Here is a 101,695-nt window from a genome sequence, read left to right as displayed (position 1 = left end):
CGGTCTTCCCCTTGAACGAAACGGCCCATTCCAAAGCCTCCCGCAAATGCGGGAAAACTCTAGCACAGCCTCGCGTTTTTACACAGCCTCGACCAACTTACGCCATTCAACGCCAGTGGCGCGAACGGCCCCATATCTCAAGATCCCGCCCTTCGCCTGACACCGACCAGATGGGCAGCAACGCGCCGCAAAGCAGAAAGCCGCTGCGCGGCATTGATGTTTGTGATGGAATAGCGCGCCTGAATGGGGGTTTGGCGGGAGCGGGATAGCAGAGGACGATGGGGCTCCTTCATTTTTGTCATAGCCAATCCACTGACCGAGCGACCTGTTTGCCCGCTGCGTCGGAGTGCGCTTGTCTCGCTTACTCAGCTGGCTTACCTCTTCCTGCATCGTCAAGCGGAGCGACAGTTGATAGCCGCGGCCTCGTCCTTGTCACCTCGGGATCTTCGCGCGCTCGAGATCCTCAACGACCGCTATCGCTCGTCGCTGCTGCGGCACTTCGGCCGCCGCCATTGCGTGCCCTCGGACCTCGAAGACATGGTTCAGGAAGTCTTCGTCCGCCTGATCCGGCGGGGCGATGTGGCCGATCTGGAAAACTTGCAGGCCTACGTATTCGAGACGGCGAGCAGCGTGCTGACGGACCGCCTGAGGCGGTCGCGTGTCCGACATGAAACAGCGCACGTAGCGTTCGATCCTGAAAGGCATGGTGATGCGGATTTTTCACCCGAGGACGTTCTTCTGGGAAAGGAGCGGCTTGCGCGAGCGACCGCGGCGCTGCTGGAGCTTCCCGAGCGTACACGCGTTGTCTTTGTGCTCCGGCGCCTAGAAGGCATGCGGTTTCAGGATATTGCCGCACGTCTGGAAATTTCAGTCAGCGCGGTAGAGAAGCATATGCAGCGGGCGATCACCCACATGACGCGCAGGCGAGATCGAGAGTGATCGGAGCTCCTGCCACTCGTTTCCCGAGGGGGCTGAGTCCCGACGAGGCCGCAGCCTTCTGGCTTGTGCAGATGGACGCGGGTCGGCTCGAGGGTCGCCTCGCAGCCGAGTTCGAGCAGTGGCTCGGCATTGCTCCGCGCCACGGCGAAGCTTTCAAGCGTGCTCGCGAGACCTGGAACCTGTTCGAGGGCGTCGGTGACGAGCCAAGTGTCGCGGCTATCCGCCACGGCGCGCTAGCCGCTGAACCCGAACATCGCAGTTCGGGTTGGAAATTCGTCGGCGCTGGCGCTGCTGCGACGATCCTCGGCCTCATGGCGCTCGCCACCGCAATACTGCCGGCGTGGCGGGAGAGGCTACCGGTCTTCGTCCCCGCCGTTCGGTACGAGCGGAGCGATTTTGCCACTGCAAGAGGTGAACTGCGAGAAATTGAACTTGTCGACGGAAGCCGTATCACTCTCAACACCGACAGTGCCGTCCGCGTGGCGTATTCCGCTGACCGCCGGCTCATCGCCATGCTACGCGGGCAGGCTCTGTTTGAGGTTGCGAAGAACCGGAGGTGGCCATTTGTGGTCGAGGCTGGTGGCCGCCAGATCACTGCGTTGGGAACAGTGTTCGACGTCAGGCTCGAGCCGGACCGGGTGCAGGTCATCTTGGCGGAAGGCAAGGTACTCGTCGACAGCCTCAAGGAGCACCAGGAAGCAGGCACGGCGGTCGCGCCGGTTTTGCTGACGCCTGGCGAGGAGTTGATCGCTCGCAAGGGACGCGCAGCTGTGACGACGAAGATCGATGTGGAACGGCAGTTGCGTTGGCGGGAAGGATTCGCTGAGTTCGAGGAGGTGCCTCTCGCAACCGCGGTTGAAGAGATGAACCGCTACTCGACCACTCCGCTCGTAGTGGACCGAGAGGCGGGTGAGCTTAAAGTCAGCGGCATCTTTCGAACTGGCTCGCCGCACCGCTTCGCAGCCATCGTGGCAGAGCTGCTACCGGTACGGGTGCGCTCGCTTCCGGAAGGCAGCATTCAGATTGTCAGGGGAGCACCCGCAGGCAAGTAAACCGTCACATCGCCGCCGAACACCAATATTCGTAGTGCGGGTTTTTGACGGGACTGCGTTCTGGAAGGTGAGTGACTGACGGGAAGCCAGCACCGACAAAACAGGAGAGGGAACAAGATGGCCAGACAGGCATCACGTCGCATCGACATCAAGGCAAGTCTGCTTCTGGGTGTCACCACAGCGGTAGCATGGGCAGGCACCGGCTCGATCGCAGCAGCGCAGGCGGCTCCGGCCGCTGTTGACGTACCCGCGCAGCCGCTCGCGACATCGCTGATGCAGATCGGCCGTCAGACTCGCGCCGAAATTGTCTATGCCGCTGCCGATGTGCGGGGCCGCCGCGCTACAGCCGTGCACGGCGCCTACTCCACCGAGCAGGCACTGCGACTGGCGTTGCGCGGCACAGGCCTTGTTGCCCGACGGACTGCGCAAGGCGCGTTCCTGGTACAGGCAGAACAACCGCAACCCACGCCATCTGCACCCACAAACCAGACGGTGGGCGCGGCGCAGGATCACGGCATTCCCGAGATCGTCGTCACGGCTCGCAAGCGCAACGAGCGCGCCATCGATGTGCCTGTCGCTATCGCAGCTCTTTCCGGAGAAGATCTTGGCCGCTACGCCACCAGTTCGCTGACCGCGATCAGCGAGCGAGTTCCGCAGCTCGTGATCGGCGAGTCCACCAATCAGACGGGCGGCTCGATCAGTCTTCGGGGCATCGGCGCCGGCATCGCCAATCCCTCTACAGAGCAGGCCGTTACGCTGAACCTCGACAACATCCCGATCAGCTACGGCAATGCCGTACGCCTGGGTCAGTTCGACCTGCAGCGCGTCGAAGTCCTGAAAGGCCCCCAAGCCTTGTTCTACGGCAAGAACAGCCCTGGCGGCATCATCTCGCTAGTCTCTGCCGATCCCGGAGACCAGTTCGAGGCGCGTTTGCGCACCGGCTACGAATTCGCCGCGGATCAGCGCTTTGTCGAAGGTATCGTCTCCGGCCCTTTGACTGATCGTGTTGGCGCGCGCGTGGTTGCCTTCTACTCGAAGGAGGATGGCTGGTTCCGCAACCTGGCGGTACCAGTCTCCGGTCGCACGCCGGGTGCGGCCGCGAGCAGCAACAACTCCGAAGACCTGTTCTTGCGCGGCACCCTGACCTTTCGCTCGCCCGACGATAGCTTTCGTGTAAAGGCCAAGGTCAATTACGGCCAGCGTGATCGCGACGGCATCGGTCCTGCTGCTGCCGGCCAACCGGTCTACTGCCCCAATGGGGTCCCGCAGATTGGGCTGGGCGTCACCACCGACTGCAAACTCGACCGATACTTCATAGACGCCGCGCTACCGCCCAGCGTCGCGGCGCTGCATCCCTCATTTCAAGATGGCACGCCATTCACCAAGTCGCGGCAGTTCTTGGCATCGGTGTCGAGCGACTTGGACGTGTCTGACACACTCGCGCTCAGCATGGTGACCGGTTATTACCGGCTGCAGGAGGAATCTCTGGATTCTTTCACCTCCGTGAACAATCCCGCAACGGGCGCGTCTAATGACTTGGTCGCGTCAGCCTTCAGCCAGGAACTCCGCCTTGCCTCCAATTTCGACGGCCCGATCAACTTTCTGGCCGGCGCCTTTTACCAGGACGCAAGCTTCACAGTCGACCAGGCGTTCTACGTCTTCACAACTGCGCCCGCGCTGATCGCTGCCACAGCTTACGATCAGGATACGCAGGCGGTGTCCGTCTTCGGCCAAGTGCGGGTGGACCTCAGCGAACAGCTCGAACTCGCCGCCGGCGCGCGGCAATCATGGGAGCGAAAGGCGCTGACGGGTACCGTCAACCTCACGCCGTTCACGATACTCAATCCGCGGCGTAGCTTCGATGACTTTTCGCCAGAGGTGACGCTAAGCTACAAGCCGTTGCGTGACCTCACCGTCTACGCAGCTTACCGTGAGGGGTTCACCTCGGGCGGGTTCAACACGCTCCCGACGCAGCTGCGCTCCCCCGCGTTCCCCACGCTTGCCGCCCGCAACCTGTCGTTTGACCAGATGACAGCCCGCGGCGGGGAAGTCGGAGTCAAGGGCTACATCGCGGATCGCCAGATCAGCTTCGACCTTATCGGCTATCAGTTCAAATATCGGGGCCTCCAGCTTTCCCGATGGGACGAGCGTGCGTTCACACAAACGGTTCAGAACGCCGGGGCCGCGCGTGTGCGAGGCGTCGAACTCAGCGCTACCGCGCGGCCCGATGTGGCGCCGGGGCTCGAGCTGCGTGGCAGCGTGAACTACAACGATGCGCGCTACACGCGTTTCATCGGGGGTTGCTACGCCGGCCAATCAGTAAGTGAAGGCTGCAATCTCAATCCGCGCAATCCACTCGCCGATCCCTCCACGTTCGGTACGGCGGCAACTCCGTACAATGGACAGGATCAGTCTGGTCAGCGCCTCGCGCGCGCACCCGAATGGGCCCTCAGCGGCGGCTTCACGTACGATCGAGAGTTTTCCGACAATCTAGGCGGGGTCCTTTCCTTCGATGCGCTTTACAGCAGCGCATACCCCTACCAGACGGAGGCCAATCCGCGCGCCGTGCAATCCGCCTACTGGCTGCTCAATGGCAGCATCGGGATCTACGGTGGTTTGAATCGGAGTTGGGAGCTCAGCCTGATCGGGCGCAACCTCACCAACAGGCTTTATACCGCAACCGGAGGAACACTGGCTTTCACCGGCACCGGGACTGGCACAACCTCGACCACAAGCGCCGACCTGCTGGGCGTACCTGGGTCCCCCCGTTCCGTGCTGTTGCAGCTCACCGTGCGCAATTCCTTGTTCGGGGGAAGGTGAGCAGTGCCGCCAACGGAGTACTCCTACCCTCTCGAGTATTCCCGGACGGCGAGGCTCGGATTGTCGATCAAAGCGGAGCAACTGGAGGGTAAACTTGCGACATCCTCCTGGGGCGCGGGTGATGTGGCGCCATTCGCTGAAGGGCCACGGTGGCAAACTGACCGGGAGAAACTAACTTGAAGCTTGGGCTAATCTACCCTCATACGGAGCTCGCGGGTGATCCAGCCGCAGTGCGGCAGATCGCGCGGGCGGCTGAGGAACTCGGATACGACTACCTGCTCAGCTACGATCATGTATTAGGTGCCAGTCACGATCGTGAGCCGAAGCTACGGGGCCCCTACACCGAGCACCACCCCTTCCATGACCCGTTCGTCATGTTTTCGCACGTTGCAGCGATCACTACTCGGCTTGAACTTGTCACAGGGGTCATGATCCTGCCGCAGCGGCAGACCGCGCTGGTTGCGCGCCAGGCTGCTGATGTGGATCTGCTGTCGGGTGGGCGCTTGACGCTTGGCGTGGGAACAGGGTGGAACTACGTAGAGTACGATGTGCTCGGTGAAGACTTCAAGAGTCGCGGCAGGCGCCTGGACGAGCAGATAGCATTTTTGCGAGCCCTCTGGCGTGACCCGCTATTGAGCTTCGAAGGAACCTTCGACAACGCCGACAGGGTGGCTCTCAATCCTCGACCTGCTCGCCCGATACCGATTCTGCTGGGTGGGTTCGCTGAAGTGGCGTTGCGGCGAGCAGCAAAAGTGGGCGACGGCTTCATCTTTGCCGATGGAGCAGCGGACGCCCTTGCGCAGTTCGCCCGACTGCGGGAGTTGCTTGCGGACTTCGGCCGGAACGACGAGCCCTTCGAAGCGCGGTGCAACATGCTACGCGATAAGTCACCCGCTGATGTTGCCGCCCGCGCATGTCGATGGGCCGAGGCGGGGGGCACGCATGCCGCCGTGAACACGACGGGTATGGGCTTACAATCGACCGAACAGCACATCCACTATGCTGCGGAAGTTATGAAAGCGATCACAGTCGGAGCGCGAGTTTAGAATATCACCGCCGTCCGCTTCACGATCAATCACGTGGGTCGGTATGACTGCTATGCCGGGGGGAGCCCCTCAGCGGGTGCGCTGCCCTTCAATGTCAGCTTCATGCCTGCGCTCGATCGGAATCTGGCAGGCACGACGTGGCCAACCTTTGTCGTTCCTGAGTTTATATCCGACGCCTTGCGAATGGCCGGTTCATCCAACATCCGTCGTTCACGGTGGGTCGTCAGAACGACCGCTTTGTCCCAAGCCTCGTCATTTGGACGCTTGCTCTTGGAGATGAACGAACGGCGGGTTTCTGGTATCGCAATCAGGACGCTGAACGACGTGGATTGGGTGGAAAGCGGTCGTTACGCCATACCCGCTAAAAGCTCTGCAACTACATCCTTAAGGGCTTCCGACCGCCAATGATTGATGCGCAATTCTTGATCGCGCGAGAGATAAGTTTCAAAGTGATTGGGATAGATCTCGACCTGAACTTCGTCCCATTCGCGTCCCGCTAGCCAATCAAGGCATATCGCATTTGTGAACGGATTGAGTGAGATGTCTTCGTGATCGATGCCGTCGAGGGCAGACCCCTCTACCGCTGACAGTAAGGCAACAGCGTTGGCACGCTGCCGAGCATCTTTCGTCAATTCTTCAATTCGGCGTATCAGCAATTCCGCAGGCATGACGGTATCTTAGCGCGATCCCTTTTGGCAGCAATTGGGGGTCGTCACATAGAACGGACCCAGATATACGTTAAGCTATGGAGCGAGAGGCGGATGATCGCCTGAGGAGCCGATGGCTGCTAATCGCCATGTTCCATGCCTCTACCGTACGATTACCGCGAAACGTCTCACCCCCGCGATGACCGGTCCGCGGCAGAGGCCGTTTGGAGGTTCTTCGCCGATCGCGAATGCACACATCGCGTTCTGCCCGATGGGCGCTGCGACATCATTCTGCGCTTCCGATCAGACGGCATGAGGCCGTCGGGTATGATCACGCCGATGGTGACGGGGCCTGCAACCCGCTTTCACATGGCTCCGATAGCGGCAGGCACCAGCTATGTCGGCGTGCGGCTACGCCCTGGAACTGCGCGCGGAGTGCTGGGAATGGATCTCGGGATGATTGCCAATCGGAGTCTTGTCGGCGATGCGGCGCTAACGGCAGTACCCGAGCTTGGGACTTTGTGTGCTCCCGCCGAAAACGTCGATGAGCTCGCCGACCGGCTTTTGGCCTTCGTCGCCGAGCGCGTGAGCGGGCTCATGGTCGATGCTTTGTCCGAAGACCTGATCGACACGCTGCATGTGACGGGTGGGCGTCTGCCCATTGCCGATATCGCCAATCTTCACACAGTCGATGTCAGGACGGTGCGACGTCGGATATCTTGTGCCACGGGCCTGACGCCAAAGCAGATGGCAATGGTCGTTCAGTTCCATCGTGCACTGCGTCTGCGCTTTCATCACGGGCTCGATGTTGCATCGACGGCAATTGAGGCTGGCTACGCCGACCAGGCCCATATGTCGCGGGTGTTCCGGCTAATGGGCGGTGTCAGCCCCGCACGGTTGCCCGATCTGGTGCTTGCAGGATTTTCGATCTGACCTGTCCGATTTCTTCAAGACGGATTCGTGCCACAGCTCTAGCCGGAAGCTTATGAAACTCGGATACACCATCATCTATGTCGCCGACGTGCCTGCGACCGTTGGCTTTTACGAGCGTGCTTTCGGCCTTGGCTGCCGCTTCGTGCACGAAAGCAACCTCTATGCCGAGATGGAGACGGGCGAGACGGTGTTGGCCTTTGCTGGCGAGCCGATGGCGGAAATGAACGGCCTCGCGATCCGCCCGAACCGTAACACTGAGATAGCGGCAGGATTTGAAATCGCGTTTGTTACCGATGATCCGCGCACGGCCTATGCAACGGCGGTCGCCGCTGGCGCAGCTGCGATCAAGCCCCCTGCTGAGAAGCCTTGGGGACAAGTAGTTGGCTATGTCCGTGATCCCAATGGCTGTCTAATCGAAATCTGTTCAGCGGTCGGTGGCTGAAAACGGATGGCGACCCAAGAACGCACGGTCGAGTTTATCATCGGGCAGTTGGCAGGCGTCAGCGGCATTTTGGCTGGAAAGATGTTTGGCGAGTATGGAATCTGGTGCGATGGCAAGATCGTTGCCCTGATTTGCGACGACCAGTTGTTCGTAAAGCCCACCGCGCCTGGCCGTGAACTGGCTGGTGGTGTGGCTGAGGTGTCGCCCTATCCTGGCGCGAAGCCAAGTCTATTGATCGATCCGGATCGCTGGGATGATGCTGACTGGCTTGTGGCCCTAATCCGGGCGACCGCCGATGCGTTGCCTGCTCCAAAACCCAAGCGCAGCAAACCCAAGACGGCATGACCCCCGAGTTGGTGTTGCCTGCCTTCCGGGCATGACGATAATCAGGTGTTTGTCGGCAGCCAGCTAGGGCAGCTAACGGGCACCCGCGCAGTCCGCGGCTACGACCGGGTTTGGGCGCCTCCTGCCATTCCCGAGAACGGTGGAGGAGTGTAGACGTAAACGCTGACTGGCAGTTGCGGCTAGCGGCAAATGGCACCCGGCGTCCTCCAGCTCTGACCAGCAATCGAATTCCCCGGAAAGCACTACGGCAAGACCCCGGCGCGCACTCTTTACTCCTGCTGAGAGCAGCGGCTGCTCCGCGACCCCGCTGTAGCGCGCACAGGATAGATCGGCAGCGTTGCCGGCCTGTCTCAGGATCTATGCCAGCTTGTTTAGACTGGCCTGGCCTGATCCTTCGATAGGTCGGCAATTCCACATTATTGATCGCGCTGCTGTCGGGCTAGTTTTCGCTGTTTATCGTTCACCTGACTATCACACGCACACGATCAAGGTTCGGAATCTGGCGATAGGGATTGCCGGATTCTCCTTCTCGCTGCGCCGTGGCGCGAAGGGCGACGTACACTGTTCCAGGCTTGTCGAAGCGGTGGGTCGCCGAGACTGTGGCTTGGCGCGCCTTCGCAGGCAGCTTGGTGGCTTCGGAAAAGCTACCGTCGCCAGTGAAGTCCCACTTCGCCGACGTGACATAACCTGCGCCGGGTGGAACGGCGATGCTCCCGTTGAAGGTGACGGTCTGACCTGCCTTGACCTCGATCGACTTGCCGCCGTCAACCGTCAGCGCAACGACGGGCTGGATGCCTTTGCGCTCTGCAGCATCAGCGGGAACGCGGACTTGCCCGTCCTCGATCGAGTAGACTGTCGATGCAGGAGGAGCGATCCCCTTCTCAGCCCAAAGCGCCACATCGCGGAGCGCTTCCTGCAGCACCGGCACATACGAGACGATGCGGTTGGCCGCCTCAACCGTTGGCTCGTCGCCATGCAGCGCATGATCTGTGTACCAAAGCCGGAAGCTATCGGTCGCGCCGGAACCGAGGTTCTTCTGCACTTGCTTGCGGTACCAGTCGGCCTGCCAAGGCATCGCCTCGCGATCGAGCAGCGATGCCGCCACGATCATCTTGCCTTCGAACTTGCCAGTTTGAAGCGATCCCGACGTGGACTTCACGAAAATAGGCCCAAGCAGCATCGGGCGCTGTGGATAGATCGGGGTGCCATCGGCGCTGCGGAACTGATCCCATACCTTGAATTCGGGGCCAGGCACCTGGTGGCGGTGATAGCTTTCCATCGCCAGGAAGTTGGAGTTGTCGACTGTCACCTCGTCGCCAGGCTGGATCTGCTTGGCCAGGCGCTGGTCGGCGACGCCGAGCATGACGACATCACCCTTCAGCGTGCTGAGCATCAGGCGCTTGCCCGCAGCCGAGCCGCTGCCGACATTCAGATCACCGCCCAGAAAGTAGACCGATGGCGGCGTGCTCGCCAGACGGTACCCGACCACGTTCTCGGCCTCTGCGGGTGGGCCCTTGTAAGCGTTGTCCACGCCGCCACGGTTCTCCTGCGCGAAGGGATCGGTGCTGAGGCCCAGGCGCGCCGCTTCGCGAGCGGTGATAACCTCCGCCACCTTCGCTTTGTGCTGGATGCGATCTTTGGTGAAATACTCCGGGTGATCGTGGCCGAGATACCCCGGCTTGGTCCAGAAATCCGTGAAGTAGGTCGGATCGGCTCCGGCTACGCCGCCGTAAAGCGCCGCGAAACCGTGCAGGCCCATTGTTTTGTGCCCGAACCAGGCCTTCATCGGAAAGCCCATCCGATCGGCCTCGCGCAGAACGGACGCCTCATAAGGCGTCAGCCCGGCATACGGATCGCCGCTGCCGCCCGGTTCCACCGCGTCTACGATGCCCGAAAACTTGTCGCGCAAGACCCGCAGCGCCTGCATGCGCACCGTAAACATGTTGGGGATCGCCATCGTCGATCCGATGACATAGGGGACCGCGCCGTCCCAAACGCCGGTCGTGTTCTCCAGCGAGCCGATCGTGCGATAACCGCCGCCGCTGCCGCCGTAGGCATAGCCGAAGGGGCGCTTGCCGCCGTATATTTGCGATGCGATTTTGCGCGAATAAGCTGCTGCTGCTGCATTGGCGCGGTAAGCGGTGATCGTAGGATCCTTGAGCACGTTGGCGCCCCTGGTCAGATCGATTTGCCCGCCGCCGTTGGTCTCGATGAAATAGGCGCCGCTCTCGAAGGCGGAACCGATCTTGTTGAACTCGCCCGGTTTGGCCTTCTGCGCCAGGTTCTCACTGTCGGGCACCGGGGTGATGTGCTGAAAGAAGCGGCCTTGATATTGCGCTTTGGGGGGGAAGTAGAACGAGAATCGCGTATCCGTTCCCTTGAAGCCGCCATGCACGTAGCGGTGTCTGACGGGGGCGTCGCGCCATTCGTCTACGTCGATGTAGGGTTGCGCGAACGTGGGGTCACTATCGGGCGAGTACAGCGTGTTCTTGCTGACCGGCCCCACTTTCGGGGATGGCGGCTCGGCGGCAATCAAGGGCGTCGAGAACCCGGTCGCCAGCGCAATGACGAGCGCGAGAGGTCTATAGGTGCGATGTTCGCTTGGTGAACGGCGATGGCTGTAGATCATAAGGTTTCCCCAGTTGGGAGCTTGAAACAGATGCTTGAAGAATTCGGTGTTCATCAGAATTGCTTGCTGACTCCAAGAATGAACAGGCGCCCCAGTGTAAAGCCGTTCGCATAGCCGTTCTCATTCGGATTGTTGCGGCGCAGGATCGGTGGCTCTTCGTTGAGCACGTTGCGCACGTTCAGCGAGAAGCTGAGGTTGCTCAGCAAAGCACTTTTGCCGGGGATGTCGTACTTCACGAACAGGTCGACCGTGTTGAACGCGCCCACGCGGTCCTGCACCGGAATCGACGCGGTCGGCTCGATGTCATAGCCGCCGGTGTGGTTCCATGTCGCCTGAAGTCGGGTGCGGCCTATCGTCATCCCGCCGATGGTTTGCAGCCGCAGCTTGGGGTTCTCGGTACGTAGTACGTCGACCACCGGTGCGTCTGCGCTCGCCTGCTCCTTGCGCTTGAGCTGGTAATTGCCATTTGCGCCGAGATCGACGCTGCCGAAGCCAGTCTCGTGACGATAGCTCAGCGCGAAATCTAAGCCGCTGACTTTCAGCGAGCCGAAGTTCGCCGTGCGGAAGTCAACCACCTCGTACACCCGCGTGCCCGCGGCTATGAGCGGCTCCACCACAGCGGCTCCATTGGGCGCCAGCGCCGCGAAAGCGCGAAGCTGGGCAGGCGAGAGGCCGGTAATGTTGGTGGTGATATTGTTCGGGAAGTTGGTGAAAATTGTCGCATTGGGCGATGGCGTTGCGAGCAGATCCTTGAACTTCACATTGTAGTAGCTGACACTGGCATGCAAGCCGGGAATGGCTGGCGGATCGGCATCGAAGCCAACGGACCATGTGTCGGCTTTCTGCGGCTGCAAGTCTGGCTGCGAGCCCTGCAGGGCGAGCGTGAAGCTGCCGGGCGTCGGAGTTTCGCCGGGGCGCCGGAAGGCTACGAAGTTGAATGAATTGATTTGGTTCTGCAGTGATCCGAGCTGATCGAGCGGCGTAGGCGCGGTGAACGACGTACCCCAGTTTCCGCGGAAAGACAGCCAATCGAGTGGCTTCAACGTAGCGCCGAACTTGGGATTGAAGGTATCGCCAAAGTCGCTGTAGCTGTCGTATCGTCCGGATGCGGAAACAATGAAGCTGCGCACGATGCCGCCCGCATTGTCGGCGCCCACCAGCGGCACCTGCACTTCGCCGAAGACTGAGTGCACGTTGCGGTTGTAGATGCTGAACGGGAAAGTGCCCAAGGTGTCGCGACGAATGTCGGTCTGATACCGTTGCTGGAACTCGTCTCGCATGAATTCATAGCCGAGGGCCATGCGGACCTCTCCACCCGGCAGCGTTGTCAGCCGCCCCTCCGCGATCGCGCGCAAGTCGATCAACGTGTCACGCGCTTGCCCGGCAATCTCGTTGTCGAGAAGGTCTGCGATCAGCGCAGGATTGGTAGAAGCGATATCGTACGGATTGATCGCAGTCGCAGGATCGTCTGATCGTCCGGCCGCGTTGAGGCGCGGCGTGCTGGCACCGGGGGATTGGAAAGCGGTATTGCTGCCACTGAAGTTGCCCAGTGCGCGCACCTGCCAATCGTCGTTCAGCTCCTTCTTCAGTTCCGCGTTGAAGCCCCACACTTCGGTAAGCGTTCGCGCATGCCGCGTATCGCGGCCGACCGCCGGACCGAAGCTGAAGCTCACCGCCTGGCGTTGCGCGATCGCGCCACCGCTGGGGGCGGGATTCACTCCGGCAGGCAGAACATAGAAGGGATTGGTCGCGGCCATGTTCACCACGCCGCGGAAGGTGTCGGACGATTTTGTGGTACGCCGGCTGTAGAAGGCGCGGATATCGACCGTGGTGGTATCGTCGAGGTTTTGAAACAGGCCGGCGAAGGCGCCATGCCGCTCCGCCGCCGGAACTATCGTGCTGTCGCGGACCGTGTCACAAGCATTGAAGGTGTTGCGCGTGAAACCCGGAGCCGCATAGTTCACCGAGGACAGCGTGGCATTCGCAGGCACGAAAACGGTGTTAATAGACAGGTTCGGAGCGTCGCATTCACGGCCAAGCGGCACATACGGCTCAGCAGCATAGCTGACCCCACGTATGAAGTCCCGGTCGCGGCCGAACAGGGCGTCGCTCTTCGTGAACGTGTAAGAGATGTAGGCGGAGCCAGTGCCCCAGTCCTTGCCGGTGGTAACGCTCGCGTCGGTCTGCCAGTAGTCGTCGGCGATGCCGTAGCGCGCATCGACCTTGAGCCCGTCGAAACGCCTGCGCGTGATGAAGTTGATGACGCCTGCGACCGCATCCGCGCCATACGTTGCCGAGCCACCTTCCGTAGCCACTTCCACCCGCTCGATCGCGCCCGTCGGGATCGCCTCGGGATCGACCGAGGCCTGCCGGACGCCCGATGATGCAATGCGGTGCCCATCCACCAGGATCAGTGTGCCGGAACTGGCTGCATTCGGGGGGGAAATATTGCGGATATTTGGCCGCGCGATCTGGATCTGGTTTACCGCAATGCCCAGGTCAGCAGTCGGAACGTCATTGAAATAGTTCGAGACCTGCGGGATCGTCGCGAGCAGCTCGTTTGCCGTGGTCGCGCCGGTGGTGGCAATCGCCTGGGCGCCGAGCGCGATGACGTTCGAGCCGACCGGGGTCGCGCCACGCAGAAGCGTTCCGGTAACGACGATCTCGCTATCGACGGGTGACTCCGAAGAGATATTGGCAGAGCTGCCAACGGTGCGCTGTTCGAGAACTTGGGTCTGCGCGTCGCGTCCATCTTCTACGCTCACCTGAGCGGCTGCTGGGCTGCAATTGGCAGCGATGGCAAGCGAAATGGCAATGCTGCCCGCGCCGGCTCCGGAGCGCAGACCAGCCCGAGGCGATACGATCCTACGCATAAGTACTCCCCCTTTTTTGCGCGAGTCTTATGCTCGGCGTGCGCAGGAGAGTTGCTTGGTCCCGCGCATGCGTCAATATGTTTCATGCAATGAACAAAATCACTGACACAGCCGCGACGGGACAGAGGCCGCACGCCGCAAGAACGACGCTCGCGGTCCTTAAAGCGCTGCGTCGTGATAAGCGGATTTCGCGCAAGGACTTGCCCGGCCTTACCGGCTTGTCGGCCGGCACGATCACTGCGGTTACCTCAGATCTGGTCGCACGTGGTTTGATCGTCGAGCAAAGAGCCGCAGGAACCGGCAAGGGGCGACCACGAACTTATCTCGAGATCGATGCAGCCGGACCGGTCGTGGTCGGAGCCAGGCTGTCCGAACGGGGCGAGCTGCAAACCGCTTTTGTGGATTTGACCGGGCGCGAGCTTTTCACGGCGCGAACGCCGATCCCTGTTTTCCCGACGCTGGCGCAGTTTGCCCAGCGAATATGCGACGAATTGGATCGCGCTATCGTGACCAGCACGATCGTGCCGCGGACGATTGCTCATGTGGGGCTCGCAGTGCCCGCTCTCGTCGACGATCGGACCGGCGTGGTGCACCAGATGCTGACGGTCGCTTCCGATCCGGTGCCTCTGGCCGATATGCTTGCGGAGCGGCTGAATTTGCCAGTCACCGTAGAAAACAACGCCAATTGCCTGGTGCGGGGAGAACACTGGTTCGGCTGTGCGCAGGAGCACGACGACTTTACCCTGTTCCGCGTCGGGTATGTACTCAGCTCAGCCCGCTATGCCGGCGGCATGCCACGCACTGGAGCGCACGGGTTCACACCCGAAATTGGCCACGCGAAGACCGCATACGGATCTGAGGCCAAGCCCTGTTTCTGCGGCGCTTTGGGCTGCGTGAGCGCTTACTGTTCGATCGCGGGACTAGTGATGCATCCCGAGGAATGGCACGCGAGCAGGCTTCCTCCACTGGAGGTTGTGGACGAGCGGTTCGCACGGCTTTTAGACGATGCCGAACAGGGCCACCCCGAAGCGCTCGACGCATTAAAAACTGCCGGCGAGCATCTTGGCAGGATTGTGGCTGACCATGTCAACGCCGCCGACCCCGGGTCAATCATTATCCTGGTGCCGGACGAACGTTATCGCAAGCTCACCATGGCGACCTTTCAAGACAATTTGGACGCGCTCGCACTTCCCGCTTTCCTGCGCAACACACGTGTAAGTTTCGCCACCACAAGCAAGGATTGGCAGTGGAAGGGCATGGCAGCCTTAGCGCTCGAGAAGGCCTATCTTGGACCAGCCCGCAAGCCAGAACCCGTCTGAACCCAAAGCGTCACCTCCCGGTGCGGGAGCACGCACTATCCTCGCCGGTGACGAGCGCCTGGTTGCGATCCTATTGAGCAGCACGCGATGCGCCGCAGCAGCCTCATGCAAGTCTCGAGAGCTCGCATGGCCAGGAGAGGGGCTCACACCACCAAGGCGCGAGCCTCCGGTCAACAACTGGCGTTCCGCGCGCCTGGGATCATAACGAACGCTATAGACTGCGCGGGAACAGACACGTCGTTCATGACGCCGACGCTTTCGAGACCATGCAAGTTGCCGGCATCATCAGCCCACGGCTTGCGTCCATTGATGCGGATGTCCTTGGTGTCGAGAGGAGCGCCAGCCGGCCGCTCCAGCACCCAGGCCTGTGCCCTTGCGCCGATCGGGATACTGACGGGGCTGTCGCCGGTGTTCACCGCAGCGAGCGATACGCCTCCTGCGCCCTTTACGGAGCAGTGCGCGTAGATTCGCAGGTTCTGATCGGGGGCGGTAGGCGGCGCCAGGACCGTGGTGCCCATGATCCGCTTCCACAAGAGCGCGGCCCAGTAGTTCGGGCGCGGTACGTTTCCGTGTTCGTCGAGCAGCGCGTAGTCGGAGGCGGAGAGTGTGTTGTGAATATAGACCCTGACGCCCTGCCGTGCGGAGCGGCCGAGAGTGTCGACAAAGCGGAAGCTGTCGGCGAAGGTGGCGGCCCACGGATTTCCCCCGCACGAACTTTCCGCTGATTCGGTGTTCCACAAGGGCACGCCCGGCGCTGTCTGATCGCGCAATTTAGCCACGCGCGCAATTGCAGTATCGATGCTGTCTAGCCATTGCGGCGAAAGCGCGTTTTGGAGCGTCATTCCCATCGCGCCGCCGCCGCAGCGCACTGATGCACCGCCGTAGAAATGGAAGGAGAACGCATCCGGCCGGGGCGAATTCGCAGTGATCAGTTCCTCTCCTTCGAGGATCTTGCGCTCCTGATTCCGCCGCGCCATCGTTCGGGTCGGCTCACCCAGCTCGGCGATCCCGGGAGCTAGCAGCGCGGTGTTCGGCGAAGCTTCACGCAGCCAACCAGCGAAGCGGGCATAATCGCGACGATAGGCCTCGCCGGTATAGCCGGCCGGCGGCTGGGTCAGCCACAGCATGTTAGGCTCATTGGCAAACTCGGTCGCTGCGATCTCGCCGCCGATCGAGCGCGTGTAGTCAAAGAGGCGCGCCGCCGTGTCCGGCTGCCATTCACCCTTCGCATTGCGGGTGCCGGGGCTGGTAGCGACGGAGGTGACGATCTTGCCATCTACGGCCTTGGCGAAGTCGACCACACCACGCCACTGATCCCTTGTCAGAACGGTGTCGAAGCCTGCGGGCACCTTTTGCGGAGCTTGGTCGGCGTCAGCAAACCAGGTAGCGTTTGCCCAGGTGCCGCTCACACGCACATAGGCCGGTCCCAAAGCCGCTGCCAGCCGGCGCAACTTCGCATCAGACAAGTCCAACGCTGGCCGGTACTCATAGCGATCCGCCCCGCTCGCACCGTATGGCCGCCAGAAACGGCCGCCGGTCACTTCCACCATCTCAACGTTGTACGACAAAAAGCGCTCGTCGACTTCGCCAACCCGCGCCAACAATGACAATGGGCCGCTATCATCCGGGACGGTCGCGCAACTGGCTAGCAGCGCTGCTGCGGAGACGGCGACGAACTTCCTGCGCATGTTGAAAATCTACCTCTACCCTTAGCGGTCGTATGCCGCCCGGTTCTTAAGCGCACGTGCGCTTCCCTTCGGAACGGCTCACTCGTTCGTTCAGGCCAGCGCCTTGTTACTATTCCTGCTAACGGCGGTTCAGGCAATGGCTCGCCTGAATCATCAGGCGAATTCTTCGATCCGCCACTCGTTGCGCCATTCGATTGTCGGCCGTCCATCGCGGAAGAGGATCGGAAGCCATACATAGCGCGAGATCGACGTGTTAACGTCAGTCAATGCTGCCGCTTTCATCACTACACCGCGCTCTTCCTCGGTCAGTGGCTGTCGCGGTGTGCCGGTGGCTTTGATGATAGCACCACGCACCAGTTCGGAGAGGCGACCGCTGGCGAAGCGAGGATCATCTACAACGTCGGGAAACCAGCGATCAGCGAGGGCGATGTAGAGGTCACGCTTGTGCGGATGCTTGAAAATATAGCTGATCTGCGAGGCGAACGACGTGCGCGAAGCATCGGTGGGATGCAGGTCACCCAGAAGCTCAAAGGGGCCGTGCGGATCGCGCGCTACCGCCACTTCAGACGGGTTAGGAAAGTAACCAGTCATTCCCGATGAGGTCATGTATATGCGGTCTTCGCGCTGGAAGCAGGCGATTGCTTCACGCACCTCGGGCGTCTTGCGCGGAAAGTGCGAACTGAAGCGATCCGTCACGTCCGTCCAGTCGTCTGTCAGTTCAATGCAGACCACATCCTTGTGGTCGCGTTCGAAATACATGAAGCCATTGCCGCTCTTCTCGTCGACGAGCAGGTCGAAGTCGCCGGCGGGCATCCCCTGCGGGCGCAGTTCGCGATGCACCAGTTTCCATGGACCAGTTATGCGATCAGCCGTCATCACAGTGCGGAACTGCTTGGGGCCCATGCCTCTGATCTTGATCCAGCACACGAACTTGCGCGTGCGCGGGTTGAATAGGATGTGGGGCCGCTCAGGAAAGACCTTGGGGCTGAGCGGGGAGGTGGGGTCGCTTGTGTCCGGTGCGATCAGCGCACCGAGGTCTTCCCAGTTGTAGAGGTCACGCGAGCGATAGAAGCGGATGCCCCAACTTTCGATGCCCTGCTTGCCGTCGGTGAATTCCTTGTTCTCGCCATACCAGTAGAAATCGTCGCCGACCGCGATCAAGCCGCCCGCATGTGCCTGGATCGGCTTGCCTGCTGTGTCCAACCAGAGCTCGCCCGGCCTGATGGACTGCTGGCGGCTTTTTGGGTCCGAGCTCATCGTTGCGCAACCGCTCAGCGCGAGGCCGCTAAGGGCAGCCCCGGCGGCGATCACGGTGCGCCGATCCATTCGGTTGACCAATTGATGTTTTGCTTGGGTGGAAGAAGAACCTGAATAGCCGCCTTCGGGCCCACGATAAACTCGTCCAATCATCGTGGAACTATCCAGTTTTCCGCTCCCGATAGCAAGAGCTCTCAGCAGAAGACAGGCTGACCGATCTAGTGCGAGATAATGACCAAGGCTCGCACGAGCCTAGCCGAATGGGCCGCCGCAAAGGGTTTGCAAGTCTCCCTTTCGGCATCTGCGCTGAAGCCAGGAACCTACCTTCGCGAGTCCGGTCGCCGGAAGTCCGCCGCCATGGCCGCGCTAGAACTTGGCTGGTCATTCTAGTTCTTCAAGACTAAGCAGGAGCACCTGCCGCTCTAGGTGCGGAACGGTGAGGTCGATGCCCGATTATCGGCATCCACTCCCTTGCAGCAAGGAAGCTCAGGTTTACCTAACGCTGCCGATTTCGCTTCATCAGGTGCCAAGCTGTTCAGCAGGAAGCGGACCGCACCATGCAGTGCGATTCGCATTGGGCACGGGTCTCATGCGTACAGCCGTTCTGCTTTGCGGCGACCGGGCGCGGCTTGGCATCGTCAGTTGAAAATGGTGGAGGAGCGCCATCGGCGCACCGGCTCCGCGAGCGACGCGAAAATCTAGAAGCGGCACTTGATCGTTGCACATAGCCGTCGCACCAAGGAGCGGCCACATGGCAGAAACCGCGGGAAAGCGCAGCTTCTTAACGGATAAGAGAAATGGTCGGGGAGACAGGATTCGAACCTGCGACATCCTGCTCCCAAAGCAGGCGCGCTACCAGACTGCGCCACTCCCCGACTGTGCTTCTCCACCAAAGCGGTGGTGGGCCCGGCAGGATTCGAACCCGCGACCTAGCCGTTATGAGCGGCCAGCTCTAACCGCTGAGCTACAGGCCCGGCGCCGCCCCAAGACGAACCAGCCGGTCCCCGCGGCGCTTGCGCCCCGCCGGGTGAAGGCTCGTTAGCTTGTGCGCGCTCACTGCGCAAGCTCTACGCACGCCATGATTTGCGCAACCGACGTGGCGGCTATGCCACGGCGGCTCAAATGCGCGAAAACTGTGCGCCACCAGCCGTACAGCTTCTCCAGATCGGCCTCGTTGCGCACGTATGGCGTATAGCCGGGGGCGAGGGAGGGGCTGTGGAATGACAGCACAAGGATTGGCAGCCCCTCATCGAGTGCAATGTCGATACCCCGCACCGCTTCCTCGGCGGTGACGCCTTCGGGCGTAAGCGGAATGCGCTCAAGCAAGCCCGCGCGAGACAGCATCCCGCGAACCGAGGGCGTGCGCCAGAGGTGGGGGTAGATCACCTTGCCGAGTTGGCGCAGAGGCCCCCAGAAGACCGTCGTTAGCGGAAGTTCGAACAGATTGCTGTCGCGATCGACCCAGTACGGCCGCAGGGGGTGGTCGCGATAGTTGGGACCGCCTGACCCACTATAGTCGAACATGGCGCGCACCGACGTGTCGATGGCGATGCCGTTTTCCTGGAGAATATCTGCTGTGTGGGGACCCAGCCCGTAACGCCCTGCGCGGTAAATGAGGGGGGGCTTGCCGAACTGCGCCTTGATCGCCTCGCGCAGAATGCGAAACTTCTCGCGTTCGAGCTCCACCGGCAGATTGCCGGCATAGCTGTTGAACTGCGTAACTTCTTCGGAGAATGGAGGGTTGACCCAAGGATGAAGCTGTACGCCAACCTCGGCCTTGCCGTCCGCAACCGCAGTGCCGATCGCATCCACCGCAGCAGGAGACTGGGCAATGGGGTAGTCGATGAGGTAGACAGGGACGACGCCGAAGCTCTCACAGAACTTCTGGAACGTATGCAGCGCGGGAATCGTTTCTACGGTGTGCCGCTCGCGGTCGAGCGGTGCACTCCAGTCAAACTCCTCTTCGGTATCGACGGTTACGAGAAAGCGCTGGCCGAAATCGCTTCCGAAGCTGACGTAGTCAGGCGCAAGGGGGCGATCCAGCAGGTTCGGACCCGGCAACGTGTTCCCCCAATGATGACTGTCACTGCCGCCTGCCCGCGGTTTGATGATGACGTGATCAGGCGTGGGTATGCCCTGGCGCGGTGGTGGTCAAGCGAGGAAGGGTGAGCTCAAGCTGGGAGCCCACGCGCACCAGGCTTCCTCCAGCACCAGCCGCTTCGGCAACGGCCAGGCGCAGGGTGAAGCCGAGGCCGAACATCCCTGCCGAGAGCGATCGAACAGGTTCAAAAGGCTGGGCCACCGTGGGCGACGCGTCCATTCGCTCCATCAGCGATCGCGGGAGATCGACGGCGAGCACCGCATGCCCGGCGCCATATTCGACGCTTAGTTTCAGCACTTCGCCCGGCGCGGTTGCCCCGGCCAGGGTAGCGAGAAGGCGCCAGACGAGCCGGGCTGCTTCTTGCTGCTCGACGGCGACTGGCAGTGCCTCGGACGTCGTCGCCGGTGCGAAGCCGCTGCCGCGCGGTGCCGTCCAGGCGCGGAGGCGGGCAATCGTCTCAGTCACGAGGGAGGCGAGATCACACTCCCCCTCCGCCAACGGCAGGGCGCCAGCCTCCAGCTTCACCAGCCTGTCGAGTTCGTCGAATCCGGCTAGGACCTGGGCAGTGTCTCCGGCGATGGCGGCAGCGAGCGCGCGGTACTCGTGCGGAGCGGTGCCATAGAGTTGCTGCTGGATGATCTCGGCAGCAACTTGGATAGCATTGGCAGGCGTGCGCAACTCATGCAGGATCTGGCGCATGCTGTCGGCCTCGCCTGTGGCATCGTTGCGGGGCTGAGCGCCACCGGCAGCGCGACGCAGGCGTCCGGCATAACCGATGAAGCGTCCATCCGGCTGGCTGAAGCGGGGCAGGGCGTCGATTCGCCAACTGCCTGCAAGAGCGGGGCCCCCCGAAAGCGACAACATCTGCGCCAGTGGCTGGCGCTCGCCTATAGCGGTCCGAAGCCGCACGGTTTCCTCATCGGCGTGTAAGCCCGCGAAATGGTAGCCGATGAGTCCAGGGGCGAGTGGACCCTCCGCCCAGTTTACCCGCCCTTCCGAGTCCGTGGTGAAGTCGAGCGCGAGTACGGCCGCGCGTGAAATCCTACTGGCCTCCGGCGACAGGTGCGACGTATCGACAGCGCCGGTCCCGCCGGTAGTCCCGCGCGCTTTGCGAAAGGCCTCGATCCGCTGCACAAGGGCGCCGATGCCAGCTGAGCTGTCGTCTTTAGGACGCGGCTCGGTGCTGGCACCTCCTTCGACCACGATCAATTCAGGACGACCAGGCAATTCAGGACGACTTGGCCGCTCTGTCGCGCTCTCTGCAGGAGGCAGACCCCGATCGGCAATGCCGAGGCGTTCAAGCAGTGCTTCCACAGCGGGGCTGGACTTGCTGCGATGGCGCAGAATGCCCCGCGCACGCACCGGCAGAGAAGGCACGAGCGCCAGCCATTCTTGCTCCGACAGGTCCGCGGCTGCCATTGCGGCGCTGGCAACCTCAGGTTCCGCAGCTGCCAAGCGGGCGACAAGGTCAGGGTTGGCCAGGCGCATCATTGGCTCACGAAGGATCTGAGCGCGCTGCGCGGCGGGAATGAGGGCGGCAAGTTCATCCAAGCGTATGTGCGCCTCGGCGTACGCCGGACTTTCCTCTGCAGTGGTGCTCTCTTGCCCAAGAAGATCGATCAACTGCCGAAATTGGATGCGCGCAATGACCGGACCGGAAACCGGTTGCCGCAGCACGGTGGCAAGGCGATCATCAAAGTGCATCAAGGCTCCGCGAGGCGCGCGGTCGATATTGCCGCGGCAGGTCCGGTCCTGACGGGCCACGTCGGGACTGCTGCCGTCCCTAGCAAACGCCGGATCGCTGCAAAGCGGCTCGGGCGCGGCGTTGCAAAGCGGGACAATTGCGCTAGTGAACAATAATATTTCTTCGCCACGAAGAAGCGTATGTGGATATTTCTCGGCTAATGAGCCGGGGTAAAGTGAGGCGCGGCAATCATGCCCATGATTAATCTGGATGAAATCGACCGCCGGCTGCTCGTCGAGCTGCAGCGGGAAGGACGGATCACCAACGTTGAGCTCGCGCACCGGGTCGGGCTCACCGCTCCCCCGTGCTTGCGCCGCGTCCGTAGCCTTGAAGAGGCCGGAGTGATTCAAGGCTACCATGCCGACCTCGACGCATCGAAGTTGGGGTTTACCATCACGGTTTTCGCCTTGGTGAGTCTCAAGAGCCAGGCGGAGGAGGCATTGCGCGCCTTCGAAGACCACATGCGCGGATTGCCAGAGGTTCGCGAGTGCCACATGCTGAATGGTGAAATCGACTTTATTCTCAAGATCGTGAGCCGCGATTTGCAGAGCTTCCAGGAGTTCCTGACTTCCAAGCTCACTCCGGCGCCGAATGTCGACAGCGTGAAGACGTCTCTCACGATTCGCACCGCGAAAAGTGTGCCGGGTGTCCCCCTGGAATGACCGCGCGAAGCTCCGCACCGCCATCTGCTGCAAGCATGCGTGGTCGTGTGCAGGATGCCAGAAGGCGCAAGATCATAGGGTCGGCCATCGTTATCCTTTTGACCATGCCCTTCGTTGCCATGCAGTTCACCCGTGAAGTCACCTGGACTGCATCCGATTTCGGGGCGGCGGCGTTTCTCCTGGCTCTATGTGCGCTCACATATGAACTGTTCGTTAGGCGCATCGCTAATCGTCGCACACGCGGCATCACGATAACCGGCCTGCTGGGCGGATTGCTCGTGATCTGGGCGGACGGAGCCGTAGGAGTTTTTTGAGCTGCGACGTCGTAGTCGCACTCACCCGCGCGTGGGGCAGGCGTAGAGGGCCGGCAGTCTACAGCCGCGCTGCGGCTTCCAGCGCAAGCAAGTAGCTGTCCGCGCCGAAGCCCGCTACGGTCCCTTTGGCGGCGAGCGCGACCCAGGACGTGTGGCGAAACGCCTCGCGTGCATGGGGGTTCGACAGGTGGACCTCGATCACCGGCACATCGATGGCTCGGATGGCGTCGAGCAGGGCGATCGACGTGTGGGTATAGGCCCCCGCGTTCAGCAATACGGCATGCGCCCCGCGCGCCTGCGCTTCGTGCAAGCCATCCACCAGTGCACCCTCATGGTTGGACTGGCGCGTTTCTATCGTCAGCTCCAGAGCTGTTGCACGCTCCTCAAGTGCCTTGGCGATGTCATCGAGAGTCGCGGAGCCGTAGATGCCGGGTTCGCGTTTCCCGAGCAGGTTCAGGTTCGGTCCGTTGAGCACCAGGATCAGCTTTTCCGACACCGCTTTCACTCCCCCAAAGCCATGCGCCTGCATAGACGACCCCCGTTCGGGCGCAAGGCAGTGAGCATGGGCGCGGCTGTTCAGCGCTCACGTTCCTTTGCTTTACCCCACTGGCGCAGGGTTGCGTATCCAAGGTAGCCGGTGCCGAAGAGCGCGTAGAGAGGTTCGGGCAGCGCTTCCAAGTAAGCACGCACGCCTGCCGCGATAGCAGCGGCGGTCGCCGGACTGATCGCGGCGACAATCCCGACGGGGAGGGCGGACAAGAGCATAGCGTAGATGACATAGAGGAACGTCGGTCGTGCTCGGCGCGTCCAAGGATCGTCTGCGAGCGCCTCTGGCAGAGCCGAGACAGCTTTGCTTTGCCCCGGTGTCAGCTCAGGTGAGCGGTCCAGCTGCGCAAGCTCGAGCTTGGCTTTCAGCCGAGCATCGGGATCCAGAGTCACGCGGTCGATCAGGGTCGAGAGATGGACGATGTGCGCTTCGACAGAGGATTGCGGCGTCCAGAGTGCCATACGTGATCTCTCCAAAGAGTAGGGCTTCTGGTTTAACCATATGGGCTAGTGTAGGAAAGCGGAATGACGCTGCGCCTCTGCTTGCAAGTGAGCGCAGAGGCAGTGATCGGAACGGACAATCCGCGCGTCTTAGATATTGCTTAAGCCAAGGCCGCTACGGTCTTGGCCGAAGGAAAGTTTATGCATCTAAATGATGAAGAGGCCCGTCTGGAGGCTCTACACCGGCTGAACTTGCTCGATACAGATCCTAGCGAAAGCTTCGATCGAATTACGCGCATGGCCAGTCAAATTTTCGGGCTTCCCATCGCCGCTGTCTCGCTGACCGACAGGGATCGGCAGTGGTTCAAATCTCGGGTGGGGATCACTCATTTCTCGATTCCCCGGCACAAGGCGCCCTGCGCCGAGGTGGCCGAGACAACAAACACGGTCCTGATCCCCGATCTTCATGCCAGCAGCTGCTACCGCAACAGCATTCTGGCAGAGCAGGGTATCCGATTTTATGCCGGCGCATCTTTGACCACGCGCGACGGGCATGGCCTCGGCGCCCTCTGCGTACTTGGAACCGAGCCGCGAGAGGCCACGGACGACGAGATGAACGCACTTTCGGATCTGGCCGGAATGGTCATGGCGCAGATCGAACTCCAGCATGCGTTCGGAAGGCTGGATCCTCTCAGCGGCTTGCCGAACAGGAATCAATTTCTCGATGATCTGGCCGACCTCGGCCATGAGCGTCCAGGCGAGCAGCGGCTCGTCACGCTGATTGATCTTGCTCCGCACGAACAACTCAGCGACGGGATGCGCGTGATCGGGGCCATCTATCTCGAGCAGATCGTGATGGACGCAGCTCGCGTGCTGTGCGCGAAACTGGGGCCGGGGCGCACCGTTTACCATGTCGCCGCCACGCAATTCGCGTTCCTCGCGCCCGCAGGCGCCCATGAGGTGGAATACCTGAGCTACATCAGGGAAGAGTCTCTGCACTCGCGCGGGACGTCGGGCAATCGCTTCGCGCCGACAGCCAGCATCGGGGTGGCGCCGTTCATCACTGGCGAGACGCCTCCTGCTACTGTTCTCAGGACCGCGCATACTGCAGCCCTGGAGGCACGGGCCCACTCATCGCTGGTGAGCTTCTACTCGCCATCGGCCGACAGCACGCATCAACGGCGTTTTCGCATCCTGAACGACTTCAACGATGCTCTTAACGATGACGAGCAGCTTAGCTTGGCTTTCCAGCCGCGCATGGATCTTGTGACAGGCGAGTGCGTCGGGGCCGAAGCGCTGCTCCGTTGGCAGCATCCTGAACTGGGGTCGATCTCACCTGCGGAGTTCATGCCGGTGATCGAGCAGACATCCCTGATTGGGCCTACTACCAAGTGGGTGCTGGATGCTGCTCTTGCGCAGTTGGCGAAGTGGCGTGCGGCCGGTGTCGAGCTGCAACTGTCGATCAACATCTCGGCAGTAAACCTGCACGATCGCGACTTCGCCCAACAAGTGCAGCTACATCTATTCCGTCATCATGTCCGACCCGAGTGGGTGGAGCTTGAAGTCACTGAAAGCGCGGTAATGGGCAATGTGGCGAACGCGATGCTCCAACTCGGCACATTGGTCGAGGTCGGAGTCCATGTTGCGATCGACGACTTTGGAACGGGCCACAGCAGTCTGGCTTACTTGCAGCAGTTGCCCGGCAGCGTCCTCAAGATCGACCGGACATTCATGCGGGATATCTCGCAAGGTGAGCGGGAGAGGACGCTCGTCCGATCGATGATCTCGCTCGCACACGATCTGAGCTATCGCGTGGTCGCCGAAGGGGTGGAAACGGCCGACGCGGTTGACCTGCTCATCGGGATGGGCTGCGATGAAGCGCAAGGCTTCTTCTTCGGTCGGCCGATGGCGGCAGATGCATTCAATGCCTGGCTGGATGCGCTCTCGGTCAAGATAGCGGGGCTTACGAGAGCGGCTTAGCGCAGTTCACGTAAGCCCTCACGCGTGCACCTGCGGATCGGCTGGGCTCGGTAGCACGGGGCTCGGCTTGCGGGACGTGCCGCTCAGCCGATAGCGAGCTCGTCCTGAAGCGGAAAACCGCTGCAGGAGGTGCAACGTGAAATATCATTTCGTGAATTGGTCGGGACGAGAGGATTCGAACCTCCGACCCCCACACCCCCAGTGTGATGCGCTACCAGGCTGCGCTACGTCCCGACCGGAGGTGCGCCTATAGGCATGCGCGCGGCGGAGTGCAAGCGCTACCCGCATGTGCGGTTGGAGTTCCGTCCATGCCTGAGTTGGGCGCGTTGCCAGCCTCGTTCTATACTGCTAACCGCGCGCGCTGATAGTGCCGTCGCGCGGCCGCTTAGGCGCCCTTCGCGCTGCGGTTCGCAAGACATCATACAAAAGGCGTTCCGCTGTCCATGCACACTTCCGTTCTCTCGCTGCTCGCCGCCGCCGGCACTGCCGGTGAGCCTCCCATCTGGCTGAGCTACCTGCCGTTCGTGGCGATGGGCCTCATCTTCTGGTTCCTCATCCTGCGCCCGCAGATGAAGCAGCAGAAAGAACACCGCGCCAAGCTGTCCGCGATCAAGAAGGGTGACGAAGTGCTCACCGGCGGCGGTCTGGTGGGCAAAGTGGTGCGCGTCGACGACCATTATGCAGAAATCGAGATTGCGCAGGGCGTGAAGGTGAAGGCGGTGAAGACCACGATCACCGACGTGAACCCGCCCGCGGTCGTCAAGCCCGCGAACGACTGACCGGCGGAAGGGCGCTCACAGCGATGCTCGATTTTCCCACTTGGAAGAAGGTTTGGTACTGGGGGATCACGCTTCTGGCGGTTCTCGCGGCCCTGCCTTCCTTGTTTTCGGTAGCGGGGCTGTCCTGGCCCGCGGCCCTGCCGAGTCCCTCCGTGAACCTGGGGTTGGACCTTGCTGGCGGAAGCCATATCCTGCTCGAAGCCGACAGGCGGCAGGTGGCGCAGCAGCGCCTCGAATCCATGGAGGAGCAAGTCCGTACGCGTCTGCGGGCGGCTGAGCCTTCGATTGGGATCGGCGATATCTCGAGCCGCGACGGGCGCCTCTCGTTCATGCTCAAGAACCCCGCGCAGGTAGATGCCGCGCGGGAGGCAATCATGCCGTTGACGTCTGGCGCCGGTCTCACTGGTGCTCGTGACTGGAACATTGAGGTGGTCGACGGCAGCCGGTTCGTGATCACGCCCACGGCTGAGGGGCTAGAGCAGTCCGTCACCAACGCGATGGAAACTGCGGTCGAAGTGGTGCGTAGGCGTATCGACGCGCTCGGCACGCGCGAGCCGACGATCCTGCGTCAGGGTGAGGAGCGTATTGTCGTTCAGGTGCCCGGCCTGCAGGATCCGGCTGCGCTAAAGACCCTGCTGGGCCAAACCGCCAAGCTCGAGTTCAAGCTCGTTGACGTGAACGCTTCGCCTGAAGACATCGCCAGAGGCATCGCGCCTCCGGGGTCCGAGATTCTTCCTTTCGCCGAAGGCCAGCAGCAGGGCGGTCAGGCCGCCATCGCGGTGAAGCGTCTGGGTGGAATTAAGGGCGACCAGCTGACGGACGCGAAGCAAGCCTTCGATCCTCAGAACAATCAGCCCGTCGTCTCCATCACCTTCAACACCGCCGGCGGCGCTCGCTTCGCCAAGCTGACGAGCGAGAACGTCAATCGTCCGTTTGCCATCATTCTCGACAACAAGGTCCTCTCTGCGCCCAACATCAATGAGCCGATTCTGGGTGGCAGTGCGCAGATCTCGGGCAACTTCTCCGTTCAGGAGGCGACGCAGCTTGCGATCTCGCTTCGTTCCGGTGCGCTGCCCGTCGATCTTGCGGTCATCGAGGAGCGAACTGTTGGGCCTGACCTTGGAGCTGACTCGATTCGCAAGGGCCTGGTCGCAATGGCGGTCGGCTCGCTGGGCGTCGTTGTGGTGATGATCCTCGTGTATGGCCGCTTCGGCATCTACGCGACAGCGGCGCTTATCATCAACGTGCTGATGATCCTCGGTATTATGGCGGTGATGAACACGACGCTGACATTGCCGGGCATCGCGGGCTTCGTGCTCACCATCGGTGCTGCGGTGGACGCCAACGTGCTGATCTACGAACGCATGCGCGAGGAGCGCAAGAAGGGCCGGCGCGTCATCGCATCTGTGGAGAACGGCTACAAGGAGGCGAGCCGCGCTATCTATGATGCGAACATCACCAACGCGATCGCTGGCGTGCTGCTGTTCATCTTCGGCACGGGCCCCGTACGCGGCTTTGCGGTGGTCCTCATCATCGGCCTGTTCACCAGCGTCTTCACTGGCGTGACCCTGACCCGCATGTGGGTTGCCGACTGGCTACGCAAGGCGCGGCCGACCGAGCTGAACGTCTGAGGGGTACGGAAGACATGAAACTGCTCAAGCTCGTCCCCGAGGACACCAACATCCGCTTCCTGAAGTGGCGGGTCCCGTTCTACGTCATCAGCGCGCTGCTGATGATCGCAAGCTGGACACTCGTGTTCACAAAAGGGCTTAACTACGGCGTAGACTTCGCTGGCGGTCAGGAAATCGCAGCCACCTTTACCCAGCAGCGCGAGGCGCCGATTGGCCAGCTGCGTGAACTGGTGGGTGGGCTCGGCTACGGCGACCCGATTATCCAGCGCTTCGGTGCGCCCAATGAAGTGTCCATCCGCACCAAACTTCCGGAGAGTGTAGAGGGCAATCCGGCCGCAGCCGAGCAAATCAGCAATCGCATCGTCAGTGCCGTTCGCCAGGCTTATCCCGATGTTCGCATCGACGGGATCGACACGGTGTCGGGCAAAGTCTCGAGCGAGTTCCGCGACAAGGCGATCTATGCCTTGCTGGCAGCCATGCTGGCGATTGCGCTGTACATCTGGATACGGTTCGAATGGCAATTCGGCGTAGGCGCGCTGCTGTCGCTGCTGCACGACGTTTCGCTCACTCTGGGTCTGTTCGCGTTGCTCCAGCTGGAGTTCAGTCTTCAGATCATCGCGGCGATCCTGGCGCTCATCGGCTACTCGCTTAACGACACCATTGTGGTCTACGATCGCATCCGCGAGAACCTGAAGAAGTATCGCAAGATGCCGCTGGCGGAACTGCTCGACCTCTCTGTGAATGAGACACTGGCCCGCACCGTGATGACGTCGGCGACGCTGCTGATCGCGCTTGTTCCGCTGTTGCTGTTCGGTCCTGAAAGCCTGTTCGGCATGACCGCTGCCATCACCCTTGGCATTTTCGTCGGTACCTACAGCTCGATCTATATGGCCGCGCCGATCCTGATCTGGCTGGGCACAAGTTCGGACAGCTTCGTCACGAAGGAAAGCCCGACCGACAAGCAAGAGCGGCTGGCGCGCGAACGCGGCGGCTGAGTCACCTCAAGGGCGCCAACTCAGGCGGGGGAGGTCTCCGCCGCCTGAGCAATCGGCTGGCCTGTTAGAACATCGTGCCAGAAGCGCACGATGTTCTCGGCATTCAGGTCCCAGCTGAACCGGCTGACGTTGGCTGCGACCGCCTCCTGAGTTGGCGGGGCCGCAAGGATATCCATCACTGCCGCCGCGATCGCATCCGCATCGCGCGCGGCGATACGACCCGCTGAGCGATCCTTGACGATCTCGCGCGCGCCGCCGATGTCCGGTACCACGATGGGCGTGCCGCAAGCCAGTGCCTCTATCCAGACATTAGCCAACCCCTCGCTGGCAGAGGGCAGCACTAGCGCATCTGCCGCGCAGAGGAGTGCCGGCAACGCGTCGTGCCCAACTTGTCCGAGGAAGTGGACTCGGTCGGCAACGCCCAACTCGCGAGCATAGGCACGCAACGCTGCTTCGTCTTCACCAGCGCCGGCAAGTGCCAGACGCGCGCGCGGCAGGCGTAAAAGAGCAGCCATCGCCAGTCGCTGACCTTTGCGGGCGATAAGCGCGCCCGGTGTCACCAGCAGCGGGCCTTCGCTCCAGATGCCGAGTTCCGGAATCGCTGAGACGAGCGCGCGCGCCGCGCCTCGGCCGATGGGATGGAACCGCTCGCGGTCAAGGCCGGTGTAGTGCACGGCAATGCGGTCGGCGGGCATGCCAAGGGCGATCATGTCTGCTCGCAAGGCTTCGCTGACAGCCAGCATGCCTGATGACTGTTCGGCTGCCGCGCGCATCTGCTTCAATGCGGCAGGGCGGCTGCCCCAATAGTGAATGTCGGCGCCTCTTGCCTTGATCGTGAGAGGCACGCCCAGTTCACGAGCAACGATCGCCGCGGCCGGGCCGTCCGGGAAGAAGAACTGCGCATCCACGAGATCGAACGGCTGTTGCGCATGCAGTCGGCGCGCCAAGGATAGCACGGCTCGGCCAATACGGCCCGGATTGCTATCACCGCCTACTTTCGGGATTAGCCTGAAGCGGGGGTAATGCACGGGGAGGCCCGCCGCGTCGCTCTCGGCCGGGATGCTACCCGCTTTCGCATAGGGGCCTTTCAGCCGGAGCGGCCATGGCGGAATTCCGATCGGGCTGACCATCGCCAGGCCGACGTTTCCGCCCGCTGCCACCGCCCGCATCTGGTTGCCCACGAAAATCCCGAACGCGGGCCTTACTGGATTGGGAAAGAGCGTGGCGATCGAAAGAATTCGCATGCGGCTAAAGCTTGCGGACGAGCATCTCGGCGACCGCGAGCCATGCGGGTGCCTCGATGACGATCTGCTTCTGCCCACTGCCCGGCGGCAGTATGCTGACCCGCGCGTTCGCCTCGTCGGCCAAGCGCCCGAAGGCGAAACGTCCGCCAGGCAGGGGCGCCAGCACGTCACGGTTAACCGCCCGGGACGCCTGTCCCAAGGGCCACTCGCGCAGCCAGACCTGGTCTCCCGAGCGGTACTCGCCACAAGCGGACTCGACCATCAGCACACGCAAGGCTCCGTCGCCGGCAAGAGATGTCGGAAGAAGCGCATCGGTGGCGCCATGCGGCGCTTCGACGCCGGTCCGGGTGAGCACGGCAGTGATCTGCGGTTCACCCGATGTTTCGCTCCGCAGCAGGACTTCAGGCTCAACCTCAAGTGCGGCGGCGATGCGGTTCATCCAGATCAGCGAGAGGTTGCGCATGCCGGTCTCGAGCCGTCCGATCGTTTGCGCAGTTGTCGGCGGGTCGCAAGCAGCGGCAACTTGCGCGAGCGTCATGCCCTTCTGGTTCCGGACATCCCGAATGCGGTTAATCATCGACGCAATGCCTTCGCATAACCATAATGGTTGCTCGTTTTCCACGATCGAGATTGGCTTGGCAAGGCTCGACAGAACTGCCGTTAACGATGAAAGTGGAAGGCAAGATGCCACAGTTGCTTCTTCATGGAACAGCCCGCTAGGATCAGGGCCATAAGCCTCTGGAGAAGCGCTATAATGAAACGTCGCGAGTTCATGGCCGCAGGCACCGCCGTTGTCGGTGTCGCCGCATTCAATTCGGGTCTTGCCATGGCCCAGGCCGGCGGTGACGCGAGGCTGAGGGCGGAACTGGACCGGATCTTTTTCGGCGACATCAATCTCTCGCCCGAGACCGCCACGAGTTACGGGTTCGACAAGGGAGAGCGGGCCGCGCTCAAGTTCCGGCTCGACGACGATAGTCCCGCCGGACGTGCCAAGCGTCTCGCGCATGCTCGAAGGTCTCTGCGAGAGTTGCAGGCCATCGCGCCTGCCGGGTTGAGCGAAACGGCTCGCTTGCAGCGTGATGTCGCCATGTACATGCTCGAGCAGCGTCTGGTGGCCGAAAAGTTTCAGCTGGATTCCATCCGCCGTCCCTACCGGATATTCCAGCAGGGTGGCGCTTACTTCGGCATACCGGACTTCCTGAATACCCAGCACACCATCGAAACGCAGCAGGACGCCGAAGCTTATCTGTCCCGCCTCTCCGCATTCCGTCAGTCGCTCGACGACGATACCGCCTATCAGCGGCAGATCGCCTCGCGCGGCGTCGTAGCGCCGGCCTGGTCCATCGACCTGACGCTCGGTCAGATGCGCAAGCTGCGCGAACCGACTGCAGCGGACAGCACCATGGTCGCCTCGCTGGTGCGCCGCACGCAGGAGAAGGGCATCCCCGGCGATTGGGCGGATCGTGCCGCCCGGATCATCGAAAGCGAGGTCTACCCCGCGCTCGACCGGCAGATGGCGCTGATGCAGCAGCTACGCGCAACCACGCCCGCAGGCGACGGCGTCTGGCGCCTCAAGAACGGCGATGCGATGTATGCTGCGGCTTTGAAGGACAGCATCACAACGGACTTGTCGCCCGATGAAGTTCACCGAATCGGCCTTGAGCAGGTTGCCGATATCGGCGGTCAGCTCACGAACCTACTCGACGCCGCCGGGTACAAAGGCGCGACGGTTGGCGAACGCTTGGCGGCGCTGAACGCCGCTCCCGAGCAGCTATACGCGAACACTGATGAAGGCAGGGCGGCGATGATCGCCAGCCTCAATCAAAGCGTAAACCAGATGAAGAGCCTGCTACCCAGAGCCTTCAGCGCCGTTCCTGACGAGCCGCTCGAGATCCGGCGGGTTCCGCCCGAAATCCAGGATGGTGCGTCGAACGGTTACTACTATCGCGCGCCGCTCGATGGCTCGCGTCCGGCGATTTACTGGATCAACCTCAAGGATACCGCGGACTGGCCCAAGTACCAGCTGCCCTCCCTGACGTTCCACGAGGGCGTTCCAGGACACCACTTACAGCTCAGCTACGCTGGGACGAGCGGCGAGGTGCCCCTGTTCCTGCGCACCTTGTTCATCTCTGCCTACGGTGAAGGGTGGGCGCTCTATGCAGAGCAGCTTGCAGACGAACTCGGCGGCTACAGCGGACTGGAGAAGGCGGGCTACCTGCAGTCCTTTCTGTTCCGTGCGGCTCGGCTCGTGGTCGACACCGGCATCCACTCCCAGCGCTGGAGCAGGGAGCAGGCGACTCAATATCTGGTGGAGACGGTCGGCTTCAGCCCAGCTCGTAGTCAGCGCGAGGTGGAGCGCTACTGCACTCAGCCCGGCCAGGCCTGCAGCTACAAGATCGGCCACAACAAGTGGACCGAGTTGCGTCAGCGCGCGCAGGCCAGACTAGGTGAAAAATTCAGCCTGGCCTGGTTTCATGACGTGCTGAAGGAAGGCCTGATGCCACTGGAGATGCTGGAGCGGCGCGTCGACGAGCGTATCGCGCAGCGCTTGAAGGTTTAGCGCACTAGGAGTGCGGGAGGGCTGGCTGGCGTCAGCCCTCCACTGCAGCCGCCAGCTCCAGCCAGCGTTCCTCAGCTGCGTCCTTCTCAGCTCGGGCCTTCTCGATGGAGGCGGTAAGACTGGCGAAGCGGGCGGGGTCGCGCGTGTAGAGCTCTGGATCGGCGAGGGTCTGCTCGTTGCGCGCGATCGCGACGTCGAGTTCCTCGATACGCTTCGGAAGTAACTCGTAGTCGCGCTGGTCCTTATAGGAGAGCTTGACTCGACCACTGGCCGGGGCCGGCATCACCGTCTCGCGCGTCTGGTCAGCAGGCTTTGCCGCGGCCTTGCGGGCGGCTGTGCGTTCGCGCCGCTTGGCCTCCCAATCGGCGTAGCCACCCGCAATCACGTCCACATGGCCCGACCCGTCCAGCCCGAGCGTCACCGTCACCGTGCGGTCCAGGAAGTCACGGTCATGGCTGACGATCAGCACCGTCCCGTCGTAGTCCGCGATCACTTCCTGCAGCAGGTCCAGCGTTTCCAGATCGAGATCGTTGGTCGGCTCGTCGAGCACGAGCAGGTTCGAAACGCGGGCGAATTCACGCGCCAGCAGCAAGCGGGAGCGCTCACCGCCTGACAGGGTGCCGACTTTGGCTTCGACCATGCCGGGGTCGAACAGGAATTCTTTGAGATAGCCCTGCACGTGCTTGCGCACCCCGCGCACGTCAATCCAGTCGCCGCCTTCGGCAATGACGTCGCGGATCTTTTTCTCTGGCGACATCAGGCTGCGCTGCTGGTCGATTACAGTTGCCTGCAGCGTCTTGGCCAGCGCGACCGTACCTTCGTCAGGCTCCAGTTCGCCCATCAGGATCTTGAGCAGCGTTGTCTTGCCCGAGCCATTGGCGCCGACCAGACCGATCCGGTCGCCCCGCTGGATGCGCAGATTGAAATCCTTGATGATCGTGCGCGACCCGCCGTCGGGCGTGTCGAACCGCTTGGTGACATGCTCGGCGACGATGACCGACTTGGTCTTGCTCCCGTCACTCTCGATCTTGAGCTTCGCGGCGCCCTGCGGGCCCATCATGGCGGCACGCGCCGCGCGCATCTCCCACAGCTTGGCGAGCCGGCCCTGATTGCGCTTGCGGCGCGCGGTGACACCGCGTTCCAGCCAGTGCGCCTCGATCTTGAGCTTGGCGTCCATCTTGTCAGCCGCCCGAGCTTCCTCGGCGTAGACTTGCTCTTCCCAGGCATCGTAGCCGCCGAACCCCACGTCCTTGCGCCGCAGCGCTCCGCGATCGAGCCACAGCGTCGAGCGCGTCAGCCGCGTCAGGAACGTGCGGTCGTGGCTGATGACCACGAATGCGCCGTTATAACGCTGAAGCCAGCTTTCCAGCCATTCGATCGCGGCGAGATCGAGGTGGTTGGTCGGCTCGTCCAGCAGCAGCAGGTCGGGGTCCATGGCCAACGCGCGGCACAAGGCGGCGCGGCGCCGCTCACCGCCCGAGGCGCTGTCGGCCTCGCGCGACAAGTCGATGCCCAACTGGTCGGCGATGGCTTCCACTTCGTAGCGGGGCGGCGCGTCGTCGCCAGAAAGCGTGAAGTCGAGCAGGGTGTCGTAACCGGTGAAGAATGGGTCCTGCTCAAGCGTCACGACCTTGATGCCCGGCTGCACCGAGCGTGTCCCCTTGTCCGCCTCAACCTGTCCGGCGATGAGCTTAAGAAGCGTTGTCTTGCCTGCGCCGTTGCGGCCGATCAGCGCGAGCCGGTCGCGCGGTTGGACGTTGAGGTCGAGGTCTTGGAACAGCCAGCCGGAGCCCTGAATTAGCCCGAGACCTTCCCAGCTGAGGATTGGTGCAGTTGCCATCAGCAGGCCCTAGCGGCGCGTGCGCGTCCGTGGCAAGCTCAGTGGGTGATGTGGCGCGAATGTCACAGATGAACGTCCACCTTGCTGTATTCACGGCGGGTTCAAGGGGGCGGGCGTAACTGCGGGGTCAACATGAAACGTTCAACTGTCTGCTGCGCGATGGCGCTCTCCGCTTCCTTCGTCGCCGCTGCATCGGTGCCCGCTCATGCGGCGCCGGGTAGCGAACAGGGAGAGATGCGCAAGGAACGCCGCGCGGGCAACGTGCGGTCGCTTCGCGAAATCGAGCAAAACGTGCTGCCGCAGATGTCCGGCATGCAGTACCTGGGCCCGGAATATGATCCAGCAGCGATGGCTTACAGACTGAAGTTCATCCAGAACGGCAGGGTATTCTTCGTCGATGTGGATGCCAGGTCGGGCCGCATCATCGGACGTACCCGCTAGGCGAACGGGAACGGTGGGCTTTCTTGACCATTGCGTGCATTCGGCCCATTTCAACCCGGCACCTAAGGGAGAGACGAACTTGCGCATCCTGATCGTCGAGGATGAACCCACGCTCGGCAACCAGCTTAAGAACACGCTTGAGCAGCACGGCTATGCCATCGACTTGTCGACCGATGGCGAGGACGGGCACTTTCTCGGCTCCACGGAGGATTACGATGCAGTCATCCTCGACCTCGGCCTGCCCGAGATCGACGGACTGACCGTCCTCGGCATGTGGCGCAAGGAAGGCCGCAACTTTCCGGTCCTGGTGCTGACAGCGCGCGATTCCTGGTCTGACAAAGTCGCTGGCCTTGACGCCGGCGCCGACGACTATCTCGCCAAGCCTTTCCAGACGGAAGAACTTATTGCGCGGTTGCGAGCACTTATCCGTCGTGCTTCCGGAAATACATCGAGCGAACTGATCGCCGGCAACGTCCGGCTCGACACCCGCTCGGGCCGCGTCACTCTTGCCGGTGAGCCGGTGAAGATGACGGCGCAGGAGTACAAGCTGCTGGCCTACCTCATGCACCACAAGGGCAAGGTGGTCAGCCGCACCGAACTGATCGAGCACATCTACGATCAGGATTTCGACCGCGATTCGAACACGATCGAGGTCTTTGTCACGCGCATCCGCAAGAAGCTGGGTGCAGACGTCATCACCACCATCCGTGGCCTCGGTTACAGCCTCGACGATCCCGCTGACGCGCCGCGAGGCTGACGCGGACTTGTCGCCCCCCGGGGTGAACGCCGGCGTTGCGCCGGCTGAGCCCGTGCGCGTGCCGGCAACAGGCTCGCTCGCGCGGCGCATGATGCTGATCGCGGCGGGGTGGATATCGATTCTGCTGCTGGGCGGCGGCGTTGCGCTCGACCGGATGCTGACCAGCCAAGTCATAAACAACTTCGACGAGCAGCTCGGTTACATGCTGACCGGCATGATCGGGTCTGCCGAAATCGGAGTTGATGGCGAGGTCTTTTTCAACCGGCCTCTCGGCGACCAGCGCTTTCTCGAGCCCAATAGCGGGCTCTACTGGCAAATTCGCGGGCCGGGACACGAGGATTTTCCATCCCGCTCGCTGTGGGACCGGACACTTGAGGTGCATGCTGAGCACTTCGACTCGCAAGTTCACGTCTACGACAGCGCTCAGTTCCCTGGCGAGCCATTGCGTGTAATGGAACGCTCGATCATCCTGCCGGGCAGCAATACGCAGTGGATGTTCACCGTTGCCGCAAGCCGCGACGCCGTGGACGAGCAGATCAAGTCGATCCGTTCCATCCTCGTCTACAGCTTCTTGGGCTTGGGCCTGGGGCTGCTTGCGATGGCCGGCCTGCAGACGTGGTACGGGCTGTTTCCCTTGCGTCATGTGCGAAAGGCCATTCGTCGGTTGCGCACCACCGGTGCCGCGAGGATGACGGAGCCGCTGCCGCAGGAAGTGCAGCCGCTCGTCGAGGAACTGAATGCGCTGCTGGAGCACACCGATCGCCAGGCGCAGGAGGCGCGCACGCACGCCGGCAATCTCGCCCACGCGCTCAAGACGCCGCTGACAGTGGTGATGAACGCCGCCACGGCGCGCGCGCCGGATCTGGCGGATACTGTCATACGGGAGGCCGCCGTCATGCGGCGGCAAGTGGATCATCACCTGGCGCGGGCGCGGGCAGTAGGCCGCCGTGCGGCGGGTCTCTCCCGCGCGGACGTATGGCCCAGCCTCGAAGCAGTGCTACGGGCGGTGGAGCGGCTTTACGGGGCTGCCCGTTTCGACCTTGCCGGCAATCACGACGTGCAAGTTGCCTTGGAAAAGCAGGATTTGGAAGAGATCCTCGGCAACCTGATCGAGAACGCGGCAAAGTACGGGGGCGGCAGCGTTTTCGTCAGCGTCGATGAGGGCGAGGACCCCCGCTGGTGTGAAATCTGGGTCGAGGACGACGGCATGGGAATACCGCTTGCCGAGCGCACGCGCATTTTCGACCGGGGCGCGCGGCTCGATACCGGCAAGCCTGGTACCGGGCTCGGGCTCGCGATCGTTCGGGACGTTGTGGAGATCTACGGCGGAACCGTGGAACTCGATGAGAGCGAAGATCTTGGCGGTCTGCTCGTCCGGCTGCGGCTGCCGCGCGCGATCGGCTAACTTCCGCTCTTCGCCTTCGCCCGCTCGTGATGGCGGATCACCTCGTCGATGATGAACCGCAGGAACTTTTCTCCGAAGTCGGGATCGAGCTGCGCGTCTTCCGCCAGCTTTCGGAGGCGGGCGATCTGGCGCTCCTCGCGGCCGGGGTCTGACGCCGGCAAGCTGGTCTGCGCCTTGTAGGCGCCGACGGCCTGGGTGATCCGGAAGCGCTCCGCCAGGATATGTATCAGTGCCGCGTCGATGTTATCGATGCTTGCACGGTATCCGGCCAGAACAGGGTCGGAGGCGTTTTCGGCATTATCGCCGGGGCGGGTGAGGGGCTCGCTCATGTGCGCAGCCGCTAGCATGGTCGCAAGGGCAGCGCCACTCACGGCTTTGCGCTTGCCTTCGCGCGCTCATGCCCCCATGGCCCATCCCAATGAGCGCCGATGTCGTACCCCTGCGCCCGCGCGGAGCCGAGCCCTCGCTGTCCCCCATTCTTGCGCTGACCGCGCAAGGGATGAACAGCGTCAACACCGTAATCCTGGACAGGATGCAAAGCGAGGTGCCGCTGATCCCGGCTCTTGCGGGGCACCTGATTTCGGGCGGAGGCAAGCGGCTGCGGCCGATGCTTACCGTCGCCGGAGCCGAGTTGTGCGGCTACCAGGGCAACCGCCACCACAAACTCGCCGCCGCGGTTGAGTTCATCCACACCGCCACCTTGTTGCACGACGATGTTGTGGATGGTTCCGATCTGAGGCGCGGCAAAGCGGCCGCCAACATTGTTTTCGGCAACCCCGCAACAGTGCTTGTCGGTGACTTCCTGTTCACCCGCGCATTCGAGCTGATGGTCGAGGACGGCAGCCTCAAGGTGCTGAAGATCCTCTCCAGGGCTTCTTCGATCATTGCCGAGGGCGAGGTCGACCAGCTCGTAGCGCAGCGTCACATCGAGACGAGCGAGGAGCGCTACCTCTCCATCATCGGCTCCAAGACAGCGGCGCTGTTTGCCGCGGCCACGCGGATCGCGGCGGTCGTGGCCGAGAGAAGCGAGGCCGAGGAGCTTGCGCTGGATGCCTACGGCCGCAACCTGGGCATCGCTTTCCAGCTCGTCGACGATGCGATCGACTACGATTCGGAAGCGGAAGAGAGCGGCAAGGGTAAGGGCGACGACTTCCGGGAAGGCAAGATGACGCTTCCGGTCATCCTCGCCTATGCGCGTGGCTCGGCCGAGGAGCGCAAGTTCTGGCAAGATGCGATTGCCGGCTTCCGCACGGACGACGAGGATCTAGCCCACGCCGTGACGCTCATCAATCGGCACGACTGCGTTGAGGCCACACGCGAACGCGCCCGCCACTACGTGCAGCGTGCCATTGACGCGATAGCGGTATTTCCGCCAAGCGCTGCGCGAGAGGCAATGGCGGAAGCCGCGCTGTTCGCAGTCGCGCGTCGCTACTGACACATGAAAAGGGGAGCGGTCGCCCGCTCCCCGCTTGCTTCCAGCCCTGAAGCTGGCGCGCGCTTACTCCTCGATTTCTTCGTCCTCGTCGACTTCCAGCGCTTCTTCCTCGTCGCTGTTGAGCGCTTCTTCGATTGCTTCGGCAATGAGATCGAGCGCGTCGTAGTCGGCGATGAATTGCGTCGTCTCGCCGTCCTTGTCCTCGATCTTGATGAGGTAGTCCTCGCCCTTCCGGACGATGTTGAACAGTCCCAGTTCCCGTGCGGCCATGTCTCGTACTCCGTTCTCGATGCGGTTCGGGAGCGCAAACCGCAGGCCGGGGAATTGGTTGCAGGCGTTCTCATATGAGAGCGATAAATGCCCGGCAGCGTTGCGGTGGTTCGGGGAGGAGATAGCGCCGGGTCGTCCTGTGCGCTAACAGTCCGGCCGTGAGTGCGCTTCCCATCCACGCTGTTCTGCCCGATCTGCTGGCCGCTCTGGACGAGCCCGGCGCGGCCGTGCTGATCGCGCCACCCGGAGCCGGCAAGACCACGGCGGTGGCGCCTGCGCTGCTGGAGCGCGCCTGGTGCGAGGGCACCGTCATCCTGCTCTCGCCTCGCCGGGTGGCTGCCCGAGCCGCAGCGGAGCGCATGGCAGAGGCGCTGGGGGAGAAGACCGGTGAGACGATCGGCTACCTGACGCGCCTCGATTCCCGCCGCTCCGCGAAGACGCGCGTGCTGGTGGTCACGGAAGCGATCTTTGTGGCGACGATCCTCGACGACCCGGAGCTTGCCGGCGTCAGCGCTGTCCTGTTCGACGAGGCGCACGAGCGGCATCTCGACAGTGATCTGGGCCTGGCCCTCGCAATCGAGTGCCGCGACGTCCTGCGCCCCGATCTGCGCTTGCTGGTCATGTCCGCGACGATCGACGGCGCCCGGTTCGCGAAGCTTCTGGGCGGCTCTCCGGTGATCGAGAGTGAGGGCAGGGCGCACCCGCTGACGATCCGCTGGCTGGGTGCCGCGCCCGAGAAGCGCACCGAGGACGCGACGGCATCTGCGATCTCGACCGCATGGCGCGAGGAGACAGGAGACATCCTCGCCTTCTTGCCGGGCGTCGCCGAGATCAGCCGGGTCGAGGCGCTGCTGCGCGAGCGTCTGCCGGCTGCGCTTGTCCTGCCGCTGCATGGGCAATGCGAGCCACAGGCGCAGCGTGCGGCGATTCGTCGCGATGCCGAAGGGCGCCGTCGTATCGTGCTGGCGACGTCGATCGCGGAGACATCGCTGACGCTCGAAGGCGTGTCTGTCGTGGTCGATGCAGGGCTCGCGCGGCGTGCCGAGTTCGACCGCGCTGCCGGGGTGACGCGCCTTGCCACCCACCGGGCAAGCCGCGCAGCGGCTGCCCAGCGCGCGGGACGTGCGGCGCGGCAAGGCCCGGGCGTGGCCTATCGATTGTGGGAGGAAGCCGCCCATCCCGGCCGCCCCGAGTTCGAGCCGCCGGAAATCGAAACCTCCGATCTCGCGCCGCTGACTCTGGCGCTAGAGCAATGGGGCAGCGGCGATCCGGCCAACCTCGCCTGGCTCGATCCGCCGCCGGCGCCGTCGCTCGCAGCGGCGCGATCCAAGCTGGAAGCGCTAGGGGCGCTGAACCCTCGCGCGGATGGCGAGAGCTGGCAGATCACGGTGCTGGGCAAGGCCATCGCCAGCCTTCCCATGGACCCGTCGCAAGCGGCGATGGTGCTCCACGGCGCAGCTCTCGGAGAGGGGCAGATGGCGGCGCGGCTCGCCTTGCTGCTGCAGGAAAGGGGGCTTGGCGGGCGCGGGGAGGATCTGGCGAACCGCCTCGGGCGGTGGGACTCCGATAGGTCTGCGCGCGCCGATGCGTCGCGTAAGCTGGCGGCGAGCTGGGCCAGGCGCGCACAGAAGCTCGTCGACACAGCCGAGGATCTTGCCCTTGCGCAACCCGTTGGCGGAAGCGACGGCGTGCCTCTCGGCATCCTGCTTGCGCTCGGCTACCCCGACATGGTGGCGCGCCGGAGGGACGCGAAAGGCGAGGCATGGCTTTCAGCTGGCGGGCGCGGCTACGTGCTCGATCCCGCTTCGCCGCTCGCATCCAGCGAGTGGATCGTCATCGGCGATGCACAAGGGCAGGCGCGGGGCGCCCGCATCCTCTCCGGCGCGGTGCTTGCAAGCGCGGATCTGGAGCGCTGGCTGGCTTACCGCATAGAGCGACGGTCGGTTCTACGCTGGAACGAGGATGAGAGCCGCGTCGAAGCACGGCTGGAGCGGCGGCTGGGCGCGATCACCTTGGCGAGCGGTCCTGACCCTGCGCCGCAGCCAGAGGAGATCCGTGCCTTCCTGCTGGAGCGTATCAGCGCCAAGGGTCTGGCCATCGTGCCGCTCGGCAAGGCTGCTCATGCCTTCCTCAAGCGCGCGCGGTTTGCCGGTGTCGGGGCGTTGGAGGAGGCCGCGTTACTTGCCGATCTCGACGAATGGCTGGGACCGCTGCTCGGACGCAAGCTCGATGGCATCGAGCCTGGAGCGCTTCACGATGCTCTGCGCGGGCGACTCACCTGGGACGATCAGCAACGCATGGAGCGGCTTGCGCCTGCGGAGTTCACCAGCCCGGCGGGCACGCGCCACGCGATCGACTATGAGGATGAGGGTGGACCCTCCGTCGAAGTTCGGGTGCAGGCCCTGTTCGGGCTCGACGGCCATCCGACATTCGGCAGTCCGCCGCAGCCGCTGCTGCTCAAGCTTACGTCCCCTGCAGGCAGGCCCTTGCAGTCGACTCGCGATCTGCCGGGCTTCTGGCGCGGGTCGTGGCGAGACGTGCAGCGCGACATGAAGGGCCGCTACCCCCGGCACCGGTGGCCCGATGAACCCTGGCGCGAGGACCCCAGCCTGAAGACGCGCAACGCGTTCGAGGCATCGAAGCGCACTTGATTTCCGGCGCGATTCGGGGTCATGGCTAGTGCATGAGTGCACGCATCTATCAGCGCCCCAAGAACGCTATGCAATCGGGCAAAGCTCTGTTGGATCAGTGGATCCTTGAGTTCGTCCCAGCCGAGGCGAAACGGCCCGATCCGCTGATGGGCTGGTCCGGCTCTGGCGACATGCAGCAGCAGGTGAAGCTCAACTTCCCCACCAAGGATGAGGCCGTCGCCTATGCCGAGCGCTATGGCATCACCGCCATGGTGCATTCCACGCCGCCACGGCGCCTGAAGCTCCAGGCCTACGCGGACAACTTCCGCTAAGCGACTCTCCGTCCCGGCTTGCATTCGGTGCGCAACGCCGCCATATGCGCGGCCGGGAGTCGGGTGGACGTTTGCGTTCGCCAACTTGGTCAGGTCCGGAAGGAAGCAGCCACAACGGATAGCGACGGGTCGCTCGGCTCCTTTTTCCCTGACAATCACGGCCTCAGGCCTTACCCTCGGGCGATGAACGAATCCCGCGACATGTTCGGCGACACTCCTCCGTGGCAGCCGGATGAAGAGGCCGCGCCCGCCAGCCCCGCTGAGCTGGAGGCGGCAGGCCAATCCTCCATGTTTGGCGATCCCGCCCCCGTTGCCGCGCCGTCCCGCGTGGCCGAGGACGCAGCGCCCGCTGATCTGGCGCCGCCCGCGGTCGCCGCTACCCCGCCTGCCGCAGTCGCTTCTCCGAGCCCTGCGGCGCAGCCTTATCGCGTGCTTGCCCGCAAGTACCGGCCGCAGACTTTCGCGCAGTTGATCGGCCAGGAAGCTATGGTCCGCACGCTGGCCAACGCTATCAAGCGTGACCGGCTCGCGCATGCCTTCCTGATGACTGGCGTGCGTGGAGTGGGCAAAACTTCGACCGCGCGGCTGATCGCCAAGGCGCTCAACTGCATCGGCCCGGACGGGAAGGGCGGCCCGACCATCGACCCTTGCGGCACCTGCGAGCCATGTGTCGCGATCGCCGAGGGACGCCACATCGACGTCATTGAGATGGACGCGGCCAGCCACACCGGCGTGGACGATGTGCGCGAGATCATCGAGGCGGTCCGCTATGCCGCGGTGTCTGCGCGCTACAAAATCTACATCATCGACGAAGTCCACATGCTCTCCCGCAACGCCTTCAACGCCTTGCTGAAGACGCTGGAGGAGCCGCCGGCACATGTGAAGTTCCTCTTCGCGACGACGGAAGTCGACAAGCTGCCGGTCACCGTCCTGTCTCGCTGCCAGCGCTTCGATCTGCGCCGTATTCCGTCGCCGATGCTGGCGGAGCACTTCGCGCATGTCTGCGAAAGCGAGGGTGTCACGGCCGAGCAGGAGGCGCTGGGGATGGTGGCCGCCGCCGCTGAGGGCTCAGTGCGCGATGGCCTTTCGATTCTCGATCAGGCGATCGCGCACGCCGACCTGGATGGAGAGGGGCAGGTATGTGCCGCGCGCGTGCGCGACATGCTCGGTCTGGCTGACAAAAGTGCGCAGCGCAGCCTTCTCAAAGCCGTCCTTTCGGGAGACGGACCGGCGTTGCTGGAGGGCGTGGCCCAGCAGTTCGCGCTGGGCGTGGAGCCGATCGCGCTGATGCGTGGGATCATGAACCTGGTCCACCGCATCACCGTCGCACAAGTCAGCGGCAGTGCAGCCGACGCGCCGTCGAGCGAGGAACGCGAGGCGCTGGAGAAGTGGGCTGAGGCGTTGAGCGCCGGGCAACTCCATCGGCTGTGGCAGCTTCTGCTCAAGGGACACGAGGAAGTGAAATCCGCGCCCGATCCGCTGGTCGCGGCTCAGATGGCGCTGCTCCGGGTCATGCATGCGGCAGACTTGCCCGATCCCGGCATGCTGGCGCGCAAGCTGGAGGAAATTGCCGCGCGTCCAGCGGCGGCGCCGCTATCGGCCGAGCCCGGTCGTGCGCCGTCCGCACCCGTCAGTCTCCAGCCAGCGGTGGCATGGGACACGCTGGTGGAGCAAGTCGAGCACGCCGTCGGGCTCGGCATGGCGAGCACGATGCGGATGCAAGTGCGCGTGATCGAACTTTCTCATGGCTTGCTGCGCTACACGCAGCCGCCAGCGTTCAAGGAGGACATCGCGAGCCTCCTTCGCAATGCACTTGCCAAGACGACAGGCGAGGCGTGGCAAGTCGAGAAAACTGCCGGGGAGGGCGCGCCCACTCTGGTGGAGCGCGACGAGCAGAAGAAGAAGGCCGACGAGGAAGCCGTGCGCACCGCCCCCTTGGTGGCCGCCGCACTGGCCGCATTTCCCGGCGCAGAATTGATCGAGGAAGACCGCCAGCTCGCGACGGCCGGCGGAAACCGCAACTGGAGACGCTGAAATGAAGTCCATGGAAGAGATGATCAAGGCTGCGCAGGCCGCTGCCGAGACGATCCAGCAGCAGATGACGGAAACGCAAGGCAAGCTCGATTCCATCGAGGTTGAGGGTCTCTCGGGTGGCGGGCTGGTCAAGATCCGCTGCTCCGCGAAAGGCCGCGTACTCGGCGTGAACATCGATGATAGCCTGATGCAGCCCTCGGAGAAGCCGATCCTCGAAGACCTGATCGCCGCTGCCTACAACGATGCGCGCGTGAAGGCGGACAGCGTTGCAGGCGAGGAAATGGCCAAGGCGCAGCAGGGCATGGGACTGCCGCCCGGCTTCAAGATGCCGTTCTGACCGACCATCGCTATCTCCCCTCCCGGTGGAGGGGGATAACTTATACAATGCCCATCCAGGCATGCACAACATGACGGCGCCCGCCATTGCGCTGCATGGATCAGCGTCCCATATTCCGCAGGTAAACGCCGGATGCCACCGGCAGCGCGCGGATAATGCGCCCTAGTCATTGGATAGTCTCGTGAACCTGTTACCTCTGCTTCCGCTTCGCGACATCGTGGTCTTCCCTGGGATGGTCGTCCCGCTTTTCGTGGGCCGTGAGAAGTCCGTTGCTGCGCTTGAGGCCGCTATGGCCGGCGGCAAGGATATCTTCCTTCTCGCGCAGCTCGATCCTGGCTGCGACGATCCCGACCGCGATGACCTGTACGATACTGGCGTCATCGCCAATGTCCTGCAGCTTCTCAAGCTGCCGGATGGCACCGTTCGCGTGCTGGTCGAAGGCCAGGAGCGCGCCCGGCTGGAGAGCCTGCGCACGGAAACCACGGCCGAGGGCGATATGCTCGTCGCGCAAGTCGAGACGGTTGAGCCGGTCGGCGCATCGGGCACCGAAGTTGCGGCAATGATGCGGCAAGTCGTCGAGCAGTTCGGGGAGTATGCCAAGCTCAACAAGAAGCTCTCCACCGACGCCGGCGAGCAGCTCGGCGACATCGAGGATCCCGCGCGCCTGGCAGATACGGTCGCGGCACAGCTCGCGGCGAAAGTTTCCGACAAGCAGGCCGTGCTGTCCCAGCCCGATCCGCTCAAGCGGCTCGAGATGGTGTTCTCCTTTATGGAGGGCGAGCTCGGCGTGCTGCAGGTGGAGCGCAAGATCCGTGGCCGCGTGAAGCGGCAGATGGAGAAGACGCAGCGCGAGTACTACCTCAACGAACAGCTTAAGGCGATCCAATCCGAGCTGGGCGGGGGTGAGGGCGACGAGGCGAACGAAATCGCCGAGCTTGCCGAAAAGATCGAGAAGGCCAAGCTCTCCAAGGAAGCCAAGGAGAAGGCGACCGGCGAGCTCAAGAAGCTCAAGGGCATGCAGCCGATGAGCGCGGAAGCGACGGTCATCCGCAACTACCTCGATGTGCTGCTCGGTCTGCCCTGGGGCAAGAAGAGCAAGCTCAAGCGCGACATCTCCGAGGCGCAGGCGGTGCTCGACGAGGACCACTACGCGCTCGACAAGGTCAAGGACCGCATCATCGAGTATCTCGCGGTCCAGGCACGCACCAACAAGCTGAAGGGGCCGATCCTGTGCCTCGTCGGACCTCCTGGTGTGGGCAAGACCTCGCTCGGCAAGTCGATCGCCAAAGCGACCGGACGCGAGTTCATCCGCCAGTCACTGGGCGGCGTGCGCGACGAAGCCGAGATACGTGGCCACCGCCGCACGTACATCGGCTCGCTGCCGGGCAAGATCATCACGAACTTGCGCAAGGCGGGCAAGAGCAACCCGCTCTTCCTGCTGGATGAGATTGACAAGCTCGGCCAGGATTTCCGCGGCGATCCCGCTTCGGCGCTGCTTGAAGTGCTCGATCCCGAACAGAACGCCAAGTTCCAGGACCACTACCTGGAGCTGGACTACGATCTGTCCGACGTGATGTTCGTCTGCACCGCGAACTCGCTCAACCTGCCACAGGCGCTGCTCGACCGGATGGAGATCATCCGGCTTGAGGGTTATACCGAGGACGAGAAGCTCGAGATCGCCGAGCGTCACCTGATCGCCAAGCAGGTCGAGGCGCACGGGCTGCAGGAGGGCGAGTTCGTCCTGGAGCACGACGCGTTGCGCGACCTGATCCGGTACTACACCCGTGAAGCCGGTGTCCGTACGCTCGAACGCGAAATCGCGCGGCTGGCTCGCAAGTCTCTGCGCCAGATCCTGGAGGGCAAGGCAACGACGGTCACCATCACGCCGGAAAACCTCCACGAGTTCGCAGGCGTGCGCAAGTTCCGCCACGGCATCTCCGAGGAGGAGAACCAGGTCGGCGCAGTGACGGGTCTCGCGTGGACCGAAGTCGGCGGCGAACTCCTGACGATCGAGGCGGTGACGGTGCCCGGCAAGGGCCAGATCAAGGCGACCGGCAAGCTGGGCGAAGTGATGAGCGAGTCGATCCAGGCCGCCTTCAGCTTCGTGAAGGCCCGCTCACCCGCTTACGGGGTGAAGCCTTCGGTGTTCAACCGGAAGGATATTCACATCCACTTGCCCGAAGGCGCGGTGCCCAAGGATGGCCCAAGCGCGGGCATCGGCATGGTCACGTCGATCATCTCGACGCTGAGCGGTATTCCGGTGCGCAAGGACGTCGCCATGACCGGCGAAGTCACGCTGCGCGGCCGCGTGCTGCCGATCGGCGGGCTGAAGGAAAAGCTCCTGGCGGCCTTGCGTGGTGGCATCACGACGGTGCTGATCCCGGAGGAGAACCGAAAGGATCTGGCCGAGATCCCCGCCAACGTGAAGGAAGGGCTGGAGATTGTGCCCGTCAGCCACGTGGACGAGGTGCTTGCCAAGGCGCTCACCGCCCCGGTGGAAGCGATCGAGTGGACCGAGGCGGACGAACTCGCCGCAGCTCCGCCGCATGCGCCTGCTGCATCGAGCGCGGCTACTGCGCACTAAGAGAGGCGGGGCGCTCGCCCTTCCTGGGGCGTACGCCACTCTCTACTAGGCCAGGGTTGCAAGTTGCTGGGCGGGGCCGCCCGGGTCCCGCTCACTTGTAATCGTGCCCCATGACCGCTAACCCGCCCGCTTTAGCGGCGTGGTCGCGGGACTTTACGAAGAAGGATTGATTGATGGGTTACCGGGTAGCGGTCGTCGGAGCGACGGGCAACGTCGGTCGCGAGATGCTGAACATCCTTGCTGAGCGCGAGTTTCCTTGCGACGAGATCGCGGCGGTTGCTTCGTCGCGCTCGACCGGCACGGAGATCGAGTACGGCGACACCGGCAAGATGCTCAAGGTCAAGAACATCGAGCATTTCGACTTCACGGGCTGGGACATCGCGCTTTTCGCGGCCGGTTCGGAGCCGACGAAGATCTACGCGCCCAAGGCGGCATCGCAGGGCTGCGTCGTCATCGACAATTCGTCGCTGTATCGCATGGATCCCGACATTCCGCTGGTGGTGCCCGAGGTGAACCCTGAGGCGATCGACGGTTACAAGGCGCGCAACATCATCGCGAACCCGAACTGCTCGACGGCGCAGATGGTCGTCGCGCTCAAGCCGCTGCACGATGCCGCGACGATTAAGCGCGTGGTTGTCTCGACGTATCAGTCGACTTCGGGCGCCGGCAAGGCGGGCATGGACGAGTTGTTCACGCAGAGCCGTGCGATCTTCGTCGGTGACCAGGTCGAGGCGCAGAAGTTCACCAAGCAGATCGCGTTTAACGTGATCCCGCACATCGATGTCTTCCTGGACGACGGATTCACCAAGGAAGAGTGGAAGATGGTGGTCGAGACCAAGAAGATTCTTGACCCGAAGGTCAAGGTCGTCGCCACTTGCGTACGCGTGCCGGTCTTCGTGGGCCATGCGGAAGCAATCAACCTCGAATTCGAGAACGAGATCTCCGCCGAGCAGGCGCAGGATATACTGCGCGAAGCGCCGGGCATCATGCTCGTCGACAAGCGGGAAGACGGTGGATACGTCACCCCCGTTGAGTGCGTGGGCGATGGCGCGACTTACATCAGCCGCGTCCGCGAGGACCCGACCGTCGACAACGGCCTGGTCCTCTGGTGCGTGTCGGACAACCTGCGCAAGGGCGCGGCGCTGAATGCGGTGCAGATTGCCGAGCTGCTGGGGCGCCGTCACCTTAAGAAGGGCTGATCGGTTCAGCCACATCGATCGTTGCTGGCGCAAGAAAGCCCCCGATCCCTGCGGATCGGGGGCTTTCTGTTTGATGGGCCGGCAGCTTGGCGTCAAATGGACGCCGAATCCGTCAGGTGTGAATGGGCTTTCCAGTTACCGCCATGGCAGCTTCCTTGATGGCCTCGGAGTGCGTGGGGTGGGCGTGGCAGGTGTATGCGATGTCCTCGCTTGTCGCGCCGAACTCCATGGCCTGCGCGGCTTGAGCGATCATGGTGCCCGCAACTGACGCGATACACCATACGCCAAGCACGCGGTCGGTCTCGGCGTCCGCGATCACCTTCACGAAGCCATCCGGCTCGTGATTGGTCTTGGCGCGCGAGTTGGCCAGCATCGGGAACTTGCCGACCTTTACGGCGCCGCGCTCCTTGGCGGCTTCCTCGGTGAGGCCGACACCGGCGAACTCCGGCATGGTATAAACGACGCCAGGAATGATGTCGTGATTCACGATGCCCGTCATCCCCGCGATGTTCTCAGCCACGGCAATGCCTTCATCCTCGGCCTTGTGCGCGAGCATGGGGCCGGGAATCACGTCGCCGATTGCCCAGACGCCACCGACAGAGGTGGCGAAGTCGTGATCGGTTTCGATCTGACCACGCTGGTTGGTCGAGAGCCCGATCTTCTCCAGGCCCAGACTATCAGTGTTTGGGCGGCGACCGATGGAGACGAGCACAACGTCCGCTTCCAGATTCTCCGCGTCGCCGCCTGCAGCCGGCTCGACAGTGACAGTCGCTTTCTTGCCCTTGACCGTTACGCCGGTCACTTTGGTGCCCAGCTTCAGGACCATGCCCTGCTTCTTGAAGATCTTGGCAGCTTCCTTGCGGACGTCACCATCCATCCCGGGAAGGAGTTGGTCGAGGTATTCGACTACTGTCACCTCCGCGCCCAGGCGGCGCCAGACAGAGCCAAGCTCCAGCCCGATTACCCCGCCGCCGATGACGACCATCTTCTTGGGAACTTCCGGAAGCTCCAGCGCGCCTGTGCTATCGACCACGATGCCTTTGGCATTGTCGATCTCGACGCCGGGCAGGGGAGTGACGGTCGAGCCGGTCGCGATCACCACGTTCTTGGCGGAGACGGTCTTATCGCCAACCTTGACGGTATGGGCGTCCTCAAAAGTGGCATAGCCCTTGAGCCACTCCACTTTGTTCTTCTTGAACAGGAACTCGATACCGCCCGTTAGACCCTTCACCGCGTCGCGCCGTTGTGCGTGCATGGTACCGAGGTCCAGTTCCGGCGTCACTTTGATGCCCATGGCTGCCATTGCGCCGTTCGCGGCCGCGTCGAAGTACTCCGACGCGTGCAGCATCGCTTTCGAGGGGATGCAGCCGACATTGAGGCAAGTGCCGCCAAGCGTCTCGCGCCCTTCCGCGCAGGCCGTCTTCAGCCCCAGCTGAGCCGCACGGATCGCGGCAACATAGCCGCCGGGGCCAGCACCGATGACAAGGACGTCGTAGTCGTATTCAGCCATGGATGGCTCCAGCTTCTTCTCTTAGCAGGGAGGGCGAGGTCAGGATCACAGATCGATCAGCAGGCGCGTCGGATCCTCGATCGCTTCCTTGATGATCTTGAGGGCAGTCACCGCCTCGCGACCATCGATCAGGCGGTGATCGTAGGACAGTGCGATGTACATCATCGGACGCGCCACGATCTGGCCGTTGCGGACCACCGGACGCTCCTCGATGCGGTGAAGACCAAGGACCGCCGACTGCGGCGGGTTGATGATCGGAGTGCTCATCAGCGAGCCAAAGACGCCGCCATTGGAGATCGTGAAGGTGCCGCCCTTCATGTCTTCCATCGTGAGAGTGCCGTCCTTCGCCTTCTTGCCGAAGTCCGCGATCGACTTTTCGATGCCGGCGAAGGAGAGCTTGTCGCAATTCCTTACCACGGGCACGACGAGGCCCTGAGGCGCTGAGACTGCAACCGAGATGTCGACGTAATCGTGATACACGATCTCGTCACCCTCGATGTAGGCGTTGGCGGCGGGAATGTCCTTGAGCGCCAGGACCGAAGCTTTCGCGAAAAAGCTCATGAAGCCCAGGCGAATGCCGTGCTTCTTCTCGAACGCGTCCTTGTACGTGTTGCGCGCCGCGATCACCGCGGTCATGTCGACATCGTTGAACGTGGTGAGAAGGGCGGCGTTGTCCTGCGCGCTCTTGAGGCGCTTGGCGACGGTCTGGCGCAAGCGCGTCATGCGCACGCGTTCTTCCCGGCGCTCGCTTGCAGCGGCAGGCGCTGTTGCCTGACTGGCGGTGGCAGGCTCAGCTTGCGCGGTCTTCGCCTGAGCGGCGGCGAGCACGTCGTCCTTGGTGATGCGGCCGTCCTTGCCGGTGCCCTTCACCTTGCTCGGATCGATGCCGTATTCCAGCACCGCGCGCCGCACCGCCGGCGACAGCACGGATGCGCCCGAGCCGGACTCTTCGCCAGCGGAAGGCGCCGGGGATGACGACGGAGCAGAGGCGGGCGCCTGCTGCCCAGCGTCCTTGGCCGGTTCCGCCTTCTTCGCCGGAGCGGCGCCTGTTCCGTCTTCGATGGTGGCGATCAGCGCGCCGACGGTGACCGTCTCGCCTTCCTTCGCGATATGCTCGCCCATGACGCCAGCCTGGGGGGCCATGACGTCTATCGCGACCTTGTCGGTCTCAAGGCTGGCAATCGGCTCGTCGGCGGACACCGCCTCGCCGGGTTGCTTCAGCCATTGGCCGATCGTGGCTTCGGAGACGGACTCGCCGAGTGTGGGAACCTTGACTTCGCTAGACATCGTTTATCTCAAGCCTTCTGCTTGCGACGGATTTCGGACCGGACCGAAAGGCCCAGGGCGTCGGCAACAAGAGCAGCCTGCTCGGCGGCGTGCCGCTTGGCAAGGCCGGTTGCGGGTGAGGCGGCCGCTCCGCGTCCCGCGTAGCGGGGACGATCGAGGTCGAGACCGGCCTGTTCGGCTGCTTCTTCTATTTGTGTGGATGCGAAGAACCAGGCGCCATTGTTGCGCGGCTCTTCCTGGCACCAGACGATTTCTTCCAGATTGGTCATGCGCGAGAGACGCAGGGCCAACGGTTCCCCGGGGAAGGGGTAGAGCTGCTCGATCCGGATGATCTGAACATCGTCAAGTTCGGCGGCATCGCGCGCTTCCAGCAGGTCGTAGGCGACCTTGCCCGAGCATAGCACGACCTTCTTCGTAGCGGCGTCCTCGGGAGCCTTAGGATCCGAGAGGATGCGGAAGAAGTGCGCGTCGGTGAAGTCCGCCACTTGCGACTTCGCAAGCGGATGGCGCAGCAGCGACTTGGGCGTCATGATGATCAGAGGCTTGCGGAAGGGGCGGCGCATCTGCCGGCGCAGTACGTGAAAGTAATTGGCCGGGGTGGTGATGTTGCAGACCTGGATATTGTCCTGCGCGCAAAGCTGCAGGAATCGCTCCAAACGAGCCGATGAGTGCTCCGGACCCTGTCCCTCGTAGCCATGGGGGAGCAGCATGACCAAGCCATTGGCCCGCAGCCACTTGGCTTCCGCCGCTGCCACGTACTGGTCGATGATGATCTGTGCACCGTTGGCAAAGTCACCGAACTGCGCTTCCCAGAGCACCAGCGTCTTGGGATCGGCGCTGGCATAGCCGTACTCGAAGCCGAGGACGCCATACTCCGAAAGCGTCGAGTCAAGAACCTCGAACCGGCCGTGTGGCACGCTGTTGAGCGGCACGTATTTGCGTTCGTCGCTCTGATCGACCCAGACGGCGTGGCGCTGGCTGAAGGTGCCGCGGCCCGAGTCCTGCCCCGAGAGACGCACTGAGTAGCCTTCGGAGACGAGACTGCCGAACGCGAGCGCTTCGGCCGTTGCCCAGTCGAAGCCCTCACCGGACTTGAACATCTCACGCTTGGCATCCAGCACGCGGCCAAGCGTCTTGTGGATTTGGAGACCCTCAGGGACGGTGGTCAGGGTACGACCCAGGCTTTCGAAGAGCTTGGGCTCGATGTTGGTATCGACGTTGCGACGTGCCGTCTCGGGATCAGCTGGCTTGTGGAAGCCGCTCCACTGCCCGCCAAACCAGTCCGCCTCGTTGGCCTCGTAGCTCTTGGCCGCCTGGAACTGCTCTTCCAGATACCCTGTGAAGCGGTCCTCGGTCTCGGAAACGAACGCGTCATCGATCACGCCGTCGTCCTTCAGGCGCTTCGCATAGATCGCGCTCACCGCCGGGTGCTGCTTGATCTTCGCGTACATCAGCGGCTGCGTGAAGCTTGGCTCGTCGCCTTCGTTGTGACCGAAGCGGCGATAGCACCACATGTCGATGACGATGTCGCGTCCGAATGTCTGCCGATAGTCGATCGCCAGCTTGCAGCAGAAGGTGACCGCCGCCGGATCATCGCCGTTAACGTGCAGGATCGGTGCCTGGACGCCCTTGGCGACGTCCGAGGGGTAGGGCGACTTGCGCGCGAACTGCGGGCTGGTGGTGAAGCCGATCTGGTTGTTGATGACGAAGTGAATGCAGCCGCCGGTGTCGTAGCCCTTCACGCCCGACAGTCCGAAGCATTCCCAGACTACGCCCTGGCCCGCGAAGGCGGCGTCGCCGTGGATCAGCACCGGCAGCACTTGCTTGTGCTTCGCGCCAGAGCCGATGTCGTCGCCGATGTCGTCGTATAGCGTCTGATAAGCGCGAACCTTCCCCAGCACGACCGGGTCGACGGTCTCCAGGTGGCTGGGGTTCGGCATGAGGCTCATGTGCACCTTGATCGAGTCGAACTCACGATCGGTAGAGGTGCCCAAGTGATACTTTACGTCACCCGATCCGCCCACGTCCTCCGGATTGGCGGTGCCGCCGGAGAATTCGTGGAAGATGACCTTGTAAGGCTTGGCCATGACATTCGCGAGAACGTTCAGACGGCCGCGATGCGCCATGCCGTACACGATCTCGCGCACGCCCAGCTGGCCGCCGTACTTGATCACGGCCTCAAGAGCGGGGATCATGGACTCGCCACCGTCAAGGCCGAAGCGCTTGGTGCCGACGTACTTCTTGCCGAGGAACTTCTCGTACTGCTCGCCGCGGATCACGGCCTGCAGGATCGCCTTCTTGCCCTCGGGCGTGAACTCGATCTCCTTGTCGGCGCCTTCCATCCGATCCTGAAGAAAGCGGCGCTCCTCCACATCGGCGATGTGCATGTATTCGAGGCCGACCTTGCCGCAATAGTTCGCGCAAAGAATCTGCACGAGCTCGCGCACGGTCGCCCACTCAAGCCCAAGGTTGCCGCCGATATAGACTGGCCGGTCCAGTGCGGCCCCGACGAAACCGTGATACTCAGGCGTAAGGTCTTGAGGCTGGGGACGCTGGGACAGGCCCAGCGGGTCGAGATTGGCCGCGAGATGCCCGCGCACGCGATACGTGCGGATCAGCATCATCGCGCGGATGGAATCCGCCGCGGCTTCCTCTATGCGCGCTTCACTGATCGGAGCGCCGGCCTTTTTGGCCGACTTCTCGATCCGCAACTTCAGAGTGGTGGGGTCAAGCGCCTGGGTAAGCTCGTCCTCGTACTCGCCACCCACACGCGGCCAGTTGCTGCGTTGCCAGCTTGGCCCCGGCTGCGGATCGTCGGGAAAGAAGTCGAACGTTTCGTTGCCCATGGCAAATGACCTTTCCGCGCCGGGATACCTTCCCGGCGCAACCAACCAATCCATTGCGGGCTTCGCGGTTTCCTGGGGAGAGGTAAGCCGTGCGTCCGCTATGACCCTTTTAGAGGGAAAATCAGGCGATTTCTTTGAGCAAACCTTCGAGAGTGACACCCAGTTCCGAAGGTGAAGGCGAAACGCGGATACCCGCTTCCTCCATCGCCGCGATCTTGTCCTCGGCGCCACCTTGCCCGCCCGAGACGATCGCACCGGCGTGGCCCATGCGACGGCCCGGAGGCGCTGTACGGCCGGCGATGAAGCCAACCATTGGCTTCTTGCGGCCGCGCTTGGCTTCGTCCTTGAGGAACTGCGCCGCTTCTTCTTCTGCCGAGCCGCCGATTTCACCGATCATGATGATCGACTTGGTCTCGTCGTCGGCCAGGAACAGCTCGAGCACGTCGATGAAGTTGGTGCCGTTGACTGGGTCGCCGCCGATGCCGACAGCGGTCGTCTGACCCAGACCCGCGTTCGTCGTCTGGAACACGGCTTCGTACGTCAGCGTGCCAGAACGCGAGACGACGCCAACCGAACCCTTCGAGAAGATGTTGCCGGGCATGATGCCGATCTTGCACTCGTTCGGCGTCAGCACGCCCGGGCAGTTCGGGCCAATCAGGCGCGACTTGGAGCCTGTGAGCGCACGCTTCACCGGGACCATGTCGAGGACCGGGATGCCCTCGGTAATGCAGATGATCAGTTCCATCTGCGCGTCGATCGCTTCCAGGATCGCGTCGGCAGCGCCTGCAGGCGGCACGTAGACGCACGAGGCGGTGGCGCCGGTCGCGGCCTTGGCTTCATGTACGGAGTTGAACTGCGGCAGGCCAAGGTGCTCGGTGCCACCACGGCCCGGCGTCACGCCGGCGACCATTTTGGTGCCATAGGCAAGGGCGGTCTCGGTGTGGAAGCTGCCGGTCTTGCCGGTCATGCCCTGAGTGATGACTTTGGTGTTCTTGTCGACGAGAATGGACATCGAAATTTTCTCCTGGGGAGGAAGGGATTGAGGCGAGCGCCGACCGTGATCAGGCCAGGCTCTCGTCGATGCCCTTGCAGGCGACCAGCAGTTCCTTAACTGCGTCGATAGAGACCTGGAGGCCGGCCTTCGCCTTCTCGTTCAGTTCGATCTCGATCACTTCCTCGACGCCGTCCTTGCCGATCTTCACGGGCACGCCAACGTAGAGGCCGTCGACGCCATACTGGCCTTCGAGGTAGGCCGCGCAAGGCAGGATGCGCTTCTGGTCGCCAAGGTAGCTCTCCGCCATCGCGATCGCCGAAGCGGCAGGCGCGTAGAAGGCCGAGCCGGTCTTGAGCAGGCCGACGATCTCGCCGCCACCGTTGGCGGTGCGCTTGACGATCTCGTCGATGCGCTCCTGCGTGGACTTGCCCATCTTGATGAGGTCGGGAACCGGGATGCCCTTGACGGTCGAGTACTCGACCACTGGCACCATGGTGTCGCCGTGGCCGCCGAGCACGAACGAAGTCACGTCACGCACCGAAACACCGAACTCCCAGGCGAGGAAGGTCGAGAAGCGCGCGGAGTCGAGAACGCCGGCCATGCCAACGACCTTGCTGTGGGGCAGGCCGGAGAACTCTCGCAGCGCCCAGACCATCGCGTCAAGCGGGTTCGTGATGCAGATCACGAAGGCATCTGGGCAGTTGTTCTTGATGCCTTCGCCGACTGCCTTCATCACCTTAAGGTTGATGCCGAGCAAGTCGTCGCGGCTCATGCCGGGCTTGCGCGGAACGCCTGCGGTGACGATCACGACGTCGGCGCCGGCAAGGTCTTTGTAGTCGCTGGTGCCGGTGATCTGCGCGTCGAAACCTTCGACGGGGCCGCACTGCGCCAGGTCGAGCGCCTTGCCCTGGGGAACACCGTCCGCGATGTCGAACAGGACGATATCGCCCAGTTCCTTCTGCGCGGCGAGGTGAGCTAGCGTGCCGCCGATGTTTCCGGCGCCGATAAGGGCGATCTTCTTGCGAGCCATGAGCCTGTCAGTCCTTCACACGAGCGGGAGCAGCGGACAAAAGGGCGGCCTGCATCGCTCCACGAAAATGGCAGGCACCGGAGGAGTTCGGCGTGTGCCTAGGCCCGTGATGCGGACATTGCAACCGGCTAAAGGCAAAAACACCCCAGTATCAGCTCCCTAAACGATATTGGTTCTCAATAGCACAAACTGCGGGAAGATCCGGTCTAGGAAGCGGCCTCCAGACGCGCTGCAAGAGCATCTGCCATGCGCCGGTCAAGCTGGCGGCAAAGCGCCAGCCAATGAACATAGCTGTTGTCGTCTCCCTCGCGTCGCGCCCAGGCCGCCCGGGCGCCGGCGTTCTCGGCGGCCGCCAGTCCATGGCGAGCAAAATGGCGCAGGGCGGCGGCGAGCAGCGATTGGTCAAGCCGCTCCTGCGCATTGTCGTTCGCGGCGCAAAGTTCGACCGAGCGGCAGCGCCAGGCCCGAACCGCCGGATTGGTTCCGGCATTGGCAGCTGCGAAGCGGATGGTCATGAGGTGCGGCCCTTCGTTGTGTTGTCGTTGTGTTGTCGTTGCTTGGTCATGCCTAGCCCGGTCGGTCTAAGCCATTGATGGATGGCTATGGTTTCGGAGATATTGAGGATGCACCGGTGGCCGCGCCACCCGGTGCGCTTCACCGGCTGTCAGCTGGCGGGGCTGGCGATCCAGAGGCCACTATTCTGGTATTCCTCGCGCACGCCGTACACCTCGGGCAAGTTGTTGCGGTAAAGCGCGTCCCCGCCACGCTGCTTGAGTTCGGCGGTGTAAGTGGGAAGCGGCTGTGCTGCGGCGGGAGCAGTGATCCGCGCCGTGGCAACAGCATCGACGGCAGTGGATCGCCCCAAAGCGCTTTCGTAGGTGTTTTGTATCGTCACCGGATCGAGCGTGCCGCTTGCGCCAAGCGGTGGGCGCGAGGACGTGGGCTTGTGCGGGACCGGGGCGGGTTCGCCGCCTAGGTAGGTGTAGCGGAACACGGCGGATTGACCCGCTCGACCGTTGAAGCTGTAGAAGCGGTGCGCGCCGATGGTGAGAAGGTAGCGGAGGCTTGGCGCCCAGTACGGGTTCACCGCCAAGGTGTGATAGTGCGTCGCGAGGCCTGCTGGCGCATAGACGTAGCCGGCGAGCGCCTGCCGCGCGACGCTAGCTGCCCGTCCCCAGAAGAAGCGGCTGGGATGGCGTGCCAACGATCCGTCGCAGGTGAACGAGAACTGGCACCCTGTCTCGCGGTCGGATCCCTGGAATACGACGCCGCAGACGGTGTTCGGATAGGCCGGGTGCGCCACGCGATTGAGTACAACCTGGGCGACCGCGCGCTGGCCCGCATCGGCTTCGCTGGCGGCTTCGTAATAGATCGCTGCTGCGAGGCACTGCTCGGCTCGCGAACGATCGATACCGCTGTTATCGATCCTGAGGGACCGAGCGGCAGGAAAGTCCGGCCTCTCGACGGGGATGACCGGCTCCGCATCAGAGTGGATGCCTTCGTCCAAGCCCGGCTCGCGCCCCTCGAGGTCGAGATAGTAGAAGGCCGAGCCCGGAAAGCTCTCGCCGGCCAGTTCGAACGGCATCGGCTCCACCGGCACGGCTTGCTCCACCGCATTGCCGATATGGAACGGCTGCCATTCGCCCGGCGCTGGGAAGGCCGGAAGCGCGATGGCACCCAGTGCGGCGAGCGCGACACGAGCTTTCTTTTGGCTTTGCAGCCTCGCCTGCCTGCCCCGCAGCGCCTTGCGGGCAAGCCGCTGCGCGAAGTCGCGCGGGCGCTGCTCGGTCAGGCAGAGTTCGGCAAGCTGGGTGGTCATGCAGTCCTGGGTTGGCGTGAGTTCTGGCGGCCCCGCCTTGAGCGGCTGCCGGCATCGGCATAGCCGGGTGCAGTGCACGCAACAGTGCCGATTTGCCCGCGTCCCGATGCGGTACACGGCCTGTCGTTACGCTTAAGCCGTTAAGGAGTTCTGGCGACCTTGCGGCCACCGCGGATCTTGTTCTTGCTACTTGCCTTGGGCGCCCTTATCGGCGCGCTCACGTCACGGGGTTGTCCGGGTAATAGGGTTTAAGGGGGAATTCGGTGCGATACCGAGCTGCCCCCGTAACTGTGACCGGGGAGCCTGCTCTCAACCCGCCACTGGTGCAGCTTTCGCGCAGCATCAACGGCACTTCGTTGAAGGTTGGAGGTTTGCGCATGAAGTCTCTGTTTTTCCTGACGTCAGCGCTTGCCATCGCGACGCCCGCTCTTGCGCAACAGGGTAATGACGAAAGCTACGCCGTGGACGGTTACAAGACGGCTGGACGATCCGCCTTCCTGGGCCTGCGGGCGAGAATGTGAGGACAGGGCCCCTCCGAGTTGTGACGAGGCTCGCTCGGAGAGGGGGCTTGCGCGAGCACGTTGGGGCGGTGCTTGGCCTCGCCCTTGCGTCCTGTCAGCAGCCGATGGCGGAAGCGCCCGACCTTGGTGGGCGGCCGACGATCGTATCGCTCAATCCATGCAGCGACGCGACGCTCGCGCAGATCGCTGCGCCGGAGCAGCTTCTGGCAGTCTCGCACTACAGCCACGATCCCACCTCAAGCTCGATGGGTGTCGCTGCCGGACGCCGCTTTCCCGCGGTCTCCAACGCCGTGGAGGAGATTGCGGAATTTAACCCCGACATGGTGGTGGCCGACCCTTTCCTTTCGCCCGCCACGCGGCAGTCGCTTGTCGACCTCGGCATCGAGGTGGTGACGATCGGCACGACGGACTCCGTAAAAACGAGCGAGGAGCAGGTGCGCCAACTCGCGCAGGCTTCCGGAAATGTCGAGGAAGGCGAAAGGCTTATCCGCGACATCAGGGCTGCACTTGCAAAAGCCTCGCCTCCGCTGGACGCTGCCCCGGTTTCTGCCATTGTTTGGGAATCAGGCGGGATCGTGGCGGGTGACAAGACCTTGGTTGCGGATCTTCTGCGCCACACCGGCTTCGTCAATGCCGCTGCGGCGCGAGGTCTGCGACAGGCGGACTACTTGCCACTCGAAGCGGTGCTGGCCGATCCTCCACAAGTCATCCTTACCGCCGGAGACCCGCTTGCACAGGAGAACCGATTGCTGGGTCACCCCGCGCTCGAAGCGCTCGAGAACACCGAGCGCGCCTCGCTCGACAGCACGCTTCTGTGGTGCGGTGGCCCCACTATCATCCGCGCCGCCGGGCGGCTGGCGCAAATCAGGCGTGGGCTTTTGTGACACGTCCAATCATTCTTCTCCTCGCAGCTCTTGCCGTTGCAGTGCCGCTTTCGCTGCTCGCCGGGCGGGTGTGGATCGATCCGTTCGACCCACAGACGCGCAACGCCGCCGTGATCGTGCTCCAGTTGCGTCTGCCGCGCGCGGCACTGGCGCTGGTCGTGGGAGCGGGTCTCGGCAGTGCCGGAGCAGCGATGCAGGGCTACTTGCGCAATCCACTGGCAGATCCAGGCCTGTTCGGCATCGCGCCCGGCGCTGCCTTGGGCGCGGTGCTGAGCTTCTGGACCGGATACGCCGCCTCGGCCTGGCTGCTGCCGGTGTTCGCGCTGATCGGAGCAGGGGGCGCGATGGCGCTGCTGGCGCTGATCGCCGGGCGGGATGGCGGTATCGCACTCTTCACGCTCGCCGGCCTGATGATTGCCAGTCTCGCGGGTGCGTTGATGAGCTTGGCAATCAGTTTGTCGCCCACGCCTTTCGCCATGAGCGAGATCGTCACCTGGCTCATGGGTGCGATCGCCGACCGGTCCTGGCGAGAGGTCTGGATTGCCACGCCTCTGACGCTGCTTGGCATCGGCTTGCTTGCGGTGACGGGGCGAAGCCTCGATGCCCTCACGCTGGGTGAGGCTGCCGCGCGCTCGATGAGTGTCGAGCCGCGCAAGCTGCAGGCGCTGTTGATCGCGGGCATCGGCCTGACAGTCGGCGCCAGCGTCGCGGTGGCGGGGATCATTGGCTTTGTCGGCCTGATCGTGCCGCACCTGATGCGCCCCTTCACCGACCGCCGTCCATCCTCATTGCTCATACCGAGTGCGCTCGCCGGAGCGCTGCTCGTATTGATCGCGGATTGCCTGTGCCGTATCCTGCCACTCGCAGGGGGTGAGTTGCGGCTCGGAATCGCGCTGAGCCTGATCGGTGCCCCGTTCTTCCTCCACTTGCTGTTCAAAATGCGGCGGGGACTTGCGTGATGACCCGCGCTCTTGCCCTTGAGCATATCGTCGTGGCCGATCGGCTCGACGCGATCACGGCCACCTTCGCGGCGGGTGAAGTCACGGCGATCTGTGGTCCCAATGGGGCAGGCAAGTCGACGTTGCTCACGTGCCTTGCCGGCCTTCTGGAGCCGGACGCTGGCACGGTTCTGCTGGGCGATGCACCGCTGTTCCGCATGCCCGCCGCCGATCGCGCGCGCGCGATCGGCTATCTGCCGCAGGCTCCGGAAGTGGCTTGGGACTTATCGGTCGAGACGCTGATTTCGCTGGGACGTTTGCCATGGCGTGGCGCGCCGGCCGGTGAGGCGCAAGCCGCCATCGATGCCGCCATCACCGCGATGGACCTCGAAGCGCTGAGGACACGTGCTGTGTCACGGCTTTCCGGCGGCGAGCGGGCACGCGCTTTGATGGCTCGGGTTCTCGCCACACGGCCCGCCTGGCTGCTGGCGGATGAGCCGCTCGCCAACCTCGATCTCGCACATGCCGCATCGCTCATGCGCCGTTTTCGGGAGCAGGCCGGCGAAGGACGCGGCGTGGTGCTCGTCCTGCACGATTTGGCGACCGCCATGAACCACGCTGACCGGGTGCTGGTTCTCGATCGCGGTCACCTGGCCGCGGACGGACCGCCCGAACAGGCACTGTCCGAAGCGGTGATCCGGCGCGTCTGGGCGGTGGAGGGGCGCTGGCTCGGCGAGCCGGGAGCGCAGGCGCTGGCGCTCGGTTGACAGCCAAGGAAATAACTTTCCTACAGCATCGGGATCGAGATACCGGAAGGGTCACTCTCTTACGGGAAGGACGACCATGCGTGATGAATTCACCGGCAATTCAGCGCCCTTGCAAGACATCGATTATGAAAACGCCGCCAGAAAGCTGGGCTGCAGCGTCGCAGCTGTGCGCGCCGTGGCACATGTCGAAAGCGCGGGGGACGGCTTTCTGCCGGACGGCAGGCCCAAGATCCTGTTCGAGCGGCACGTCTTCCACAAGCGCACCGCAGGGCGACACAGCACGCGGCATCCGCAGCTCTCCTCCATCCAGCGGGGAGGCTATCTGGGCGGCACGCGCGAGTACGAGCGGTTGCGCAAGGCCCTTGCGCTGGACCGCAAATCGGCTTTGGAATCAACCAGTTGGGGCAGGTTCCAGATCATGGGCTTCAACTGCGCGTCGTGTGGCCATGATGACGTTGAAAGCTTCGTGAAAGCCATGGTCACGGCCGAGCCAAACCAGCTCGCCGCGTTCGTCGCTTTCCTCAAGACTTGCGGGCTTGAGGACGAACTCATCCGCTGCGACTGGAGCGGTTTTGCGCGCCGCTACAATGGGCCAGCTTTCGCGGAGAACGCCTACGACCGCAAACTCGCGGAGGCCTATGCCCGGTTCTCGGCCATATCTCTGTCGGACGATACTGTGCAGCCGTTGTTGAGGGTTGGCGATCGCGGAGCGCACGTGAAGCGCCTTCAAACGCTGCTCGGACTCGTAGTCGACGGCAGCTTTGGCCCTGTCACCGAGCGGGCCGTGCTGGCCGTACAGAAGCTGCGTGGCCTGAAGCAAGATGGCATCGTCGGCGCCGCCACTTGGAAGGCGCTGTCGCAATAGTCGGGCGGAAGAAGCGGGGCGCTTGCGTGCCCCGCTTCCTAGCGTTTCTCAGCTCACTTGCCCGCGCGAGAGTGGGCTTTTCCGATCCGGCATCGACTGCGATGCGGATTGCTCCGGAGCCTCGGCCAAAGTCTGGTCCAGATGGCGGTCGAAGACCAGAGAGCCTGTGCGTCGTTCCATCTGGCTGCGGCGATACGGGATCTCGCTGCCGATGGTGACCTTGTGGGGTTCGATCTGGTTCATGGCGGTCTCCTTTCGGTACCAATTCCGCAGGACTTCGAACTCGACCCTGCGCCTGTCTTTCCCCAACGCTCTCACGCGCGGCGCGGTTCCGATGTCGCAATTAGACGGGCTTGTACTCCGGCCTTGCAGGGTTTCGCGCTTTTCTCAGCGCCGCGCCGCCTCGCTCTTGTCACGGATCGCCTTGAACTCCGATCCGGACTTCCACTCAGGCCAGCGAGTCGAGCTCGCCAGGTTCTGGGCGATGGTCCCGGCCAGTTCGATGTCCTGCACCGCACCGGCCAGGTTCCAGGTTGGGCTCCAGGCGTCGCAGGCCTGATGATAGCATTCGCCGGTATACTGATCGATCCAGGCTTGCCCCGCCGCACGGCCGCCTTCCTTGAGGTCTGCCGCCCCGGCGATCCCCATCAGCAGCATGACGGGAACACCGCGCTTGGCGAAGGAGAAGTGGTCGGCGCGATAGAACAGGCCGTTCTCAGGCAGGCTTTCCGGAGTGACGGTGCGTCCTTGCTCCTTCGCGACAACTGCCATCTCGTCCTCAAGCGTGTTCTGTCCTTTGCCGACGAGGACGACGTCGTTCGCAGCTCCGGCGGTCTGGAGAATGTCGATCGCGATGTTGGCGACAGTCTTGTCCATTGGGTAGACGGGATTGGCCGCGTAGTACTCGCTGCCGAGCAGTCCGCGCTCCTCGGCGGTCCACGCCGCGAACACGACACTGCGCGGAAGTGGCGGTCCTGCCTTCAAGGAACGCGCGATGTCCAGCATCCCTGCGATCCCCAGCGCGTCATCGTTGGCTCCGGCGCGATAGATGCGTCCCTGCGCGTCCGGCTCGCCTGCGCCGTAGGCATCCCAGTGCGCTCCCAGCATCACCACCTCATCCGGGCGCTGCGCGCCTGGAAGGCGGCCGATCACGTTGTGGCTGGCGATCTGCTCATGAGTAACCGGGACATCCGCGCTGAACGTGACGCCTTTGAGCGGCACGGGACGAAAGTCGGCGCCACGCGCGGCCTTGCGCAATTGCGCAAGGTCGAGGCCGGCGCTGTTGAAGAGGGCCTTTGCGGCATCGCCTTCCAACCAGCCTTGCAGGCGCAGGCTGGTCAGGTCCTCGGGCTTGCGAACGATGTCGTAGTTTTCGCCGCGCGGGCTGGTCACCACGTTCCAGCCATAACCGGCGCCTTCGGTGTCGTGGACGATCAGCGCGCCGACCGCGCCCCGGCGCGCTGCTTCCTCAAACTTGTAAGTCCACCGGCCGTAATAAGTCATCGTGCGGCCGCCGAACTTGCCGAATGGCGCCTCTCCCTGGACGGCTGAGAAGTCGGGATCATTGACCAGGAATATTGCGACTTTGCCTTTCAGGTCCGCGCCCTTGAAGTCGTCCCACTGACGCTCGGGCGCGTTGACCCCGTACCCGACGAAGACCACAGGTGCCTTCTCGATCTGCGCTGCGTCCGCAGGCCTGAGCGTCGATACGTAGATCTCTTTGCCGAGCGTGACCGGCATCTGCCCTTGAGCGCCGGCAAAGGCCATCGTTCCCTTGCCCAGCGTGGTGTGCAGCAGGGGAACCGTCTGCAGCCACCGCCCGTCCGGGCCTCCCGGTTCGAGCCCCACATCCTGCATGCGGGCGATCAGATAGCCGATCGTCCGCTCCTCACCCTTGGTGCCGGGCGCGCGTCCTTCGAAGGCATCGGACGCGAGCGTCTTGACGTCTTGAACGATGCGCTCCGGCTCTACGGAGACTTTGGCGTGGGCGGGTAAGGAGAATGCGGGCAGGGCGGATGCGGACAAGGCAGCGGCGATCAGGAGTGTTCGGTTCATGGCTCCTATCCTAGCCACCGAACCCGCCGTGGCAACCTTGTCGCCTGCCACCGCCTTGGGCATCGTGTCACGAAGCCTTGCCCAGAGAACGGAGGCGGCAACCTCCTGCAACTCCCGAAGCTTCATCGGTGCGCTGACCTCGCGAACCCGCGCGCTCGCACAACTGAACACGGATGGTGACAGCCCGCGTTGAAATCCGGGGCGCTCCACCCACATCTCCGCGCACGCGGTCGCGCCTTGACCGATACGAACATTTCCGGAACACCGCCACCCATGAGCCTGACCCACATCACCGTGCGCGGTGCGCGCGAGCACAACCTCAAGGGCGTGGACATCGCCCTCCCGCGCGACAAGCTGATCGTCATCACCGGGCTTTCCGGCTCGGGCAAGTCGAGCCTGGCGTTCGACACGATATATGCCGAGGGGCAGCGTCGCTATGTCGAGAGCCTGAGCGCTTATGCGCGCCAGTTCCTTGAGATGATGCAGAAGCCCGACGTGGAGCATATCGACGGCCTGAGCCCCGCAATCTCGATCGAGCAGAAGACGACGAGCCGCAACCCGCGCTCGACGGTCGCCACGGTGACCGAGATCTGGGACTACATGCGCCTGCTCTGGGCGCGCGTGGGCATTCCCTATTCGCCCGCCACTGGCTTGCCGATCGAGGCGCAGACGGTGTCCAACATGGTCGACCGCGTCATGGCGCTGCCCGAGGGCACGCGCGCCTACTTGCTCGCGCCGGTCGTGCGCGGCCGCAAGGGCGAGTACCGCAAGGAGCTCGCCGACTGGCAGCGCGCCGGCTACGCCCGCGTGCGGATCGACGGCGAGCTCTACGCGATCGAGGACGCGCCTGCGCTCGACAAGAAGTACAAGCACGACATCGAAGTCGTGGTCGACCGCATCGCGGTGAAGGACGGCATCCAGACGCGTTTGGCCGACAGCTTCGAGCAGGCGCTGAAGCTGGCCGAGGGGCTGGCCTATGTCGATCTTGCCGATAGCGTCGTGCCGGGGCGTGAGGACGGAGGAGAAGGCACCAACCTCAAGGGCGCCGGCCTGCCTGCCAACCGCATCGTTTTTTCCGAGAAGTTCGCCTGCCCGGTCAGCGGCTTCACCATCGAGGAGATCGAGCCGCGGCTGTTCTCCTTCAACGCCCCGCAAGGCGCGTGCCCGGCCTGCGATGGGCTGGGCGAGAAGCTGCTGTTCGATCCGCAGCTGGTGGTCCCCAACGAAGGGCTGAGCCTCAAGAAGGGCGCCGTCGTGCCCTGGGCCAAGTCCAACCCGCCGAGCCCTTACTACATGCAGGTCCTCTCCAGCCTGGCTGAGCATTTCGGCTTCGCGCTTGAGACGCCGTGGGAGGAGCTGCCCGAGGAGCACCGCGACGCCATCCTGTTCGGCACCAAGGGCAAGGCCGTCCCGCTCACCTTCAAGGACGGGCGCAAGAGCTACACCGTCAACAAGGCGTTTGAGGGGGTGATCGGCAACCTCAACCGCCGCATGCTCCAGACCGACAGCGCCTGGATGCGCGAGGAGCTGGGCAAGTTCCAGACCGCGCAGCCGTGCGAGGTGTGCCACGGCAAGCGCCTCAAGCCCGAGGCGCTCTCGGTCAAGATCGCGCAGTCTGACATCGCCACCGCCGCCCGCCTCTCGGTGGCGGACGCCCACGCCTGGTTCGGCGAACTCGATGCCAAGCTCACCCCGCAGCAGAGCCAGATCGCCAAGGCCATCCTCAAGGAGATCAACGAGCGGCTGGGCTTCCTCAACAACGTCGGGCTCGACTACCTCAACCTCGACCGCACCAGCGGCACCCTCAGCGGCGGCGAGAGCCAGCGCATCCGCCTCGCCAGCCAGATCGGCTCGGGGCTGTCCGGCGTGCTCTACGTGCTCGACGAGCCCTCGATCGGGCTCCACCAGCGCGACAACGACATGCTGCTCGCCACGCTGAAACGCCTGCGCGACCTCGGCAACACCGTCATCGTCGTCGAGCATGACGAGGATGCGATCCGCGCCGCCGACTACATCGTGGATCTCGGCCCCGGCGCCGGCGTCCACGGCGGCGAGGTGGTGGCCGAAGGCACGCTCAAGCAAGTGCTCAAGAGCAAGAACAGCCTCACCGCCGCCTACCTCAACGGCACGCGGGAGATCGCGGTCCCCAAGCAGCGCCGCAAGGGCAACAAGAAGTTCGTGACCGTAGAGAACGCGCGCGCCAACAACCTCAAGGGCGTCACCGCCAAGTTCCCGCTCGGCACCTTCTGCTGCGTGACGGGGGTTTCGGGCTCGGGCAAGTCCTCGCTCACCATCGACACCTTGCAGGCCGGCGCCTCACGCCAGCTCAACGGCGCGCGGGTGATCGCGGGCGCGCACGACAAGATCACCGGGCTTGAGAACTGCGACAAGGTGATCGAGATCGACCAGTCCCCGATCGGCCGCACCCCGCGCTCCAACCCGGCCACCTACACCGGCGCCTTCACCGTGATCCGCGACTGGTTCGCCGGCCTGCCCGAAAGCGCCGCGCGCGGGTACAAGCCGGGGCGCTTCAGCTTCAACGTCAAGGGCGGCCGCTGCGAGGCATGCCAGGGCGACGGCCTCATCAAGATCGAGATGCACTTCCTGCCCGACGTCTACGTCACCTGCGAGGAGTGCCACGGCAAGCGCTACAACCGCGAGACGCTGGAGGTGAAGTTCAAGGGCATGTCCATCGCCGACGTGCTCGACATGACGATCGAGGATGCCGAGGAGTTCTTCAAGGCCGTCCCCCCCATCCGCGACCGCATGCACATGCTCAACGAAGTGGGGCTGGGCTACGTCAAGGTCGGCCAGCAGGCGACCACGCTGTCAGGCGGCGAGGCGCAGCGCGTGAAGCTCGCCAAGGAACTGGCGCGACGCTCCACCGGGCAGACGCTCTACATCCTCGACGAGCCGACCACCGGCCTCCACTTCGAGGACGTGCGCAAGCTGCTCGAAGTGCTCCAGCGCCTCGTCGACCAGGGCAACTCGGTGGTGGTGATCGAACACAACCTCGACGTCATCAAGGTGGCCGACTGGATCATCGACCTCGGCCCCGAAGGCGGCGTCCGCGGTGGCGAGATCGTCGCGACGGGTACGCCGGAGGAAGTGGCGGCCAACCCGGCGAGCTTTACGGGGCGGTACTTGAAGCCGTTGTTGGAGAAGGCCAGCGTCAAGGTCGACTAGTCGGCCCACATCGTCGCGGAGATGATCCAGAACCGGTTACCGCCACGACACGCCATTCTGTTGAAGAAGAAGGTCTCAGGCGTAGGCGCAGAGACGCGGAGAAGAGAGGGAAGGTACGAGGGCCACAGCCCTCGCGCTCCCCGAAGTTGGTGACATTAGCCTGAACAACTATACAATGAGTTTGATTGATCGCGCTACGAGGCTGGCTTGCCTTTAAAGAACCTTCCGAGCGAACGTGAACCCATCACCCTTGAGGCGCATTTGGAGCGTCTGGAGCGACGACGCGTCGAACTTGGCCGGGATATCGAAGTCCCTCGGAACTCGGGCGAACGTCGCACAGCTTCGAAACGTGCGCTACTTGCCGCCATTGAAGCGACTGGCAAGAAACGGTGACGCGCCCGCCACTTTCGCGATGATAATACGACGATTTTTAGACAATAAGGTCAGCTTTCCGGAGCAAACATATCACCCATGCCACGATCTTTTGGCTTCTTTTCCCGTGGCGCTTTCACAAGATCGGCAATCTTCTTGGCTTCTATGTAGGTCCGAACGTAGTCGCCGAGTAGATCGTCTGACACCTTCGGCAGGTCAGCCTCTGCAGTGACAACTGCATGCACGCCGTCGCGATCGTCACCTGATAAGTCGATTAGTTCTGTACGGGCGCTCGCCCAGTCTCCTTTACAATGAGCCTGACGTCCAAGCGCGAGGTAAACCGCCAATTTTTCACGGCTAAGAACAGCCTTCCTCGGCTGTAGAAGCGGAATTACGGCTTGGCCGTTGTCGTCTACGTACCAGCAACTTGCCTTGGCTCTGACGAGTACATCAGGCCCCCATTGGATCATACTAATTGTTTTCAGGCGAGCTTCAGGAAAATCAGCAAAAGACTTAGCACCGACCGGCCTTTGTTTTCCAAGATAGCAAAGCGCCGTTACGCAATTTGAGATTCGCTTCGGTCGGGCGAACAATGACCTCTGGACCGCGAGTGGATCAAGCACGCCTTGCAAGCACGCGGGCAACACGTCCCATGTGTAATCGTGCCGTATGCCAAAGCCACCTTTGTCGAACTCCATGATTTTGAAGGCGGTTGCCTCCACATCACCGGGATCGGTAACACTGACAACTGACAAAGCGAGGGGTGCGCTTGAACGGCTCATACAGGCTTCCTTTACGAGGAAGCAAAAGTACATAAAGAGAACGGGGTGTCAATCAGCTTAGCTTTGCTTTGCTGTGGAAACTAGAAATTAACTGATCTGAAATCCGGCGATCCGCATTACGCCCCTCATCGAAAAGGCGTCGAGCCGCAAACCAAGGACCTGTTCGGTCGTGTGACATGTCCGACAGTTTAGTCGCACTTGAGTGCTTATAGAAATCGAAGAAAGGCCGCAGTATTTCTAAGTCGTCGGGGTTCAAATCAATAGTTGCTAAAATCCTTCGACCTAGTGTGGGACTAAATTGCATCGCTCGCCCCACAATAGGCGATTTACTGCTTTCGCGAAATTCAGCAAAGACGCTTGGTTCAACCGGACCAAAATCCCAGGCTTCGAATTGCTGACGGATCAGGGGCCGTTTGAAAGTGCAAAGATAGTCTGCATGGCAGAAGTACAACATCTTCTGCAGCTTCATTGGAGTGACCTGGATTTTTTCCTGATCCGACCAATCCAGAAGCAGGTTCGCTAATCCCTTTATCTCGTAAGGTGTGGGACTTTTCGCGTCGCTCAACTCTCGTACCACCGCGTACATTGGTGTGTTCTTTCTAGACCTTTGAGCCGTTAGACCTTTCGCAATGTCGAAGTAGAATTGACATGAGGTTATCCACAGAGACATGCGGCTTGTCCACAACCGCGTCTATCCTCAGGTTTGTCGTCTTACAAGAACAAAAAGGGAACTAATCCCTTTCCTACATACGTCCAGCTGATGTAACCATATCGGTTTAAGCGGTGTGTCGGCGTTCTATCGCACACTCAGATAAGAGGTGGGCTATGTCGGACAGTTCAGAAGCGAATGGCTCCGGGCCGAGCTATCCCACGTCGTTCGGGCGGGGGTGGATACCGGCCGATCGGAATATTGGCTTGCCGGACGATGCGTTCCTCGCCGCGACGGGCAGGGCGACCGCCGCCGCTGGCAGGGGAGCAGAGCGCCCCATTCGCGAGGCGGCGGCGCATGGGTATGCGGGGCCTGTCGACGATACCTTGAATGGCTCCCCTCCCGCGGACGGGCTGGAACCCAGAACCAACCACAATTCCTGGACTCCGGCGCGCAAGGCGGCGTTTCTGCATCATCTGGCCGAGAAGGGGAACGTGCGGGCCTCGGCGGCGCGGGTGGCGCTGTCGCACCAGTCGGCTTATGTGGCGCGGCGGCGGGATCGGGCGTTCAAGGCCGCATGGGATGCGGCGCTGGTGCTCGCGCGCGAGGCGGCGGCGCAAGTGCTCGCCACGCGGGCGATCGACGGGATCGAGGAGCCCGTCTGGTTCCGGGGCGAGCAAGTCGGCATGCGCTGTCGCCATGACTCGCGCCTGCTGCTCGCGCACCTCGCGCGGCTCGACAAGGCGGCCGAGGAAACCGACGCGGGCGACTATGCCGAGCGCTTCGACGAGCTGGTCGCGCAAGTCGCAGGCGAACTGCCGGATGCGGAACTGACCGATCCGGGGGAGGGCTGGTCCGAGCCGGCGCCGCTGCTCCCCCAGCCCCGCGAGCTCTGGGCCGACCGCATGGCGCACCAGCTCCAGCGCGCGGCGAACGAGGAATGGCGCGCGGCGATGCGGGCCGGCACCGCGACGCGCGACGATGCGCCCTCCGAGCTGCACTCGCCCTGGTTCGATGCCGCGCTTGCCGAGTGGGACGCCTGGCACACGCGCGCCTGCGCCGTCGTCGATGCCGCCGTGGCCAGCGAGAGCAAGGGGCCACCGACCAAGGTGTTCCCCCACGTCGAGTTCGACATGGCGGCCTTCTACGCCGACGACGAGGACTTCGCCGACGATGACAGCGACGCGGACGATCCGCGGCCGCACTGGGCCGACCTGGGCTATGGCCAGGAGGACGTGGTGCTCGAATACAAGTCGATGGAGCTGGGTGGAGGGATGGTTGGGGCGGGGGCCGGCCTCTTGCCCCTGGACACCGGCAATTGCGGCAACTCCGGCGGCGATCAGGCCCCGGTGCGGGCCGCCGCGCGCCCCGCGCCGAGCTTGCGCGCCACCCGCCAGCCCAGCGCCTTGGCGCGGTTGGACGCGGGCCAGCGCCCCGGACGCGCCGGCTCCATGCCCCATTGGCGCAGCAGCCCGTTGAACGCGCGCGCGTCGGCCTCGGCAAAGCTCCACGCCGAGCGCCAGGTGATCGAGAGCGAGATGGACGGCTCCGGCCCATTGCGCACGAAATGCGGCGCCATGACCGGCACGTAGAGCGCCTCGCCAGGGGCCAGCGCGAACTCGGTGCCATCAGCCAGCAGCTCCTCGCGCCACTGAAGCTCGCGTCCGCCTCCGGTGTGGTAGGTCTCGTGCACGGTGTCAGGCGCGTAGAGCGGGTCGCCGGCGGGGAACTGGGTCATCACCTTGGACCCGCGCACCTGCAGCAGGATGTTGTGCTCGGGATCGAAGTGGTAGGGCGTGACGCTGCGGGGCGAGCTGATGAAGATGAACGCCTGGGTCTTGAGCATCCTCCCGGTCTTGCGCTCGATCTCGGGGCGAAGCTCGGCCAGCAGCGCCTCCAGCAGGGCAGCGTAAGGCGGGTGCTGCTCCACGTTCTTCAGCACGGCCCAGGAATTCGCGCTCTCGATCCGGCGGATGGTCTCGCCGATGGGCAAGCCGGTGGGGGCAGGCTTGCCGGCGATGCCGATGGGCTGGTCGCCCGCGTTGTACTCGACCGAGGCGGCGGGCAGGCTCTCCGCCAGCGCGGCCAGCGCCTCGCGCTCCAGCAGCGGGTGATGGTCGAGGGTGTGGGGCAGGACGTGCGGCACCTCGGGGTAGGAGGCGGCGAACGTCTCGCGGGCGTTGGAGGGAAACACAGTCATTTGCGGCGAGTCTCGGCACGGAGGAGCTGACGGAACGCGAAACGGCGGGCAGAGCCACCAATGGCGATGGAGATCCGCCCGATCTCGCGCCGCTCGCGCCAGATGTGGTCGATCATCGGATGATCCGCAGCGGCGCAACTGTCAGTCCAGGCGATCTCGGGGCGGGAGAGGATGGCCAGGTTCTCGCGCTGCAGCAGGACGCCGGGGGAGAACTTGGCGAACCCCTCGTCGAACGCGGTCTTGAACGAGAACGCGCCGGGCGGGGTCAGGAAGCTGGCGAGCATGGCAATGGGCCGGTCGTCTAGCGAGAGGGTGAGGCGTTCGAGGCGGCCTCGCTCCGCCGCGCCAGCCAGGCTTTCAGCGAACAGCGCGGCGGTGGCGGGGGACGAGGCGAGGGCGGAGCCAGCCTGGCCTTTCCACCCGGCAGCCTCGAGGCGGAGAAAGTCCTGGCACCAGGCCTCCAGCCCCTCGCCGTCGGTGGAGCGGGTGAAGGCGACGGTGCCCTCGTCGGCCAGCCGATTGGCTTGCCGCCGCAGCTCCTTGCGCTTCTTGCCCGACAGCGAGGCGTCCCAGTACGCTTCCGGCGTGAGATCGGACGCCAGCATCGCCCGCTCTTCGCGGTGGACCACTTCGGCATAACGCCGCTCGCTGGCGAGCAACTGGTTCAGCGCGGCGTGCAGCGGGCCGTCGAGCGGTAGGTCACGCAAGTGCAGGAACAGAGCGGCGCCTGCGTTTTCGTCAGCCCATCGCAGGAGCGCTTGCCAGAACGGCACTTCGGCTCCCTGGGTCACCAGCGGCGCGCCGCTGAACATGTTAGGATGCAGCCAGTTCGCCAGGTTCGGGAAGGGGTAGCGATAGTACCGGTTTGGCCGCACAACAGGCAGCAACCCGGCTAGTTTTCCGCGGAACTCAAAGCGGAGGAGGCTGATTTGGGAGGGAAGCTGCCGAAGCGAAGGGAGAAGGTACCAGCTCTCGTAGAACGGGTTTGGTTCGCCAGCCCACTCAGCGAGCGCATCCCAAGCGGCGACTTGTGCAGCATCCTCCATGCTCTCCCAGGACACACAAGCGAGCGTGCCGGGGCCATGTTGCGGGGGCGGCTGGATAGCCGGTTGCAGCTCGATCTCCGGCTTGGCCGCCACCGCCTCGTTAACCTCCGCCACACGCGCAGAATGGTCGCGCCGGGTGCGATTAGCAGGGCTGAGTCAAGAGCTGCCTAACGGCGATGGTTAAGAAGGTGCCTCGTCCGGTAGAAACCGAACGGGACGAGGAACGCCACGAACCAGTCAGCCCGCGAGCGGACCAGCAAGAGCAGCCAGAAGCAGCAGTGCTACGATGTTGGTGATCTTGATCATCGGATTCACGGCTGGACCTGCGGTGTCCTTGTAGGGGTCGCCCACCGTATCGCCGGTGACAGCCGCCTTGTGCGCCTCGGAGCCTTTGCCGCCGTGGTGCCCGTCTTCGATGTACTTCTTGGCGTTGTCCCATGCTCCGCCGCCCGAAGTCATCGACAGGGCCACGAACAGGCCGCTGACAATTACGCCGAGCAGCAGCGCTCCCAGCGCGGCAAAGCCGTTCTCCTGGCCGGCTACCAACGTGATCACGAAGTAGACCAGGATGGGGGCGAGAACCGGCAGCAGCGAGGGTAAGATCATCTCCTTGATCGCCGCTTTGGTGACGAGGTCCACGGTGCGGGCGTAGTTGGGGCGGCTAGTCCCGGCCATTATACCGGGGTTCTCAAGGAACTGCTCGCGTACGTCGATGACAACGTCGCCAGCGGCTCGGCCAACTGCCGTCATGCCCATCGCGCCGAAGAGGTAGGGCAGCAGGGCGCCGAGTAGTAGCCCGACAATCACGTACGGGTTCTCCAGGCTGAAATCGACGGTGAGGCCGGGAAAGAAGGTGCGAAGGTCCGTAGTGTAGGCTGCGAACAGCACGAGAGCGGCAAGTCCGGCAGAGCCGATAGCGTACCCTTTTGTGACCGCCTTGGTGGTGTTGCCCACCGCATCGAGAGCATCTGTTTTCTCCCGTACAGCGTCGTCGAGCCCAGCCATTTCAGCAATTCCGCCTGCGTTGTCGGTAACGGGGCCATAGGCATCAAGAGCAACTACCATCCCCGCGAGAGCCAGCATTGCCGTCGCGGCGTAGGCGATTCCGATGAGACCTGCCAATTGGTACGCGACCACAATACCGGCCACGATGACCAGCGTCGGCAAAGCCGTAGCTTCAAGGCTGATTGCCAGCCCTTGGATGACGTTAGTTCCGTGGCCAGTCACAGAAGCTTTCGCGATCGACTTGACCGGTCGAAAGCCCGTCCCGGTGTAGTATTCTGTAATCCAGATGATCAGCCCTGTAATTGCCAGTCCCACCAGTGAGCACCAGAACAAGTCCGTCCCAGTGAAAGGGTTGGCGTTGAGCGTACCGCCAACCGTGCCCCCCATGTCACCTTCCCGCACGAGCCAGATGCAGCCGTAGATCGCGGGGACGGAGAGCGCTGTGGTGACGAAAAATCCCTTGTACATGGCACCCATGATCGACTGCTTTGAGCCCAGCCGCACGAAGTACGTGCCGATGATCGAAGTGATGATACATGCGCCGCCGATCAGAAGCGGAAGAGTCATTAGTGGTAGAAGATCGTCGCCGAGGCCGGTGACTAGTAGGGCCGTGAGCACCATGGTCGCTCCTACCGTGACCACGTAGGTCTCGAATAGGTCAGCAGCCATCCCAGCGCAGTCGCCTACGTTGTCTCCCACATTGTCCGCGATCACGGCGGGGTTACGGGGGTCGTCCTCAGGGATGCCGACTTCGACTTTGCCTACGAGGTCAGCACCAACGTCTGCCGCTTTTGTGAAAATGCCGCCACCCAATCGTGCGAAGATCGAAATGAGCGACGCTCCGAAAGCGAGGGCAACCAGCCCATCCACGACAGTGCGTTCCGTACCTCCTACTCCGTAACCGCCAATCACCGTCAGGTAGTAGAAGAAGCAGGAGATCGCCAGCAGAGCGAGGCCTGCGACCAACATGCCGGTGATCGCACCTGCCCGAAAGGCAAGAGTCAGCCCCTGCTGGAGGCCTTTTTGGGCCGCCGCCGCGGTTCGTACATTGGCCCGAACCGAAACGTTCATCCCGATGAAGCCAGTGACCCCAGAGAGTACGGCCCCAATCACAAATCCACTCGCCTGCACCAAGCCATGGGTAGCCGCGATTATGATTGCGACGACGGCCCCGACGATTGCAATTGTAGTGTACTGCCGTCGAAGATAGGCCTGCGCACCTTCCTGGATGGCGGCTGCGATTTCCTGCATTCTTTCCGAACCGGCAGGAGAACCAAGAACCTGTCTACTGGTGATGAGGCCGTAGACTACGGCCACAAACCCCAGGATAATTGCGATCGTGATGAGGTTCACGCAACATCCCCTTTTCCCATGTTTGAACTATTCTGTTCTTGCGGCAACGTTTCGCTGCTCTGGACAAAGGGCTATAGACTGCTTGGAGAGGTGGCAAGCAGCATCGTTCAAGCCGCTCCACTACAGCGCGCTTGTTAGTGCTCGTAGCCGAGGCGCGCTGGAGGTGGGATAATCTGACCGTCGAACAAAAGAACGAGTCCTTCGCCCTCGGTGATCCGCCCGATACAATGCAGCTTTTGGGCTTGCTCCTTAGCGGCTGCGATCAAATCATCACGGATCCGAGGCGGTGCGGCGAAGAGGAGGCAATAGTCGTCACCTGCGGTGGCGGCAAAGAGGCACGACGTCAGGGTGCACCCAAGACTGGACATGTACTCGTCAGAAAGAGGAAGGCGATCCAGTTCCACGACTGCAGCAAGCCCGCTTGCAGCGGCCAGCCGGCCTGCGTCAATCAAGACCCCATCCGAAACGTCCATCATCGCGTGGACCAAAGGAGCCAGTGCAACTCCCAGCGATACGTCCGGCATCGGCGTCCGGTACCGGCTGACGAGTGTGTCGCGGTCGGCGCTTTGCGCCTTATGCTCGCCTCGAAGAATGCCGAGGCCGAGTCCTGCATCGCCGAGAGACCCGGTCACCCACAGTTCATCACCGACGCACGCGCCGCCTCGTGAAGGGACCTCGACCCCGGCAGCAGGCTCGCCCAGCGCCACAAGGGAAAAGCTGCGGGCCGATCCGTTCGGTTGACGCACTGTGTCTCCGCCAAGGAGCGGGATACTGTAGGTCTCACATGCCAGCCGCAGCCCGCGGAGGAACGCAGCATTCCATTCGTCGGCAGTTGATAGCGCATAGCTAAGCAGACAGCCTCTCGGCACCGCGCCTTTTGCGGCCAAATCCGAGACGTTGGTAGCAACCAGTTTCCAGGCGACGGTCTCTGGTGGGTCTGCCGAAAGGAAGTGTACGCCCTCGACGATCGAATCCATCGTCAGCACCAGGCGCGTTCCGCCGATTTCGAGAACTGCTGCATCATCAGCCAGTTGTCGTGCCGCTGACGACGTCGCCAGCGCACGCAGAGCGGTGATAAAGGCGGCTTCAGTGCTCACCGCCCAGCAGTGGCGCTTAGGGCAGGCCGTGTCGAGATCGAAACCGCCTTGGGGTTTAGCGCACTTGCTTCGCCACGGCATCGAGCACACCGTTCACGAACTTAGTCTCGCGGGTATCGAAAAAGGCGTGAGCCACGTCGAGATACTCGCTGATAGCAGTTCCGGTCGGCACGTCGGGCCTCGCGAGAAGCTCCCAAGCTCCGGCACGCAAAATCTGCAGCATCGTGCGATCCAGGCGCGCGATAGACCAACCCGTCGCAAGCTTGGTGGTGAGCAGCCCGTCGATCTCCTCGCGCCGGGCGAGTACGCCCTTAACGACGTCATCGAAGAACGCGACTTCGGCCTCCGCGTACTGGTCCTCGTCGATCTCGGCGCCGAGACGATGACGATGGAACTCATCAAGGAGCTGTGCCTGCGGCGTGCTCTCCATCTCGTGCTGATACAATGCCTGTACGGCAGCGAGGCGGGCAGCTGCGCGCGCCTTCGACTTGGCTTTCATATTCCTAGCCTTGTTTCGATCGAGCGCGCATGCGCGGGAAGCCCTTCGGCCTCTGCCAGAGCGATGGCCGCCGGTCCAACGGCGGCCAGCGCGCGCTCGTCGAGTTGAATGAAGCTGGTGCGTTTCATGAAATCGAGCACCGAGAGCCCGGAGGCGAAGCGTGCACGGCGGCCGGTTGGAAGGACGTGATTGGGGCCGGCGACGTAATCACCGACAGCCTCTGGGGTGTGGCGCCCCAGGAAAACACTGCCGGCATGACGGATGCGTGCGAACAGAGCTTCCGGCTCATCGGTGGCAATCTCCACGTGCTCGGCCGCCAGCGCATTGGCGAGGCGAGGAGCCTCATCCAGGCTTGCCACCTCTATGATGACGCCATGCTTCTTCCAGCTTTGCTCGGCAACACGCGCCGTCTGCAGCATGGATATTTCAACGCCTACCCGTTCAGCTACGGTATCCGCAAATACCGGGTCGTCAGTAATTAGGATGGATTGCGAGGACGGGTCATGCTCCGCCTGGCTCAAGAGGTCGGCGGCTATCCATTCCGGCTCGTTTTTGCCATCCGCGATCACAAGGATCTCGCTAGGGCCAGCAACCATGTCGATGCCCACAACCCCGTACAGCTGCCGCTTTGCTTCGGCTACCCAGGCGTTACCCGGCCCGGTGATCACGTCGACTGCCTGGATGTGTTGAGTGCCGTACGCGAGTGCACCAATCGCTTGTGCTCCGCCGATACGCCAGATCTCGTCCACTCCTGCGAGGTAAGCTGCACCGAGTACTAGCGGATTGATGATGCCTTTCGGAGTTGGGGTGACGACGACTAGCCGCTCGACGCCGGCGACCTTCGCGGGAATGGCATTCATGAGCAGCGAGGATGGGTAGGCTGCACGACCGCCAGGTACGTAAAGCCCAGCAGCGTCGACAGGGCTCCATTTGGCACCGAGGCGAACACCTATCTCATCTGTAAAATCGCGGTCTTCGGGCTTCTGCGCTTCGTGATATGCGCGGATACGCTGTGCTGCCAGTTCGAGCGCTGCGCGTAGTCCGGGCTCGAGTGCATCAAAAGCGTGACGGCAGGCGGACAGTTCGATCCGCCAGGAAGCATCGTCGGTGAGGTCGTGCCCGTCAAACCGGCACGTCAGTTCCGCCACCGCTTCGTCGCCGCGGTTGCGCACATCGGCAAGAATAAGTGAGACGTCGCGAGCGACGTTCTCATCGCTTTCCCGGCGCTCCCGGACCAGACGCTGAAACGCTTGTTCAAAGCCGGCGTCTTGAGTGGAGAGCCGCTGCATCAGGCCGCTGCCTTCTTCTCGGCGACGAGCGCCCGGAAACGTTCGACCAAGGCGCCGACACGCTCATCCGTCTTGAGTGCGGCGCGGTTCACGATGAGCCGAGCCGAGATCTCCAGAATCGTGCTCGTCTCAATGAGACCGTTCTCGCGCAGTGTACGCCCGGTGGAAACCAGATCTACGATCCGGCTCGACAGCCCTAGGCTGGGTGCGAGTTCCATCGCCCCGTTGAGCTTCACCACTTCGGCCTGGATGCCCATTTTTTCGTAGTGACGGCGCGTGAGGTTTGGGTACTTGCTTGCGATCCTGAGATGCGAGCGGTTCGCACCGCTGACGTGTCCCTCCGGCTCGGCGACCGACAAACGACAGTGTCCGATATCCAGGTCTACTGGAGCATAGAGGTCGGAATAGGCGAACTCCTCCACAACGTCCGATCCGACGATCCCTGCCTGCGCTGCTCCGTGCGCCACGAAGGTCGCAACATCAAAAGCGCGGACTCTGATGAGGCGCATGTCTGCCTTCTCGCAGGCGAACGAGAGCGCTCTCGACTTCTTGTCGTGAAATTCGGCTTCGGGAACCACACCGGCGCGCGCCATCAGCGGCAGCGCTTCGTCAAGGATGCGGCCCTTTGGCACGGCAAAGATCAGCGGGGTTAGCATCATCGGGGCCTTAGGCGGCTGCCCCAGAAAGGGCAACATGAGAGCGGCGACTGCTCGTGGTTCAGCAGCTTTGGCGGATAGGGCTTGTTAATCTTCGTCCGGGGCGCGAGCACGGATGGCGAGGGCGTGAATTCGCTGTCCCGGAAGATCGCCCAAAGCTGCATTCACCATTCGCTGACGCTGCAACCGCGATACGCCGGCAAAGGCAGCGCTCTCGATCTCTACGGTGAAATGCGATTCGCCGCTGCCGTCATCGCCGGCGTGTCCGCGGTGCTGCGCGGTATCGTTGATGATCTGGAGCTGAGTGGGGGCGAATGCGTCGGTGAGACGCTGTCGCAGTTCTTGAGCAATTGGTCCGTTCATGCCTTCCATTTAGGCGAAGTGTCACCCATCTGAAAGCCGGTGAGCAAGCATAGATTTCACGGAAGATTTGAGGCGACGGGCCGCGCCTGCGGTTGGGTGGGTTGCGAAGAGGCTGGTGAATTCCGCGCGCCCGGACCGCGCTCATCAAGCTTCGATGGGCCTGGAGATTTCCGGTGGTTTTGCCTCGATCATGTGCGGCAGTTCAACGCCGGGTACGATTACTTCGAAGGGATGAGCTCGGAGGAGATCTTCGAAGCGCAGTCGCCGCTGCATGGGTGGGCTACATCGAGCCGTACCTTCCGCCCGGACGCCGGGGTCGATGAGGCGCCGCGCTGGGCCGACTTCTCCGATCCGCTAGAGGCGATCAGCGCACGGGCCAGGTCGCACGTTCGCGAACGGCGTCACCATGTGCGCGGCGCGAGCTCCGTTTTCTCGCCTTCGGAGCAGCGCGCAATGGCGACGTTGGGGCTTGACGCAGACGCTGATCGCATGGCGCTTCGTCGCCGTTATACTGCACTCGTGCGTCAGTTTCACCCAGATCATAACGGGGGGGATCGATCCCGCGAGGGGCGGCTCCGCCAGGTGGTTGAAGCATATCAACTGTTGCGGAAAGCGACAGCATTCGCGTGACTGCTTATACTTTTTTTGGATCGGACTGGGTCTGACGCTGAGCTGAAAAGCCGAACCCCCGCGAAGGGGTGACGCGGGGGCTCCATCTCAAGTTTATGCCCGAATTCTATTACCAGAAGAAGTCATAGATCACATCAACGACTCGACCGTTGTATACGTCCACCAGCACGACGTCATCGTAGTAGCGCACCCAACGGTAGGGGCCGTAAACGGCCGGAAGCCTGTACTGCCATGGATCGGAAATCCAGTAGCGCTGACCGTAAAAGAACGTGCCAAGAGTGAAGCCCACGGCGATCCGGCGATAACTGTAGCTGGAGTAGGGGGCATAGTAGCGGCCGGCGCGATAGACGTTCTGGTTCCGCGCCCGGTACCTAGTCCAGTCATACCGACTGTTGTTGCGCCAGCCTCTGTCCCAGTTGCGGCTATCGCGAGATCCGCTGCGCCAGTTATAGTCCTGCCGATCCCTGCCTTGGATGACCGTGCGGGATTTAATCTGCCGGTCTGCCCGACTGCCGTTCCAATCGCCGCGCCGATCGCGCCATCTTTCAGCAGACCTGTCGCTTTGACGCTCATTCCGGTCGGACCAGCGATTGTCATTTCGGTCGATGCTGCGCTCACGCTGTTCCGTGACACCTTGGGAGTCGCGCCAGTCGCGGGATCCCTGCCACTGCCGTTGCTGGTCCCAGGTTCTTCCCCGGTCGTTGCGATCTCTGCTACTGGAGGACTCGACGTTGCCTGCGCGCCAATTGCCGCGTGTTTCGGAAGAACGACTTGCTTGTGCTCCGGCAGTTGCCGTTGCGGACGGCGATTGCCGCTGCGCGCGCCTCTCCATTCTACGCTCGCGATCTTGCAGGTCTTGCGGAGTTAGGCGGCCGTCGCTGCGAGCACCCACTCGTTCACTGCGCTCTTGCGCTGTTGCGAGCGTTGGGGCTGTCATCGCCATCGCGGCGAGTACTAGCGCGCTCACGCCGGCGGCTCTTCCGACCCCTCGACCAGCTTTGTTAACTTTTGCCATCTGTCCCATTCTCCGAAGGGACGGGTCGCACGGCGATCGCGGCCTGTCCATAGAACGGGTTTAACCAACATCCGCTGTCGGCTGACTGAACCAGCACCATGCCTACCGTTCAGGTTCGTCATAGGAAACCTGAACGGTAGGGGCATAGTTTTAGCGGGTCAACTTCTTGTAGGCGAGCGCTGTCGGACGATCTGCAGCGTCTCCCAGGCGGCGGCGCTTATCCTCCTCGTAGGCAGCGAAGTTCCCCTCAAACCACTCGACGTGACTGTTGCCTTCGAAAGCCAGAATGTGGGTAGCAAGGCGATCGAGGAAGAAGCGGTCGTGGCTGATCACCACTGCGCAACCGGCAAAATTCTCGATCGCATCTTCCAGCGCGCCAAGCGTTTCGACGTCAAGGTCGTTGGTGGGTTCGTCGAGCAGAAGCACATTGCCGCCCTCCTTCAGCATCTTTGCCATGTGGACGCGATTGCGCTCACCACCAGACAACTTGCCAACGTTCTTCTGCTGATCCTGACCCTTGAAGTTGAAGGCCCCCACATAGGCACGGGTCGACATATCGTGGCCGTTGACCTTCATGTAGTCGAGGCCGTCCGAGATTTCCTCCCAAACGTTCTTCGATGCGTCCAGATGATCGCGGCTCTGGTCGACGAAGCCGAGGTGAACCGTGCTGCCGATCTCGATCGTGCCCTCGTCCGACTGCTCCTTGCCCGTGATAAGCTTAAACAGCGTGGACTTGCCGGCGCCGTTCGGGCCGATAACCCCGACGATACCGCCCGGCGGAAGCATGAACGACAAGTTTTCGAACAGCAGCTTGTCACCGTAGGCCTTCGTCAAGCCCTTGGCTTCGATCACCTTGCCGCCGAGCCGTTCGGGAACTTGGATGACGATTTGCGCCTTGCCGGGCTTGCGGTTGCTCTGCGCTTCCTGAAGTTGTTCGAACTTGCGGATACGCGCCTTCGACTTGGTCTGGCGAGCGGCGGGCGTCTGCCGGATCCACTCCAGCTCTTCCTTAAGCGCCTTGGAGCGGCCGGATTCTTCGCGCTCCTCTTGAGCTAGGCGCTTGGCCTTCTTCTCAAGATAAGTCGAGTAATTGCCCTCGTAGGGGAAGTACTTTCCGCGATCGAGTTCAAGAATCCAGCTAACGACATTGTCGAGAAAATAGCGATCGTGGGTGATCATCAGCACCGCGCCGGCGTATTCCTTGAGATGGTGCTCCAGCCACTCGACGGACTCGGCGTCGAGGTGGTTGGTCGGCTCGTCGAGCAGCAGGATGGAAGGCTTCTGAATCAACAGGCGAGTCAGCGCGACGCGCCGCTTCTCACCGCCTGACAAGCTGTTTACCGGCCAGTCGCCGGGAGGGCAGCGCAGCGCTTCCATGGCTAGTTCAAGTTGGCTGTCGAGCGACCAGCCGTCAACCGCGTCGATCTTCTCCTGGAGCGTTCCCATTTCCTCCATGAGAGCATCGAAATCGGCGTCCTCTGGTGGATCGGCCATGATGTTCGAGATCTCGTTGAACCGGTCCACCAGATCTGCAATCTCGCGCGCGCCGTCCTTCACGTTCTCCAGGACAGTCTTGCTGGGATCAAGCTCCGGCTCCTGCTCAAGGTAGCCGACCGTGATGTTCTCGCCGGCCCAGGCTTCGCCCGTGTAGTCGGTGTCGATGCCGGCCATGATCTTGATCAGCGTCGACTTGCCGGCGCCGTTCGGACCAACGATGCCGATCTTGGCGCCTTGGTAGAACTGCAGGCTGATGTCGGAAAGCACCGGCTTTTGCGCGCCGGGGAAAGTCTTGGTCATGCCTTTCATGACATAGGCGTACTGGGCGGCCATCAGAGATCCTCTGGGAATTTTGCGGGTGAGGGAAGTGGCGCGTGCTCTACAAGCGCACGGCGTTGACCGCAAGACTGGCGGGTTTGGGATCTCTGCGGGACACCTGATGCCTCCTGCACGGCGGCTTAGGTCGGCTGTCGCGGGGCTATCGGCGCCGCGCCACATCTGGCATGCTGTCTTCCAGAAGTACGACGGACCGGCTTGATGCTGAAAAGTACTCCAGCATAGCCTCATAGCCGCGAGGGCTGAGGCGCACGTAAACGCGTCGAGCGTCGCCCGGATCCGCCTCACGCGTAAGCAGCCCCTCACGTTCAAGAATGGAAATCCAACGTAGGGCCGTCGTTGAAGGGACTGCAGACCCGATGCAGGCGCTAGTGACAGAGACGCGGCGTCGTTCCTTCGCGGCAATGAACAGGTCGAGCAGAATGTCCCAAGCCGGTTCACCGAAAAGCTCGTCCGAACGGAAGATTTTATTCCTTCTGCGCCGATCGTCATAGGTCTGGCGAGCCAGTTCAACCCAGATGGGATGATCCTGATGCGTTGACTGCGGTTCAAACGCCTTGTCGGCAGGGCGAGAGACGCCGTTGCCCTCTGCGTGAGTCACCATTTCTAGCTCGCGAGCCATGGCGAGCAGATCGTTGGCGATGCCGATCAAGCGCATGGCCTTTGCACGGTTACGCATGACTTGTTCAGCTACGACCATCGACACACGGCCCCGACCGCAGCTTGGCTGCGGCTTGCATCTGGTTTCATAGTTTATCACGCCTCGTCTGAGGCTCCCGTCGCCGGCGCCGTTTAAGAGGCGCTACCCGGACGGAGAGCCGGTCCGCTCTGGAGTAACCATAAGCGGGGCGACTGGAGGACGTCTTGGTGATGCTACTCCGGTATGGAGGTTTTTGCTTTCAGTTCGAACTGCCTGCGCAAAGCGTGGATGGCCATGTCGACGTGCGCTGCGGCAACGTCGGCTTCTATTTGCTCCAGTTGGCCAAGGCAGTTCATCAGTGCTTTGTCGAGCTCTTCGGTATTCACCGGATTCAACACTGTTGGATGATCAAGCATTAAATCGGCCTCCACGGCGCAGGGCTAAGCCCTGCGATCGTCCTCTAATTGGACTGTTTTTCTGTTTGCGACCCGGATTGTTCCGGAGACATTTATACCTGCTTATATAACCAAAACCGATGTATATCGGCCTGAGCTTTGCGCTTCCATAGGTTGGAAGACCAGTTCTGCTCTCGCATGGCCTTTACGTAATGTGAGAGGAGAAACTAAGAATCCGCTAGTCAAACTACCGGAGTATACCGGATGTCCCAGCGGACAAGCTGTTCAGCCTAAGCTACCGAGATGCTCCGCATTAAGCTTGATAGTTGCTGCCTGCGCGAGTTCCGCAATCTGCTCGATGGTCGTGGCGCTAGCCAGGGGAGCGGCGATTCCAGGTTGCGCATTGAGCCACGCCAGCGCGACTTGTGCGGGAGTTGCACCTATCTTTCCAGCAACATCGCGTAGCCTGTGGAGCATGGCCCAACCGCCGTCTGCGGCAGCGTCGTCAAGTGATGAGGCGCGCGGGCTCCCCTCCCAATCCTTTGCAGCTCCGTACTTGCCGCTGAGAAATCCGGCGGCCAGTCCATAGTAGGGCATGACAGCGATGCCCTGCCGCCGGCAGAGGTCCTGCAGCAGCCCTTCGTAGGCATCCCGGGCGACGAGGTTGTATAGTGGCTGCGCTGCCGTAAATGGGCGGAGCTTCATGCGCTGTGCAGTTCCGTTAAGCTCAGCCAGTCTGTCGGGCGCATAATTAGAGACGCCCAGTTCGCGTATTTCGCCCGACTGACAAGGTCCATTGAAAGCGGAGACCACTTCATCAAGCGGGGTAACCTGATCGTCCCGGTGGACGTAGTAGAGGTCGACGTAGTCGGTACGCAGCCGCTCCAGCGATCCTGCGAGAGCCGAAGCGACAGCATCGGGCTGAAGCGCGCCCGGCGGCCCACCCATTCCAGTCTTCGTGCCGATGCGCATGTCGCCGCGAATACCGCGGCTCTCGAGCCACGCGCCTATGATCGCTTCCGACTCGCCGCCCTTGTTTCCAGGCACCCAGGCCGAGTACCCCTCGGCGGTGTCGATCATGCGTCCGCCCGCCTCGTAAAAGGCATCGAGCACAGCGAAACTACGATCCTGGTCGATAGTCCAGCCAAAGACGTTGCCTCCTAGCACGAGGCGGATGCCGCTCAGGCAGGGATGGTCGACCGGATCGCTGCTACCCACCAAACCGTTCCTTCAGTTCCAAGAGTGCAATGGCAGCCTGAGCCGCTTCTCCGCCCTTGTTCTTCTTCTCAGGGTCGGCACGAAGCAGAGCTTGAGCCTCATCTTCCACGGTAAGGATGCCGTTGCCAATGGCAACTCCGTCCATCGTCATTGCCATGATTCCGCGGGCGCTCTCACCCGCAACGATCTCGAAGTGGTACGTCTCGCCCCGAATGACCACGCCAATCGCCACAAACCCGTCGTAATCGCCTGTAGCCTCAGCCAGCGCGATCGCTCCGGGGATTTCGAGCGCACCCGGAACAGTGATGGTCTCGCTCTTGTGGCCCGCCGCCTTCAGAGCCCCGCGGGCGCCGGCGATCAGCATGTTGTTCAGGTGGTCGTAGAAGCGAGCTTCAACGATGAGGAACTTACCCATTCTGTTCTTCTCCGGCCCCGTCGATGGCGTGCTCGCCGACGATGTTGAGGCCGTAGCCTTCCAGCGCGACAAGCGAGTGATGCGTATTGGTGAGCAGGATCATGTCATGCACGCCCAACTCAGCCAGGATTTGTGCTCCGACACCATAGTCGCGCAGCTCTCCAAGGTCAGGCTGCTCACCGGCGCGCACGCGCTGCTTGATGTCGATCGAGCGTGACATCAGGCTCCACATCGGGCGGTTGATGAGCACGATAACGCCGCTTCCCGCCTTCCCGATGATCTCCATGGACCGGTGCAGCAAGTCGCTCCGCGGCCCTTGATGCTCACCCAGGATGTCGGCGAAGATCGAGAGCGTATGCATGCGCACCAGAGTCGGTTGGGATGGATCGATGCGTCCCTTGACCAGCGCCATCGTCTCTTCGCCGGTGGCTTGGTTGTAGTACGTGCGCGCACTCCACTGACCACCGAACCGGCTCTGAAACGTGAGGTCGGCTTTCTTTTCCACCATGCGATCGTGCCGCCGGCGATAGGCAATGAGGTCCCTGATCGTACCGATCTTCAGGTCGTGCATTCGGGCGAAGGCGATCAAGTCGTCCATGCGAGCCATGGTGCCGTCATCACGCATGATCTCGCAGATCACGCCCGAAGGGTTAAGGCCGGCGAGGCGAGAAATGTCTACCGCGGCTTCTGTATGGCCTGCGCGCACAAGCACGCCGCCATCGCGAGCGCGCAAGGGGAATACATGACCCGGCGTGACGATGTCATCACGCGACTTGGTGCCGTCGATGGCAACACTAATGGTGCGGGCTCGATCGGCAGCTGAGATGCCTGTGGTCACGCCCTCGCGTGCCTCGATTGAAACGGTGAAAGCGGTTTCGTGCCGCGTGCCGTTCTTAGGGCTCATGGCTTCAAGCCCAAGTTGCTCGCATCGCTGGGAACTGAGGGAGAGGCAGATAAGTCCGCGTCCGTGCGTCGCCATGAAATTGACTGCGGAAGGGGTGGCCATCTGGGCGGGAATCACCAGATCGCCTTCGTTCTCACGGTCCTCGTCATCCACCAGGATGAACATCCGGCCGTTGCGCGCTTCGTCGATGATTTCTTCAATGGGAACGAGCACCTGGCGATCGTCGTTGGACGACAATACGCGTTCAAGCTTGTTCAGTGTCTCTGCAGTGGGGTTCCAGTCGGGCTCGGTACAGTCGCGAAGAGTGTTTGCGTGGAGCCCTGCCGCTCGAGCTAGTCCAGAGCGGCTCATGGTGCCGTCTGCCACCAGCTTGCGAACTTTTTCAATCAGGTCAGTAGCCATTTGAGTGCCCGTATCACATTGTGCTGTGATCCGCTGTAGGCTGTACTCACATTCTGGGCAAGGCTGATTATTGCGATGTGAGGCTCGGAAAGGATGAAACGGGTCCGGCAAGCGAACCCCTTTCCATTCGAAGATTTCGAAGCCTGCCTTTAGGCTTGTTTCTTCCCGGCACTCATCATCTTGGAAATGTCGACCTGACCTGTTGCCAGACCACCCATGAAGCCGCCGTCGACGGGAAGGACGATGCCGTTCACCACGCTCGCCAGATCGGAGTTGATGAGTACCAGTGGACCCGCCTGCTCCTCGGGAGTGGTATAACGGCCTAGCGGCTCGGCGGCTGCATCGACGACTTCTTTACCGGAAGTGGCGTGGAAGGTCTCCATCATCGGCGTCTGCGTGGGCGAGGGGAGAGAGCAGTTGATGCGGATGCCCTTTTTGATGAGCTGCGCGCCCATGAACTGGGTCCAGACGATCACTGCTTCCTTGGAAAAGGCGTAGCCCTCAGCAACCTGGTCGGCGTTGGCTTCGCACCAGTCGAGGCCCGCCTGAAAACCTTGGGTCTGGAGAAGCTGCATGTGGACAGGGATACGGCGGCTCCAGCCCAGACCCCCCGTGGAGGCGATGGACACGATCGCACCCTTGCTGCCCATCAGCGGCACGACCTGTTCCGTCAGGTGGCGAGTGCCGAGAAAGTTGACCTTCATCGTGTCGAGCGGAGGAAATCCGCCGCCGCCGGGCAGGCCGGCGCAGTTGAACAGGGCATCGACCTTGCCGCCAACGCTGGCCACCCCGGCCTCGATCGATCCCGCGTCCCGCAGGTCCACTTTGTTGAACGAGGCCAGTGGCAGATCGACGTCTTTGTAGTCGAAACCGTGCACTTCAGCGCCGAGGTCGAGCAGAAGCTTGGCAGTGGCTTGGCCCATGCCGGAGAAGCAGCCGCTCACGATAACGCGTTTGCCTGCGTAGCCGAGAATGTCGCTCATGATCGTGATCCTTCCATTGTCCGGGCGCAGGGCCCTTAGGGGCGTAGCTATGCCGGGGCGCGCCAAAGCATCAACTGCCATTCGGCGTGATCGCGGCAGCGATGCTGTGCCCGACGAGCCAACGACCGGTCGGTTTGCCCCAACATCACAGCCGCCACGTCACTCAGGAGGGGCGGTTTGCCTCAAGCAGGTTCTGGTCCGCTGTGAGCAGCGTCAGCTTTTTTGCGCTCCCTGGCGGCGTGGCGGCGTTTTCGTTTGTCGAGCGCTTCACGGGTGGGGATATGCTCGTCCACGACGTCAGCCAGCACCGCGCCCCTCTCTCCTGGCGGCTTGGCGGGCCCCACGGTCGTATCGCAATACGTCTGTCGCTCGATTTCGGCATTCAGCAAGGCGCCAAGCAGAATGCCGTACGCCGACAGAAACAGCCACATCAGGAACACCACGATCGCAGAGAGGGATCCGTACATCGCGTTGTAATCACTGATGTATGCCACGTAGAGCGAGAAACCGAAGGAGACTGCGATCCAAAGCAGAGTTGCAAGCAGCGAGCCGGGGGTAAGCCATCGCCACTTTGCGGGGCGTCGATCGGGGCCATACCGCATGATCAGCGCAAATCCCGCAGTGCCGAGCGCAATTGCAGCTACCCAGGTGAGCCACTTGATCAGAGTGGCCGTCCCACCGCCCACCAGCACCGACGTCTGCGTCTGAATCCACGCGAAGACGCCACCTGCGAGAACTCCGGTCAGGGCAATCATCACGGCGGCCACCGTTAGGCCTGCCGCACGAAAAGTCAGTGCTATAAAGGAGCGCGTCTCGCGTTCTTCATTGATGATGTTGAGCGCGCTGATCATTCCGCTGGCCGCGCGCATGCCACCGTAGATGGCGAAGAATAGTGCTATGATCAGAGCAAGTCCGGTCACGCTTGAACTGGTGGTGACGATTTGAAGCAGCTGTTCTTCGATCAGCCTTGCCGCCTCTGCCGGAACGACATCCACCAACGCTGCCATCTGCTGCTGGACCCGCAAGGGATTGCCGACAAGGCCGTAGATCATCACGGTCGCGGCGATCAGCGGCGTGATCGCCAGAAACACGTAGAAGGCTAGCCCCGCCGCCAGAAGCCCCACCTCGTGAAAGCCGGTCATCACGTAGACCCGCTTCAGGATCTGTATCCAGGCCGGTGCCGGCAAGGACCATGGCGATGAAGCGGTCGCCCCCGGCGGGCTGGAAGGCTCGGACGTGTTCTCGGTCACGCAAAATCCTCCTTGATTGCGGGAACTATGATCCTGCACAGGCGATTAGGAAGCCGGAGGCGGAGACAAAGCTCGCTTCGAACCGGGGGGTGTTGCATACTACAGGGCATGTCCAAGCTAAGTGCCGGAAGCCAGCAATGTTCCCTCGTGCAGGGAGTTAGCGTTTGGCTTGGGAGTGCGGGTACGACCGCAGTGGCGCTCGCGCTGCTGAGCGCGCCTGCGCATGCCCAGGATGCGGTTCTTGTCGACCAGCCGAGCGCACCTGCTGCTGTGACTGAAGGGCTTCCGAACGACTCATTGAGGGCCGGCAGCGTTGCCATCCCCGAGCCGCCTGCCGAAGCGCCGCTGCCGCAGGTCGATCCCATCATTCCCGACGAGGAATTCAACAGCGCTGTGCCCGAACTGAGCGTAGATGACGATCCTGAGCTGGACAGGCCGCTGGAGTCCATCGAGAGCTTTGAGCGCCGCATCGCCGGGCAAGAGGCTGATGTCGCTCCGACAGAGGGTCAAGCGCTTCCGGCAGGAGATGGGGCGTTGGCGGATCAGGATCCGGTAGAGGAGATTGGCGACGCACCGATTCGGGACGCTGAACTGGCCGCGCCATTACCTCCGCTCGACCAGTTTGAGGTCGCGCCGGTGCAATTTGCCGAGGAAGAAGCGCTCGGTGCCGAGGCGCGGGTCGACTATGTGGTGAGGCTTGAGGGCCTGGATCCGGCGGACGGCTCCACGGATGCGGATCTCAGGGACATGTTCGAGAACTTGTCTGCGCTTGAGAAGGCCGATGGCGAAGCCGCTAATGTTGCCATGCTGTCAGCCAGACTGGATGAAGACGCCGAACTGTTGAAAACCATCCTCGCCTCGCAGGGTTGGTATAATGCCCAAGTGCGCACTCGGCTCGACCAGTCGGCGGTTGCTGAAGGTGGAGCCGTCGCGGCCGTGATCGAGGTGGCGCCCGGCAAGCGGTACACGTTCGCAGACATCAACATCGAGGCCGAGCCAACCGTCCCGCCAAACCTCATAGCCGAGAACCTTCCCTTGCAGGTCGGCAACCCCATCGTCGCAGAGCGGGTACAGGCCGCAGAGGCAAGAGTCGCTTTGGCCTTGCTTCAGAATGGCTACCCCTTTGCCGAACTGGGCGAACGCGACATCCTGCTCGATCAGACGACGGGCGACGGGGTCTACACGCTCCCTGTAGATGTTGGATCTCGCGCCCGCTTTGGAGGTTTCAATACTGAAGGAGATCTCGCCTTTGGTGTTGAGCACATCAGGACGTTAGCGCGCTTCGAGAAGGGCGAACTCTACGACAGCCGCAAAGTGGACGACTTGCGAAAGGCTTTGATTGCGACCGGCCTTTTCTCAACCGTCTCTGTAGAGCCGAAGCGAACTGGCGAGGCGGCCGCCGAGGGTGCAGAGTACGTAACGATGCTTGTGAGGCAGGACGCCGGCCCCCCTCGCACCATTGCAGCGAGCGCTGGATATGCCGCTGGGCAGGGCTTCACGCTCGAGGCTACGTGGACTCACCGCAACATGTTCCCGCCGGAAGGAGCGTTGATCGTGCATGGCGTGGCCGGCACGCGTGAGCAGGGCGCAGGAGTCACATTCCGCCGTGCGAACGCGGGAAGGCGGGACCGCACATTCGAAATGATCGCTGAGGGGCTCCGCAGCGACTATAACGCGTACAACGCTCTGACGGGCCGACTTGCGGCGCGGGTGAGCTACGATTCCACGCAGATCTGGCAGAAGCGAGTGACTTACGCCTACGGTGCCGAAGTGCTCGGCACTGCGGAGCGGGAGTACGATTTCAGCGTGGGCGAACGGCGCCGGCGAACCTTCTACATTGCCTCGCTTAATGGACAATTGGGCTATGATACCACCGACGATCTGCTCAACCCTACAGAGGGCTTTCGGGTAACGGGCCTGCTGCAACCGGAAGGCTCGCTTCAGGGCGATTTCACGCCCTACGTGCGTGCTCGCCTGGATGCTTCAGCTTATCACCCGTTCGGTGAGAGCTTCGTTCTGGCCGGGCGCGTGGGCTTCGGTACCATCCAGGGGGCCGAGCGTTCTGAGATTGCGCCCTCACGACGGTTCTATTCGGGCGGCGGCGGCTCTGTTCGCGGGTTTGGCTTCCAGCAACTGGGGCCGCTTGACCCAAATGGCGACCCTATTGGAGGACGCAGCTTCAACGAAGGCTCGGTTGAGGGACGTTATCGCTTCGGAAACTACGGTATCGTTGCATTTGTTGACGTCGGGCAGTCCTACGCGTCCACAAAGCCGAAGTTCTCGGACTTGCGTTACGGGATCGGGATCGGTGGCCGTTTTTATACAAACTTCGGTCCCTTCCGCATAGACGTTGCCACGCCGCTTGATCGCCGTGCAGGAGAATCCAAGATCAATGTCTACGTCTCCATCGGGCAGGCTTTCTGATGGCGAATACGGAAGACGCGATGCCTCCGGCGCATGACGAGCAGGAGCTTCCCGACGGGAGTGGGGAAAGCGTCGCCGCCGGCAAACCTCGCCGAAGGTGGGGGCGGCGCGCCGCCAAGACGATAGCTGCCATCCTGATCGGTCTGGTGGTGCTCGCAGCCGCCATCGTGCTCGGGCTAAACACTGGTCCCGGCCGGCGCTTTGTCGCGGATCAGATCGCGGCGCTGGAATTCGAAAACGGCATGAAGATTCGCGTCGGCCGCATCGAGGGCAACCTCTACGGCGAAATGACGCTGTACCACCTTTCGGTGAGGGACCCGAAAGGGGAGTTCCTGTTCGCGCCTAAGGTCGTGGTGGACTGGCGGCCGTTCGAGTACATCAACAACCACGTGGACGTGCGCTCCGCTACGGCTGAGCGTATGATATTGAGGCGAACGCCGCAGTTCCGCGAAACACCTCCACCCGATCCCAACGAACCTCTGCTGCCCAATATCGATATCGATATTGGCAAACTGAAGGTCGACCGCTTTGTCATAGCGGAGCCCGTGACTGGCGAGCGGCGGATTGCCTCGATCCGTGCGCAGGCTCATATCTCCGATGGCCGGGCGCAGATCAGAGCGATAGGCGGGACCGTTGCCGCGCAAGGTGTTGCCGGAGGTGATCGTTTCCGCGTTTTACTTGATGCCGTTCCACAAGAGAACCGGCTGGCGATCGACCTCGCCGTCAATGCGCCCGCTGGAGGCGTCATCGCCTCGCTCGCCGGGCTCGAACAGCGGCTTGCTCTGGAAGTCAGCGGAAGAGGTGATTGGGCCAATTGGCAAGGCCGAGTCGCGGCCAACCTCGGTGGCGAAGAACTTGCTCGCCTTGCCGTAAGGGCGCGAAATGGAATGTTTGCTGTGCGCGGTCGCACGCGCGTGGCACGACTGGTTGCGGGGCCGACAGCAAGTCTGCTGGGCCCCGTCACCAACCTCGACATGACCGTCGCACTGGCTGACCGCCGCGCCAACCTTTCCGGACGGATATATAGCGATGCCTTCACACTCACGCCGGATGGCATCGTCGACCTGTCTGACAACAGCTTCGAGAACTTAAGGCTCGCATTCGTGCTGCACAAGCCATCCGTTCTTGCTGAGGATCTCAGAGGTGCCGGAATCCGTGCTCTTCTGACGCTGGATGGCGCGTTCGCCACGCCCAAGGTTCAGTACGCACTGAATGCTGAGCGCATTATCGTGGATGACATGGGGCTTGTGGGGTTCAGCGCCGCCGGTGCCGCGCGCGTCAATCCCGATCGCATCCTTATCCCGGTCAGTGCCAGGGCGCAGCGGATCACCGGCCTCGACACGGTTGCAGGCGGAACGCTCACAGACGTGCGCCTGAACGGTGACCTCGCGATCGATGGCGACCGCATCCTGTCGGACAACATGCGTATCCGTTCGGATAGGATCGACGCCAAACTTATCCTGTTGGCCGATATGAGCGAAGGTTTGTACACCGGCGCCATCGATGGGCGGATCGACAACTACCGGCTAGAGAGTGTCGGCATCTTCAACATTCAAACCGACGTGGACCTGAGGGCGCAAGGTAGCGGATACGCGCTGGAGGGCACCGTGCGGGCGCGTTCTACTCGGCTATTGAACGACACTCTGCAGACTTATCTTGGAGGCAATTTCGTTGCTTCCTCGCATGTGAACTATGGATCCGACGGCGTTGTTCGTTTCTCCAGTTTGCGGTTGGAGGCGCCGGACTTGCGTGTTGTCGGTGGTAGCGGATCCTATTCGCCCGAGGGGCGGATCGTGCTTACAGCAGACGGCATCTCTGAACGGTATGGCCGGATCGGAGTGCGAGTTGCAGGAACGCTTGCTGATCCCAATGCGCGCATTACCGCCGAGAACCCTGACCTTGGCCTCGGCCTTGCCAACGTGGATGCCCGTATCGACGGTGTAAGCGGCGGCGGGTATCGCCTCAATCTGACTAGCGACACTGACTATGGTGCGCTGACGGCAGACGTGACTCTTGAGATGGGTCAGGCGCTCGCGATACAGGTAAACAGTGCCAATCTGGCAGGCGTCGATCTTTCTGGCCGCATCGTTCAGTCTCCAGCCGGACCATTCACCGGGCGCCTTGTGGCGTACGGCAATGGACTTGGCGGATTGCTGAGGTTGGATGCCGAGGGTAAGTACCAGGAGGTCGTGTTCAACTTGCGTGCGAGTAACGCTGTGTTCCCTGGTCCAGCCAACTTGGCTGTCGGGTCAGCCATCATTGACGGGCGCGCTGTGCTCTACGACCAGCCGCTTGTTATCGCCGATGCACAGCTAGCCGGGACGCAGATCGGGGAGTTCAACATCGCGGCTGCGCGTGTCCTCGTTAATTATCAGAATGGTCGAGGCAACGCCAAAGCGCTTGTCGAGGGGACGAGCGGCGTTCCCTTTCGCTTGAGCGCAAATGCAGATCTTGAGCCCAAAATGTGGCGGGTTGCCTTGGCCGGCCGCGTGCGGGGCATAGACGTGCGCACGGTGACTCCGGCGCGGATCGTACCGGGTGAGAGTACTTACGAGTTGCTCCCAACGACTGTCAGCTTCGGAGGTGGAAGCGTGAAGCTGGCGGGCAGCTACGGCACCGGCATCAAGCTTCAAAGTCGGTTTGAGGACGTGGACATGGCGCTGGTCAATGCCTTTGCGCCAGGCCTGGGCATCGGCGGCCGTGCAAGTGGCAGTCTCGACTTCGTCCAGCCAAGTTCCGACGCTTTCCCGCGAGCCGACGCGCGCCTGCATCTTGATGATTTCACTCGGACCACGGCCGCATCCGTCAGCCAACCAATCGATGTCAATTTCGTCGGCAAGTTGCTGCCCGATGGTGGAGAGGCGCGGGCTGTGATGCGCCGCCGTGGTACTGTAATTGGGCGCGTCGTTGCCTCGCTGCGCCCGTTGCCCGCAAGTGCAGGGTCGTGGCCCACGCGATTGATGAACGCGCCGCTAGGTGGCGGCATCCGGTACAATGGGCCCGCTGACACGCTGTTTTCGTTCGCAGGTTTGACCGATCAACGTCTCTCAGGCCCGATCGGGCTTGCAGCAGACTTTGGCTGCAGGGTTCAGGATCCGTGTGTGAACGGTGTCGTGCGCGGACAGAGTCTCACTTATGAGAACCTGACGTACGGCACAAAGCTCACTCGGATGAATGTCACGGGCCGCTTCACCGGCAACAGTCTTCAAATTGAGAATCTCACCGCACGGGCGGGTGATGGCAGCATTAGAGCGCAAGGGCGCGTCAGCCTCTCAGCAGAGGCTGGGTATCCCATGGATATTGCGGCGGAACTCAACGATGCTCGCCTTGCTCGCAGCGAAGGGCTGTCCGCAAGTGCGACCGGCAGCCTGCGCCTGACCAAGACGGCTGGGGAGGCTCCCCTGCTGTCGGGAGAACTGCGCCTGCCGGAAACACGTTACCGCATCATCCGTGAAGGCGCAGCAGAGGTGCCGACGCTCACCGGCGTGCGTTTCAAGGCCCCACGAGGCCCGCAGCGCATCACGGGCGATGAGCCTGCGCAACCCTCCGCCAGCCCGTTCTCTTCGGTTCGGCTGGACTTGCGGCTTCTTGCATCCGAGCAGTTGTATGTGTCTGGCATGGGCCTGGAATCTGAGTGGAGCGCAAACCTGTCGGTGAGCGGGACCAATTCGGAACCGCGTCTGGCGGGCCAGGTGGAACTCATCCGCGGCACCCTTGGCTTCGCCGGACGATCTTTTGAGCTCACCGAGGGATTGATCTCGTTCAACGGCGGACCCGTCATCAATCCCACGCTGCGGATCGTCGCGACGGAGGAGGTTGAGGACGTCACCGTCAATGTGAACGTGGCGGGCCGGGCGATGAATCCTGAGATCACCTTCACCTCGACGCCATCGCTGCCACAGGACGAGATCATGGCACGCGTTCTGTTCGGCAGCTCGATCGCGAACCTCTCGGCAATCCAAGCAGTGCAGCTGGCCTCTTCGCTGAACTCGCTGCGCGGCTCGGGAGGCGGCCTGAATCCACTTGGAACGCTACGATCGGCAACAGGGATCGACCGCTTGCGGATTTTGGGAGCGGATGAGACCACCGGGCGGGGAACTTCGCTCGCGGCAGGTCAGTATCTGACGGACGATATCTACGTCGAACTGATTACCGACGCTCGCGGCTTCACTGCGACGCAACTTGAAGTCAGCATTACCCCTTGGCTGTCCGTTCTGAGCCAGGCTGGGGGCTCGGGCGTAAACAGCTTCAATGTGCGGGTGAAGAAGAATTACTGATGCCTGCGCACATGGTTCGCCTTGCTCTCGGTGCCGCGATCAGCGTGACGGCTCTCTCCGCGTGCAAGAAGGAGCCGAGCTTCGATGAGCGGTACGCGAGCGCTCACAAGGTAATTCAGGAGAAGGCGGCGGAGCTCGAGAAGGACATGTCCAGCCGGGCCGCCGACGCACAGCCTTCCCCCATTCCAAGACCATCGGACCCAGCCGACGCGACTTAACATGCTCCGCTTATCTGCTTTTCACTCCAGGGCTCCATGTGCCATATTCGCCTAGCGGGCGGGCGGATGGTGCAAGGGGGACACGTTGGTGCCAACCTCGGGAAGCCCCTCCAAAGCGCCCCAGCGATGCTGGAGAGGTGACGGTGTGCGGCGGCTTTGCGCGCGCCGCATGAGGCACTAAAGCCATCGAACAAGAGTTCAGCGCAGCCACGACACGGAGGCCATCGAGAGGTTACCATGAGCGAGACTTTAACCAACAGGGCATCACCGGATGCCGCCACGCAACTCGACATCTATCGGCGCATGGTGCGGATCGAACGTAACGACGAGTTCACACGCGCCCAGATCCGTCAAGGACGCATCACTGCACCATACTACTCGGCACGCGGGCAGGAGGCGATCCCCGCCTCCATCTCCACCTTGCTGGGCGACGACGACAAGATCTGCACGATCTATCGTGGCATTCACGACATGGTCGCCAAGAATATGCCGCTGCGTCCGCTGTGGGCCGAGATCTCGGGCCGCGTAGATGGCACCTGCAAGGGTAAGGGCGGCCCAATGCACCTGACGCACCCGGAAACGGGAGTGATGGTGACCACCGGTATCGTCGGCTCCTCCATGCCGATCGCCAACGGCTTCGGCTGGGCGGCGCTCTTGGACGGCACCAAGCAGGTGACGGTCGCCTACTTCGGCGATGGCGCGAGCAACATCGGTGCCTTCCACGAGGCGCTGAACCTGGCTGGCGTGTGGAAGCTGCCTGTGATCTTCGTGTGCCAGAACAACGGTTTCGCCGAACATACGCGTTATGAGAACGGCACTGCCGTCGACCAGATCTCCAAGCGCGCGGTAGGCTATGGCATGCCCGGCTACACCGTCGACGGCAACGACCCGCTGGACGTCTATGCTCACGCCCATGCCGCCATCGAGCGAGCCCGGGCCGGTGAGGGGCCGACCTTGCTGGAGTGCAAGACGTTCCGTTTCTTCGGACACGTGTTCGGCGACGACGACAAGTACATGGACCCGGGCGAGAAGGACGCCGCGCGCGAGTTCGATCCGCTGCCGCGTTTCCGCCAGAAGCTGATCGATGATGGCATTGCCACCGAAGAGCAACTCGAGCAAATGAAGAGCGACATCGAGGCCGAGGTGAAGGACGCCATCGACTTCGCGCAATCTTGTGAATTCCCGTCCGTGGACGAACTGCGCCGCGACGTCTTTGCCGAGGAGATTCCGGCATGAGCACCGATACCAAGGCAGCAGCCACCGAGATGGTGAAGATGAACGGCATGCAGGCTATCAACGCCGCGCTTGTCGAAGCGATGGAAGCCGATCCCAAGGTCTTGGTCCTGGGCGAGGATGTGGCCGATCGCGAGGGCGGCGGCGTCATAGGCGTGACGCGCGGCCTCTCGACCAAGTTCGGCGACATGCGGGTGCGCTCGACTCCGATTTCCGAGCAGGCGATCATTGGCGCGGCGATCGGCGCGGCGATGGCAGGTTACAAGCCGGTGGCCGAGATCATGCTGATGAACTTCACGACCGTGGCGATGGACATGATCGTGAACCACGCCGCCAAGCTGCGCTTCATGTCGGGTGGTCAGAGCCAGGTGCCGATGGTGATCCGCACTCTGACCGGCGCAGGCAACCAGACCGCTGGCCAGCACGCTGACTTCTACGAGGCGTGGTTCTGCCACACCGCCGGCATCAAGGTGGTGATCCCCTGGACTCCTGCCGACTTCAAGGGCCTCTATCTCTCCGCGATCCAGGATCCCGATCCGGTGATGATCATTGAGAGCGGCAAGACGCTGTTTGTGCCGATGGAAACGCCGGCCAACCAGGGCCCGATCCCGATCGGCAAGGCGCAGGTCGTGACGGAGGGCAGCGACCTCACCATCGTCTCCTACGGGCAGATGATGTTCACGGTGATGCAGGCGGTCGGGGAACTGGCCGAGGCAGGCGTTTCGGTGGAAGTGATCAACTTGCGTACGATCTCGCCGTGGGACAAGGAAACCGTCCTCGCCTCGGCCGAGAAGACCGGGCGCTTGCTGGTAGTCCACGAAGCCGGGCGCAACTTCGGCCCGGGCGCCGAGATCGCCGCGACCGTGCAGGAGACGCTGTTCGGAAAGCTCAAGGCTCCTGTTGGCCGCCTCGGTGCACCCTATTGTTCGGTACCGTTCGCCAAGAAGCTTGAAGACGCCTTCCTGGTGCAGCCGCCCGAGATCGTTGCCGAGGCAAAACGCCTGGCCGCGATGGGCTGAGGGCTAAGCATTTCGTCTTGACGCAGAAATTGGCTTCCGCAGCGATGCGGAAGCCCATTTTGCGTGAAGGAGAGTGTGTAATGGTGGGCTGTCCTTTTGCACGGCGCAGTCTTGGCGTGGTGACGTTAACCTTTGCCATGATGCTGATGATGGGGTGCGCTGAGCGCGCCGAGAACGCTATACGGCCGGCTGAGGATGTGAGCATCAACCCCGCGGAGCATCTGAGCACCGTGCTAGCGGATCGCCTCTATCCCCGAGCCGTGCCGGTGGATGACCTGGCGCAGGTCGCAGGCAATTGGGACGTCGTGCACTTTTCAGGATACCGGCCCCCTCATCTTGTTGGCGCGGATCGCAAGGGAGCGGTCCGTTTCATGACAGGGGAGTCAGTGCCGGGCTCGGCTGCAACAGCGTAAGTCAGTTCGGCACAATTCGGCACAATAAAGGGCGGGCGCTTCCTAGCCGATTTCACCTATCCGGCGATTCAGACGGCGATGGGCTGCGACGCCGAGAACGAGATGCGTTACGAGCGCTATTTCGCCTTCTTCCGGAGTGCTCCTCTCGTGGAGCGGATCAGCGATCCTCGTCTTCGGCTCACTTCGGGTGACATGGAGCTTGAAGTGGTCAATCCAGAAGTGACGCGCTTGCAGAATTTGCCCGCTCTGAATGAACTTCGCGGGGCGTGGAAGCTTCAGTCCTTGAATGGTCCGGGATGGGGCATCGGGTTGACTGCCTTTCCCGGCCACCTTTTGATCACCGGCAACCGCATCGCTTACTCACCATGTCAGAGGGATGCGGTGTCGTTCAGGTACAACGGGGGGCGCCTCAACACGAATCCAACAGCGCCGCTCCCAGCGAAACCAGACTGTGCAGCGCTTGCAGAGGATTACCACGGACCGGGTGCGCCGCGTCCGATCGACGTTCTGGACCGTGCTCCATGCCAGCCCGACCGTTGAACGCTCGACCGACGGCGCTCTTTTGTTGACTGCCGGTTCGCTCAAACTCTTGATCGCGCCGGCAAAGCCGTTGAAGCACTAGGGGAAGACAACAGAGTAGGTTGGCCGGGACACGCAGCGGGTCGCATCCCGGTGCGATGTCACCGCGCGAGCGCTGCGCGACCCACGCGTTCATTCCACAAGTCGGACGCACCGCAAAGCTGCAGGTTCAGCATGGCGCGCTTCATGAAGAGGTGAATATGGTGCTCCTCGGTGAGGCCGATGCCGCCGTGGAACTGGATCGCCTCTTCGGTGACCCACTGGTAGACTTCGGCGGCGTAGGTCTTGAGGCCGCCCATCTGCTCGGCAGGGACGGCATCGGCAGCGGCGCGGCTCCAAAGCAGGGCTTCGGCCGGAACGATCTTGATCTTGCAGTCGGCAGCCCGATGCTTGAGCGCCTGGAACATCGCGATGGGTCGGTCGAACTGCTTGCGCATCTTCATGTATTCGACCGACGTGTCGAGCGCGGCATTGGCGCCGCCAAGGCAGTCGGCCGCAACGGCCAGGTGAGCTTCGGGCGAGATCGCATCGTGAATAGCACGCGAGCCCGCCGCATCCGCGAGGCTGAGCGAAGCGTCGGGGCGGAAGTTCTCCAACACCAGGTCGAACAGGCGGCGACTCTTGTCCCAGATGGGCCGTTCGACGAGGCTGACACCCGGCGCATCGGTGGGCACGAGGGTGTAGCCGCCTGGCAAGTAGGCGATGACGGCGGCCGCCATGTCGCCTTCGAACACGCCAGAAACGGTGCCCGATACCGTGCTGTCAGAGCCGGTCTCCAGCTTGGTGGGAAGCATGTGCAGCGGCACGTATTCGCCGCCGGCGATCCGCTCCAGCCAGTCATCGCGACCTTCCAGCGTCGTGCTTTCGAGGACCGCATGAAGCCCGAGTTGCGCCGGGATCAGCGGGGCGCTGGAGAGGACGCGGCCGAGTTCGAAGTGGATCATGGTCGAGGCTTCGCGGCCGAGCCCAAGGCCGCCCAGTTCCTCTGGCAAGCGGATCATCAGCCAGCCCATCTCGGCGGCGAGGGCCCAGCTGGCGTCGCGCTCGGGGATGACCTTGTCGGCGGGGAACGCCTTTTGCACGGCGTCCTGCAGTTCGTTCAGTTCGATCATGTCAGAGCACCCATCCCTTGGGTTCGCGCGGCATCTCGAGCATGCGCTCGGCGATGATGTTGCGCTGCACTTCCTCGCTGCCGCCGGCGATGGTCCAGGCGTAGGAGTTCATGAAGTCGGCCATCCAGTTGCCGGTGTTGAGATCGCCGAAAGTGATCGGCTTCAGGTACTGCTCGTCCATTCCGCCAAGACGCACGCCCAGCAGCGAGTAGGCGCGGAGTGCGCGGCTGTAGCTGTTCTTGACAATGGAGGCGTCGCCCATCCGCTCGACGCCCTTGATGCGGTTGTCGAGGAAGCGGTCGGCGATGGCGCAGGTCGCGTCGACCTGCGTCACCAGCGCGCCGAAGTCGCGCAGCACGCCGGCATCGTTCTCAAGCCTGTTGTCGCGGATGAGCTCCGCCACGCGGGAGAGGGCACCGCGCATGCGGTAGGCCAGCTCCATCAGCGTCAGTCCGCGCTCCGAGGCCAAGGTCGCCTGCGCGTAAGCCCAGCCGTTGCCTTCCTCGCCGACGCGCTGCTCGACCGGTATCACGACATTGTCGAGGAAGATCTCGGCGAACTCCTCATCACCCTGGATCTGGTGGATCGGGCTGACGGAGACGCCGGGCGTCTTCATGTCCATCAGCAGGTAGGTGATGCCCGCCTGTTTGGGGCCGTCGCTCGAGGTGCGGACCAGCAGCAGGCACATGTCCGCGAATTGCGCCATGGTTGACCAGACCTTCTGACCGTTGACGACATAGACTTCCTTGCCGTCGCGCACTTCGCGCACCGCCTTGCACTTGAGCGCGGCGAGATCGGAACCGGCGCCCGGCTCTGAGAAGCCCTGGCACCAGGTCTCGCCGTCGAGGATGCGGGGCAGGTACTTGGCCTTCTGCTCGGGCGAGGCGCATTCGTGCAGGGTGGCGTAAGCGTGGTATGTTGAGACGAACGAGAGCAGCAGGCGCGGCGCATCGATGCGCGCGAGCTCTTCGTAGATGACTTTCTGTTCAGCGAGGCTGCGGCCGCCGCCTGGCCATTCGGCCGGCCAGTGCGGGATGGCGTAGCCGCCCTCCACCAGCTTGGCGAACCAGCTGCGCTGAGTCGCTACGAAATCTTCCTGGGTGCGGCTTGCATCGCGCCAGTCACGCGGCGCATTCGCCTCCATCCACTCACGGACTTGGGCGCGCAGGCTCTCGAGTTCGGGTTGGTCGGTCATGGCGGTTCCATGCACGGCAGTTGTGCGCTCGTCCAGACCCGCGGAGGTGCAACCCCATCGCTCAGGCGGCGACTTCGATGGTGTCTCCGTCAATGCGCACTTCAAAGGTGTCGATCGGCATCGATGCCGGCGGATTGATCGGCGAACCCGTCTCAAGGTCGAACCGGGCACCATGCACCGGGCAGGAGATCCAGCCGTTGCGCAGTCGACCGCAATCCAGCGCCTCGTAGGCATGGCTGCACAAGTTGCGGACCGCGAAGATCCGGTCGTTGGTGTTGCAGAGCAGGATTTCGTTGCCGTTCGCGTGGACGATCTTCTTGCTGCCTGCGGGCACTTCATCGAGCGTTGCCACGGCAACGAATGTCTTTTCGCTCATCGTTTCCATCGTTCTCATATGCTTGCGGGGCGATAGCCAGCTGTCCTGCAGTTCCTTACACCCTGACGCAAGCGCCGCTCGACGCCAGAGGGGCGCAGGCAACTGCAGTACAGTGCCGGGCAAACCGCGCGCATGCAGCAGCAAGGCCTCCAGATCGCAGGTGCCAGATCGCAGGTGATCGCCCGGGCGCTGCATCTACGGCCCCTTGTTCCGGCGGCAGGTGCTGGCTAACGCGTTTTACAGCTGTTCAAGACCGGGGAACGCATGAACTTCGAATGGACCGAGAACCAGGACGCCTTCCGGCAGACATTGCGCGACTTTCTCGCCGCGAATCTGCCTGACGACTGGGAGAAGTTCTCCGAGCATGGGCCGGCCTCACCCGCCCTGACCGCCTTTGCGCGTGACTTCTGCGCGAAGCTCGCGGATGCTGGCCTGCTCTTTCCGCACTGGCCCAAGGAGATGGGCGGGGAGGGGCTCGGCCCGTGGGAGCAGCAGGTCCTTGCCGAGGAAATGTGGATCGCCGGCGAACCGCGCGGCGGTCAGTACATGAACGTCAACTGGGTCGGCCCGACGCTGATGCGGTATGGAACGGAAGAGCAGAAGGCGCGCTACCTTCAGCCGATAACCGAGGGTAAGTCGCTGTGGTGCCAGGGCTTTTCGGAGCCCGACGCCGGATCGGACCTGGCGAGCTTGCGCACCCGGGCCACACTCACTCCAGGTGAATCCGGCGCCAACTACGTCATCAACGGTCAGAAGATCTGGACCTCCTACGCAGGGCTGGCAGATACCTGCTTCCTTCTCACGCGCACCAGCGACGACCGGAAGAAGGGCATCACTATTCTGCTGGTGCCGATGGATACGCCCGGCATCACCGTCCGCCAGATTCCGTCGCTGATCGGC

Annotated in this window: 85 protein-coding genes, 3 tRNA genes and 1 other RNA gene (1 of these 89 only partly in view); 41 read left to right on the top strand and 48 right to left on the bottom strand. The window is 62.7% G+C overall.

Annotation, left to right across the window (positions count from 1 at the left end; all coding sequences use genetic code 11):
* Window positions 1-429 precede the first annotated feature (429 nt).
* The 4 genes from ABVV53_RS05790 to ABVV53_RS05775 all read left to right on the top strand — a co-directional run bounded on the left by ABVV53_RS05790 (window position 430) and on the right by ABVV53_RS05775 (window position 5,857).
* On the top strand, window positions 430-939 hold the full coding sequence (locus ABVV53_RS05790) for an RNA polymerase sigma factor (RefSeq protein WP_353983420.1): 510 nt from the start codon (window positions 430-432) through the stop codon (window positions 937-939).
* Window positions 936-1,991 carry a FecR family protein gene (locus tag ABVV53_RS05785; protein ID WP_353983419.1) on the top strand — a complete coding sequence of 352 codons (1,056 nt, stop codon included), beginning with the start codon at window positions 936-938 and terminating at the stop codon, window positions 1,989-1,991. Before ABVV53_RS05790 ends, ABVV53_RS05785 begins: the two co-directional genes overlap by 4 nt.
* Window positions 1,992-2,108: 117 nt before the next feature.
* The gene (locus tag ABVV53_RS05780; RefSeq protein ID WP_353983418.1) at window positions 2,109-4,811 is read left to right on the top strand and encodes a TonB-dependent receptor; all 2,703 of its coding nucleotides are present in this window, start codon (window positions 2,109-2,111) and stop codon (window positions 4,809-4,811) included.
* Window positions 4,812-4,987: 176 nt separating this feature from the next.
* Window positions 4,988-5,857, top strand: a complete 870-nt coding sequence (locus ABVV53_RS05775) for an LLM class F420-dependent oxidoreductase (protein ID WP_353983417.1) — start codon at window positions 4,988-4,990, stop codon at window positions 5,855-5,857.
* A gap of 347 nt (window positions 5,858-6,204) precedes the next feature.
* Here ABVV53_RS05775 and ABVV53_RS05770 read toward each other — a convergent pair whose 3' ends face one another.
* Complete coding sequence (locus ABVV53_RS05770; protein WP_353983416.1) at window positions 6,205-6,525, bottom strand: hypothetical protein; 321 nt, start codon at window positions 6,523-6,525, stop codon at window positions 6,205-6,207.
* Between the two features lie 135 nt (window positions 6,526-6,660).
* Between ABVV53_RS05770 and ABVV53_RS05765 the strand changes: the two genes are divergently transcribed.
* From ABVV53_RS05765 to ABVV53_RS05755, 3 genes are read left to right on the top strand one after another with little or no spacing between them, the layout of a single operon-like run.
* Window positions 6,661-7,437 carry a helix-turn-helix domain-containing protein gene (locus ABVV53_RS05765; protein WP_353983415.1) on the top strand — a complete coding sequence of 259 codons (777 nt, stop codon included), beginning with the start codon at window positions 6,661-6,663 and terminating at the stop codon, window positions 7,435-7,437.
* A gap of 52 nt (window positions 7,438-7,489) precedes the next feature.
* Window positions 7,490-7,879 carry a VOC family protein gene (locus ABVV53_RS05760; protein ID WP_353983414.1) on the top strand — a complete coding sequence of 130 codons (390 nt, stop codon included), beginning with the start codon at window positions 7,490-7,492 and terminating at the stop codon, window positions 7,877-7,879.
* A 6-nt stretch (window positions 7,880-7,885) separates the two neighbouring features.
* Window positions 7,886-8,224, top strand: coding sequence for a TfoX/Sxy family protein (locus ABVV53_RS05755; RefSeq protein WP_353983413.1), 339 nt, complete (start codon window positions 7,886-7,888; stop codon window positions 8,222-8,224).
* Between the two features lie 460 nt (window positions 8,225-8,684).
* Here ABVV53_RS05755 and ABVV53_RS05750 read toward each other — a convergent pair whose 3' ends face one another.
* Window positions 8,685-10,907, bottom strand: coding sequence for a PKD domain-containing protein (locus ABVV53_RS05750; RefSeq protein WP_353983412.1), 2,223 nt, complete (start codon window positions 10,905-10,907; stop codon window positions 8,685-8,687).
* Entirely contained in the window at window positions 10,907-13,726 is a 2,820-nt protein-coding gene (locus ABVV53_RS05745; RefSeq protein WP_353983411.1) for a TonB-dependent receptor domain-containing protein, read from the bottom strand. The genes ABVV53_RS05750 and ABVV53_RS05745 overlap by 1 nt, the downstream gene beginning before the upstream one ends.
* An 89-nt stretch (window positions 13,727-13,815) precedes the next feature.
* Between ABVV53_RS05745 and ABVV53_RS05740 the strand changes: the two genes are divergently transcribed.
* Complete coding sequence (locus ABVV53_RS05740; protein ID WP_353983410.1) at window positions 13,816-15,045, top strand: ROK family transcriptional regulator; 1,230 nt, start codon at window positions 13,816-13,818, stop codon at window positions 15,043-15,045.
* Window positions 15,046-15,215: 170 nt separating this feature from the next.
* On the opposite strand, the gene ABVV53_RS05735 is transcribed toward ABVV53_RS05740, so the two are convergent.
* The 6 genes from ABVV53_RS05735 to ABVV53_RS05710 all read right to left on the bottom strand — a co-directional run bounded on the left by ABVV53_RS05735 (window position 15,216) and on the right by ABVV53_RS05710 (window position 21,795).
* Window positions 15,216-16,733, bottom strand: a complete 1,518-nt coding sequence (locus tag ABVV53_RS05735) for a hypothetical protein (protein ID WP_353983409.1) — start codon at window positions 16,731-16,733, stop codon at window positions 15,216-15,218.
* A 153-nt stretch (window positions 16,734-16,886) separates the two neighbouring features.
* Window positions 16,887-18,059, bottom strand: coding sequence for a family 43 glycosylhydrolase (locus tag ABVV53_RS05730; protein ID WP_353983408.1), 1,173 nt, complete (start codon window positions 18,057-18,059; stop codon window positions 16,887-16,889).
* 729 nt (window positions 18,060-18,788) lie between these two features.
* A tRNA-Pro gene (locus ABVV53_RS05725) sits at window positions 18,789-18,865 on the bottom strand.
* Window positions 18,866-18,888: 23 nt separating this feature from the next.
* Window positions 18,889-18,964: transfer RNA gene (locus tag ABVV53_RS05720), tRNA-Ile, on the bottom strand.
* Window positions 18,965-19,043: 79 nt separating this feature from the next.
* Window positions 19,044-20,051 (bottom strand): polysaccharide deacetylase family protein, encoded by a 1,008-nt coding sequence (locus ABVV53_RS05715; protein WP_353983407.1) that lies wholly within the window; start codon window positions 20,049-20,051, stop codon window positions 19,044-19,046.
* A 58-nt stretch (window positions 20,052-20,109) separates the two neighbouring features.
* Entirely contained in the window at window positions 20,110-21,795 is a 1,686-nt protein-coding gene (locus ABVV53_RS05710) for a sensor histidine kinase (RefSeq protein WP_353983406.1), read from the bottom strand.
* Window positions 21,796-22,032: 237 nt separating this feature from the next.
* Here ABVV53_RS05710 and ABVV53_RS05705 point away from each other — a divergent pair, with 237 nt between their 5' ends.
* Window positions 22,033-22,497: an Lrp/AsnC family transcriptional regulator gene (locus ABVV53_RS05705; protein ID WP_353983450.1), complete on the top strand. Its 465-nt coding sequence runs from the start codon at window positions 22,033-22,035 to the stop codon at window positions 22,495-22,497.
* A 35-nt stretch (window positions 22,498-22,532) separates the two neighbouring features.
* Entirely contained in the window at window positions 22,533-22,811 is a 279-nt protein-coding gene (locus ABVV53_RS05700; RefSeq protein ID WP_353983405.1) for a hypothetical protein, read from the top strand.
* Window positions 22,812-22,869: 58 nt separating this feature from the next.
* On the opposite strand, the gene aroQ is transcribed toward ABVV53_RS05700, so the two are convergent.
* The gene (aroQ, locus tag ABVV53_RS05695; RefSeq protein WP_353983404.1) at window positions 22,870-23,340 is read right to left on the bottom strand and encodes a type II 3-dehydroquinate dehydratase; all 471 of its coding nucleotides are present in this window, start codon (window positions 23,338-23,340) and stop codon (window positions 22,870-22,872) included.
* A gap of 47 nt (window positions 23,341-23,387) precedes the next feature.
* Window positions 23,388-23,819, bottom strand: a complete 432-nt coding sequence (locus ABVV53_RS05690) for a 3TM-type holin (protein WP_353983403.1) — start codon at window positions 23,817-23,819, stop codon at window positions 23,388-23,390.
* 180 nt (window positions 23,820-23,999) lie between these two features.
* Between ABVV53_RS05690 and ABVV53_RS05685 the strand changes: the two genes are divergently transcribed.
* Window positions 24,000-25,778 carry a putative bifunctional diguanylate cyclase/phosphodiesterase gene (locus tag ABVV53_RS05685; protein ID WP_353983402.1) on the top strand — a complete coding sequence of 593 codons (1,779 nt, stop codon included), beginning with the start codon at window positions 24,000-24,002 and terminating at the stop codon, window positions 25,776-25,778.
* Window positions 25,779-25,935: 157 nt separating this feature from the next.
* On the opposite strand, the gene ABVV53_RS05680 is transcribed toward ABVV53_RS05685, so the two are convergent.
* Window positions 25,936-26,012, bottom strand: a tRNA-Pro gene (locus ABVV53_RS05680).
* 209 nt (window positions 26,013-26,221) lie between these two features.
* Between ABVV53_RS05680 and yajC the strand changes: the two genes are divergently transcribed.
* Genes yajC through secF form a run of 3 tightly spaced genes read left to right on the top strand, consistent with a single transcriptional unit; the run spans window position 26,222 to window position 29,183 of the window.
* The gene (yajC, locus tag ABVV53_RS05675) at window positions 26,222-26,557 is read left to right on the top strand and encodes a preprotein translocase subunit YajC (RefSeq protein WP_353983401.1); all 336 of its coding nucleotides are present in this window, start codon (window positions 26,222-26,224) and stop codon (window positions 26,555-26,557) included.
* Between the two features lie 23 nt (window positions 26,558-26,580).
* Window positions 26,581-28,188 carry a protein translocase subunit SecD gene (secD, locus tag ABVV53_RS05670; protein ID WP_353983400.1) on the top strand — a complete coding sequence of 536 codons (1,608 nt, stop codon included), beginning with the start codon at window positions 26,581-26,583 and terminating at the stop codon, window positions 28,186-28,188.
* 14 nt (window positions 28,189-28,202) lie between these two features.
* Window positions 28,203-29,183, top strand: a complete 981-nt coding sequence (gene secF / locus ABVV53_RS05665; RefSeq protein ID WP_353983399.1) for a protein translocase subunit SecF — start codon at window positions 28,203-28,205, stop codon at window positions 29,181-29,183.
* A gap of 20 nt (window positions 29,184-29,203) precedes the next feature.
* Here secF and ABVV53_RS05660 read toward each other — a convergent pair whose 3' ends face one another.
* Both ABVV53_RS05660 and ABVV53_RS05655 read right to left on the bottom strand, forming a co-directional pair.
* On the bottom strand, window positions 29,204-30,427 hold the full coding sequence (locus ABVV53_RS05660; RefSeq protein WP_353983398.1) for a glycosyltransferase: 1,224 nt from the start codon (window positions 30,425-30,427) through the stop codon (window positions 29,204-29,206).
* A 4-nt stretch (window positions 30,428-30,431) separates the two neighbouring features.
* Window positions 30,432-31,004, bottom strand: a complete 573-nt coding sequence (locus tag ABVV53_RS05655) for a helix-turn-helix transcriptional regulator (protein ID WP_353983397.1) — start codon at window positions 31,002-31,004, stop codon at window positions 30,432-30,434.
* 177 nt (window positions 31,005-31,181) lie between these two features.
* Between ABVV53_RS05655 and ABVV53_RS05650 the strand changes: the two genes are divergently transcribed.
* Entirely contained in the window at window positions 31,182-32,987 is a 1,806-nt protein-coding gene (locus tag ABVV53_RS05650) for a DUF885 domain-containing protein (RefSeq protein WP_353983396.1), read from the top strand.
* 31 nt (window positions 32,988-33,018) lie between these two features.
* Here the strand turns inward: ABVV53_RS05650 and ABVV53_RS05645 are convergent, their stop codons facing one another.
* Window positions 33,019-34,827 (bottom strand): ABC-F family ATP-binding cassette domain-containing protein, encoded by a 1,809-nt coding sequence (locus ABVV53_RS05645; protein WP_353983395.1) that lies wholly within the window; start codon window positions 34,825-34,827, stop codon window positions 33,019-33,021.
* Window positions 34,828-34,959: 132 nt separating this feature from the next.
* Here ABVV53_RS05645 and ABVV53_RS05640 point away from each other — a divergent pair, with 132 nt between their 5' ends.
* The 3 genes from ABVV53_RS05640 to ABVV53_RS05630 all read left to right on the top strand — a co-directional run bounded on the left by ABVV53_RS05640 (window position 34,960) and on the right by ABVV53_RS05630 (window position 37,430).
* Window positions 34,960-35,268 carry a PepSY domain-containing protein gene (locus tag ABVV53_RS05640; protein WP_353983394.1) on the top strand — a complete coding sequence of 103 codons (309 nt, stop codon included), beginning with the start codon at window positions 34,960-34,962 and terminating at the stop codon, window positions 35,266-35,268.
* A gap of 79 nt (window positions 35,269-35,347) precedes the next feature.
* Window positions 35,348-36,025, top strand: a complete 678-nt coding sequence (locus ABVV53_RS05635; protein WP_353983393.1) for a response regulator transcription factor — start codon at window positions 35,348-35,350, stop codon at window positions 36,023-36,025.
* Between the two features lie 88 nt (window positions 36,026-36,113).
* The gene (locus ABVV53_RS05630) at window positions 36,114-37,430 is read left to right on the top strand and encodes a sensor histidine kinase (protein ID WP_353983449.1); all 1,317 of its coding nucleotides are present in this window, start codon (window positions 36,114-36,116) and stop codon (window positions 37,428-37,430) included.
* On the opposite strand, the gene ABVV53_RS05625 is transcribed toward ABVV53_RS05630, so the two are convergent.
* Window positions 37,427-37,759 (bottom strand): chorismate mutase, encoded by a 333-nt coding sequence (locus tag ABVV53_RS05625; protein WP_353983392.1) that lies wholly within the window; start codon window positions 37,757-37,759, stop codon window positions 37,427-37,429. The two genes, ABVV53_RS05630 and ABVV53_RS05625, sit on opposite strands and share 4 nt — an antisense overlap.
* 89 nt (window positions 37,760-37,848) lie before the next feature.
* Between ABVV53_RS05625 and ABVV53_RS05620 the strand changes: the two genes are divergently transcribed.
* A complete protein-coding gene (locus tag ABVV53_RS05620; RefSeq protein WP_353983391.1) occupies window positions 37,849-38,865 on the top strand; it encodes a polyprenyl synthetase family protein in 1,017 nt (338 codons plus the stop codon).
* A 63-nt stretch (window positions 38,866-38,928) separates the two neighbouring features.
* Here ABVV53_RS05620 and ABVV53_RS05615 read toward each other — a convergent pair whose 3' ends face one another.
* On the bottom strand, window positions 38,929-39,135 hold the full coding sequence (locus ABVV53_RS05615) for a hypothetical protein (RefSeq protein WP_353983390.1): 207 nt from the start codon (window positions 39,133-39,135) through the stop codon (window positions 38,929-38,931).
* Window positions 39,136-39,293: 158 nt separating this feature from the next.
* Between ABVV53_RS05615 and hrpB the strand changes: the two genes are divergently transcribed.
* The 7 genes from hrpB (at window position 39,294) to ABVV53_RS05580 (ending at window position 48,251) form a co-directional block, all read left to right on the top strand.
* Entirely contained in the window at window positions 39,294-41,786 is a 2,493-nt protein-coding gene (gene hrpB / locus ABVV53_RS05610) for an ATP-dependent helicase HrpB (RefSeq protein ID WP_353983389.1), read from the top strand.
* A 32-nt stretch (window positions 41,787-41,818) separates the two neighbouring features.
* Complete coding sequence (locus ABVV53_RS05605) at window positions 41,819-42,097, top strand: ETC complex I subunit (protein WP_353983388.1); 279 nt, start codon at window positions 41,819-41,821, stop codon at window positions 42,095-42,097.
* Window positions 42,098-42,149: 52 nt separating this feature from the next.
* Window positions 42,150-42,244: signal recognition particle sRNA small type (ffs, locus tag ABVV53_RS05600), an RNA gene on the top strand.
* A gap of 36 nt (window positions 42,245-42,280) precedes the next feature.
* On the top strand, window positions 42,281-44,131 hold the full coding sequence (locus ABVV53_RS05595; protein WP_353983387.1) for a DNA polymerase III subunit gamma/tau: 1,851 nt from the start codon (window positions 42,281-42,283) through the stop codon (window positions 44,129-44,131).
* Window position 44,132: 1 nt separating this feature from the next.
* On the top strand, window positions 44,133-44,468 hold the full coding sequence (locus ABVV53_RS05590; RefSeq protein WP_353983386.1) for a YbaB/EbfC family nucleoid-associated protein: 336 nt from the start codon (window positions 44,133-44,135) through the stop codon (window positions 44,466-44,468).
* Between the two features lie 181 nt (window positions 44,469-44,649).
* Window positions 44,650-47,052, top strand: coding sequence for an endopeptidase La (gene lon, locus ABVV53_RS05585; RefSeq protein WP_353983385.1), 2,403 nt, complete (start codon window positions 44,650-44,652; stop codon window positions 47,050-47,052).
* A 173-nt stretch (window positions 47,053-47,225) separates the two neighbouring features.
* Entirely contained in the window at window positions 47,226-48,251 is a 1,026-nt protein-coding gene (locus ABVV53_RS05580) for an aspartate-semialdehyde dehydrogenase (RefSeq protein WP_353983384.1), read from the top strand.
* A 112-nt stretch (window positions 48,252-48,363) separates the two neighbouring features.
* Here ABVV53_RS05580 and lpdA read toward each other — a convergent pair whose 3' ends face one another.
* From lpdA to ABVV53_RS05545, 7 genes are all read right to left on the bottom strand, one after another.
* Window positions 48,364-49,761 carry a dihydrolipoyl dehydrogenase gene (gene lpdA, locus ABVV53_RS05575; RefSeq protein WP_353983383.1) on the bottom strand — a complete coding sequence of 466 codons (1,398 nt, stop codon included), beginning with the start codon at window positions 49,759-49,761 and terminating at the stop codon, window positions 48,364-48,366.
* A gap of 45 nt (window positions 49,762-49,806) precedes the next feature.
* Complete coding sequence (gene odhB / locus ABVV53_RS05570) at window positions 49,807-51,048, bottom strand: 2-oxoglutarate dehydrogenase complex dihydrolipoyllysine-residue succinyltransferase (RefSeq protein WP_353983382.1); 1,242 nt, start codon at window positions 51,046-51,048, stop codon at window positions 49,807-49,809.
* Between the two features lie 8 nt (window positions 51,049-51,056).
* A complete protein-coding gene (locus ABVV53_RS05565) occupies window positions 51,057-53,894 on the bottom strand; it encodes a 2-oxoglutarate dehydrogenase E1 component (protein WP_353983381.1) in 2,838 nt (945 codons plus the stop codon).
* A gap of 121 nt (window positions 53,895-54,015) precedes the next feature.
* A complete protein-coding gene (gene sucD, locus ABVV53_RS05560) occupies window positions 54,016-54,906 on the bottom strand; it encodes a succinate--CoA ligase subunit alpha (protein WP_353983380.1) in 891 nt (296 codons plus the stop codon).
* A 49-nt stretch (window positions 54,907-54,955) separates the two neighbouring features.
* Window positions 54,956-55,918: a malate dehydrogenase gene (gene mdh, locus ABVV53_RS05555; RefSeq protein WP_353983379.1), complete on the bottom strand. Its 963-nt coding sequence runs from the start codon at window positions 55,916-55,918 to the stop codon at window positions 54,956-54,958.
* Between the two features lie 206 nt (window positions 55,919-56,124).
* Window positions 56,125-56,433 carry a hypothetical protein gene (locus ABVV53_RS05550; RefSeq protein ID WP_353983378.1) on the bottom strand — a complete coding sequence of 103 codons (309 nt, stop codon included), beginning with the start codon at window positions 56,431-56,433 and terminating at the stop codon, window positions 56,125-56,127.
* A 149-nt stretch (window positions 56,434-56,582) separates the two neighbouring features.
* The gene (locus tag ABVV53_RS05545; RefSeq protein WP_353983377.1) at window positions 56,583-57,737 is read right to left on the bottom strand and encodes a cell wall hydrolase; all 1,155 of its coding nucleotides are present in this window, start codon (window positions 57,735-57,737) and stop codon (window positions 56,583-56,585) included.
* Between the two features lie 377 nt (window positions 57,738-58,114).
* Between ABVV53_RS05545 and ABVV53_RS05540 the strand changes: the two genes are divergently transcribed.
* From ABVV53_RS05540 to ABVV53_RS05520, 5 genes are all read left to right on the top strand, one after another.
* Window positions 58,115-58,258 carry a hypothetical protein gene (locus ABVV53_RS05540; protein WP_353983376.1) on the top strand — a complete coding sequence of 48 codons (144 nt, stop codon included), beginning with the start codon at window positions 58,115-58,117 and terminating at the stop codon, window positions 58,256-58,258.
* Window positions 58,259-58,305: 47 nt separating this feature from the next.
* Window positions 58,306-59,142, top strand: a complete 837-nt coding sequence (locus ABVV53_RS05535; RefSeq protein ID WP_353983375.1) for an ABC transporter substrate-binding protein — start codon at window positions 58,306-58,308, stop codon at window positions 59,140-59,142.
* On the top strand, window positions 59,139-60,101 hold the full coding sequence (locus ABVV53_RS05530; protein WP_353983374.1) for a FecCD family ABC transporter permease: 963 nt from the start codon (window positions 59,139-59,141) through the stop codon (window positions 60,099-60,101). Before ABVV53_RS05535 ends, ABVV53_RS05530 begins: the two co-directional genes overlap by 4 nt.
* Window positions 60,101-60,847, top strand: coding sequence for an ABC transporter ATP-binding protein (locus ABVV53_RS05525; protein WP_353983373.1), 747 nt, complete (start codon window positions 60,101-60,103; stop codon window positions 60,845-60,847). Before ABVV53_RS05530 ends, ABVV53_RS05525 begins: the two co-directional genes overlap by 1 nt.
* Before the next feature lie 76 nt (window positions 60,848-60,923).
* Window positions 60,924-61,712 carry an N-acetylmuramidase domain-containing protein gene (locus ABVV53_RS05520; RefSeq protein WP_353983372.1) on the top strand — a complete coding sequence of 263 codons (789 nt, stop codon included), beginning with the start codon at window positions 60,924-60,926 and terminating at the stop codon, window positions 61,710-61,712.
* A gap of 48 nt (window positions 61,713-61,760) precedes the next feature.
* On the opposite strand, the gene ABVV53_RS05515 is transcribed toward ABVV53_RS05520, so the two are convergent.
* Both ABVV53_RS05515 and ABVV53_RS05510 read right to left on the bottom strand, forming a co-directional pair.
* Window positions 61,761-61,955, bottom strand: coding sequence for a hypothetical protein (locus ABVV53_RS05515; protein WP_353983371.1), 195 nt, complete (start codon window positions 61,953-61,955; stop codon window positions 61,761-61,763).
* 144 nt (window positions 61,956-62,099) lie between these two features.
* On the bottom strand, window positions 62,100-63,767 hold the full coding sequence (locus tag ABVV53_RS05510; RefSeq protein WP_353983370.1) for a M28 family metallopeptidase: 1,668 nt from the start codon (window positions 63,765-63,767) through the stop codon (window positions 62,100-62,102).
* A 273-nt stretch (window positions 63,768-64,040) separates the two neighbouring features.
* Here ABVV53_RS05510 and uvrA point away from each other — a divergent pair, with 273 nt between their 5' ends.
* Entirely contained in the window at window positions 64,041-66,953 is a 2,913-nt protein-coding gene (gene uvrA, locus ABVV53_RS05505) for an excinuclease ABC subunit UvrA (RefSeq protein WP_353983448.1), read from the top strand.
* A 443-nt stretch (window positions 66,954-67,396) separates the two neighbouring features.
* Here uvrA and ABVV53_RS05500 read toward each other — a convergent pair whose 3' ends face one another.
* The 10 genes from ABVV53_RS05500 to ABVV53_RS05455 all read right to left on the bottom strand — a co-directional run bounded on the left by ABVV53_RS05500 (window position 67,397) and on the right by ABVV53_RS05455 (window position 78,264).
* On the bottom strand, window positions 67,397-68,107 hold the full coding sequence (locus ABVV53_RS05500; RefSeq protein WP_353983369.1) for a hypothetical protein: 711 nt from the start codon (window positions 68,105-68,107) through the stop codon (window positions 67,397-67,399).
* Window positions 68,108-68,159: 52 nt separating this feature from the next.
* Window positions 68,160-68,693, bottom strand: a complete 534-nt coding sequence (locus ABVV53_RS05495) for a Panacea domain-containing protein (protein ID WP_353983368.1) — start codon at window positions 68,691-68,693, stop codon at window positions 68,160-68,162.
* Window positions 68,694-70,095: 1,402 nt separating this feature from the next.
* A complete protein-coding gene (locus ABVV53_RS05490) occupies window positions 70,096-70,956 on the bottom strand; it encodes a cupin-like domain-containing protein (protein WP_353983367.1) in 861 nt (286 codons plus the stop codon).
* A complete protein-coding gene (locus ABVV53_RS05485) occupies window positions 70,953-72,002 on the bottom strand; it encodes a GNAT family N-acetyltransferase (RefSeq protein WP_419956751.1) in 1,050 nt (349 codons plus the stop codon). Before ABVV53_RS05485 ends, ABVV53_RS05490 begins: the two co-directional genes overlap by 4 nt.
* Before the next feature lie 237 nt (window positions 72,003-72,239).
* Window positions 72,240-74,360: a sodium-translocating pyrophosphatase gene (locus tag ABVV53_RS05480; RefSeq protein ID WP_353983365.1), complete on the bottom strand. Its 2,121-nt coding sequence runs from the start codon at window positions 74,358-74,360 to the stop codon at window positions 72,240-72,242.
* Window positions 74,361-74,494: 134 nt separating this feature from the next.
* Window positions 74,495-75,457, bottom strand: coding sequence for a thiamine-phosphate kinase (gene thiL / locus ABVV53_RS05475; protein ID WP_353983364.1), 963 nt, complete (start codon window positions 75,455-75,457; stop codon window positions 74,495-74,497).
* 55 nt (window positions 75,458-75,512) lie between these two features.
* Window positions 75,513-75,956, bottom strand: coding sequence for a transcription antitermination factor NusB (gene nusB / locus ABVV53_RS05470; protein ID WP_353983363.1), 444 nt, complete (start codon window positions 75,954-75,956; stop codon window positions 75,513-75,515).
* A complete protein-coding gene (gene hisD / locus ABVV53_RS05465; protein WP_353983362.1) occupies window positions 75,953-77,245 on the bottom strand; it encodes a histidinol dehydrogenase in 1,293 nt (430 codons plus the stop codon). Before hisD ends, nusB begins: the two co-directional genes overlap by 4 nt.
* Window positions 77,245-77,901, bottom strand: coding sequence for an ATP phosphoribosyltransferase (gene hisG / locus ABVV53_RS05460; protein WP_353983447.1), 657 nt, complete (start codon window positions 77,899-77,901; stop codon window positions 77,245-77,247). The genes hisD and hisG overlap by 1 nt, the downstream gene beginning before the upstream one ends.
* 87 nt (window positions 77,902-77,988) lie before the next feature.
* Window positions 77,989-78,264 carry a BolA family protein gene (locus ABVV53_RS05455; protein WP_353983361.1) on the bottom strand — a complete coding sequence of 92 codons (276 nt, stop codon included), beginning with the start codon at window positions 78,262-78,264 and terminating at the stop codon, window positions 77,989-77,991.
* A gap of 39 nt (window positions 78,265-78,303) precedes the next feature.
* Between ABVV53_RS05455 and ABVV53_RS05450 the strand changes: the two genes are divergently transcribed.
* Window positions 78,304-78,894 (top strand): J domain-containing protein, encoded by a 591-nt coding sequence (locus tag ABVV53_RS05450; RefSeq protein ID WP_353983360.1) that lies wholly within the window; start codon window positions 78,304-78,306, stop codon window positions 78,892-78,894.
* Between the two features lie 109 nt (window positions 78,895-79,003).
* Here ABVV53_RS05450 and ABVV53_RS05445 read toward each other — a convergent pair whose 3' ends face one another.
* The 9 genes from ABVV53_RS05445 to ABVV53_RS05405 all read right to left on the bottom strand — a co-directional run bounded on the left by ABVV53_RS05445 (window position 79,004) and on the right by ABVV53_RS05405 (window position 87,949).
* The gene (locus ABVV53_RS05445) at window positions 79,004-79,861 is read right to left on the bottom strand and encodes an RcnB family protein (RefSeq protein ID WP_353983359.1); all 858 of its coding nucleotides are present in this window, start codon (window positions 79,859-79,861) and stop codon (window positions 79,004-79,006) included.
* A gap of 198 nt (window positions 79,862-80,059) precedes the next feature.
* Window positions 80,060-81,739 carry an energy-dependent translational throttle protein EttA gene (gene ettA, locus ABVV53_RS05440; RefSeq protein WP_353983358.1) on the bottom strand — a complete coding sequence of 560 codons (1,680 nt, stop codon included), beginning with the start codon at window positions 81,737-81,739 and terminating at the stop codon, window positions 80,060-80,062.
* 145 nt (window positions 81,740-81,884) lie between these two features.
* Window positions 81,885-82,421 (bottom strand): MarR family transcriptional regulator, encoded by a 537-nt coding sequence (locus tag ABVV53_RS05435; RefSeq protein WP_353983357.1) that lies wholly within the window; start codon window positions 82,419-82,421, stop codon window positions 81,885-81,887.
* A gap of 194 nt (window positions 82,422-82,615) precedes the next feature.
* Window positions 82,616-82,813 carry a hypothetical protein gene (locus ABVV53_RS05430; RefSeq protein ID WP_353983356.1) on the bottom strand — a complete coding sequence of 66 codons (198 nt, stop codon included), beginning with the start codon at window positions 82,811-82,813 and terminating at the stop codon, window positions 82,616-82,618.
* A gap of 249 nt (window positions 82,814-83,062) precedes the next feature.
* Window positions 83,063-83,995, bottom strand: coding sequence for an aldo/keto reductase (locus ABVV53_RS05425; protein WP_353983355.1), 933 nt, complete (start codon window positions 83,993-83,995; stop codon window positions 83,063-83,065).
* The gene (gene ribH, locus ABVV53_RS05420; RefSeq protein WP_353983354.1) at window positions 83,988-84,410 is read right to left on the bottom strand and encodes a 6,7-dimethyl-8-ribityllumazine synthase; all 423 of its coding nucleotides are present in this window, start codon (window positions 84,408-84,410) and stop codon (window positions 83,988-83,990) included. The genes ABVV53_RS05425 and ribH overlap by 8 nt, the downstream gene beginning before the upstream one ends.
* Window positions 84,403-85,716, bottom strand: a complete 1,314-nt coding sequence (ribB, locus tag ABVV53_RS05415) for a 3,4-dihydroxy-2-butanone-4-phosphate synthase (protein WP_353983353.1) — start codon at window positions 85,714-85,716, stop codon at window positions 84,403-84,405. The genes ribH and ribB overlap by 8 nt, the downstream gene beginning before the upstream one ends.
* Window positions 85,717-85,865: 149 nt before the next feature.
* Window positions 85,866-86,699: a coniferyl-alcohol dehydrogenase gene (locus ABVV53_RS05410; RefSeq protein WP_353983352.1), complete on the bottom strand. Its 834-nt coding sequence runs from the start codon at window positions 86,697-86,699 to the stop codon at window positions 85,866-85,868.
* A 182-nt stretch (window positions 86,700-86,881) separates the two neighbouring features.
* The gene (locus tag ABVV53_RS05405) at window positions 86,882-87,949 is read right to left on the bottom strand and encodes a YihY/virulence factor BrkB family protein (protein WP_353983351.1); all 1,068 of its coding nucleotides are present in this window, start codon (window positions 87,947-87,949) and stop codon (window positions 86,882-86,884) included.
* Window positions 87,950-88,096: 147 nt separating this feature from the next.
* Between ABVV53_RS05405 and ABVV53_RS05400 the strand changes: the two genes are divergently transcribed.
* The 7 genes from ABVV53_RS05400 to ABVV53_RS05370 all read left to right on the top strand — a co-directional run bounded on the left by ABVV53_RS05400 (window position 88,097) and on the right by ABVV53_RS05370 (window position 98,073).
* Entirely contained in the window at window positions 88,097-90,373 is a 2,277-nt protein-coding gene (locus tag ABVV53_RS05400) for an autotransporter assembly complex protein TamA (RefSeq protein ID WP_353983350.1), read from the top strand.
* Window positions 90,373-94,650 (top strand): translocation/assembly module TamB domain-containing protein, encoded by a 4,278-nt coding sequence (locus tag ABVV53_RS05395; RefSeq protein WP_353983349.1) that lies wholly within the window; start codon window positions 90,373-90,375, stop codon window positions 94,648-94,650. Before ABVV53_RS05400 ends, ABVV53_RS05395 begins: the two co-directional genes overlap by 1 nt.
* Window positions 94,650-94,868 carry a hypothetical protein gene (locus ABVV53_RS05390; RefSeq protein WP_353983348.1) on the top strand — a complete coding sequence of 73 codons (219 nt, stop codon included), beginning with the start codon at window positions 94,650-94,652 and terminating at the stop codon, window positions 94,866-94,868. Before ABVV53_RS05395 ends, ABVV53_RS05390 begins: the two co-directional genes overlap by 1 nt.
* A 237-nt stretch (window positions 94,869-95,105) precedes the next feature.
* A complete protein-coding gene (locus tag ABVV53_RS05385; RefSeq protein WP_353983347.1) occupies window positions 95,106-96,104 on the top strand; it encodes a thiamine pyrophosphate-dependent dehydrogenase E1 component subunit alpha in 999 nt (332 codons plus the stop codon).
* Complete coding sequence (locus ABVV53_RS05380) at window positions 96,101-97,120, top strand: alpha-ketoacid dehydrogenase subunit beta (RefSeq protein ID WP_353983346.1); 1,020 nt, start codon at window positions 96,101-96,103, stop codon at window positions 97,118-97,120. Before ABVV53_RS05385 ends, ABVV53_RS05380 begins: the two co-directional genes overlap by 4 nt.
* Before the next feature lie 80 nt (window positions 97,121-97,200).
* Complete coding sequence (locus ABVV53_RS05375) at window positions 97,201-97,533, top strand: hypothetical protein (protein WP_353983345.1); 333 nt, start codon at window positions 97,201-97,203, stop codon at window positions 97,531-97,533.
* 78 nt (window positions 97,534-97,611) lie between these two features.
* Entirely contained in the window at window positions 97,612-98,073 is a 462-nt protein-coding gene (locus ABVV53_RS05370; RefSeq protein WP_353983344.1) for a hypothetical protein, read from the top strand.
* Between the two features lie 140 nt (window positions 98,074-98,213).
* Here ABVV53_RS05370 and ABVV53_RS05365 read toward each other — a convergent pair whose 3' ends face one another.
* The 3 genes from ABVV53_RS05365 to ABVV53_RS05355 all read right to left on the bottom strand — a co-directional run bounded on the left by ABVV53_RS05365 (window position 98,214) and on the right by ABVV53_RS05355 (window position 100,795).
* Window positions 98,214-99,224 (bottom strand): acyl-CoA dehydrogenase family protein, encoded by a 1,011-nt coding sequence (locus ABVV53_RS05365; RefSeq protein WP_353983343.1) that lies wholly within the window; start codon window positions 99,222-99,224, stop codon window positions 98,214-98,216.
* A gap of 1 nt (window position 99,225) precedes the next feature.
* Window positions 99,226-100,419: an acyl-CoA dehydrogenase family protein gene (locus ABVV53_RS05360; RefSeq protein ID WP_353983342.1), complete on the bottom strand. Its 1,194-nt coding sequence runs from the start codon at window positions 100,417-100,419 to the stop codon at window positions 99,226-99,228.
* Window positions 100,420-100,480: 61 nt separating this feature from the next.
* Window positions 100,481-100,795: a Rieske (2Fe-2S) protein gene (locus tag ABVV53_RS05355; RefSeq protein ID WP_353983341.1), complete on the bottom strand. Its 315-nt coding sequence runs from the start codon at window positions 100,793-100,795 to the stop codon at window positions 100,481-100,483.
* Between the two features lie 264 nt (window positions 100,796-101,059).
* Here ABVV53_RS05355 and ABVV53_RS05350 point away from each other — a divergent pair, with 264 nt between their 5' ends.
* On the top strand, window positions 101,060-101,695 hold the 5' portion of the coding sequence (locus tag ABVV53_RS05350) for an acyl-CoA dehydrogenase family protein (protein ID WP_353983340.1). Its footprint extends 522 nt past the window's final position; 636 of the gene's 1,158 nt are visible here — the first part of the coding sequence; its start codon is at window positions 101,060-101,062; the stop codon falls past the right edge of the window.

This window comes from Novosphingobium kalidii, from assembly GCF_040534015.1.
Lineage (GTDB): Bacteria > Pseudomonadota > Alphaproteobacteria > Sphingomonadales > Sphingomonadaceae > Novosphingobium > Novosphingobium kalidii.
The sequence above is the reverse complement of the archived record's forward strand: the minus strand, read 5'-3'. Positions and strand labels throughout refer to the sequence as shown.

What these genes read in the sequence shown, in the direction of transcription:
- ABVV53_RS05385 (WP_353983347.1), top strand. Translation starts at nt 95,106, where the DNA reads ATGAGCGAGACTTTAACCAACAGGGCATCACCGGATGCCGCCACGCAA.
- ABVV53_RS05615 (WP_353983390.1), bottom strand. Translation starts at nt 39,135, where the DNA reads ATGGCCGCACGGGAACTGGGACTGTTCAACATCGTCCGGAAGGGCGAG.
- yajC (WP_353983401.1), top strand. Translation starts at nt 26,222, where the DNA reads ATGCACACTTCCGTTCTCTCGCTGCTCGCCGCCGCCGGCACTGCCGGT.
- ABVV53_RS05685 (WP_353983402.1), top strand. Translation starts at nt 24,000, where the DNA reads ATGCATCTAAATGATGAAGAGGCCCGTCTGGAGGCTCTACACCGGCTG.
- ABVV53_RS05525 (WP_353983373.1), top strand. Translation starts at nt 60,101, where the DNA reads ATGACCCGCGCTCTTGCCCTTGAGCATATCGTCGTGGCCGATCGGCTC.
- ABVV53_RS05640 (WP_353983394.1), top strand. Translation starts at nt 34,960, where the DNA reads ATGAAACGTTCAACTGTCTGCTGCGCGATGGCGCTCTCCGCTTCCTTC.
- ABVV53_RS05755 (WP_353983413.1), top strand. Translation starts at nt 7,886, where the DNA reads ATGGCGACCCAAGAACGCACGGTCGAGTTTATCATCGGGCAGTTGGCA.
- sucD (WP_353983380.1), bottom strand. Translation starts at nt 54,906, where the DNA reads ATGTCCATTCTCGTCGACAAGAACACCAAAGTCATCACTCAGGGCATG.
- ABVV53_RS05515 (WP_353983371.1), bottom strand. Translation starts at nt 61,955, where the DNA reads ATGAACCAGATCGAACCCCACAAGGTCACCATCGGCAGCGAGATCCCG.
- ABVV53_RS05760 (WP_353983414.1), top strand. Translation starts at nt 7,490, where the DNA reads ATGAAACTCGGATACACCATCATCTATGTCGCCGACGTGCCTGCGACC.
- ABVV53_RS05780 (WP_353983418.1), top strand. Translation starts at nt 2,109, where the DNA reads ATGGCCAGACAGGCATCACGTCGCATCGACATCAAGGCAAGTCTGCTT.
- ABVV53_RS05375 (WP_353983345.1), top strand. Translation starts at nt 97,201, where the DNA reads ATGGTGGGCTGTCCTTTTGCACGGCGCAGTCTTGGCGTGGTGACGTTA.
- ABVV53_RS05485 (WP_419956751.1), bottom strand. Translation starts at nt 72,002, where the DNA reads ATGGAGGATGCTGCACAAGTCGCCGCTTGGGATGCGCTCGCTGAGTGG.
- ABVV53_RS05580 (WP_353983384.1), top strand. Translation starts at nt 47,226, where the DNA reads ATGGGTTACCGGGTAGCGGTCGTCGGAGCGACGGGCAACGTCGGTCGC.
- ABVV53_RS05660 (WP_353983398.1), bottom strand. Translation starts at nt 30,427, where the DNA reads ATGCGAATTCTTTCGATCGCCACGCTCTTTCCCAATCCAGTAAGGCCC.
- aroQ (WP_353983404.1), bottom strand. Translation starts at nt 23,340, where the DNA reads ATGCAGGCGCATGGCTTTGGGGGAGTGAAAGCGGTGTCGGAAAAGCTG.
- ABVV53_RS05620 (WP_353983391.1), top strand. Translation starts at nt 37,849, where the DNA reads ATGAGCGCCGATGTCGTACCCCTGCGCCCGCGCGGAGCCGAGCCCTCG.
- nusB (WP_353983363.1), bottom strand. Translation starts at nt 75,956, where the DNA reads ATGAAAGCCAAGTCGAAGGCGCGCGCAGCTGCCCGCCTCGCTGCCGTA.
- ABVV53_RS05765 (WP_353983415.1), top strand. Translation starts at nt 6,661, where the DNA reads ATGCCTCTACCGTACGATTACCGCGAAACGTCTCACCCCCGCGATGAC.
- ABVV53_RS05495 (WP_353983368.1), bottom strand. Translation starts at nt 68,693, where the DNA reads ATGTACGCGGTGGTACGAGAGTTGAGCGACGCGAAAAGTCCCACACCT.
- ABVV53_RS05595 (WP_353983387.1), top strand. Translation starts at nt 42,281, where the DNA reads ATGAACGAATCCCGCGACATGTTCGGCGACACTCCTCCGTGGCAGCCG.
- ABVV53_RS05365 (WP_353983343.1), bottom strand. Translation starts at nt 99,224, where the DNA reads ATGATCGAACTGAACGAACTGCAGGACGCCGTGCAAAAGGCGTTCCCC.
- ABVV53_RS05650 (WP_353983396.1), top strand. Translation starts at nt 31,182, where the DNA reads ATGAAACGTCGCGAGTTCATGGCCGCAGGCACCGCCGTTGTCGGTGTC.
- ABVV53_RS05520 (WP_353983372.1), top strand. Translation starts at nt 60,924, where the DNA reads ATGCGTGATGAATTCACCGGCAATTCAGCGCCCTTGCAAGACATCGAT.
- ABVV53_RS05355 (WP_353983341.1), bottom strand. Translation starts at nt 100,795, where the DNA reads ATGAGCGAAAAGACATTCGTTGCCGTGGCAACGCTCGATGAAGTGCCC.
- ABVV53_RS05395 (WP_353983349.1), top strand. Translation starts at nt 90,373, where the DNA reads ATGGCGAATACGGAAGACGCGATGCCTCCGGCGCATGACGAGCAGGAG.
- ABVV53_RS05700 (WP_353983405.1), top strand. Translation starts at nt 22,533, where the DNA reads ATGCGTGGTCGTGTGCAGGATGCCAGAAGGCGCAAGATCATAGGGTCG.
- ABVV53_RS05410 (WP_353983352.1), bottom strand. Translation starts at nt 86,699, where the DNA reads ATGAGCGACATTCTCGGCTACGCAGGCAAACGCGTTATCGTGAGCGGC.
- ABVV53_RS05750 (WP_353983412.1), bottom strand. Translation starts at nt 10,907, where the DNA reads ATGAACACCGAATTCTTCAAGCATCTGTTTCAAGCTCCCAACTGGGGA.
- ABVV53_RS05435 (WP_353983357.1), bottom strand. Translation starts at nt 82,421, where the DNA reads ATGCGTAACCGTGCAAAGGCCATGCGCTTGATCGGCATCGCCAACGAT.
- secF (WP_353983399.1), top strand. Translation starts at nt 28,203, where the DNA reads ATGAAACTGCTCAAGCTCGTCCCCGAGGACACCAACATCCGCTTCCTG.
- ABVV53_RS05690 (WP_353983403.1), bottom strand. Translation starts at nt 23,819, where the DNA reads ATGGCACTCTGGACGCCGCAATCCTCTGTCGAAGCGCACATCGTCCAT.
- uvrA (WP_353983448.1), top strand. Translation starts at nt 64,041, where the DNA reads ATGAGCCTGACCCACATCACCGTGCGCGGTGCGCGCGAGCACAACCTC.
- ABVV53_RS05625 (WP_353983392.1), bottom strand. Translation starts at nt 37,759, where the DNA reads ATGAGCGAGCCCCTCACCCGCCCCGGCGATAATGCCGAAAACGCCTCC.
- ABVV53_RS05645 (WP_353983395.1), bottom strand. Translation starts at nt 34,827, where the DNA reads ATGGCAACTGCACCAATCCTCAGCTGGGAAGGTCTCGGGCTAATTCAG.
- ABVV53_RS05380 (WP_353983346.1), top strand. Translation starts at nt 96,101, where the DNA reads ATGAGCACCGATACCAAGGCAGCAGCCACCGAGATGGTGAAGATGAAC.
- ABVV53_RS05455 (WP_353983361.1), bottom strand. Translation starts at nt 78,264, where the DNA reads ATGAACGGACCAATTGCTCAAGAACTGCGACAGCGTCTCACCGACGCA.
- ABVV53_RS05540 (WP_353983376.1), top strand. Translation starts at nt 58,115, where the DNA reads ATGAAGTCTCTGTTTTTCCTGACGTCAGCGCTTGCCATCGCGACGCCC.
- lpdA (WP_353983383.1), bottom strand. Translation starts at nt 49,761, where the DNA reads ATGGCTGAATACGACTACGACGTCCTTGTCATCGGTGCTGGCCCCGGC.
- ABVV53_RS05590 (WP_353983386.1), top strand. Translation starts at nt 44,133, where the DNA reads ATGAAGTCCATGGAAGAGATGATCAAGGCTGCGCAGGCCGCTGCCGAG.
- mdh (WP_353983379.1), bottom strand. Translation starts at nt 55,918, where the DNA reads ATGGCTCGCAAGAAGATCGCCCTTATCGGCGCCGGAAACATCGGCGGC.
- hisD (WP_353983362.1), bottom strand. Translation starts at nt 77,245, where the DNA reads ATGCAGCGGCTCTCCACTCAAGACGCCGGCTTTGAACAAGCGTTTCAG.
- ABVV53_RS05740 (WP_353983410.1), top strand. Translation starts at nt 13,816, where the DNA reads ATGAACAAAATCACTGACACAGCCGCGACGGGACAGAGGCCGCACGCC.
- ABVV53_RS05360 (WP_353983342.1), bottom strand. Translation starts at nt 100,419, where the DNA reads ATGACCGACCAACCCGAACTCGAGAGCCTGCGCGCCCAAGTCCGTGAG.
- ABVV53_RS05770 (WP_353983416.1), bottom strand. Translation starts at nt 6,525, where the DNA reads ATGCCTGCGGAATTGCTGATACGCCGAATTGAAGAATTGACGAAAGAT.
- ettA (WP_353983358.1), bottom strand. Translation starts at nt 81,739, where the DNA reads ATGGCCGCCCAGTACGCCTATGTCATGAAAGGCATGACCAAGACTTTC.
- ABVV53_RS05510 (WP_353983370.1), bottom strand. Translation starts at nt 63,767, where the DNA reads ATGAACCGAACACTCCTGATCGCCGCTGCCTTGTCCGCATCCGCCCTG.
- ABVV53_RS05705 (WP_353983450.1), top strand. Translation starts at nt 22,033, where the DNA reads ATGATTAATCTGGATGAAATCGACCGCCGGCTGCTCGTCGAGCTGCAG.
- ABVV53_RS05565 (WP_353983381.1), bottom strand. Translation starts at nt 53,894, where the DNA reads ATGGGCAACGAAACGTTCGACTTCTTTCCCGACGATCCGCAGCCGGGG.
- ABVV53_RS05390 (WP_353983348.1), top strand. Translation starts at nt 94,650, where the DNA reads ATGCCTGCGCACATGGTTCGCCTTGCTCTCGGTGCCGCGATCAGCGTG.
- ABVV53_RS05545 (WP_353983377.1), bottom strand. Translation starts at nt 57,737, where the DNA reads ATGACCACCCAGCTTGCCGAACTCTGCCTGACCGAGCAGCGCCCGCGC.
- ABVV53_RS05490 (WP_353983367.1), bottom strand. Translation starts at nt 70,956, where the DNA reads ATGACTGTGTTTCCCTCCAACGCCCGCGAGACGTTCGCCGCCTCCTAC.
- ABVV53_RS05630 (WP_353983449.1), top strand. Translation starts at nt 36,114, where the DNA reads ATGATGCTGATCGCGGCGGGGTGGATATCGATTCTGCTGCTGGGCGGC.
- ABVV53_RS05500 (WP_353983369.1), bottom strand. Translation starts at nt 68,107, where the DNA reads ATGAGCCGTTCAAGCGCACCCCTCGCTTTGTCAGTTGTCAGTGTTACC.
- hisG (WP_353983447.1), bottom strand. Translation starts at nt 77,901, where the DNA reads ATGCTAACCCCGCTGATCTTTGCCGTGCCAAAGGGCCGCATCCTTGAC.
- ribH (WP_353983354.1), bottom strand. Translation starts at nt 84,410, where the DNA reads ATGGGTAAGTTCCTCATCGTTGAAGCTCGCTTCTACGACCACCTGAAC.
- ABVV53_RS05745 (WP_353983411.1), bottom strand. Translation starts at nt 13,726, where the DNA reads ATGCGTAGGATCGTATCGCCTCGGGCTGGTCTGCGCTCCGGAGCCGGC.
- ABVV53_RS05735 (WP_353983409.1), bottom strand. Translation starts at nt 16,733, where the DNA reads ATGCGCAGGAAGTTCGTCGCCGTCTCCGCAGCAGCGCTGCTAGCCAGT.
- ABVV53_RS05730 (WP_353983408.1), bottom strand. Translation starts at nt 18,059, where the DNA reads ATGGATCGGCGCACCGTGATCGCCGCCGGGGCTGCCCTTAGCGGCCTC.
- ABVV53_RS05605 (WP_353983388.1), top strand. Translation starts at nt 41,819, where the DNA reads ATGAGTGCACGCATCTATCAGCGCCCCAAGAACGCTATGCAATCGGGC.
- ABVV53_RS05710 (WP_353983406.1), bottom strand. Translation starts at nt 21,795, where the DNA reads ATGCACTTTGATGATCGCCTTGCCACCGTGCTGCGGCAACCGGTTTCC.
- odhB (WP_353983382.1), bottom strand. Translation starts at nt 51,048, where the DNA reads ATGTCTAGCGAAGTCAAGGTTCCCACACTCGGCGAGTCCGTCTCCGAA.
- ABVV53_RS05655 (WP_353983397.1), bottom strand. Translation starts at nt 31,004, where the DNA reads ATGATTAACCGCATTCGGGATGTCCGGAACCAGAAGGGCATGACGCTC.
- ribB (WP_353983353.1), bottom strand. Translation starts at nt 85,716, where the DNA reads ATGGCTACTGACCTGATTGAAAAAGTTCGCAAGCTGGTGGCAGACGGC.
- secD (WP_353983400.1), top strand. Translation starts at nt 26,581, where the DNA reads ATGCTCGATTTTCCCACTTGGAAGAAGGTTTGGTACTGGGGGATCACG.
- ABVV53_RS05550 (WP_353983378.1), bottom strand. Translation starts at nt 56,433, where the DNA reads ATGACCATCCGCTTCGCAGCTGCCAATGCCGGAACCAATCCGGCGGTT.
- ABVV53_RS05370 (WP_353983344.1), top strand. Translation starts at nt 97,612, where the DNA reads ATGGGCTGCGACGCCGAGAACGAGATGCGTTACGAGCGCTATTTCGCC.